Source organism: Streptomyces shaanxiensis, assembly GCF_039537145.1.
Classification (GTDB): domain Bacteria; phylum Actinomycetota; class Actinomycetes; order Streptomycetales; family Streptomycetaceae; genus Streptomyces; species Streptomyces shaanxiensis.
Genome location: NZ_BAAAZY010000006.1, coordinates 395,560 through 509,699, shown reverse-complemented (window position 1 = coordinate 509,699; position 114,140 = coordinate 395,560). Strand labels below are relative to the sequence as shown.

The following is a 114,140-nucleotide window of genomic DNA, read 5'->3' as shown; positions in this document are numbered from 1 at the left end:
CCACAGCACGACGACCGTGCCGAGCAGCAGTGCGCACCGCTTCTCGGCCTGCGACCAGGGACCGGTGACCGGGTGGTCGCTGTGCTGCTGGATCTGCTCGGGAGTGATGCGTACGGCGCCCTTGCGGTCCGCGCGCCGGGTGGTCGTCAGCAGGACGGTCTCGGCGGCCAGGTGGGACGACGCCACGGCCAGGGGCAGGCCGAGCAGCAGCCACTCGGTGAAGCCGATCCGGTCACCGGTGGCCTGCCACAGCACGGACACGGTGATCAGATGCGCGCCCGCCCCGATCAGGGTCGCCACCGCCGACAGCAGGATCACGGTCGGGAACAGCAACGCCAGCATCACGACCAGTCGCCGCCGGTCGGCCAGCGCCTTGGCCAGTGCGAGGAACACCGGCAGCGCGAGGGCGGCCCGCCCCGAGGTGGCCGGCACCGCGAACGCGGTGACGACCAGGGCGGCCGTGGTGAGGTGCACGAGCTGCCGTACGGTGCGCGCCCCGCCGACCAGGAACGCCGCCGCCCGCCCCGCGAGACCGGTCCGGGTCACCGCGGCCGCCAGCACGAAGGCGCAGATCAGCAGCCACACCGTGGAGTCGCCGAGGGTGCCGAAGAGCGTGTCGCTGCTGATCACCCCGGTCACCGTCAGGGCGAGCCCGGCGCCCAGCGCGATGTAGGTGTCGTCGAGCGGAGTGGCGACCCAGGCGCAGGTCGCCAGGGCGAAGACGGCGAGGGTGAGGCGGGCGTCGGCGCCGAGGCCGGGGAAGTTCCCGGGTACCGCGAGCAGCGCGCACAGGGAGAGCGCCGCGCACAGGGCCGCGCTCGGACGGAGGTTCAGGGTCACGTCATCGAGGATTCACCTGGGCGGTGAGCCTTCGATGAGCCGTACATGAAGGAGACTTCACGCGGGCAGAGGGGGCGCCGAACGGACAGCGGAAGGGGCTTCAGGCGGACAGGCGGTACCCCACGCCGCGCACCGTCTGGACCCGTTCGGCGCCGAGCTTCTTGCGCAGCGCCCGCACGTACACGTCCACGATGTTGGAGCCGGGGTCGAAGTCGTAGCCCCACACGTGCGACAGGATCTGCTCGCGGGACAGTACCTGCCCCGGATGCCTCAGGAACAGCTCCAGGAGCACGAATTCACGGGCCGTCAGGTCCACGGTCCGCTCGTCGGCCCGCGCCCGCCGGGTGCGCAGGTCCAGGGTGAGCGAGCCGGACCGCAGCACCGTCACCTCGGGCGCCCGGGCCGCCGTACGCAGCCGAAGGCGCACCCGGGCGAGCAGTTCCTCGAAGCGGAACGGCTTGGTCATCCAGTCGTCGGCGCCGCCCTCCAGACCCGCCACCGTGTCCCGTACGGAGTCCCGCGCGGTCAGCACGATCACCGGGACCGTCACCCGGGCCTCGCGCAGTTCGCGCAGCACCGTGAAGCCGTCCCTGCCGGGCAGGCCGATGTCCAGGACCACCAGATCGAAACCGCCGGTCAACGCGTACTCGTATGCCGCGTCGCCGTCGCCGACGACGGTCGTGGTGAAGCCGTTGGAGCGCAGGCCCTTCTCGACGAAGGAAGCGATGCGTTCCTCGTCCTCGACGATCAGAATGCGGTTCACGCGCGCACCTCTTCGTTCACGCTCATGGATGGGCCTCTTCCAGGGTCAGTACGAAGGTGGCGCCGCCGCCCTCCGTGCCGCGCAGCCCCACCCGGCCGCCGTGGGCCTCCGCGATCGCCCGGACGATCGACAGGCCGAGCCCGGCGCCGGAGCCCCGGGCGCCACGGCGGGACGTGCCGCGCCGGAACCGTTCGAAGATCACCTCGGCGTCCTGCGGCTGGACTCCGCACCCGGAGTCGGCGACGTACAGCTCGACGCCCGGCCCGTCGGCGCGGGAGCCGATCCGGACGGCCTGCCCGGGCGCGGTGTGCTGCACGGCGTTCTGGGCGAGCTGGACCATCGCCTGCGTGATCCGCTGAGGGTCCAGCCGGGCCTCGACGTCGGCCACCTCGGCGAGCTGCCAGTCCCGTTCGCCGAGGGTGCGGGCCTTGACGTAGACGTCGGCGGTGAGCTCGGCGAGCTGGACCGGCTCCGGGGTGACGAAGTCGGGACGCTCGGCCTTGGCGAGCAGCAACAGGTCCTCGACGATGCGGCTCATCCGGTCGAGCTCGTCGGTGACCAGCCGGATGGTCTCCTCGCGCTCGGCCGGGTCGTCGCCCATCAGCTCCAGATGGCCGCGCACGATGGTGATCGGCGTGCGCAGCTCGTGGCCCGCGTCGTCGACGAACTCGCGCTGGGCGGCGAAGGCGCGCTCCAGCCGGTCGAGCATCGCGTTGAAGGTCTCCGCGAGCGCGGCGATGTCGTCGCGTCCGTGCACCGGGATACGGCGGGTGAGGTCCTGCTCGGTGAGCTGCGCGGCAGCCGTGCGCACCAGGCGTACGGGCTTGAGGATGCGCCCGGAGACCGCCCAGCCGATGCCGGTCATCATCAGTAGGGCGACCCCGGAGATGGCCAGCAGGATCCGGAACTCGTCGTTCACGGCGGCCTGTTCGCGCCCCGGGTGGAAGGCGACCACGAACGCGGCCTCCGTCGCGCCGCCGGCCCGGGCGACGGCCACCTTCGCCCAGCGGATCTCGCCCGACGCGCGCTGCAGCGTGCCCGTGGAGTCGGCGGAGTCGAAGATGCGGCGACGGGCGTCGGCGTCCTTGTGCAGGGGGAGGGCGACGGGGATGTCGCGCGGCTGGATGATCTGCGCCGGGGTGTGGCCCGGCCGGCCCACCAGGCCGATCAGCTCCTCGTCCGGGTCGGCGTACTGCCGTACCAGGAACTCCCGCAGCAGCCGCGACGGATCCGTGAACGGACGGCCGGTATCGGGGTCGACACCCCGCTCCTCGAAGTTGGCGAACTCACCGGCCTCCTGCGCGAGCAGCCCGTTCACCCGGTGGTCGACGTCCCGCAACAGGATCGAGCGCGTGGTCGTCGCCACGGACACCAGTCCCACGGCCATCACCAGCAGCAGCCAGAGCAGGATGCGGACGCGGGCGGAGATCCGGCGGCGCACGGGGCTGGGGGGTGACTCGGGGCCGGGGACCGTCTTCGCGATCATGCCGACGCCGCGGGGCCCGGGACGCACGCACCCGAGCTCTTCGAGGGGGGAGCGCCCCCGGCGGGGGCTTGCGCGTCGTACGCCGGGAGCGGGTGCCGGATGCCGCTCCGTCTTCCACGGACATCCATCAGAAGGGCCCTAGCCGTCGTCCCCGGGCTCACCACGGTCGTCGTCTCCGGTCTCCCGGTCGGGGGCGTCGTCATCGTCGTCACTCGTGGGGCTGTCGGCCACGGGGGGCCGGGACACGACCTCGTCGCTCGGCGTCGGTACGGGCCGGGTGGGCGTCGGCGTGGGGGAGCCGCTGTCCAGCTCCACCTTGGCCGGGACCTTGGGAGACTCCGGACTGTCGGTGAGGGCGAAGCTGGTCGCGGCGATGCCGAGCGGAATCGCCACTACGGCGGCCAGGGCCGCGATCCGGTGCGAGAAGACCATGCTGCCGATCCTGCCCGGGCTCCCGGCGGTGAGGATGAGCCCAGGATGAAGAACTCTTCATCCTGGGGCGCCGCTCAGCTGTCCAGGCCGATGGCGAACGCGGCCTCGATGTCGTGCTGGGAGTACGTACGGAACGCCACGTGGGTGTCCGTCCCCTCGACGCCGGGGATCTTGCTGATCCGGCCGGGGATGACCTCGGCGAGGTCCTCGTGCTGCTTGACCCGCACCATGGCGATCAGGTCGTACGTACCGGTGACCGAGAAGACCTCCGTCACACTCTCCAGCGAAGCGATCCGCTCCGCGATCTCGGGGATCCGGTCCACGCTGGTCTTGATGAGGACGATCGCGGTGATCACGGTTGGTTCTCTCCCTCGGGGGCCGGAGCTGGGGCGGGCCTCACTCTAGTAGGCCGTCCGAACCTGGCCCACGCGAAGCCGAAGCCCAGTGCGAAGCCCACCAGGTGCGCCAGATACGCCACCCCCGGCCCCTGGTCCGCCCGCCCCGCCGCCACCCACTGCAGGGCCACCCAGAAGGGCAGCACCACCCAGGCCGGGAAGCGCAGTGGAAGGAAGAGCAGGAACGGCAGCAGGCTTGTCACGCGTGCCCCGGGGAAGAGGAACAGGAACGCGCCGAGGACGGCCGAGATCGCCCCGGACGCGCCGACCAGGGACTGGGTGGAGTCGTCGTTGGCGGCCGCGTAGCCCAGCAGGGCCAGGTAGCCGCAGCCAAGGTAGAAGAGCGTGAACTGGACGCGGCCCATCCGTTCCTCGGTCATCGCGCCGAAGACGTAGAGGAAGAGCATGTTGCCGAGCAGGTGTACCCAGCTGCCGTGCACGAAGAGGGCCGTGGCGGGCGTGAGGGCGGCCCGGGGCGCTCCCTCGAACAGCTCCGCGGGGACCACGCCCCAGCGGTGGAAGTAGGCCCGCTGCGCGGCGAGCAGCCCCTCACCGGAGCCGTACGCCGGATTGAGCCCCGCGGCCGGGCCGATCAGGAAGAGCAGGGAGCACAGGACGATCAGACCGTAGGTCACCGGCGCCGGCGACCGCAGGGCCGATCGGCCCGCTCTGGCGAACCGAGTCCCGAAATGCGCCACGCTCCAGTTGCCGATCATGAACACAGAGCATGACGTAACGGGACGCAGCCGCACAGACCGCCTCGCCGCCCGAGACGGACAGGCGGCGAGTACCCGCCAGGCCGTAGGGTTACGAGCCACACGCACCGGGGAGTCCGGGAGCGTCACCGACAATAGAAGACCTAGAAGGAAAGAGCACGGTCACGATGACGGTTCCCCTGCCCACCGCCACGACGCGTTGGCGCTGCACCCTCTGCGGCAACCTCACGCGTTTCGACGTGACGCGCTCGTCCAAGGTCGTGGAGTACGTCCACCTCGATCTGGCCGGTGAGCCCAAGGTCGAGGAGCGCGAGGTGCTCAGTGAGACGATCGAGTCGGTGCGCTGCCGCTGGTGCAACGCGGTGGACAAGGTGGAACTCGTGGACAGGCCGGGCGCCGGCTCCTGACGGGAGCAGGCTCCTGTACAGGTGATCCCCACGGGGATCCCGCACAGGCATTGGGGTGTTACGGATGGTGGAGACACAAGGCGGGGGGCCGGGCGACGGCGCCGCTGAGGTGCTCGACCGTCCGCTGCCCGACGGCGTGCGGCGCAAGGTCGTGCAGATCGTGTCCGACGGGTTCGGCGGGCTGACCGTCGGTGAACTGCCCGCGCAACTGCGGCAGTACGCCCGGTTCGCACCGAACCGCCGGGCCAAGTTCGCCGGCAACGCGATGGCCGCGGCGCTGGAGACCGATCCGCTGTTCCGGCAGCGCATCGGGGAGAAGTTCAGAGAAGCCCAGCCGGAGCTCTCCGGCGCTCTCGACTCAGGCTCGGCGCCTCCGGCCGCGGATCCGCTCGACGTGGCGGCCGCGGCCTATGTTCTGCGGCCCACCGGCTGGGTCAAGCTGGTCACCGCGGCCGGCGAGGAGGCCGAGCGGGCCGACGCCGAGCGCGCCGACGAGGAGAGCCGCGCCGAGCTGGAGCGGCTGCGCGAGGAGCTCGCCCACGCCCGGGAGCACACCCGGCACGAGACCGAGCGGCTGCGCACCGAGCTGGACGCGGCGAAGAAGGAAGCCGAATCGTCTCACCGGAAGCTGCGGGCGGCCCTCAGCGACGTCAAGCGCGGCGAGGCCGCCCTGCGCAAGGTCCAGGCCGAGATGGAGGCCGTGCGCGCCGAGGGGCAGACCCAGCTCTCCGCGGCCGAGAGCGAGGCCCGGCGGCTCAAGGCGCGGCTCGGGGAGGCCGAGGCGGCCCTGGAGGCCACGCGCAGAGCGGCACGCGAGGGCCGCAGCGTCGAGGACATGCGCGTACGGCTGCTGCTCGACACCCTGCTGGACGCCACCCAAGGCCTGCGCCGGGAACTGGCGTTGCCGCCGGTCTCCGTGCGGCCCGCCGAGACCGTGGACGCGGTCGAACCGGGACGAATGACCCCGAAGGACATCGCCGCCCGGGCCCTGTCCGAGAACGACCCCGCGATCCTCGACCAGCTCCTCGCCCTGCCTCAGGCGCACTTGGTGGTCGACGGCTACAACGTCACCAAGACCGGCTATCCCCAGATGCCGCTGGAGAAGCAGCGCTTGCGGCTGCTCGGCCAGCTCTCGCAGCTCGCCGCCCAAACCGGGGCAGAAGTGACCTGTGTCTTCGACGGGGCCGAGCTGGCCGCGCCGGTGCTGCTGGCGCCGCCGCGCGGAGTGCGGGTGCTGTTCTCCAAGCCGGGTGTGACCGCCGACGAGTTGATCCGCCAGCTGGTGCGCGCCGAGCCGCCGGGCCGTCCGGTCATCGTGGCCTCGACCGACCGCGAGGTGGCCGACGGGGTGGCCCGGGCCGGAGCGCGGCCGGTGGCTTCTGCGGTGCTTCTCAAGCGACTGTCCTGAATAGGTCAACGTACTGGCGCAATGCCCGAATTGACCTAGCGGATACGCAACGCAGTGTCAAGCGCGCATCACCTCATGTGAGTTGTGTGTAAAGAATGATGGGTGTGACGAGATTTTTCGTGTGAGGATTTGATCTGATCACAAGAGGGTCACTAGGGTCTGGCGTCGAACCTCCGAGCGGGTGATCACTCACAAGAAGGGTTTCACCTCAGTGGCGTCCCACCGTCGACCCAAGCAGCCGAGCCGAGCACGTGTGACCGTGCTGACCACCGCGGCGGCTGCTGCCGTGGCCATCAGTTCGCAGGCGGCCAACGCGGCCCCCAGCGAGAAGCCGAGCAAGGACGAGGTCAAGGCCAAGGTCGACAAGCTCTACGAGCAGGCCGAGCAGGCCACCGAGAAGTTCAACGGGGCCAAGGAGAAGCAGGAGAAGCTCCAGAAGGAGATCTCCACCATCCAGGACAACGTCGCCCGCGGCCAGGAAGAGCTCAACGAGCTGCGCGACGCCATGGGCCTGGCGGCCGCCGCCCAGTACCGCACGGGCAGCATCGACTCCTCCGTCCAGCTGTTCCTGTCGTCCGACCCGGACGACTACCTGGACAAGGCGTCCACCATGGACCAGCTGAGCGCCCAGCAGGTCGACTCGCTGAAGAAGATCCAGGAGAAGCAGCGCGAGCTGTCCCAGCAGCGCGCCGAGGCCGCCGACAAGCTCAAGGACCTCTCCTCCACCCGCACCGAGCTGGGCAAGAAGAAGAAGGAAGTCCAGGCCAAGCTCGCCGAGGCGCAGAAGCTGCTCAACTCCCTGACGGCCGCGGAGAAGGCCGCCCTCGCCGCCGAGGAGGCCCGCGCCAGCCGCTCCGCCGCCGACCGCGTGGACCTCGGCAACGTCGGCTCCGCCTCCGGCCGGGCCCAGGCCGCCTTCCAGGCCGCCCAGACCCAGCTCGGCAAGCCGTACGTCTACGGCGCCACCGGCACCGCCTCCTACGACTGCTCGGGCCTGACCTCCTGGGCCTACGCCCAGGCCGGCGTCTCCATCCCGCGCACCTCGCAGGCCCAGGCCAGCTACGGCAGGCACCTGTCGATGAGCGAACTCAAGGTCGGCGACCTGGTCATCTTCTACGGCGACCTGCACCACGTCGGCCTCTACGCGGGCAACGGCCAGATCATCCACGCCCCGCGCAGCGGCACCGTCGTCCGCTACGAGTCGATCAACAACATGCCGTTCCAGTTCGGCGTCCGGATCTGACCCCGGCCGAACGCCTCCAAGATCAACACGCCGTGCCGCCCGAACGGGCGAATCACGACAGCGCTCGCTGACCCCACGCCCCGCCGATGACCTGCGTCAGAGGCGGGGCGTCACTTTGTGTGCCCGCGGAGGTCGTTGGTCGTCACGCCGCCACGGAGTTACTGTCTGCCGCGTTTCCCCCGCTGCCGGGGGAACGGTCCTTGTCCGCGAGCGGAAGGAGAGCGGCTTCCCGTGGGGTCCCATCGCCGTCTTGCATCGTCCGGGTTCGACCGGGGCGCCGGTGCAGCGCTCTGTGTCATGTCAGCCGCCGCCACGGCCCTCGGGGTCGCACCGGCCACGGCCACGCCGCACGACGACACCCGGACCAAGGTGGACCGCCTCTACGAGGAGGCCGAGAAGGCCACCGAGGCCTACAACAAGGCCGACGAGCGCGCCGACAAGCTCCGCGACCAGGTCGGCCGGGCACAGGACCGGATCGCCCGCCAGCAGGACAGCATCAACTCCATGCGGGACGCCCTCGGTCTGCTGGCCGGCGCCCAGTACCGCTCCGGCGGCATCGACCCCTCCCTGGCCCTGCTGCTCTCCGACGACCCGGCCGACTACCTCGACAGGGCCGCCCGGATCGCCCGGATCAGCGCCCACCAGGCCGGCGAGTTGGAGGAACTCCAGGACGCCATGCGCGTCCTCGCCCAGGAGCGCGCCGAGGCGGCGAAGAAGCTCCTCGACCTGGACCGGAGCCGCAAGGCCGTCGCCACCCACAAGCGGACCGTCGAGCGCAAACTCGCCCAGGCCCGCAGGCTCCTCAACACCCTGACGGCGAGTGACCGCGCCGCCTACGACCGCGCCTCCCGCTCCGGCCGCGACTTCATGCCCGACTTCGGCAGCGACCTCGCGCCCTCGGGCCGTGCCGCGGCCGCCCTCGCCGCCGCCCACTCCGCCGTGGGCAAGCCGTACGTCTGGGGCGCCAACGGCCCCTCGGGCTTCGACTGTTCGGGTCTGATCCAGTGGTCGTACGCCCAGGCCGGCGTCGCCATGCCGCGCACCTCGCAGGGCCAGCGGCACGCCGGCCGGCAGGTCCCGCTCTCCGAGGCCCAGCCCGGCGACGTCGTCACCTACCGTTCCGACGCCAGTCATGTCGGGATGTACGTCGGCAACGGCCAGGTGATCCACGCGCCCTACCCCGGCGCACCCGTGCGTTACGACCCGGTCGGCATGATGCCGGGCGCGACGGTCACCAGGGTCTGACGACGGTCATCAGGGTCCGGCACGGGTCTGACCTCCGCGCCCGCGTCGCCGTACGATCGGGAAGTGGCTGGTCGAAGGCGGGCGTCGGGAACGCGGGTCGTCGTGGCGCTCTGTCTGCTGCTCGTCTCCCTGGTGGGGTGCGGCGGGCGGCCCGACACCGACAGCGCGCGGGCCGAGGTGCAGCGCGTCCTCGACGGCCGGGCGGCCGCGGTACTCGACGGCGACCGGGCGGCGTTCCTGCGCACGGGCGCCCAGGACTGGTTCGGCAACCTGCGCGCCGTGCCCCTCGCCGACTGGTCGTACCGCCTGACCCGCCTGCACCGCACCGGCGACACCGCCACCGCCGAGGCCGAGCTGCGCTATCGCGTCCAGGGCTACGACCGGGCTCCCGTCACGGCCGGCCGCACGCTCCGCCTGAGCCTGGACGCCGGAGGCGGCTGGTACGTCGAGGCCGACCGGCCCGCGAAGGGCTCCGCCGAACAACTGTGGGACCAGGGTCAGGTGAACGTCGTACGGGGTGACCACAGCCTCGTCATGGGCGCCGGGCAGTCCGCCGCCGCGCTGCGGCAGTACGCGGAGCTGGCGGACGACGCGGTGCCCGCCGTGTCACAGGCGTGGGGCACGGACTGGGCCCGGCACGTCGTGGTCCTGGTGCCGGCTTCGCTCGCCGACATGGCGGGGCTTCTTGCCTCGCCCGCCTCCTCCTACCGCGGGATCGCCGCGGTCACCACCGGCGAGACAGGCGCCCCGGCGAACGCGCCCGCGGACCGGATCATCGTCAACCCCGACGCGTACGGCGTGCTCGGTGCCACCGGCAAACAGGTCGTCCTCACCCACGAGACCACCCATGTCGCCACCCGCGCCCACACCACCGCCGCCACCCCGCTGTGGCTCTCCGAGGGGTACGCGGACTGGGTCGGCTACCTCGGCAGCGGCCGCTCCCCGTCCCAGGCCGCGCCCGAACTGTGGAGTGCGGTGACCGAGGGCCGGGTACCGCAGGAGCTCCCCGCCGACGCGGACTTCGGCTTCACCGGCGACTCGGGCAGGCTGGCGCGGGCCTACGAGAGCGGGTGGATGGCCTGCCGGATGATCGCGGAGCGCTGGGGCGAGGTCAGACTCGTCGAGTTCTACCGGGCCGTGGGCGCGCACGAGGAGCGGGCGGGGGCGGTCGAGGGCGCGCTGGAGGAGGTGCTCGGGACGTCGCCGGCGGAGTTCACGGGGGAGTGGCGGGAGTATCTGCGGGCTCAGTTCGGCTGATCGAGCTGAGCGATCGCCTCCGTGAGCCACGCGCGTTCCGCCTCGCCGGTCGCCCGGGCCACCCGCAGCATGCCCTGCCGGAACAGGTCGTCGGCCTCCTCCGCCCGTACGGGCTTCCCGTCCTCGTAGAAGAAGCTCGTCGGCGCGGTGAGGAACTCCAGCCTGCGGCGCAGCACTTCGGCCTGTGCCCGGCGGTCCGGCAGGTGCCGTAGGAAGGACAGGACCGTGTTGAAGCGCACCTGGTCCGTGATCTCGACCTGCTTGGGGTGGCGCAGGCGCTCCAGCAGGTCCTCGCGTCCCCGGTCGGTGAGCGACAGGATCCGGCGCGGGGCGGCGCTCGCGCCCGGCTGCGTGTGCTCGTCGAGCTTGCCCGTCTTGATGAGCCGTGTGATCGCCGGATAGAGCGCGCCGTCGCTGACCGGGCGGACGTGACCGCTCAGCGCCTTGATGCGCTCCTTCAACTCGTAGCCGTGCAGGGGTTCTTCGGCCAGGAAGCCCAGGATCGACAGCTCCAGCATGGTCCTCCTTGCGGGCGTGATGAGTCGATGGTACCTCTTATCGAGCTACCTCGAATCGAGGTAGCTCGGGAATGTTGAGGGGACGCTCCGTGAACTCGCACCGCAAGCACCTCGTCTCGCTGGCCCACCCCGTCTACCTCTCGCTCCTCGCCTCCGTCGCCGCCGGGATCATCAACACGGTCTGGGTGTCCCGGCTCGGCGGTCCGGCCGTGGCCGCCGTGGCGGTCGCCACCAACACCGAGAACGTCCTGCTCGGCGTGGCGCTCGTCTTCGGCTCCGGTACGACCGTGCTGGTCGCGCACGCCAGGGGCGCGCGGGACGCGGCGGCGGTGCGGGCGGCGGTGCGCGGGGGCTGGGCGGTGTGGGCGCTGGTCACACCGGTGGTCGTGGTGGGCGGGTTCCTGCTGCGGGAGCCGTTGGCGCGGCTGGTGCTCGGCGGCGGGGAGGGTGCGGCGGTGCCGCTCGCTGTGGGCTACTTCGCGATCTCGCTGCCGGGGATGGCGGTCTTCTTCGCGCAGCAACTGGTCGACGGGATCCTCAAGGGCGCCGGCGACACCAGGACACCGATGCGGCTGGCGCTGCTCGCAGGCGGGCTGATCCTGGTCTGCGATCCGGTCCTGATCCACCTGTACGGCGTCCAGGGCGCCGCCGCCGCGACCGTGCTGTGCCGGAGCGCGGCACTGGGGGTGGGCCTGCTCGCCCTGCGGCGGAACCGGCTGCTGCGGTCAGCGGCCGAGGTGCGGCCCGCCGAGTCGCTCACCGACGCGGCGCGGCGCACGCTGCGGACCGGGCTGCCGATGTCGGCCGACTTCACCGTGCGGCAGGCGGGCGCGCTGGTGCTGGTGGCGATCGTGGCGCGGCTCGGGGTGACGGCGGTGGCGGCGTACTCGATCGCGTACAAGGTCATGTACGTCGCCACGATGGCCTTCTACGCCGTACGCCAGGCCGCCTCCATCCACACCGCGCACCTGCTCGGCGCCGGTCGGGACGAGCGGCGGGCGATCGGGCGGCAGGCGGTGCTGGTGTCGGGGAGCGCGGGGCTGGGGGCGGCCGTGGCGCTGGGGGCCGCCGCCCCGTGGATCATGGCCGCGTTCGGCGCCGGGCCCGCCGTGGCCGACGACGGTGTGCTGTTCCTGCGCTGTGTCGGGCCGTATCTCGTCCTGATGGCCTGCTTCATCGCGCTCGGCGGGGTCTTCGAGGGGAGCGGACAAGCGCCGGTACTGCTGCGGGTGACCGTGCTCGGTACGGCCGTACAGCTGCCGCTCGCGTTCGCGCTGTCCGGCCTCGGCCTGCCCGGCGTGTGCCTGGCGCTGGCGCTCGCCATGGGGGTGCAGTGCGCGGCGGCGCTGTGGCTGCGGCGGCGGGACCGGCGTCAGGAGGGCGGGGACGTCTCCTTGGTGCGGGTGGCCTGAGGCGGCAGGGGTAGCCGAGCGGTCCGGGTCACCGTCGAGCGCCAGAGCACGCGGGCCGCGAGGAGCGTGGCGAGGACCAGCAGGCCGTTGCGGAGGAACAGGAGGGTGACGCCGAGGGCGTCGCTGGCGACGACGTGCGCGAACCAGACCGGGAACTCCAGCACCGTCACCAGGGACGCCGCGAGGACCAGGCCGACGGGCAGGGTCATCCGGCTGCCGCGGAAGCACAGGCACACGGCCGCGAGGCCGACCAGCCACACCATGTACTGCGGGCTGATCACCCGGCTCGTCGTCACGAACATCAGCACCGCCACGAAGGCCGCGTCCGCCAGCGTGTGCGACAGGAACCGCCGCGCCCGCAGCCGCCACAGCAGCAGCCACCCGAAGGCGAGCCCGCTGAGGGCGAGGGCGGCCCTGCTGACGACGTCGACGTACGGGCCGAGGAACTCCACCGAGCCGTAGTTCAGCAGCACCTGGCCGTCCCAGCCGTACTGCCGGGCCACATGGAAGACCAGCGAGCCCAGTGACTCCACCTCGGTGCCGCGGTCGCGCTGGAAGGTCAGGAAGGCGAAGGCACCGGGCATGGCGAGGGCGAACACCGCCGCGAGGGCGCCGGCGGTCAGCGCCGCCCAGCCCCAGGCGGCGCGTCTGCGGGCCGCGATCAGCAGCAGCACCGGCCAGACCTTCAGCATCGCCGCGAAGGCCGTCAGCGCGCCCATCAGCCGGGGACGCCGGGCGCCCGCGAGCAGCGCGGCCACGGCGATCGCGGTGACCATCACGTCGTAGCGCGCGTACACGGTCGGCCCGAGCAGCGGTACGCCCACCACCCACACCCAGGCCCCGCGCAGCGTCCGGCCCGGGCGCACGCCCGCGTACAGCAGGAGCAGCAGCACGGCCAGGTCGGCGGCGAAGGCGAGGACGAAGAACGCCGACGGGTAGTCCAGCCAGAACACCAGCGCGGGGGAGAGGATCGCGAGGGCGGCGGCGGGCGGGTACTGCCAGGTGACGTCGTCCATCGGGAAGGTTCCGGTGCGCAGCACCTCGTACCAGCCCTGGTAGATCACCGACACGTCGCTGGTGACGTCCGGGCCCGGGAAGACGTACACCTTGAACACGAAGAGCAGAAGGAGCACCCTGGTCAGGCCCCAGATCCCCAGAAGCCACGCCAGGGACCGCCGCGTGCCCGTCGTCTCCACCAGATCCCCTGCCGTTCACTTCCCGCCTTGAGGAGAACATGATGTCTCCTTCGGCTGTGAGTGGGCCATAAGCGTGGCCGGGCCCCGGCTGTGAACAGCGGCTTCGGTAAGGTCGGCGCCGATGCACAAGACCCTGATCGTGACCAACGACTTCCCGCCCCGCCCCGGCGGTATCCAGGCGTTCCTGCACAACATGGCACTGCGGCTCGACCCGGAGCGGCTGGTCGTCTACGCCTCCAGCTGGAAGCGGAGCCGGGACGCCGTCGAGGCCACGGCCGCCTTCGACGCGGAGCAGCCCTTCAAGGTCGTCCGGGACCGTACGACGATGCTGCTGCCGACGCCCGGGGCGACCCGGCGGGCGGTCGGCCTGCTGCGCGAGCACGGCTGTACGTCGGTCTGGTTCGGGGCGGCGGCGCCGCTCGGCCTGATGGCACCGGCACTGCGCAGGGCGGGCGCCGAGCGGCTGGTGGCCACGACCCACGGCCACGAGGCGGGGTGGGCCCAGCTGCCCGCGGCCCGGCAGTTGCTGGGGCGGATCGGTGAGACGACGGACACGATCACCTACCTCGGCGAGTACACGCGCTCGCGCATCGCGACCGCGCTGACGCCGCAGGCGGCCTCGCGGATGGTGCAGCTGCCGCCGGGGGTGGACGAGAAGACTTTCCATCCGGAGTCGGGCGGCGCCGAGGTCCGGGCCCGGCTCGGGCTGACGGACCGGCCAGTGGTGGTCTGCGTCTCCCGGCTGGTGCCGCGCAAGGGCCAGGACACGCTGATCCTGGCCATGCCCCGCATCCTCGCCGCCGAGCCGGAGGCCGTGCTGCTGATCGTCGGGGGCGGCCCGTACCTGAAGGACCTGCGTCGGCTGGCGCACGAGACGGGCGTCGCCGACTCGGTCCGGTTCACCGGTCCGGTTCCCTGGTCCGAGCTGCCCGCGCACTACGGCGCCGGGGACGTCTTCGCGATGCCGTGCCGGACGAGGCGGCGGGGTCTCGATGTCGAGGGCCTCGGGATCGTCTACCTGGAGGCCTCGGCGACGGGCCTGCCGGTCGTGGCCGGGGATTCGGGCGGGGCGCCGGACGCGGTGCTCGACGGCGAGACGGGTTGGGTGGTGAGGGGCGGCTCCCCGGAGGAGGCGGCCGACCGCATCGTCACGCTCCTGGGAGACGCCGAACTGCGCCAGAGGATGGGCGAGCGGGGCAGGGATTGGGTCGAGGAGAAGTGGCGCTGGGACCTACTGGCGGAGAAGCTGCAAACGCTGCTGTAGTGCAACGCCCTTGATCTTCAGGGGCACGGGGCTGTATCACTGTGCGGCTCCGCCGCGTGGGCGCGACAAGCCACGGACAACCCGCACCCGCCCACGGCGAATACGTGGCACCCCACTAGGCGGAACCGAATAATCCGCACATGCTGCGCACATGACAGCAAACCTGATGCAGCGTCAGCTGACAAGACGTCAAATCCTCGGAATGGCGGCCCTCCAGACGGCCGCCGCCCTCGGCTTCACCCGCATCGGCCTCCAGTCCGCCCGCGCGGCCGAGCCCGACGCAGTCGAATCCGCCCCCGCGATCGTCATCGGCTCCGGCTACGGCGGCGCGGTCGCAGCCCTCCGCCTGGGCCAGGCGGGCATCCGCACGGTCGTCCTCGAAATGGGCCGCCTCTGGAACACCCCCGGCCCCGACGGCAAGCTCTTCTGCTCCACCAGCGCCCCCGACCACCGCTCCATGTGGTTCCGCACCCGCACCGAGGCCCCGCTCGCCACCTTCCTCTGGCTGGACGTCGTCAACAAGGACATCAGCTCCTACCCCGGAGTCCTGGACCGCGTCCGCTACGACCACATGTCCGTGTACGTCGGCCGGGGCGTCGGCGGCGGCTCCCTGGTCAACGGCGGCATGGCGGTCACCCCGCTCCAGTCCTACTTCGCCGAGCAGTTCCCCACCGTGGACACCGCGGAGATGTACGGCACGTACTTCCCGCGCGCCCGCTCCATGCTCGGCGTCAACACCGTCGACCCCGCGTGGTTCGAGTCGACCGAGTGGTACCGCTTCACCCGGATCTCCCGCAAACACGCGGCCAACACCGGCCTGAAGACCACGTTCGTGCCCAACGTCTACGACTTCGGGTACATGCAGCGCGAGGCGGCCGGCACGGCGACCAGGTCCGCACTGGCGGGCGAGGTCATCTACGGCAACAACCACGGCAAGCGCACCCTCGACAAGACGTATCTCGCCTCGGCGCTCGGGACCGGGAACGTCACCATCCACACCCTGGAGCGGGTGAAGTCGATCAGCAGGGCCGCCGACGGGACGTACGTCCTGTCCGTCGACCGGATCGACGACACCGGCGCCGTCGTGGAGACCAAGGAGTACGGCTGTACGTACCTCTTCCTCGGCGGCGGCAGCATCGGCACCACCGAACTCCTCGTCCGCGCCCGGGAGTCGGGCACCCTGCCCGCCCTGGACGCGAGCGTCGGCACCGGGTGGGGCACCAACGGCAACGTGATGCTCGGGCGGGCCAACCACGTTCCCGCACTCGGCGAAGAAGCTGCGGTGGGTGAGGACACAGCCCTTGGGGCGCCCGGTGGTGCCGGAGGTGTACACGATCGTCGCCGGGTCGTCGGCCTTCGCCTGCGAGCTGCGCTCCTCGACCGTGGCGTCGCCGATGTCCTGCCCGAGCCGGCCCAGCTCCTCGACGCCGCCGGCCTCGATCTGCCAGACGTGCTTGAGCGCGGGCAGCTGGTCGCGCACCGACTCGACGGCGGCCGTGTGGTTGTCCAGCTCCGTGATCATGGCGGTGGCGCCCGAGTCACTGAGGATCCACTGCACCTGCTCCGGGGAGCTGGTCTCGTACACCGGCACGGTGACCGCGCCCGCCGACCAGATCGCGAAGTCGAGGAGGGTCCACTCGTAGCGGGTGCGGGACATCAGGCCGACCCGGTCGCCCGGCTGGACCCCGGCGGCGATGAGCCCCTTCGCGGCCGCGCGCACCTCGGCGAGGAAGGCGGTGGCCGTCACGTCCTGCCAGGCACCGCCCACCTTGCGGGCGATGACGGCGACGTCAGGGTGCTGCGCGGCGTTTCTGCGGACGATGTCGGTCAGATTGCCGTCCGCAGGGACCTCGTACAAAGCCGGAAGGCTGAACTCGCGCAAGACTGCTGCTCCTCATAGGGCGCCGGCGCCACGACGTTGTGTGATGCGACGGTGCGGTCCAAGGCTCGGGCAGGTGCTCTGGAATTCACATGTTGAAATCCAGAGCACGACTGGACCGACCGGACGTTACCCGCCGGTATGGCTTCTTCGACAGGGGGTCCCGGCGAGATGTTCGCTGCGTCACACGGTTTGGTGCTTCTGCGCGCACAGTAGTCGAGCGGTCTGACGACTGGCCAGTAACCATCGGTCCGCCCGGCACTGTTCACGTATGCCGCACACGCCTACCCTTGATCGTCATGGCACCGACACCGACGGGAAACCGCAGGACGCGCGTCCATGTGGTCAGCGACGTACACGGCAACGCCCGCGACCTGGCCAGGGCCGGCGAGGGCGCGGACGCCCTGATCTGTCTGGGCGACCTGGTGCTGTTCCTGGACTACGCCGACCACTCGCGCGGCATCTTCCCCGACCTGTTCGGGGTGGAGAACGCCGACCGCATCGTGGAACTGCGCACCGCCCGGCGCTTCGACGAGGCGCGGGAGCTCGGCAGGCGGCTGTGGGCCGGGATCGGCTCGGACCGGGGCCCGGTGATCGAGAAGGCGGTCCGCAAGCAGTACGCCGAGATGTTCGCGGCGTTCCCGACACCGACGTACGCCACCTACGGCAATGTCGACATGCCGCCTCTGTGGCCGGAGTACGCCGGTCCGGGCACGACGGTGCTGGACGGGGAGCGGGTGGAGATCGGGGGCTGGGTCTTCGGCTTCGTCGGCGGCGGCCTGCGTACCCCCATGCGCACCCCCTACGAGATCAGCGACGAGGAGTACGCGGCGAAGATCGAGGCCGTGGGCGAGGTGGACGTCCTGTGCACGCACATTCCGCCGGAGGTCCCGGAGTTGGTGTACGACACGGTGGCGCGGCGCTTCGAGCGGGGGAGCCGGGCGCTGCTCGAGGCGATTCGCCGTACCCGCCCCCGTTACTCCCTTTTCGGTCATGTGCATCAGCCGCTGGCCCGGCGGATGCGGATCGGGGCGACGGAGTGCGTGAATGTGGGGCACTTCGCCGGGTCGGGGAAGCCGTGGGCGCTGGAATGGTGAGTGAATTCGGGCGGGGTGGGCGTTTTCGCGACGACGGCGCAGGTGGGGGTGAAGTCGGCCGGTCGGGCGCGCGGTAGCCTTCACGCTGCACACGCGTGCGCACCACGACTTCATACCGGCCCGCATCTGGAGGAGCCACGGCGATGGCGGAACACACCAGCTCGAGCATCACGATCGAGGCGGCACCGGCCGATGTCATGGGGGTGATCGCCGACTTCGCCCGCTACCCGGACTGGACCGGCGAGGTGAAGGAGGCGGAGGTCCTCGCGACGGACCCGCAGGGCCGCGCCGAGCAGGTCCGCCTCGTCATGGACGCCGGCGCGATCAAGGACGACCAGGTGCTGGGGTACACCTGGACCGGCGAGCACGAGGTCTCCTGGACGCTGGTGAAGTCCCAGATGCTGCGGTCGCTCGACGGCTCGTACATCCTCAAGCCGGCGGGGGCGGGTTCGACCGAGGTCACGTACCAGCTGACGGTGGACGTCAAGATCCCGATGCTGGGGATGATCAAGAGGAAGGCCGAGAAGGTCATCATCGACCGGGCGCTGGCTGGGCTGAAGAAGCGGGTGGAGTCGGGGCGGTAGTTTCTCGCCCCCGCCGCCCCTACCCGTCCCGTCCCGTCCCTGGGGGCTGCCGCCCCCAGACCCCGCTTCGGCCCTTAAAGGGCCTCGTCCTCGAACGCCGGACGGGCTGGACGGTCGGCTACGGTTCACCCCCATGCGCACGATCCTGATCACGGGCCCTGGCGGCAGCGGCCGTACCACCATCGCCGCCGCCACGGCGCTCGCCGCCGCCCGCGAAGGCACCCGCACCCTCGTCCTCGGCGCCGACCGCACCGACACCCTGGGCGCGGCGCTCGGCGTGCGGACGGGAGCGGCTCCCACCAAGGTCACCGAGAACCTCGCCGCCTGGCGCCCCGACGCCGCCACCGGCTTCCGGGACGACCTCGCCGCCTTCCAGGAACGCGCCGCCTCCGCCCTCGACCTCCTCGGCGCCTCCCGCCTCGACCCGGAGGAGGTCACCCCCCTCCCCGGCGCCGAGGAACTCGCACTGCTCCGTGCCCTCCGCGACGCCGCGCTCGCCGAGGCCCATGACCTCCTCGTCGTCGACCTGCCGGCCACCCCGCAGGCTCTCGCCCTGCTCTCCCTGCCCGAAGAGCTGCGCCGCTATCTGCGCCGGCTGATCCCGGCCGAACGGCAGGCCGCCCGTGCCCTGCGGCCCGTCCTCGGCCGGCTGGCCGGGGTACCGATGCCCGCGGAGTGGCTGTACGAGACCGCGGCCCGCTGGGACGTCGAGCTCGCCGCCGTGGAGGCCGTCGTCGCCGACCGCGACACCGTCGTACGGCTGGTCGCCGAGCCGGGCCCGGGCGGCGCCGACGCCGTGCGCGCCGCCGGCCTCGCCCTCGCGCTGCGCGGCCTGCGCCCCGACGTGCTGATCGCCAACCGGGTCCTGCCGGAGGCGGAGGCGGCGGCCGGGAGCTGGCTCGCCGGGCCCGTCGCCCAGCAGCGCAAGGTCCTGGAGGAGTGGCGGGAGGAGGGCCACGAGGTCCACGACATCGCCCACCTCGGGCGGGATCCCCGTGGCGCCGACGACCTCGCCGCCCTCGCCGTGCCCGCCGTCAACGGCACCTCCTCCACCGTCGAGTGGCCCGTCACCGACCGGCTCGCCGACGACGGCGTCCTCGTCTGGAGCATCCCCCTGCCCGGCGCCGAACGCGACGAGCTCGACCTCATCCGGCGCGGCGACGAACTCGTCGTCACCGCGGGCCAGTTCCGGCGTATCGTGCCGCTGCCGTCAGCCCTGCGCCGGTGCGGGGTGGACGGGGCCGCGCTGCGGGACGGCGAGCTGCGGATCCGGTTCGCGCCGGACCCGGATCTATGGCCGCGGACACGGTGAAGCAGGTACGGCCGTTCGGGTAACGTCGGAGAGACGAACCGTAGTCAGGAGTCCGTCATGAGCGAAGAGCTCCCCCCGTCCGAAGCCACCGAGCGGAAGGCTGTCGACGAGGAGCGGGCGACCGACGCCGACGCCTGGGCGACGGCGTGCGCCGAGGACCTCGCGGCGGAGAAGGCCCGTCGCCGTGGGCAGCACGGCCCGCCCCCGGGCTCGGCCGCCGAGGAACTGCGCAAGCTCGTCGACGCCGTCGCGGACAAGCTCTCGACCATCCAGTCCCCGCTGCTCGGCGCGGTCGCCGGACCCGCCGCCCAGCAGGTGGTCAAGCAGGTCGTGGAGCAGGCCAAGGCCGCCGTCGAGCCCGTCATCGAGCGCAACCCGGACGTCTTCGACCACCTGGCCGCTGCCGGCAACGAACTCCTCGCCGCCTACCGCTCCGCGGTCCAGAACCAGGAACGGCGCTGGACGAGCCCCACGAACGACGCCCAGGAGCTGGACGAGCTCGACGACGACAAGCGCGACCCCGGCGAGGGCACCGGCCCCGGCCAGCGCATCGACTTGGACTGACGTCCCCCTCGGGTACGGTTGGCCATAGCGGGGCTCGACCGAAACTGAGGGATTCATGGGACTCACCATCGGCGTCGACATCGGCGGTACCAAGATCGCGGCCGGTGTGGTCGACGAGGAAGGCAACATCCTCTCGACCCACAAGGTGCCGACCCCGGGCACGCCCGACGGGATCGTGGACGCCATCGCCTCCGCGGTGGAGGGCGCGCGCGCCGGGCACGAGATCGTCGGCGTGGGTATCGGTGCGGCCGGATACGTCAACCGTCAGCGCTCCGAGGTCTACTTCGCCCCCAACATCGACTGGCGCAACGAGCCGCTGAAGCAGAAGGTCGAGACCCGCGTCGGCCTCCCGGTGGTCGTCGAGAACGACGCCAACGCGGCCGCTTGGGGCGAGTACAAGTTCGGCGCGGGCAAGGGCCACCGCAACGTCATCTGCATCACCCTCGGCACCGGCCTCGGCGGCGGCATCATCATCGGCAACAAGCTGCGCCGCGGCCACTACGGAGTCGCCGCCGAGTTCGGCCACATCCGCATGGTGCCGGACGGCCTGTTGTGCGGCTGCGGCAGCCAGGGCTGCTGGGAGCAGTACGCCTCCGGGCGCGCTCTCGTCAGATACGCCAAGCAGCGCGCCAACGCCACCCCCGAGAACGCCGAGATCCTGCTCGGCCTGGGCGACGGCACCCCCGACGGCATCGAGGGCAAGCACATCTCCATGGCCGCCCGCCAGGGCGACCCGGTCGCCGTCGACTCCTACCGCGAACTCGCCCGCTGGGCGGGCGCCGGCCTCGCCGACCTCGCCTCCCTCTTCGACCCGTCCGCCTTCATCGTCGGCGGCGGCCTCTCGGACGAGGGCGAACTGGTCCTCGACCCGATCCGCAAGTCCTACAAGCGCTGGCTGGTCGGCGGCAACTGGCGCCCGGTGGCCGACGTCATCGCGGCCCAGCTCGGCAACAAGGCGGGCCTGGTCGGCGCGGCGGACCTGGCCCGGGAGCCCGACCCGATCATGTAGCTCACGGTCATGTGACGCCCTCAGGGGCGCGGGGCTGTATATACATGCGGCTCCGCCGCGTGGGCGCGACAAGCCACGACGAACCGGCAGTCGCGCACTCACCTCGCGCCCCGAGCCATTGGGCGTAGATTGACCCGCATGGCGCTGTTGCCCAACTCCCACACCGAGCCCGACGGTTCAGCCGTCATCCGCGTCCTCAGCTACAACATCCGCTCGATGCGCGACGACACCACGGCCCTCGCCCGCGTCATCAGCGCCTGCGCCCCCGACCTGGTCCTCGTCCAGGAAGCCCCCCGCTTCTTCCGCTGGCGCAAGAAACTCGCCCGCCTGGCCCGCGCGGCGAACCTGGTGATCCTTTCCGGTGGCGCCACCGCGTCGGGCCCCGCTCTGTTGTGCTCCCTGCGGGCCACCGTCGAACGCACCGAGGACGTCCTTCTCCCCCTCACCCCGGGCCTGCACCGCCGCGGCTTCTCGACCGCCGTGGTCCGTTACGGCGGCGCCCGCCTCGGCGTCCTCAGCTGTCACCTCAGCCTCCAGAAGGACGAGCGTTACGAGCAGGGCGGCATGCTCCTCGACCGGCTGGCCGCCATGGGCGTGGAACACGCGATCGCGGGCGGCGACCTGAACGAGCGGCCCGGCGGCCGTACCTTCCGCCGCATCGCCGCCGGCCTCCAGGACTGCTGGGCCACCGCCCCCTGGGGCACCGAGTACACCTCGACCCCGATCGACCCCCACCAGCGCATCGACGCGATCTTCGCCACCAAGGGCATCGAGGTGGTCGGCTGCGGCGTTCCCCTCGGCCAGCCCGGAGTGACGCAGACAGACCTGAGGGCGGCCACGGACCACCTTCCGGTCCTGGCCGCCCTCAGGGTGCCCGCCACCGCGTAGTTACGGCCGCTGCTTCACCTTGTCGACGACGGCCCAGCTGTCGAGGTACGAGAGCTGGGTGTACGTCTTCATGGACGCGCCGTCGCCCGAGGTGCGCTCGTCACGGAAGCCGAGGAACCGGTACGTCCTCGGGTCGAAGACGAAGTAGCCGCCGAAGCCCCCGGCCCCCGGCTGCGTCGGGTCGTCGTACGTGATGGCCACGCCGATGCGACCCTTCGCGTCCTGCTGGTTCGGCACCGCCTTCACCCCGGGCACCATCCCGAGCGCCTCGTACGCCGCCGGGCGCAGCCCCTCCGGCATCACCGGTACCAGCTTGAGCAGCCCGGCGAGGCTGAAGTGGATGTGCGACCAGGACTCGTCGTCGATGTCGTCCAGCGAGTCGGTCTTCCCGCCCATGGCCCAGTCGCGGTTGATCTCGAGGATCAGCTTCTTCGGATCGGTCGGCAGCTTCCGCAGCGTGCCCCAGTCCTGTGGGGGCCAACTGCTCTGGTTCTCCTCCAGCGGCGGCGACCACCATCCGTTGCCGATTTCCATGATCCAGGACTTCTTCGAGCCGTCGACCGACCGCCAGTTCTCGTCGACGTAGCTCTTCGTCTCACCGGTCTTCTGGTTGGTCTCCTTGATGATCTCCTTGGTGTAGATGAACTGGTCGTCACGCGGGGTGACCGTCCGCTCGTGCCTGCGCTCGTAGGCGGCGGCCCCGTTGAGCACGGTCTGCGCGCTCACGTTCTGCATGACCGGCGCGCTGGTCGCCGGCGGGTTCGCCGTCCGGCCCCGGCCCGCGCCGCCGTCGTCGCGCACGGCGACCAGGACGCCGGCGGCGACGGCCGCGGCGAGCGCGCCGGTCAGGGCGATGCGCAGGACCGGGCGGCGCGGCCGTACGACCGGAGCGGGCCGGTCCATCGCGGCGAGCAGGCGGGACCGCACCCGCTGCCGGGTCGCGGCGTCGAGGGGCGGGGCCCCCGGGTCGAAGTCCCTCAGTTCTCGCAGTTCGTACAGCTCTTGCGGTTCGTCGATGTCACGCATGGGCGTCTGCCTCTCGGAATGCCGTCGGATCGGATCCGCCCAGTGCTTCGCGCAATCTGCTGCGAGCCCGGTGCAGCCTGGATCTGACCGTGCCGACGGGCACGCCGAGGGCCTGGGCCGCCTCCTCGTAGTCGAGGCCGGCCCAGGCCACCAGCAGTACGACATCGCGGTGCCGGGCGGACAGCCCGGACAGCGCGGCTGCCAGTTCCCGGCGCACCCCCGTGGCACCGGCCCTGGAAACCGCCCGGTCGGCGACCGGCTCCTCGTGCTCCACCGGCTCCGGCAGCCGGGCGAGCGCCTTGAACCGGCGCGCCTCGGCCCGGCGGTGCCGGCTCACGAGGTTCGTCGCGATGCCGAACAACCAGGGGCGGGCGTCGTCCCGCCCCAGGTCGTAGGTGTGGCGCCGCTGGAAGGCGGTGATGAAGGTCTCCGCCATCAGATCCTCCGCCGCCTCGGGACCGAGCCGCCGGGCCGTGTAACGGTGCACGGCGTCGGCGTACCGGTCGTAGAGCGCGGCGAACAGCTCGGGCTCGTCCCGGGACCGTGCGATCACACGGGCATCACTCTCCTCGCGCTCCTCGTCGCGGGTGCCGACGCCCGGTGGTCCGACGGTCATCGGGGCTCCTTTCGTTCGTCTGAACGCCTCGAAGGCTTGGGCTTGTTCGGGTTGTTCACCTCTTCTTCGCCGGTCGGCGGAATCGGGTTCCCTTTTTCGGATCTTTTCGGTGCGGTGCGGTTCGCAGATGTCCGAGGTGCCTGCGAGGGCCGTACGCAGACACGCGAAAGCCCGTCCGGAGCGTCTCCGGACGGGCCCTCACCGGGGTGTGTCAGACGACCGCGCCGCGTCCCGGGTCGTCGTCCTCGTCGTCGTCCGTCTTCATCCGCATCACCAGCGTGGCGAACCCGCCGAGGAACCCGCCGATGCCCAGCGTGGCCAGCCACCACGTCATGTCCCAGCCGAACAGGACGGCGAGCAGCAGCAGGACCGGCCCGCCGACCACGGCGAGCCAGGCGAACTTCGCGGTCGGGTCGGCGGCGGGCAGCGGCGGCGGCTCCGGCGGTACGAAGTGGCCCTCGTCGTCGGTGTCGAAGTCGTCCTCGGACGGCTCCGGCGCGGTGTAGTCGCGCGGCCCGGCGCCGACGCCGGGCGCGAAGGAGACGGAGCTGCCCAGCGGCCTGGCCGGCTTGTCCTCCTTGGACTTCCCGTCCTTGTCGTCCTGCTCGTCCCGGCTGCCCTTCGCGTCCTCGGACCGGTCGTCCGCCCCGTCGTCGTCCGGGTCGGACTCCAGCAGCGCCAGGTCCTCCACCGACTTGAACGGCTTCGCACCCGGCGGGTCCTTCGGCTCGTCGCCGTACCCGGCGACGATCGCGGCCCAGGCGGCGTCCTCGTCGAACGGGACGTGCTGCTCTTCCGGCTCGCGATCGTCGCGGTCCTCGCGCCTCTCGCGGTCGGAGTCGTGCTCAGCCACGTGCGGTCGTCCCTTCTTTGCCCACGCCGGTTGCGAGCCGGCCGATGAACCCGAGGCTCTCCTCGAAGATCCGGTCCGCGTCATGGTCCAACGTCGCCACGTGGTAACTCTGTTCCAGCACGACCTCCGTTACGTCCGTCGACGACACCCTGCTCAGGATCCGGGCCGAGTCGGCGGCCGGCACGATGTGGTCCCGGTCGCTGCGCAGGAGCAGCAGCGGCTGGGTGACCTGCGGCAGCTCGCCGTCGACCAGGCGGAAGAAGTTCCGCAGGGAGTGGGCCGCGTGCAGGGGCACCCGGTCGTAGCCGACCTCGACGGTGCCTTCCTTCGCTATGTCACTGGCGATCCCCCGCGTCGTGCGGACGAGGTGGCGGGAGACCGGAAGGGTGTACGCGGACAGGCCGTGCACCTTGTTCGCCGGGTTGACGACGAGCACGCCGGCGATGTCCTCCCCGTGCTTCGCGGCGAGCCGCAGCGCGAGGGCGCCGCCCATGGAGAGGCCGGCGACGAAGACCCGCTCGCAGCGGTCGCGCAGGGTGCGCAGGGCGCGGTCCACCTCGGCGTACCAGTCCTGCCAGCCGGTGAGCGCCATGTCCTCCCAGCGCGTGCCGTGCCCCGGCAGCAGCGGCAGCGCGACGGTGAGCCCGCGCTCGGCGAGATACTCCGCCCAGGGGCGCAGCGACTGCGGGGAACCGGTGAAGCCGTGGCAGAGGAGGACCCCGACCTCCCCGCCCTCATGGCGGTATGGCTCGGCTCCAGGAAGGACCGGCACCTTACGGTCTCCTGTTCGTGAGAGGGACGGTGTGCTTCACCGTACGCGACGGTACTGACACCGACCAGGGTCGTCGGACTCTTTGACAGTGCTCCGGGTTAAGGTCTGATCGACAGACACAGGAGGCACTCGGTTGTTGTACGGCGCGATGAAGGTGACCATCGGGGGACCATTGAAGGTCGCCTTCAGGCCCTGGGTGGAAGGCCTGGAGAACATTCCCGCCGAGGGCCCCGCGATCCTCGCGAGCAACCACCTGTCCTTCTCCGACTCGTTCTTCCTGCCCGCGGTCCTCGACCGCAAGGTGACCTTCATCGCGAAGGCCGAGTACTTCACCACTCCGGGCGTCAAGGGCCGGCTGACGGCCGCGTTCTTCAAGGGCGTCGGCCAGCTGCCCGTGGACCGCTCCGGAGCGCGCGGGGCGGGCGAGGCGGCCATCAAGAGCGGAATAGACGTCCTGGAGCGCGGTGAGCTGTTCGGTATCTACCCGGAGGGCACCCGCTCGCCCGACGGGCGGCTCTACCGGGGCAAGCCCGGCGGCCTCGCACGCGTGGCGCTCGCCACCGGAGCGCCGGTCATCCCGGTCGCCATGATCGACACGGAGAAGATCCAGCCGCCCGGCAAGGTCATGCCGAAGCTGATGCGCCCGGGCATCCGGATCGGCGAGCCCCTGGACTTCAGCCGGTACCAGGGCATGGAGCACGACCGGTTCGTGCTCCGCGCGGTGACCGACGAGGTCATGTACGAGATCATGAAGCTCTCCGGCCAGGAGTACGTCGACATCTACGCGACCGCCGCCAAGCGGCAGATCGCGGAGGCGGCGAAGGCCGAGAAGGAACAGGCGCGCAAGAAGAAGGAACAGCCCGAATAGGGTCGGCCGCAGCCGAGCCGAGGGGGCAAAGGGGTGGGGGCAAGTGGCCGAGCGTGAGCGGGTCATGAGGATGTCCGTCGAGCAGCCGCTGTGGCGTGCGCTGACCGGCTACCGGGTGCTGACCATGGTGTACGCGATCGGGCTGTTCATCAGCGCGTACGACGAGGTCGCCAGGCCCTGGGTCGCCATCGCCTACTTCGCCGTACTGGCCGTCTGGACGCTGGCCACCCTGCCCAGGGTCGCGAACGCCGCGAACTGCACCAAGCGGTTCCTCGCCGTGGACCTCACCATCGCCCTGGCCGGCATCCTGCTCACCCGGCTCGCCGAGACGCCCGCGCGGATCGACGCCGGGGCGCCGACCCTGCCGTCGATATGGACCGCGGGCGCCGTGCTGGCGTTCGCCATCAAGGGCGGCTGGCGCTGGGCTGCGTTCGCCTCGACGCTGGTCGCCGCCGCCAACCTGGTCCACCGCTCCGGCGTGCCGACCCGCGACACCGTCCACATGGTGCTGCTCGTCTGGATCGCCTCCATCGCCATCGGGTACGTCGTCGAGGTCGCCCGCGCCTCCGAGCGCACCCTCGCCCGTGCCCTGGAGATCGAGGCGGCCACGCGTGAGCGGGAGCGCCTCGCCCGGGACATCCACGACAGCGTGCTCCAGGTGCTGGCGATGGTGCAGCGGCGCGGCGCGGTCATCGGCGGCGAGGCGGCCGAGCTGGGCCGCATGGCCGGCGAGCAGGAGGTGGCGCTGCGCACGCTGGTCTCGGGCGGGCTGGTACCCGTGTCGCGGGTGTCCGAGGACGCCGCGGACGGGGCGGTCGTACGGACCGTGGAAGAGCCCGACGACGCCACCGGTCCCGTCGATCTCCGCGCGCTGCTCGCCCCGTACGCGGGCGCCAAGGTGAACCTCGCCGAGCCCGGCGCGCCGGTGCCGCTTGCGCCGGTCGCCGCGCGGGAGCTGGCCGCGGCCGTGGGGGCCGCCCTGGACAACGTCCGCAAGCACGCGGGGGAGCACGCGCGCGCGTGGATCCTGGTCGAGGACGAGCCCGACGCGGTGATCGTCACCGTGCGGGACGACGGCCCCGGCATCCCCGAGGGCCGGCTCGCCCAGGCCGAGGGGGAGGGGCGGCTCGGCGTCGCCCTGTCGATCCGGGGGCGGCTGCGGGAGCTCGGCGGCAGCGCCGAGCTGATCTCGGTGCCGGGCCAGGGCACCGAAGTGGAACTGAAAGTACCGAAGGACAGCAGCGCTTCACGGGGGAAGGCGGAGCAGCGATGACGGACACCGCGAGCGGACCGGACGGACAGCAGGGCTCGATCAGGGTCATGGTCGTCGACGACCACCCCATGTGGCGCGACGCGGTCGCCCGCGACCTGGCCGAGTCCGGCTTCGACGTGGTCGCCACCGCGGGCGACGGCGACCAGGCCGTACGCCGCGCCAAGGCCGCCGCCCCCGACGTCCTCGTGCTCGACCTCAACCTGCCCGCCAAGCCCGGCGTCCAGGTCTGCAAGGAGCTCGTCGGCCACAACCCGGCCCTGCGCGTCCTCGTCCTGTCCGCGAGCGGCGAGCACGCCGACGTCCTGGAGGCGGTGAAGTCCGGCGCCACCGGCTATCTGCTGAAGTCGGCGTCCACGGAGGAACTGCTGGACGCGGTGCGCCGTACCGCCGTCGGTGACCCGGTGTTCACGCCCGGCCTGGCCGGACTCGTCCTCGGCGAGTACCGCCGACTCGCCTCCGACCCCGGGCCCGCCGCCCCCGACGCCGACCAGCCCAAGGCCCCGCAGCTCACCGAGCGCGAGACCGAGGTGCTGCGGCTGGTCGCCAAGGGCCTGAGCTACAAGCAGATCGCCGAACGCCTGGTCATCTCCCACCGCACGGTCCAGAACCACGTGCAGAACACCCTCGGCAAGCTCCAGCTGCACAACCGCGTGGAGCTGGTGCGGTACGCGATCGAGCGGGGCCTCGACGAGGGGTGATCGTCGGCCGTCGGCTTGACGGCGCGTAAACCGAACATCCGGCGGTTCACCGGAATTGCCGGTCCGACCCATCCCGCTGTGACCTGGATCACCACTAGCGTGACCTCACCAGGCAACCGCGGCGAAGGGACATTTCCATGCGGGTCGGAGTACTGACCGGAGGCGGCGACTGCCCCGGTCTCAACGCCGTCATCCGGGCCGTCGTCCGCAAGGGCGTGCAGGAGTACGGCTATGACTTCGTCGGCTTCCGGGACGGCTGGCGAGGTCCGCTCGACAACGACACCGTCCGTCTCGACATCCCCGCCGTGCGCGGCATCCTGCCCCGCGGCGGCACCATCCTCGGCTCCTCGCGCACCAACCCCCTGAAGCAGGAGGACGGCATCCGCCGGATCAAGGAGAACCTCGCCAAGCAGGAGGTCGAGGCGCTCATCGCCATCGGCGGCGAGGACACCCTCGGCGTCGCCGCCCGGCTGTCCGACGAGTACGGCGTGCCCTGCGTCGGCGTGCCGAAGACGATCGACAACGACCTGTCCGCCACCGACTACACCTTCGGCTTCGACACCGCCGTGGGCATCGCGACGGAGGCCATCGACCGGCTGCACACCACCGCCGAGTCCCATATGCGCGTCCTGGTCTGCGAGGTGATGGGCCGTCACGCCGGGTGGATCGCCATCCACTCCGGCCTGGCCGGCGGCGCCAACGTCATCCTCATCCCCGAGCAGCGCTTCGACGTCGACAAGGTCTGCGCCTGGATCACCTCGCGCTTCAAGGCGTCGTACGCCCCGATCGTGGTCGTCGCCGAGGGCGCCATGCCGAAGGACGGCGACATGGTGCTGAAGGATCAGTCGCTGGACTCCTTCGGACACGTCCGGCTCTCCGGGGTCGGCGAATGGCTGGCCAAGGAGATCGAGAAGCGTACGGGCAAGGAAGCCCGTACGACGGTCCTCGGGCACATCCAGCGCGGCGGCACCCCGAGCGCCTTCGACCGCTGGCTCGCCACCCGCTTCGGGCTGCACGCCATCGAGGCGGTCCGCGACCGCGACTTCGGCAAGATGGTCGCCCTGCGCGGCACGGACATCGTCCGCGTCCCGATCGGGGAGGCCACGGCCAAGCTGAAGACGGTGGATCCGAAGCTGTACGAGGAGGTCGGGGTCTTCTTCGGCTGACCGGGCGGCCGAGCGGTTTCCGACGGCTGCTTTCCGCCCGGCGACACGGGGTTATGGGTCGTATATTCGGCCCATAGCCCCTATGAAACGGGAGCAGCCTTGGAGATTCTCGCCTTCGGCGTGCAGGCGGACGAGAAGCCCCTGATCGAGCGGGCCTTCCAGGGCCATCACGAGGTCCGTTGCCTGGACGTCTTCCTCAACGAGGACACCGCCCCGATCGCCACCGGCTACGAGGTGGTCTGCACCAGCGTCAACTGCGACCTCGGCCATCGCGTCCTGCAGACCCTCGCGGCCGGCGGCACCCGGATGGTCGCCCAGCGCTCCACCGGCTTCAACAACATCGACCTCAAGGTCGCCGAGCGCCTCGCCATGACGGTCGCCCGGGTCTCGTACTACTCGCCCCACTCCGTGGCCGAGTTCGCCTGGACCCTCGCCATGGCGGTCAACCGCCGCATCGTCCGCGCCTCCACGCGCACGCGTGACTTCGACTTCCGCCTCGACGGCCTGATGGGCCGCGACATGCACGGCCGCACCGCAGGCGTCCTCGGCACCGGCAAGATCGGCGAGGCCTTCACCCGCATCGCCCACGGCTTCGGCATGCACCTGCTCGGCTGGGACGTCGCCGAGAACCCCGCCTGCCTGCAACTAGGCATGCGCTACGTCCCCAAGGAGCAGCTCCTCGCCGAGTCCGACCTGGTCAGCCTGCACGTCCCGCTCCTGCCGGAGACGCGTCGGCTCATCGACGCGGACGCCCTGAAGTCGATGAAGGACGACGCGATCCTCATCAACTCCAGCCGCGGCGGCCTCATCGACACCGCGGCCCTCGTCCACGAGCTGCGCGAGGGCCGCTTCACGGGAGTCGGCCTGGATGTGTACGAGGCGGAGGCGGGCCTGTTCTTCCTCGACAAGTCCCTCCAGGCCGTCGAGGACGACACCCTGGCCCGCCTCGTCACCTTCCCGAACGTCCTGGTCACCTCGCACCAGGCGTACTACACCCGGGACGCCGTCGGGCAGATCATCGAGACCACGCTGAAGAACGTCCTCGACTACAGGGCGGGCCGCCGCTCCGAGAACGTGCTGGTGCCGCGCAGCTGACCCACCAGATCGCGTACGACGGCGGCGCCGTTCAGCGTCAGGATCGACTCGGGGTGGAACTGCACACCGGCGAAGCCCCCGCCCCGTACGGCATGCACTTCCCCGTTGTCGGCCCGGCTGACCTCGATGCCGTGCTCGGCGAGTTCCGCGTACTCCTCGTCGTCGCAGCGCGCCACGAAGCTGTTGTAGAAGCCGACCGTCTCCGGCCGCCCGAACAGGTCGATCGTCGTCTGCGCCCCCTGGTACGGCACCTCCTTCCGGACGATCTCCAGCCCCAGCTCGGCCGCGATCAGCTCGTGCCCGAGGCAGACGCCGAGCACGCCGTGCCGGTGGTTGCGGATGACCTCGGCGGTCAGGTCCCGCAGGAACCGCATCTTCGGGTCGGTGCGGTCGGACGGGTCGCCCGGCCCGGGGCCGAGCACGACCGGCCCCTCGTGCGCGAGCACCGTCTCCCGCAGGCCGGGCTCGTCGTAGCGCCGTACCGTCACCTCCAGGCCGCTGGACCGCAGCACATGGGCCAGCATCGCCGTGAAGGTGTCCTCGCCGTCCACGACCAGGGCGTGTCCGGTGAGCTCCTCGGACCGCTCCTGCATCCGCAGCCAGAACGGGGCCAGCGAGGCCCGGCGTCCGTCGAGCGCGGCACGCACGCGTGGGTCGTCGGCGAGATGCACGCGCGCGTGCTCCTCACTCGACCGGGACGGGCGTACGCCCAGCGCCGCCAACACCCCCGCCGCCTTGGCATGGGTCTCCGCGACCTCGCTCGCCGGGTCCGACCCGCGCACGAGCGTGGCGCCGACCGGCACCCGCAGCCCGCCGTCCGCGTCGATGTCGGCGGTGCGGATGAGGATGGGGGAGTCGAGGGTCTGGGCGCCACCGGAGTCCCGGCCGATCAGGGCCAGCGCACCGGCGTAGTACCCGCGCCCGCCGACCTCGTGCCGCTCGATCACCCGGCAGGCGTTCTGCACCGGCGAGCCGGTCACGGTGGCCGCGAACATGGTCTCCTTCAGGACGTCCCGCACATCCAGCGAGGACTTCCCGCGCAGCTCGTACTCGGTGTGCGCGAGGTGGGCCATCTCCTTCAGCCGGGGCCCGACGACCACCCCGCCCATGTCGCCGACGGTGCACATCATCTTGAGCTCCTCGTCGACGACCATCGACAGCTCCTCGATCTCCTTGCCGTCGGCGAGGAAGTCGAGCAGATGCTCGGGCGTCGGCCCCTCGGCGGGATAGCGGTACGTCCCGCTGATCGGGTTCATGACGACGGTGCCGCCGGACATCCGCACATGCACCTCGGGGCTCGCCCCGACCAGTGTCCGCTCCCCTGTGTGCACGACGAACGTCCAGTACGCGCCCCGCTCGCCCACCAGCAGCCGCCGGAAGAGACTCAGGGCATCGGCGCGTCCGAACCCGGCGATCTCCCCCTCGTACGTCCGCCGGATCACGAAGTTCGCGCCCTCGCCCCGCCCGATCTCCTCCCGCAGCACGCGCCCGACGATCTCCGCGTACTCCTCGTCGCCGACGTCGAAGCCACCGCCTTCGACGCGCACGTCGTGCGACGGGAGCTGCTCCAGGGCGTCGGCGAGCGGAACGCCATACGACTCCTCGGGCGTCAGCACCGTCAGGGGCGTGCCGTCGTCGCGGACGTCGAAGCCGCGCTCGCGGATCTGGCGGAAGGGGACGAGGGCGAGGCCCTCGTCGGGGAGGTCGGCCAGGCGGTCGTATGTGCTGACCGGGCCGATCAGGACCTCGACCGTGTCGTGCTCATGGCCCGGTGTGCGGCGGCGCAGCAGGGCGAACGGGCGGGGATCGTCCAGCAAGCCGAGCAGGTTCATGGGTCCGTGCTCCTTCTCAGTGAGACTCGGTGGTACTCAGTGGGAGAGGAACGACCCCGGGAAACGCCGAAGGCCGCCCCTCGGGCGGCCTTCGCGAAGTCTTGCGTACGCGCAGTCAGTGGGCCGCCGGATGAGCGGTCCACCACCAGTTCTGGGTCGAGTGCGCGAACATGCCAGGCACCCTACCCCATGTCCGAGTCGTGTACCTCGTGTCTCAATTGCTGGGCATGGGGCAGGACGCCCGACACGACCCCGTAATGTTGAGGCGTGACCGTGAACGCTAAGACCAGCGCGAGCGCTGGCAACACCTGGCGAAACCTGCCCGCGGCGCAGCAGCCCGAGTACCCCGACCCCGAGGCTCTGCGCGCAGTCGTTGCGGAGCTGGAGTCGTATCCGCCGCTCGTCTTCGCGGGCGAGTGCGACCAGCTGCGCGCCCGGATGGCGTCCGTCGCCAAGGGAGAGGCGTTCCTCCTCCAGGGCGGCGACTGCGCCGAGGCCTTCGACGCCGTGTCCGCCGACCACATCCGCAACAAGCTCAAGACCCTGCTCCAGATGGGCGCCGTGCTGACGTACGCCGCCTCGGTGCCGGTCGTGAAGGTCGGCCGTATCGCCGGCCAGTACTCCAAGCCGCGCTCCAAGCCGACCGAGACCCGCGACGGCGTGACGCTGCCGACCTACCGCGGCGACTCCGTCAACGGCTTCGACTTCACCGAGGCCGCCCGCGTCCCGGACCCCGAGCGGCTGAAGCGGATGTACAATGCGTCCGCCTCCACGCTCAACCTGGTGCGCGCCTTCACCACCGGCGGCTACGCCGACCTGCGCCAGGTGCACGCCTGGAACCAGGACTTCGTGAAGTCGTCCCCGTCCGGCCAGCGCTACGAGCAGCTGGCGCGCGAGATCGACAACGCGCTGAACTTCATGCACGCCTGCGGGGCCGACCCGGAGGAGTTCAAGACGGTCGAGTTCTACGCCTCGCACGAGGCGCTGCTGCTCGACTACGAGTCCGCGCTGACCAGGGTCGACTCGCGTACGGGCCAGCTGTACGACGTGTCGGGCCACATGGTCTGGATCGGTGAGCGCACCCGGCAGCTGGACCACGCGCACATCGAGTTCGCCTCGAAGATCCGCAACCCGATCGGCATCAAGCTCGGCCCGACGACGACGGCCGAGGACGCGCTGCAGTACATCGACCGCCTGGACCCGGAGCGCGAGCCGGGCCGGCTGACCTTCATCGTCCGCATGGGCGCGGACAAGGTCCGCGACAAGCTCCCCGAGCTGGTCGAGAAGGTCACCGCCTCCGGTGCCACGGTGGCCTGGGTGACCGACCCGATGCACGGCAACACCTTCGAGGCGGCCTCCGGCCACAAGACCCGCCGCTTCGACGACGTGCTCGACGAGGTCAAGGGCTTCTTCGAGGTCCACAAGGGCCTCGGCACCCACCCGGGCGGCATCCACGTGGAGCTCACCGGCGACGATGTCACCGAGTGCGTGGGCGGCGGCGACGAGATCTTCGTCGACGACCTGCACCAGCGCTACGAGACGGCCTGCGACCCGCGGCTCAACCGCAGCCAGTCGCTGGACCTGGCGTTCCTCGTCGCCGAGATGTACAGGGACCAGTAACGGGTTCGGCTGTTACCGGCATGTGGAGTGGGGCGCGGATCACATACGATCCGCGCCCCACTCCACTTTTACGGTTCCTGTGCGACGGGTAAGGTTAGGTTAGCCTCACCGATCAAGGGGATGGCACGATTTCGATCCCGGCGGGAGGTGATCCGCGTGTACGTCTGCAGTTGCTTCGGCGTGACCGAGCAGCAGGTGAAGCAGCACGCGGAGAACGGTGCCTGTACGCCCCGACAGATAGCGTCCGCCTGCAAGGCGGGCACGGACTGTGGATCCTGCGTACGCCGTATTCAGGCGCTTCTGGGCAGGGGTGCGTGCCCGCGCCGTGAGCTGGCCGACCGGGGCCGGCCGGTGCTGTCCGAGTTGGAGACCGAACTGGACGAGGCCGCCTAGGGCCTGTCCGGTAAGCCCTAGCTCGGCTGCTCGATCTGCTGCGCGAGGTAGAGCGCCTCACCGAGCTTGTCGATGAGCTCCAGCTGCGTGTCCAGGTAGTCGATGTGGTGCTCCTCGTCCTCGAGGATCGACTCGAAGAGGTTCGCGGACGTGATGTCGCCCTTGGTCCGCATCACCTCGATACCGCGCTTGAGGCGGTCGATCGCCTCGACCTCGACCTGTCGGTCGGCCTGGAACATCTCGGTGGCCGTCTGGCCGACCCGTACATGGAACAGCCGCTGATAGTTGGGCAGGCCGTCCAGCATGAGGATGCGCTCGGTGAGCTTGTCCGCGTGCTTCATCTCGTCGATGGACTCTTCACGCGTGTACTTGGCGAGCTTGGTCCAGCCTTTGTTGTCCTGGATCCGGTAGTGCAGCCAGTACTGGTTGATCGCCGTGAGCTCGCCGGTCAGCTGCTCGTTCAGGAATTCGAGGACCTCGGGGTCGCCCTGCATGGCAGAGGCTCCTTCCAAGCGGGGGAACTGGCAGGTTGCGCCGCATGATTGCACCGGCGAGAAAGATCGTCCAGTAAGTCTTCACTTAGTAAGTAAGTGCATGCTTAGTCCAGTTTGGGCGGAATCGGAGTGGGTGGGGTCAGGTGCACTGCTTCGGGTCTGTCAGGATGGACTCATGGGTCAGCCGGTGGAGCGCGAAAGTGGAGCAGCAGCACACTCCGAGCTTCCGCCGGGGCAGCGAGTGCAGCGCGGCTGGCCGGTCACGCACTACGGCCCCGTCCCGAAGTTCCGCCCTGAACGCTGGGAGTTCAGGGTGTTCGGGGCCACCGCCGACGGCGAGAAGCACTGCTGGACCCACGAGGAGTTCGCGGCCCTGCCGTACACCACCGTCGTCGCCGATCTGCACTGCGTCACGAAGTTCAGCATGCTCGGTGCGGAGTGGGGCGGCATCCCGGCCCGTACGATCCTGGAGATCGCCCCGCCCGCCCCGGCCGTCACCCATGTGATGGTGTGGGCGGAGTACGGCTTCAGCTCCAACCTCCGCCTCGCCGACTTCGCCTCCGAGCGCACGATCTTCGCCACCCACAAGGACGGCGAACTGCTCACGGCGGAGCACGGCTTCCCCCTCCGTCTGGTCGTCCCCCATCTGTACGCCTGGAAGGGGCCCAAGTGGGTCCGCGGCGTGGAGTACATGACGGCCGACCGTCGCGGGTTCTGGGAGGAGCGCGGGTATCACAACATCGGGGACCCGTGGAAAGAGCAGCGTTACTCGTACCAGGAGGGGCCCGGGGACGGGCCCGAGCTCTGACTCCTGCATCAGTTCTTTTGGCTGTGTGGCGTTTCTTTTGGCTGGGCGTTCGGGATTTCAGCCGTGGTACTGGTGTACCACCGCATGCCCCTTGCCCCGGCCGATCATCCACTTGTTGACCGGCGTCGTCAGCACGAAGGCGACGGCGAGCGCGATCGCCAGCACCCACCAGAACAGCGGGTCGGTGAGCTCGGCGTCCATGGCGCCCGGCCAGAGCACGATCACGCCGTTGTCGACCAGTTCCATCACGGCGATGGACAGCGTGTCCGCGGCCAGCGCCACCTTGAGCGCGGCCCGCAGGCCGACGCCCGCCTTCACCACGCCCCACAGGGTGAGCGCGTAGCCGAAGAAGAAGGCGAGGGTGATCGCCAGGATCAGCGTCGGCACGGTGCTCCAGCCGAGCGCGGTGCCGATCACCATGCCCAGCACCTCGCCGATCGCACAGCCGGTGAGGCAGTGCAGGGTGGCCCGCACGGCCATCGCCCAGGTGCTTGTCGCGGCCACCTCGTGGTGGTGTGCGTGTGCCGTGTGCGCTTCGTGCTCCATGAGTGCCCCCAATGCCAGGTCACGGTTCCCGCATCGAGAAAGAACCGTATACCCCCCGGGGGTATTCATTACTCCGGCTGGGAATCCCGGAGTTTCTTCAGTCGCTCCACGTCCGCCGCGTGCCCTTCCTTCCCGCCGGGCGTCTCGATGATCAGCGGTACGCCCGCGGTGGCCGGGTGCGTCATCAGCGCCCGGAATGGGTCCTCGCCGATGTGACCTGCGCCGATGTTCTCGTGCCGGTCCTTGTGGGCGCCGACGACGTCCTTGGAGTCATTGGCGTGGATCAGCTTCAGCCGGCCCTCGCCGACGGTGTCCACCAGCAGGTCGAGCGTCTGGTGCATGCCGGACGGGCCGGTCAGGTCATGACCGGCGGCGAAGATGTGGCACGTGTCCAGGCAGACGCCCAGCTTCGGATGGGCGTCCAGCGCCTCGAAGTACGGCCCGAAGTCCCAGGTGCGCGAGCAGAGCGAGGAGCCCTGTCCGGCGGTGGACTCCAGGAGCAGGTACGGGTCGTCGTCGTGGGTCAGCTCGTCGAGCAGCGGCAGCAGGTGCTCGCGCACCTGCTTCAGGGCGACCGAGCGCTCCCGGCCGCCGGTCGCGCTGCCCGTGTGGACGACCACGCCGAGCGCCCCGATCTCCCGCCCGCGCCGCAGCGAGTGCCGCAGCGACTCCACCGACTTCTCGACCGTCGCCTCGGTGTGCGAGCCGAAGTTGATCAGGTACGGCGCATGGACGTACGCCGGGATCGACTCGGCCTCGCAGACCGTGCGGAACTCCTCGTCCTGCCGCGGATTCCCGGCGGGCGTGGCCCAGCCGCGCGGGTTGGCGACGAAGACCTGGACGGTCTCCGCCTTGAGGTCGTGGGCGTAGGTGAGCCCGACGGAGCTGAGGCCGCCGGCCACGGGGACGTGGCCGCCGACGGGGTTGCGGGAGGGGCCCGCGAGGGCGGTGCCGGACTGCTGACTTCTCACCCAATCAGGGTGTCATGCGGCTCGGCCCGCCCGGTCACCGGCCGGTGAGGAGCAGTACAGGATCCTCCCCACCGGATGGTGATCGTGCCTCACCGGATGGTGATCGTGATCGTCGACCCCTTCGGTGCCGTCTCTCCGCCGTCCACGGACTGCTTCTTGACCGTGTCGCCGAACAGCCCCAGCAGCCCCCGGTCCTCGTCGACCTCGAAGCCGGCGGCCTTCAGCTCGGCCGTGGCGTCGTCGACGTTGTCGCCGACCACGTCCGGGACCTCGATCATCTCCGGGCCCTTGGACAGCGTCAGCGTCACCGTGTCGCCCTCGGCGGCCTGGCGGCCGTTCGCCGGCGACTGCTGGGCGACCTGGCCCGCGTCGAAGTCGGAGTTGACCCGCGCGGAGGCGACCTTCACCTTCAGGCCGGCCTCCGCCAGCTCGGCCCGCGCGTCCGCCAGGCTCTCGCCGGTGACGTCCGGGATGTCCACCGGGCTGCCCTTGCTGACGGTGAGCGCGACCGCGGAGCCGGAGCGGACCTTGGTGCCGTTCCCGGGATCGGAGGAGATCACGAAGCCCCTGGGGACGTCGTCGCTGAAGGTCCGGTTCACCATGCCCGGTTCGAGGCCGCTGTCCTTGAGCACGGACCGCGCCTTGTCCAGCTTGTAACCCTCCAGGTCGGGCACCTTCACGGTCTCCGGGCCCGCCGAGATGACCAGGTTCACGGAGTCGTTGTGCCGGATGCGGGCGCCCGATCCGGGGTCCGTGCTGATGACGGTGCCCCGCTCGACGGTGTCGCTGTAGGAGCGCTCGACCTTTCCGAGCTCCAGCCCGGCGTCCTCCAGCCGGTCCTTGGCCTGCGCCTCGGTCTTGGAGAGCAGCGGCGGGACCTTGGTGAACTGCCCGGAGTTGATGTACCAGATGCCGACACCGAGACCGAGGGCCAGCAGGACGGCAGCGACGATGACGAGCGGGCCGCGCGGCGCGCGCGAGGTCCGTGACCGGCGCCCGGGCGGCGGAGGCGGAGGTGTCGCCAGCCGGCTGGTCCGGTTGAGGACGGCCTCGCGATCCGGCTCGTCCTCGTTCACCGGCAGCGGCCGCTGGATGTTCAGGGCGCGCGGGATCACGGTCGTACGGTCGTCGGCGTTGCTGTGCTCCGCCGTGAGCGCCTGCGGCGGCACCGCGTCCAGCTGGTCCGCGCTCAGCGCCGCGCGCACCTCGCGGGCCTGCGCGAGCAGCGCCACGGCGTCGTGCGGGCGGATGTCCGGGGTGCGCGCGGTGGCCGACGCGACCAACTCGTCGAGCTCGTACGCCAGGCCCGGCGCGATCGCCGAGGGCGGCGGGACGTCCTCGTGCAGGTGCTTGTAGAGCACCACGGCGGGGGAGTCGCCGTCGTGCGGTTTGTCGCCGGTGAGCATCTCGTAGAGGACGACACCGCACGCGTACACGTCGACGCGGGCGTCGGCGGCGCCGGGCTGCTCTATCTGCTCGGGCGCGAGATAGGAGACGGTGCCGAGTACGGCACCGGTGGTGCTGGTCACGGTGTCCACGGACCGCACGAGACCGAAGTCGGCGACCTTGACCCGTCCGTCATCCCCTATGAGCACGTTCTCGGGCTTCATGTCCCGGTGCACGAACCCGGCGCGGTGCGCGGCGCCGAGCGCGGCGAGCACCGGCTCCAGGATGTCCAGGGCGGCCCGGGGCTGCAGCGCCCCGCGCTCGCGCAGGACGTCACGCAGGGTGCAGCCCGCGACGTACTCCATGGCGAGATAGACGTACGACCCGTCCGTGCCCTGGTCGAAGACCTGTACGACGTTGGGGTGCGCGAGCCGGGCGACGGACTTCGCCTCACGGATGAACCGCTCGACGAACACCCCGTCGACCGCCAGCGCGGGATGCATCACCTTGAGCGCGAGGACGCGGTCGAGGCGGGTGTCCACGGCCCGGTAGACCGTGGCCATCCCGCCGACCGCGATCCGCGCGTCCACGCGATACCGGCCGTCGAGCACCTGCCCGACCAGAGGGTCCTGAAGGGTCGTATCCACGCAGGCGAGTGTACGAGCCGACGCTGACAGCCCTGCCCGTTCGGACATGATCGGAGCGGGACTGGAGCCGAGCTGTGACGGACGCCTCACTGGCCGAATGGTTCTGTCGAACATTCGTTCAGAACGCGGGGCGTTCCGGGTCCAGCCGAGCCATGCCCGCCGCCGGAGACGACGCCTCCGCGAAGTGCCGTCGAGGAATCCGCCCCGCCCGGTACGCCAGCCGCCCCGCCTCCACCGCGTGCCGCATGGCGTCGGCCATCAGCACCGGTTCCTGAGCCCGCGTCACCGCGGAGGCGAGCATCACACCCGCGCACCCCAGCTCCATCGCGAGCGCCGCGTCCGACGCCGTACCGGCACCCGCGTCCAGAATCACCGGCACGCGCGCGTGCTCCACGATCAGCTGGAAGTTGTGCGGGTTGCGGATGCCGAGCCCGGACCCGATCGGCGACCCCAGCGGCATGATCGCCGCACAGCCGACGTCCTCCAGCTTCCGCGCCAGCACGGGGTCGTCATTGGTGTACGGCAGCACGGTGAACCCGTCGTCCACCAGCGTCTCCGCAGCGTCCAGCAGCTCGATCGGATCCGGCAGCAGGGTCCGCTCGTCGGCGATGACCTCCAGTTTGATCAGATCCGTACCGAGCGCCTCGCGTGCGAGGCGGGCCGTCAGCACGGCCTCTCCCGCCGTGAAGCAGCCCGCCGTGTTCGGCAGGACCTGGATGCCGAGCTTCTCCAGCACGGACAGGACGGAGCCGTGCACGTCCGGGTTGACCCGCCGCATCGCGACCGTCGTCAGCTCCGTCCCGGACGCCACCAGCGCCCGTTCCAGAACCTCCAGGCTGGGCGCCCCGCCCGTGCCCATGATCAGGCGGGAGGTGAAGGACGTACCGCCTATGACAAAGGGATCGTCGGCCATGGTTCAGCCTCCTTGGACGGCGGTGAGGACCTCGACGCGATCTCCCTCGGAGAGGGACGTCGACGCCCACTGCGCGCGCGGGACGACGGTTTCGTTGAGGGCGGCGGCCACTCCGGAGGGCGCCGCGGTGAGGGACCGCACGAGCGTGTCGAGAGCCGTTCCCGGCTCGATCTGCCGACGCTCGCCGTTGACCGAGATGGTGACCGGGATGTTCATGCGGGCAGCTCCGTGAGTGCGGCGGCACTGAACCGCCTGGGCGTGAACGGCCGTGCCTCGTCCGGGAGTTCACCCGTGGCCAGTGCGTGTGCCATGGCGTCCCCGGTGACCGGTGTCAGCAGCACGCCGTTGCGGTAGTGCCCGGTGGCCAGCAGCAGCCCGTCCAGCTCGGTCGGGCCGAGCAGCGGCGCGTTGTCGGGGGAGCCGGGGCGCAGGCCGGCCCGCGTCTCGGTGAGCGGCAGTTCCGTGATGCCGGGCACCAGCTCGTGCGCGTCGCGCAGCAGCTCGTACACCCCGCCCGCGGTCACCGTCGTGTCCCAGCCCAGCTCCTCGCTCGTCGCCCCGACGACCAGCTCCCCGCTCTCGCGCGGCACCAGATACACCTGGCTGCCGCGCACCACGGCACGCACGGTCCGGCTCAGGAACGGCGCGTACCGCTTCGGTACGGTCAGCCGCAGCACCTGCCCCTTCACAGGGCGTACGGGAGGCAGTACGTGCTCCGGGACCCCGGGCAGCCGCCCGCTGAGGCTGCCGGCCGCGAGGACCACCTGGCCCGCGCCCAGCGCGGTGCCGTCCGACGCGGTGACACCGGCGGCCCGGTCCCGTACGACGTCGAGGCGCTCGGCCCAGGTCCGGTGGAAGACCACACCGGCGCGCTCGCACGCGGCCACCAGCGCCCCGGCCAGCCGCCGCGGGTCGATCTGGTGGTCGCCGTCGACCCTGAGCCCGCCACGCACGCCCGGCGCGAGCATCGGCTCCAGGCGTCGGCAGTCACGCCCCGACAGCCACTCCGAGTCCAGCCCCGACTGGCGCTGCAAGGTGTGCAGTTCCCGCAGATGGGCGCGGTCGTCGGAGTCGAGCGCGACGGCGAGCGTGCCGCAGCGCCGGTAGCCGAGGTCGTGGCCGGTGAGCTCGGTGAGTTCGGCCGCGAAGTCCGGGTAGCGGCGGGCCGAGGCGAGGTTCAGGCCCAGCAGGGTCTGCTCGCCGTAGTGCAGTTCCGTGACGGCGGCCAGCATTCCGGCGGCCACCTGGGCGGCGCCGCCGCCCGGATCGGGGTCCACGACGGTCGTGGTGAACCCGCGTTGCGTGGCCCGCCACGCCGTGACCAGGCCGATGATTCCGCCCCCGATGACAAGGACGTCTGACGTTCGCGTACGCGACATGGGCGTCCAGCCCCTCCCTTCGCCGGCATGACCCGGATCAGGTTCGTACGGTCGGAGGCCGCCAGCCTCCCTCTCAGCCCGGTGCGTCCGGGCTCCCGCGAGTGCTCTACGTTGGCCACCCTAGCCCGCCGCCGTAAGTCTCAGTAAGGGAGCCTCACGCCATGGCCCGCTCGCTCGACGGTCTCGTCCTCGCCCCCGTCGCGGACCAAGCCCCAGGTCAGGTGGGTACCCGCACCCGGTTCACGTACCACGAGAAGGACGGCGAGATCTGGGCCGGGTACGCGGGCGGCGACGTCGTACGCGGCCATCTCGTGGGCACCAGGGAAGGCGACCGGCTGGACTTCCGGTACGTGCAGCTGAAGCGGGACGGGACGACGTCGTCGGGGCACTGCGTGTCGACCGTGGTCGAGCTGCCCGACGGGCGGCTGCGGCTGGAGGAGAGCTGGGAGTGGGAGTCGCAGCCGGGCAGCGGCACCAGCGTTGTGGAGCAGGTCACTGAGCACGACTCCTGACTGACAAATTGTCAGTTGTCTATGGTGATCAGGTGAGCGAGCAGACGACGCAGTCGCAGCGGAAGGTGGTCGTCGCGGGCGCCGGCATGGCCGGTGTACAGACGGCGGTCGCCCTTCGGGAACAGGGCTTCACGGGCCCGGTCACGCTGATCGGCGCCGAGCCCCATCAGCCGTACGACCGGCCGCCCCTGTCCAAGGCCGTGCTGCTCGGCAAGGCCGAGGGCTCCGCCTTCGACGTCGACTTCGAGGCGCTGGGCATCGAACTGCGGCTGGGGTGCGAGGTGCTGGGCGTGCGCCCCGCCGACCACGAGCTGGACACCGAGGCCGGGCCCGTCCCGTACGACGTCCTCGTGCTCGCCACCGGTGCCGAACCGATCCGGCTGCCGGGCACGGAGGGCGTGCCCGGCGTGCATCTGCTGCGCACCCTGGACGACGCCGAGCGGCTGCGGCCGGTGCTCGCCCGGCAGCACGACATCGTGGTCGTCGGCGCCGGCTGGATCGGCGCGGAGTTCGCCACGGCCGCGCGCGAGGCGGGCTGCGCGGTGACGGTCGTGGAGGCCGCCGACCGGCCGCTCGCGGGTGCGCTGCCCGCGGAGGTGGCCGCGCCGATGACCCGCTGGTACGCGGACAGTGGGGCCGTTCTGCGCACGCACGCGCGCGTGGAGCGCGTCGAACCCGGTGCGGTGCTCCTCGACGACGGCTCGCGGCTGCCCGCCGGCGCCGTCGTGGTCGGCATCGGGGCCCGGCCCGCCACGGCCTGGCTGGTCGGCTCGGGCATCGAGCTCGGCGCGCAGGGCGAGGTCGTGGCCGACGACCACCTGCGCACCTCCGTACCGGACGTCTACGCGGTCGGCGACTGCGCCTCCTTCCCTTCGGGAAGGTATGGCGACCGCCTGCTGGTCCACCACTGGGACAACGCCCTCCAGGGCCCGCGCACGGTCGCCGCGAACATCCTCGGCGAGACCACCGCGGTCTACGACCCGGTCCCGTACTTCTGGTCCGAGCAGTTCGGGCGCTTCGTCCAGTACGCCGGCCACCACGCCGCCGCCGACACGACCCTGTGGCGCGGCGACCCGTCGGGCCCGGCGTGGACGGTCTGCTGGCTGAAGGACGACCGCCTGGTCGCCCTACTGGCGGTGGGCCGGCCGAGGGACCTGGCGCAGGGGCGGCGGCTGATCGAGGCGGGCACGCCGATGAACCCGGAACTGCTCGCGGACCCGGCGCGGCCGATGAAGGCGGCGGTGGCGTAGCGGCGGTGGCGGACCGCCGGTGGCCCGGCGCGTCACTCCAACAGGTCCTCCCAGGTGGACCGGCCTGACTTCCGACTGTCAGTGGCAGATGGCAGGCTTGTTTCCGTGACCGAGATTGACGCAAAGATCGATGCTCTCGTCCCCGCCTGGCTCACCCTCCCCGACATCGCAGAGATGCTCGACGTCGAGGTGACGCGTGTGCGGCAGCTGGTCAAGGAGGGCCAGCTCATCGCCGTACGCCGTGGTGAGAACCGCGCGCTGCACGTCCCTGCCGCCTTCATCGACGGGGACAAGGTCGTCAAGGGCCTGACCGGGACCCTGACGCTCCTGCGGGACGACGGCTTCACCGACGAAGAGATGCTGGAGTGGCTCTTCACGCCCGACGAGAGCCTGCCCGGCACCCCCGCGCAGGCACTCAGCGAGAATCGCGGCACGGAGGTGAAGCGCCGCGCCCAGGCGCTCGCCGTCTGAGCACCCGGATCTGAGCAGCCGGATCCGCACACCCGGATCCGAACACCGTGCGGCGTATGGGCCGGGGCCGTTCCCGCGGGCCACGGTCGCGGTCGACTGCGGCCGTGGGGCCGGGCCGAGACCCTGGAAGGACCAAGGCTCGGGGACGTGCCCGGCCCGTACGCCATCGACATATCGATATGACGGCGCCCTCACCCGGTGCCGGGCCCCGGCCGGCCGCCCGGCTCCGGCTACCGTGCCTCCGTCCGGCACCAGCCCGACGCCGCGAGCCCGACGCCACGGGCCCTACGCCACCCGCCCGGCAACCCGATCCCAGGGGGAACCGCATGTCCGACACCGCCACCGCAGCCACCGCCCGCACCCAGCTCGCCGACGCGCGGCTGTACCTCTGCACCGACGCCCGTAAGCGGCAGGGCGACCTCGCGGAGTTCCTGGACGCCGTCCTGGCCGGCGGTGTGGACATCGTGCAGCTGCGCGACAAGGGCATGGAGGCGGGCGAGGAACTGGAGCACCTGGAGGTCTTCGCCGAGGCCTGCGCCCGGCACGGCAAGCTCTTCGCGGTCAACGACCGCGCCGACGTGGCCCACGCCTCCGGCGCCGACGTCCTGCACCTCGGCCAGGGCGACCTCCCGGTCCCCGCCGCCCGCGCGATCCTCGGGGACGACATCCTCATCGGCCGCTCCACACACGCCGAGTCCGAGGCCGACGCGGCCGCCGCCCAGGAGGGCGTGGACTACTTCTGCACGGGCCCCTGCTGGCCCACTCCCACCAAGCCCGGTCGTCACGCCCCCGGCCTCGACCTGGTCCGCCACACCGCCGCCCTCGGCACCGACCGCCCCTGGTTCGCCATCGGCGGCATCGACCTCGCCAACCTCGACCAGGTGCTGGAAGCGGGTGCCCGCCGCGTCGTCGTCGTACGGGCGATCACGGAGGCGGACGACCCCGAAGCGGCGGCGGCGGAGTTCGCGAAGCGGTTGCGGCAGCTGTAGGAGGGCCCTGCGGCCGCGACGGCCCCGTCTCAGTTCCCGCACCACCGTGTCTCAGCCAGTGGTCAGCCCGGCCGCGATCCACGGCCCGGGGTACGCCCCGCCCCGCCGCAGGGCCCATTTCTGGCCTCGGGTGTCCAAGGCGTGGACAACACCCCGACAATTCGGGCAAATGTCCGGTTCGCGGTTGGGGGACCGGGGGGCCCTGGCTAACCTGCGAGTATGGCCCTCGGCACCGCATCCATCAGGTCGGACCACGCTCGTACCGTGCGCGAGATGCTCGCGACCGGCAAGACGACGTATTCCTTCGAGTTCTACGCCCCCAAGACACCGAAGGGCGAGCGGAACCTGTGGAACGCGCTGCGCCGGGTCGAGGCCGTCGGGCCCGACTTCGTCTCCGTGACCTACGGCGCGGGCGGTTCCACCCGCGCGGGCACGGTCAAGGCGACCGAGGCGATCGCGTCGGACACCACGCTCACCCCGATCGCCCACCTCACCGCGGTCGATCACTCGGTGGCCGACCTGCGCAACATCATCGGCCAGTACGCCGACGCCGGGATCCGCAACATGCTGGCGCTGCGCGGCGACCCGCCCGGCGACCCGCTGGGCGACTGGGTGCGGCACCCGCAGGGCCTCGCCTACGCCGCGGAACTCGTCGAACTGATCAAGGCGTCCGGAGATTTCTGCGTGGGTGTCGCGGCCTTCCCCGCGATGCACCCGCGCTCCGCCGACTGGGAGACCGACGTCCGTCACTTCGTCGACAAGTGCCGGGCCGGCGCGGACTACGCGATCACACAGATGTTCTTCGAACCGGAGGACTACCTACGACTGCGCGACCGTGTTTCGGCCGCCGGCTGCGACACCCCGATCATTCCGGAGATCATGCCGATTGCCAGCGTGAAGACGCTGGAACGGATCCCGTCCCTCACCAACGCCTCGTTCCCGGCCGCCCTGAAAGAGCGGATCCTCACAGCAAAGGACGATCCGGCGGCTGTACGCTCGATCGGGATCGAGTTCGCCACGGAGTTCTGCGCACGGCTGCTGGCCGAGGGAGTGCCCGGACTGCACTTCATCACGCTCAACAACTCCACGGCGACTCTGGAAATCTACGAGAACCTGGGCCTGCACCACCCATCGCAGGCCTAGACCGGCCGTCCTGACATACGTCACACTGCGTAGGCGGCCAATGGGAGAGGGGCGTACATGGGCTGGACGGTCCTCTACATCGCGTTCGGCGTCGTCGCGCTGTGGCTGCTGGGCGAGGTGCTGCTGCAGTACAAGGCACGCCTGCGCTGGCGGCTGCTCGCCTTCGTCGGCTTCCTCGGCGTCGTGGTCGGGGTACTGATCCCGTCCGTCATCGTCATCGGGCTGGGCGCGGCCGCGTTCGCGGTCGGCCAGACCTACGTCACGCTGTCGTTCCGCCGCGGCTTCTCGGCCGGCTGGGCGGTCTCCGCCCCGGCTCTGGGCCCCCTGGGCAGCGTCAAGCGCCGCCGCGGTGAGCCGGAGCACCAGGATCCGACCCTGGAGGTCTCCGACCTCGAGGCGAGCGAGGGCGGCTTCGGGAGCGGCGACGGTCCGTACGGCCCGGACAACGGCAAGTACGGTCACGACAACGTCGGTTACGGTCACGACGACTACGACCGCGACGACGTCTTCACGCCCTCACGCCTCGCCCAGCCCACGGCTGCGGAGGCGACCTCCGTCTACGAGCCGCAGCCCCTGCCGGAGGACACCGGCTCGTACGGCATATACAGCGACACCGCCTACGCCGCCGCCAACCAGAACTACGCGGCTGCCGGCCAGCCCCAGGACCAGTACGCGACGGCCGACCAGGGCTACGGGTACGACGGCTACTCCGGCTACGACCAGCAGCAGTACGGCTACGACGCGACCGGCCAGCAGCAGTACGCCGCCTACTCCGACCCGTACGTCGGCACCCAGACCTACGACGGCGCCTCCTACGACGCCTACGGCCAGCAGCAGTACGGCCAGCAGGGCTACGGCCAGGACCAGTACGCCACCGGCACCTACGGCGAGACGACCCCGCCCGGCGGCGTCTGGGTCCCGCAGCAGCGCACCGACGAGTACGGGGGCGAACTCCCGCCGGAGCAGCAGTACCCGTACCAGGGCAACGGCCAGCAGGGGCAGGGCCAGGGGTACGACGAGCAGTACCGCTTCTGACGCCTGTCCTGCCGGGACGCCTGTTCTGTCGGGCAGCGCACTACGCGGGCCTCACAGCGAGCCCCGCGACATCACTGCGAGCCCCGGAACTCCGGCCCCTCCACGATCAGCCCGGCCACCAGGGCGCCCGACATGCCGGCGTGCGCGAGACCGCCGCCGGGGTGGGACCAGCCGCCGGCCGTGAACAGGCCCGGTACGCGGGTGCTGTTGGACGGGTGCAGGAAGGTCCCCTCCGCCGCGGCCAGCGCGGGTGCGGGCACCCCGCCGCCCTCGGCCCCCGTCTCCTCGTGGGTGTGCACCGGCGTGCGGACCTCGCGCCACAGGATTCGCTCACGCAGGCCGGGCAGCGCGCGCTCGGCGGCGCTGACCATCGCGTCCGCGAAACCGTCGGCGGCACCCGCCGCGGTCCAGTCGTACACCGACTGCGAGGGCACCGTGGCGGTGAGGACCACGGACTCGTGCCCGTCGTCGGGGCGCAGGGCCGGGTCGTCCGGGCGGTCGATCCGGACCGTCGGTCGGGCGGGCGGCTCACCGAGCCCGAAGACGTCCAGTTCGGCCTGCCGGTCCGGGGCGTGCACCACCGTGCGGTGCGCGGCGTCCGCCTCACGTGCGCCGCGCAGCGCCAGGCAGACGACGACCCGGCCCGTGGCCATGCCCTCGGGACCGGGCTCGACCTCTTCGGCGGCGTAGAGCTCCCGGCCGTGCACCAGGTCACCCAGGCGCCAAGGTCCGGTGCCGACGACCAGGTCCGCCTCGACCACCGTCCCGTCGGCCAGCTCCACCCCCGCCGCCCGGCCGTCCTTCTCCACCACTGCGGTGACCTCGGCGCCGAAGCCGAACTCGACCTTCCGGGCCACGCACCGCTCGTACACCGCCCGCGCCAACTCTCGTATGCCGCCCCGCACGTACCAGGTCCCGAAGGCGTGCTCCAGATACGGCAGCACCGCCGCGCTCGCCGGGGCGACGCGCGGGTCCAGGCCGGATGCGAGCGCGTGGCTCTCCAGCAGGGCGATGAGCCGGGGGTCGCGCAGTTCCCAGGCGCCGACCTCGGCGAGAGTGCCCGCTCGGCGGGTACGCAGGAGTCGCTTGTGGGGGACCGCCGGATAGGGCTCGCGCTCGGCCAGCACCTGCCAGTTCGGCCACAGGGGCTCCTCCAGCAGTGGCCTGCGCGTCCGGTCCCAGGCCTCGCGGGCGCGGACCAGGAAGTCACCCCAGCGGTCGCCGGTCCCGGCACCGAGCGCCTCGTCCAGGGCGGCCACCACACCCGCGCGCGAGGCGTTCGGCAGGGACACCGCGGTGCCGTCCGCGAAGAGGTGCCGGGCCGACGGGTCGACCTGGACCAGCTCGACGCACGCCTCCAGCGGCTCCTTGCCGGTCTTGATGAACAGATCGCGGTACACGGCCGGAAGGGGGAGCAGCCCCGGCCCCGTGTCGAAGGCGAAGCCGTCGCGCTCGAAGCGGCGCACCGCTCCGCCGTACGTCTCCGTACGCTCGTACACCGTCACCCGGTGGCCCGCGACGGCCAGCCGGGCAGCGGCCGCCATCGCGCCCATCCCGGCGCCGATCACCACAATCCTTGCCATGGAGGGGACTTTATCGGCCGTCACTGACAACGGCCCGCGGACCTCGGGCGGGGGCTCAGCCCGGCCGCTGCCCCACCGGCTGGGCGAGCCGTTTCTCCTCGCGCCGCCGGCTTCGGCGGCGCAGGAAACGACGGATCCGCGAGGCCAGGAAGAGGAGCAGGAACAGCCCGGCGAACAACAGGCCGCCCGCGACCACGGCCGCCGCCACGGGGTGGAAGATCGCGAAGGTGATGATCGCGGCGACCCCGAGGTCCTCGGCGATGCTCACCACGATGTTGCTGAACGGCTCGGGCGAGGTGTTGACCGCCATCCGCGTCCCGGCCTTGACCAGGTGGCTCAGCAGCGCCGTGGATCCGCCGACCGCGCCCGCCGCCAGCTCGGGCAGCGACCCGCTCTGCCCGGCGAGCAGCGCAGCGACGACGGCGCCCGCGATCGGCCGGATCACGGTGTGCACCGCGTCCCAGGCCGAGTCCACGTACGGGATCTTGTCGGCGACGGCCTCGCAGAGGAACAGCACGCCGGCGGCTATCAGGACGTCGGGCCGCTGCAGCGCCTCGGGCACGTCGTCGCTCATGCCGGTGGCGCCGAAGACGCCGAGCAGCAGCACCACGGCGTAGGCGTTGACGCCGCTGGCCCAGCCGCTGGTGAACACCAAAGGGAGTATCGACACGGGGGCGATCGTAACCAGTCGGCAACGGAGGGTCCTGGGCCTGAGTGCGCAGGTCTGAGTACGCGTACCTAGTGGTGGAGATGAGTACGCGCGCGGATGGGGCCCGACCTGCGTGAACGAGAGAGTGGAGGCACGGAGAAGGGGATCGGCTCCGGCACCGGCGACACGGGGCGCCGGAACGGAGCGACCCCGGATCCGCTCCTTCCGCCGACCAGGCGTCGGCGGGAGCGAGACCGGGGGACCCGGGGGAACGACCGAACGGGGGTCCGGCGGGGGACACGGGGGAGTACGGGGAAAACGGGGGAGCAGGAGAAGGCGCCGGTTCGAGAGTGGCCCGCGGGGGACGCGGCCACTTCGGACCGGCGCTTTCGCATGCGTGCGACACCGGCCGCGTCAGCGGCAGCCGCTCACCCGGCCCTGCAACAGCCGGGACAGCGCCGAATGCACGTCGTCCAAGGAGCGCTCCGGCTGGAAGGACTTCCAGTCCAGCGCGGCCACCAGGACCATGCCGACCAGGGCCGAGGCGGTCAGCGGGACGTCGATCTCCTCGCTGAACTCGCCCTTCTCCACGCCCTCGCGCAGCACTCCCTCGACGACCGCCACCGCCTGCTGCCGGACCACCATCAGCGTGGACTGCCAGGCCCGGTTCGTACGCCACAACTCGGCGACGTACAGCTGGGTGAAGGAGGGATAGCGGTCGATGAAGACCAGCCCGGCGCGGATCATCGCGTCCAGGGCGTCCACCTTGGTGCCGCCGTCCCGTTCGGTCCCCTCGGCCGCCTCCCGCAGGGAGGCGGTGAGGAGCTCGACCCCGTGCCGCAGCAGCTCCTCGAAGAGGACGGACTTGCTCGCGAAGTTGTAGTAGACCGTGCCCTTCGCCACCCCGGCCCGTTCGGCGATCTCGTCCACCGTGGTGGCGGAGAAGCCCTGTTCGGCGATGAGCGTGACGGCCGCCTCGTAGAGCTTCTGCCGGGTGGCCTCGCGGCGCGTGCTGCCGCCCGACGGGGCGTTGCTGCTTTCCATGGCACTGATTGTCCCGCGCGCGGTCACAGGCTCAGCTCCGGGTGCAGCCGGTCGAGCGTCCAGACCTGCCGGCGACGGGCCGACAGCGCGGTCAGCGCGACGGCGCCCGCGGTGAAGGCCACGAGCACCACGCACGCGTGCCACACCGGTACCAGACCGCCGCCCGTGATGAGCCTCCTGAGCGCTTCCACGACGTAGCTCATCGGCAGGAAGGGGTGCAGCGCGTTGAAGAAGCCCGGGCTCGTCTGCACGGGGTAGGTGCCGCCCGCGGACGTCAACTGCAGCATCAGCAGGGCCAGGACGAGGATCCGGCCCGCCGCCCCGAAGCGCGCGTTCAGCCACTGCACGATCGCCGCGAAGCACGCCGTCACCAGGAACAGGAAGCCCACCGTCCCGGCGGCCCGGGCCATCTCCAGCCCGACGGCCCAGTGCAGCACCGACATCAGGGCCACCGTCTGCAGCACCCCGATCGCCACCACGGGCAGCCAGCCGGCCAGCGCGATCCGCCACGCGGAGGCACCCGCGGCGAGCGCGCGCCGGTTCATCGGCGAGATCAGCATGTAGGCCACCATCGCCCCGACCCACAGGGACAGCGGGATGAAGTACGGCGCGAATCCGGTGCCGTAGTTGGGCGCCTTGTGCAGGTCCCGGGAGACGAGCTGGACCGGGTCGGCCATCACCTCGGTGCGCTGGTCGCGGGCCTTCTTGTCGTAGTCGGGGATTTGCTTCGCACCGTCGTGCAGCCCGTCGGAGAGCTTCCCGGAGCCGTCGACGAGCTTGTAGATGCCGCCGTTGAGGTCGTACGCGCCGGTCTTCAGCGCGCCCACGCCGGAGTCCAGATCCACCGCCCCGGTCCTGGCCGAGCCGATCCCCGAGTGCAGCTCCTTGGCGCCCGCGGCGACCTTGGCGGCCCCGTCGTTCAGCTGGTTGATCCTGCTGACGGCGTCGTCGAGGTCCTCGGAGAGGCTCGGCGCGCGGTCGGCGAGCGCCTGGGACTGCTTCTGGAGGGTGGCGAGGTGCTTGTCGAGCTTCTTCAGATCGCCGTTCTGATCGGCGATCAGCGTGTTGAGGTCGTCGGCGATCAGCGCCACGTCCGCGGCCGACTGCTTCGCCTTCTTCAGGTCGGAACAGGCCGGGTCGGGCAGTACGGGGTTTTCGCAGCGCGCCCGGTAGACGACGTCCAGGGCGTCGGAGGCCGCATGGGCGCCCCTGGCGGCGCCCGGAGCCCGCTCCACGAGGTCGCCGAGGTTGTTCCGGATCGCACCCGACGCGTCCGCGACCAACTGGGCGGTGTCCCCGATGGTCTTCTCGTTGTCCGCCAGGAACGGGCCGATCTTCCGGTCGATGCCGTTGACCCTGTCGGCCAGCGTCCGCGTGCCCTGCGCGACCCGCCCGGTGCCGTCCGCCAGATCGCCGGCCGCCTTGTCGAGCTTCCGCAGCCCCGTGGCCAGCTCGCCGCTGCCGTCCTTGGCGTCCTTCAGCCCGTCCGCGAGGTCCTTGGAGCCCTTCTCCGCCTTCCCGATGCCGCCCTCGAGCTGGTCGGCGCCGTCCGCGGCCTTCACGGTCGCGCCGTGGATGTCGGAGAACGACACGAAGATCCGGTCCAGGAACGACCGCGACGCCTTGGTGGACGCCGCCTCGCGCACCTCGCTGAAGACCGTCCGCGAGATCTGCCCGACGATGTAGTTGTTCGCGTCGTTCGTACGCACCTGAAGGGCGCCCGTCTCCGGCGAGTCGCCCGAGCTGGACGCGATCCGCTCGCTGAAGTCGGCCGGCATGGTCAGCGACAGGTAGTAGGTGCCGTTCTCGACACCCTTCTCGGCGTCGGCGGCACTCACCTCGTGCCAGTCGAAGACATCGCTCTCGCGCAGCCCTTGGGTGATGTCGGAGCCGGCCGTGAGCTTCTTCCCCTCGACGGCCGCTCCCTTGTCGTCGTTCACCAGGGCCACGGGAATGCGGTCGAGACGGCCGTACGGATCCCAGAACGACCACAGGTACAGGGCGCCGTACAACAGGGGCAGCACCAGCAGCGCGACCAGGGCGGCACGCGGCAGCTTCCCCCGGCCGAAGCGCCGGAGCTCAAGCGCGGCCAGCCTCGGCGAGCGCATCGGCGGCCTCCTTTCCGTCGGTTTCCTGCGGTTCCTGGGTGTCGTCGGATCCCTGGCCTTCTGGGGATCCCTGGGAGCCGGGTGCCTTGTCGGCGGCCTGCGTGGACACCCTGACCGTGCCGTCGGGGGCCTCGCTGCACACCGCCACGACCGTCGTCCCGGCCTCGGCGATCGACCTCAACAGCGCCCAGACCTCGGTCCGTTCGGTGTCCGACAGCTTGAGGTCGGTGTCGTCGACGCCGAGCAGGCGCGGGCGCCCGATGAGGGCCAGCGCGACGGACAGCCGCAGCGCCTCCAGGCGCTCCAGATCCCGTACGGCCGTACGGGCGCCCTTGGGCAGGTCCTCCAGGTCGAGCCCAGCGGCCGCGAGCGCGGTGTCGATCCGCAGCCGCTGCTCGCCCTTCCGCTCGGCCCGCGGCCGCAGCAGCCCGCGCAACGAGTCGCCGAACCGCCGCTGCAGCAGCGCCCGTTCGTGAAGGTGCTCGGCGACGGTCAGGGCCGGCTCCAGGTCGGTCACCCCGGGGACGTGGGCCAGGGCGCTGACGCGCCGTACCGCCGCCATGCGCTTGGGCAGCACCGTCCCTCCCACGCCGGCGGTTCCCTCGGTGGCCTTCATCCGCCCGGTGAGCGCCAGCAGCAAGCAGGTACGGCCGCTGCCGGACGGCCCTTCGATCGTGATCAGCGAGCCGGGCCCGGCCTCGAAGGAGACGCCGCGGAACGCCCATCCGCGGGGTCCTTCGAGGCCGAGACCCTGGGCCGTGACGCCGACTCCGCTCACGGTTCCCCCCATCCCTGCCCCCTCTTTTGAACTGACTGGTCAGTGCAAAAGTTAGCCCGAACTCTCGATCGAGGCAAAAGCGCAGGTCAGAACGGATTGTCAGTGCCATACCTCACGATGGGCACATACGGCATCCCGTATCGGGCATGCCGTCACACAGACGACAGGAGGTTCGTCATGGCCAGCTATCACGCAGCAGCCGCCCGCCGGCGCCGCGCCACCGGCCCTGCCCCCTCACTGACCGGTCCGGCGAGCGACGTGCACCCCGTGCTCCGCCGGGCCACGGCCCCGCCCGCCGCCCTCGACCTGCTCGCCCAGGCCCGTGCCGGACTGGACGAGGCCGCCGTTCTGGAAACGCCGAACGAGCGCTATGCCGCGGCCCACCTTGCCGCCCTGCGCACCGCGGCCGCCGTACTCGCCGCGCGAGGGCGCCCGGAGATCACGCCCAAGCGCCGGGCCCGCATCAGGAGCGCCTGGGAAGTGCTCCCCGAGATAGCGCCCGAACTCACCGAGTGGAGCGCGCTGTTCGCCTCCGGCGCCCGGCGCCGTGCCCGGGCCGAGGCCGGCATCCAAGGAGCGGCCAGCCGCCGGGACGCCGACGACCTGATACGCGACGTGGCGATGTTCCTGCGCCTCGTCGAGCGGATGCTGGTGCTCCAGCCGGTCCTGCCCCAGCCGCGACCGGACGCGGACGCGGAGGGAACCGGCGGTTCACGCCATGGGTCGGAGGAGATGCCGGACGCGGGCTGACGGCGGTCGGCGGCGCCGGGGGCCTGGGCTGCGCGCCTGGGCCTGGGGCCCTGGGGAGCGTTGGACTTCGGTGCCGCGGTCGGGGTTCCGTCGGCGGCCCGTGCCGTACGGAGCGCGGTCGGTGATGACTCGCTTCGCTGCCCATTAGGGTGGAGGGCGCCTGAAGTCTTCCCATTCCCGTGACCCGGGCGCCGGGGAGGCAGTCGTTCGCCCCGCCGTGCAAGTGGCGGTGCCGTGCCGAGGAGTCAACTGCCGTGTCGGACCCGATGCGCCCGCCCGTCTCCCACCACCACCCTCAAACGGCGTCGCTGCGCTCCGACCCCTCCCGCCCCCGCGCCTCCCTCCGTACCGCCGTGGTCTGGGAGGTCCTCCAGGACGCCCTGGACCGCCGGGTCAAGGCCACGGGGCGTCAGGCGCTGGACGTCCTCGACACCGGAGGCGGCAGCGGCAACTTCGCCGTGCCGCTCGCCCGCCTCGGCCACCACGTCACCGTCGTCGACCCCAGCCCGAACGCGCTCTTCGCCCTGGAGCGGCGCGCCGCCGAGGCCGACGTCGCCGACCGAGTGCAGGGCGTCCAGGGCGACGCCCACGGCCTCTTCGACGTGGTCGAGCGCGATGGGTACGACGTCGTGCTGTGCCACGGCGTCCTGGAGTACGTCGACGACCCCGCCGAGGGCCTGCGCAACGCGGTCGCCGCCCTGCGCTCCGAGGGCGTGCTCAGCCTGCTCGCCGCAGGACTGGGCGGCGCGGTGCTGGCACGCGCCCTCGCCGGCCACTTCAAGGAGGCCAAGCAGGCCCTGGAGGACCCGGAGGGCCGCTGGGGGCAGGGCGACCCGGTGCCGCGCCGGTTCACCGCCGAGCAGCTCACCACGCTGGTCGAGGGGGCCGGCCTCCGGGTCGGTGCCGTGCACGGGGTGCGGGTCTTCGCCGACCTGGTCCCGGGGGTGCTGGTGGACACCGAGCCCGGGGCGCTGGAGGCCCTGCTGAAGCTGGAGGAGGCGGCGGCCGAGCTGCCCGCCTTCCACTCGGTGGCCACGCAGCTTCATGTGCTCGGCGAGACGCGGGAGACCGCGGGGGCCTGAGCGCCCGCTGTGCGCGGACCGCAGGGTGCGCCTTGATCAGGGACTTGGCTGCACATGGAGTACGCCACAGGCCCCCCGATCGGGCGCTCGTCGCCGTATGATCGAGGGAGACCGTTCCGGCATGACGGGTCGGCCGCTGGGGAATGAAGATCTCAGCGAGCCGGGACGTGCATGCCGGAGCCCGGTTGGCCAATTGGCGTAGAGGGGCGGGTTTCACGGGGGCGATTCCCTGCCTATCCTGAAGGGACCCCCGGGTCGCCCCGGCGACTGCACGATGAGGAGGACTCCGTGCCGCTCTCGGAGCACGAGCAGCGAATGCTCGAGCAGATGGAGCGAGCGCTGTACGCCGAAGATCCCAAGTTCGCGACAGCGCTTGAGGGAAGCGGGCTGCGCACGTACACCCGGCGACGGGTCTACCAGGCGGTCGCGGGCTTCCTCGTGGGTATCGCGCTCCTCATGGCTGGAATGGTCGCCAAGCAGGTCTGGCTCAGCGTGGTGGGCTTCCTGGTCATGCTGGGCTGTGCGGTACTCGCGGTGACCGGTTGGCGCAAGGCCCCCAAGCCGGGCGAACAGCCTGCCTCCGGTGGCCCGCAGGCCCGCCGTCAGCCACGGCAGAAGCGCTCCATGATGGAGCGCATCGAAGAACGCTGGCAGCGCCGCCGTGACGAGCAGGGCGGTCATTAGCTCGACGAGCAGCTCCCATACGTACGCAGGGGGTGACCACCGGACGGGTGGTCACCCCCTGATGTATGCCCGCTCCGGGTGCCGGCGGCCGCCTTCCCGAGCGGACGGACTCGGCCAAGTCCCCGACCCGGTGCCTCCGACCCGGCATCCCCGGCCGGAGGCCACGCCCAAAGCACGGCAACGGTCATCCCTTGGGCCACGGCACGCCCCGCCGGCCGTCCTGGCTTCCTGGCGCCCTACGGAGCCACACCCGCCCAGCGCTTGCCCTCATCAAGCCCCGCGCCGACGGCAGCCCTCAAGCCCGTCGCCGGCAGCCGCCTCAAGCCCGTCGCCCGCAGCGACCGCTCACCCCCGCTGCCCCGACGCCGACGCCCTGCGCCACGTCGGTCGGGCGGCGGCAGCGCGTCGCTTCACGTTGATCCACCAGTCCGACAGGTCCCAGACCACCCGCACGCTGGAGCGTGGCGCCAGCCGGGCGCGCAGGTTCGTCGTCCGGCTGACCTTGGACTCGAGGTCGGACAGCACGCGGCGGACGTCCTCCGCGAGGCCGGCCACGGGGCGGGGAGCGGGGGCGTAGAGGACCTGCTCCACCGCGTCGGCGACCCGATGGACCGAGGCCGCGGCCGGTGGGTCGAGCCGGCCCAGGCGGACGATGCGGGCCGCGGTCTTGCGGGGGGTCTGGGAGTCGTCCGGGGCGATACCGAAGTCCCAGGCGATGTCCGTCAGTTCCTGCCAGACCGCCAGCGTGTGCAGCGGTATGTCCGCCTCCGCGCGGCCGTGCCCTCCCAGCCGTACCGCCCGTGTCCGCAGCCGCCACAGCATCGGCGCCAACGGGATCAGCAGCGCCGCCGCCCCGCCCAGCACCCATGCCAGGACGACGTACCACCTCGGGCCGTCGCCGCCGGTGACGACCGCGGCCTCCGGGGACTCGCTCGCGCACAGCTCCGGCTTCTGTCCGGCGCAGCTCTCGCTCGTCGACGGCGAGGCGGAGGGCCCCGTGCTGGCCGACTGCGAGGGCCGTGTCACGTCCGGCAGCGTGGAGCCGGGCGAGTCCGACACCGTGTACGACGGAACCGAGCCGCGGGTCGGCGTCGGCTCGAAGCGGGTCCAGCCCACGCCCTCGAAGTACAGCTCGGGCCAGGCGTGAGCGTCCTTCAGCCCCACCGAGACCGAGCTGGCGCCCTGCGGGGTTCCGGGCGCGAAGCCCACCGCGACCCGGGCCGGTATGTCCAGCGAGCGGGCCATCGCCGCCATGGCGAAGGAGAAGTGGACGCAGAAGCCCTGCTTGTCCTTCAGGAAACGGGCGATCGCCTGCCGACCGGTGCCGACCTTGACGTCGGTGTCGTACTGGAACCCGCCCGTGACGGCGAAGTACTCCTGCAGCTTGACCGCCTGCTCGTAATGGCTGGTCGCGCCCTCGGTGACCTGGCGCGCGGTCTTGGCGACCACCGCGGGCAGCGAGTCGGGCAGCTCGGTGAACTCGCGCTTCAGCGCGACGGGTGGCTCCCCGGCGTTCGCGAGCTGCTCCGCCGTCGGCTGCACATCGAGGCTGCGCACGGTGTACGTCACCCCGCGCGTGGTCTGGCGGCGGTCGCCGACGACCGTCATGCCCAGCGGCTCGTAGCGCCAGTTGCCGTTGATGTCCACGCCGCTCGGCGGGTAGGGCATCGGCAGCCAGTTCTGGGCGTACCAGTCCGCGGCCGAGATCGTCGTCTCGACCTGCGCGCGCCGCACGTCGGGGCCGAGGCCGATGGGCGTGGGGAACTGGTCCGGCACGGACTGGATGCTGCGCTTCGACGGCTGCCACGTGGTGCCGTCGAAGTCGTCCAGGGAGACGATCCGCAGGTACAGGTCGGAGAGGTCGTCCGTGTTGGTCTTCAGGGACAGGACCTCGCGGTCCTCGTCCACGTTCAGGCTGTCGCGCAGTGACACCAGCGGGTTCACCGCCGAGATCGTCCCCCCGCTCCCGCTGCCCGAGCCCACGCCCGTCCCCGCCGCGTCCAGCAGGCCGCCGTTCATGGCGGGCAGAGCGAGCGGCACCACCAGGGCGATGCCCAGCGCGACCACGCCGATGCGCCGTCCGGTGCGGACCGGCGCCACCGCGTCGCTCGGATCCCCGCCCGGCGTCCTGGGTGCCCCGCCGAAGACGCGGCCCCACTGCGAGAGCCGGTCGCGTCCTTCGGCCAGCAGCAGCATCAGATAGCCCGCGGCGGCGACCAGGAACCACAGCCAGTCCCCGGCGCCGTCGGCCAGCCCCGCGGCCACGGAGTACAGCGCCAGCAGCGGCAGCCCGGCCGGTGCCGCGCTGCGGAAGGTCACCGCGAGGGTGTCGACCGCGAGGCCGATGATCAGGACACCGCCGATGAGCATCAGCCGGATGCCGTCGGACAGCGGCGCCGGGATCGAGTACCGGCTGACGTCGTCCGCGCCGGCCCGCAACAGTTCGGCGAAGTGGCTGAAGGCCTCCGGGCCGGGGATCACTCCGAGGATCGCCTGCTGGTTGGCGAAGGTCAGCGTCAGCAGCATCAGCGCGACGAGCGCCTGCGCCGCCACCGTCAGGGGCCGGGCCAGCGGCACCCGTCGGGTCGCCATGCCGACACCGGTCTGGACCGACAGCAGGAAGATCGCCTGAATGAGCCAGCTGACCGGGGAGACCAGCGGCAGCAGGGCGCACGACGCCAGCAGCGTGGCCGCCGCGGCGCTCAGCGCCATCCGTGTCCGCCCGCTCATGCCGGTCCCCCCTCACCCCGTGCGCCGCTGGTCGCGGCGGCGTCCGTACGCGCCCGGTCCGCCTGGCGCCACAGCTCGTTCAGCGAAGCGCCCCGCGGCACGCTCAGGGCCGTCCAGCCCGCCTCCCGCAGCATCCGCAGCCGCTCCTCGCTCCTGTCCAACGGACCGGCCACATCGCTCGGTTCCCGCACCCAGGCCCCGCTGTCCAGCACGAAGGCCAGCGCGCCCCCGCTGCGCTGGCGCATCTTGGCGGCCACCGCCGCCTGCTCCTCGTCGAGGTCGCCGAAGAAGGCGACCAGCAGTCCTTCGTTGCCGCCGCGCAGCAGGTCGTACGCCCGCGACAGGCCCGTACCGTCGGAGTGGTCGATCACCGCGAGGGTGTCCATCATCAGCCCGGCCGCGTCCGCCGACTCCTGGCTCGCGCCCGCGAACCCGTCGGCGCCCTCACCGGGCACCGAGGTGCCGGTGTCGGTGAGCAGCCGGACGGAGAAGCCTCGCTCCAGCATGTGGACCAGCACGGACGCCGCTCCCGAGACGGCCCACTCGAAGGCCGAGTCCGGGCCCGCGCCCTGGAAGGCCGGGCCCCGGGTGTCCAGCAGCACCGTGCAGCGCGAGCGCTGCGGCTGCTCCTCGCGGCGCACCATCAGCTCGCCGTAGCGCGCGGTGGAGCGCCAGTGCACGCGCCGCAGGTCGTCGCCGTAGCGGTACCCGCGCGGGATCACGTCGTCCTCGCCGGCCAGCGCGAGCGAGCGCTGCCGCCCGTCGCCGTACCCCTTCGCCTCGCCGCTGAAGCGGACCGGCGGCAACGGCTCCACGCGCGGGATGACCGTCAGCGTGTCGTACGTCGAGAAGGACCGGGTCAGCTCGCACATGCCGAACGGGTCGCTCAGGCGCAGCTGCAGCGGGCCCAGCGGATAGCGGCCGCGCAGGTCGGAGCGGACCCGGTAGGACACCTCGCGGCGGCCGCCCGGCTCCACCCGGTCCAACACGAAACGGGGGCGCGGGCCGAGCACGTAGGGCACCCGGTCCTGGAGCATCAGCAGCCCCGTGGGCAGCCGGGAGACGTTGTCCATCCGCAGATGGACGCGGGCCTCGCTGCCCGCGGGCACGCGCGCGGGGGAGAGCCGGCGGCTTCCCGCGACCCGGTAGCGGGTGCGGTACAGCACGGTCGCGCAGACCAGTGGCAGCACGGCGAGCAGCAGCCCGACGCGCAGCAGGTCGCTCTGGCCGAGGACGTAGGCGCAGACGGCGGCCGCGACGCCGGCGGCCAGGAACGAGCGGCCACGCGTGGTCAGACCGGCCAGTGCGGTGCGGACCCCGCCCTTCTCGCCGTGGTCCGCCTCGGCCTGGCCGGTACTGCCGGAGGTCATCCCAGCCTCCGCGGCGGCTGCTGGCCGTATGCCGCGGTGCCCCGGCCGAGGCCGCCGAAGCCGCTCTGCTGCTGCGGCGCGGCGGGCACCGGCGTGCGCTGCAGGATCTCCTGGACGACCTGCTCGGACGTACGGCGGTTCAGCTGGGCCTGCGCGGTGGGCAGCAGGCGGTGGGCCAGGACGGCCACGGCGAGGGCCTGCACGTCGTCCGGCAGCGCGTACTCCCGGCCGCTCAGGGCGGCGGACGCCTTCGCCGCGCGCAGCAGGTGCAGCGTCGCGCGCGGGGAGGCGCCGAGTCTGAGGTCGGGGTGGGTGCGCGTGGCGGCGACCAGTTCGACCGCGTACCGGCGGACCGGCTCGGCGACATGGACACCGCGCACGGCGTCGATCAGCTTCACGATGTCGTGCGCGTGCGCCACCGGCTGCAGGTCCTCCAGCGGCGAGACCCCGCCGTGCACGTCCAGCATCTGCAGTTCGGCCTCCACGCTGGGGTAGCCGACGGAGACGCGGGCCATGAAGCGGTCGCGCTGGGCCTCGGGCAGCGGATAGGTGCCCTCCATCTCGACCGGGTTCTGCGTGGCCACCACCATGAAGGGGCTGGGCAGCTCGTAGGTCTGCCCGTCGATGGTGACCTGGCGCTCCTCCATGGACTCCAGGAGCGCGGACTGCGTCTTCGGTGAGGCGCGGTTGATCTCGTCGCCGATCACGATCTGGGCGAAGATCGCGCCGGGCTTGAACTCGAAGTCCTTGCGCTGCTGGTCCCAGATGGACACGCCCGTGATGTCGGACGGCAGCAGGTCGGGCGTGAACTGGATACGCCGGACCGAACAGTCGATGGACCGCGCCAGCGCCTTGGCCAGCATTGTCTTGCCCACACCGGGAACGTCCTCGATCAGAAGATGTCCCTCGGCGAGCAGTACGGTCAGCGAAAGCCGTACGACCTCGGGCTTGCCCTCGATCACTCCTTCCACCGAACTGCGGACACGCTCCACAGTGGCGGTCAGATCAGTGAGGCTCGCTCGATCGTCATAGGTCGTCACCCGGCCCTCCTCGGCCCGTTCTTTCCGGGCCGACGCGATGCGGACCGGCCCACCCCTTGAACACGGGCACCACGCGTGAAACGTTCCGCGTGTTGCCACACTCGCATTCTTGCTGCCGTTACCGATTCGTGTCACTCGACTGTGGACAACTGTCTGCGATATGTCAGGGGTTAGGGGCTTTTGTGTACCCCGGAGCCAGAATTGACAGTGAAACGACAGCTACGGGGGAGGGTCACGCGGGGTCGATCTCGCGCAGCAGACCCGTCCGCACGTCGAAGACGAAGCCCCGCACGTCGTCGGTGTGCAGCAGGAACGGCGAGGTGCGCACGCGCTGCATCGACTGCCGTACGTCCTGGTCGACGTCCCGGAAGGACTCCACCGCCCAGGCGGGGCGCTGGCCGACCTCCAGCTCCAGTTCGGTGCGGAAGTCCTCGGTGAGGGACTCCAGGCCGCAGCCGGTGTGGTGGATCAGGACGATGCTGCGGGTGCCGAGCTTGCGCTGGCTGATGGTGAGCGAGCGGATCACGTCGTCGGTGACGACGCCCCCGGCGTTGCGGATGGTGTGGCAGTCGCCGAGTTCCAGACCGAGCGCCGCGTGCAGGTCGAGGCGGGCGTCCATACAGGCGACGACGGCGACGTGCAGTACGGGGCGGGCGTCCATGCCGGGGTCGGTGAAGGCGGCCGCGTAGTGCTCGTTCGCCTCGACGAGACGGTCGGTGACCGTGCCGCGTCGGGCTATCGCACTGTCCGGACCAGCGGGAACCGATGCAGAAGTCGTCATACCCATGACGGTACTGGTCACGCCCGGAACGGTCCCGTTGTGAGAGCGGACAAAGAACGTCATCGGGCCTTGTTGTGAGCTAACCCACAGGGGTGGCGTGAGTGCGCCCATACGAGCGATTTCGCGCGTCTCGCGGCTTCGTCCGAACCCGAATCGGCGACGCGCAGGCCGGTTGATTGACCGCGCGACACGGTGGACTAAAGTGACGCGAAGCGGGAGGGGCGGCTCTCCCTGCTGGACTGATTTTCCCGGAGACGCCGGCGATTTTCCGGATCTCCCCGCGTGCGCGGCGCGCACGTACGGCTCGGCCTCCTCCCGCTCCCGGTCGGCTGACGCTCTCGGCGCCGGCAGGCCTCCCCTTCACGAGCGGGCGGGGACCCGGCGGTGCGTACGGCCCCGCCGGATCTGAGAGGGCCCCTTGAGCCAGAGTCGACATGTCCCGGTGATGCTCCAGCGGTGCCTGGACCTGTTGTCCCCCGCCCTCGAGCGGCCCGGAGCGGTAGTGGTCGACTGCACGCTCGGGCTGGGCGGCCACAGCGAGGCCTTGCTCCAGCGGTTCCCCGAGGCCCGGCTCGTCGCCCTCGACCGGGACAAGGAGGCCCTGCGCCTGTCCGGCGAGCGGCTCGCGCCGTACGGCGAGCGCGCGACCCTCGTGCACGCCGTCTACGACGAGCTCCCGGACGTCCTGGAACGGCTCGGCATCGCGCGCGTGCAAGGTGTTCTGTTCGACCTCGGCGTCTCCTCCATGCAGCTCGACGAGGCCGACCGCGGCTTCGCCTACGCCCAGGACGCCCCCCTCGACATGCGCATGGACCAGACGACCGGCGTCAGTGCCGCCGAGGTCCTCAACACCTACCCGGCCGGCGAGCTGGTCCGGATCCTGCGCGCGTACGGCGAGGAGAAGCAGGCCAAGCGGATCGTGTCCGCGATCGTGCGCGAGCGGGAGAAGGAGCCGTTCAGCAACAGTGCGCGGCTCGTGGAGCTGATCCGGGACGCGCTGCCGCAGGCCGCCAAGCGCACCGGCGGCAATCCGGCCAAGCGCACCTTCCAGGCGCTGCGCATCGAGGTCAACGGCGAGCTCTCCGTCCTGGAGCGGGCGATCCCGGCCGCCGTGGAGGCCCTCGCCGTCGGCGGGCGGATCGCCGTCCTGTCGTACCACTCGCTGGAGGACCGGCTGGTCAAGCAGGTGTTCGCGGCCGGCGCCGCCAACACCGCCCCGCCCGGGCTGCCCGTCGTCCCCGAGCAGTACCAGCCCCGGCTCAAGCTGCTGACGCGTGGTGCCGAACTTCCCACCGAGGAAGAGGTCGCCGAGAACCGGCGCGCGGCACCTGCGCGCCTGCGCGGGGCCGAGCGCATCAGGGAGTCCATCGAATGAGGGACGTCAGGAAACCCGAACTGAGGGGGCGGGCCGCCCGGCTCGCGCGACTCATTCCCGCAGGGCGCGCGCGGGCCGCCCGCACCCCCTTCGTCCTCCTGGTCGTCCTCCTCCTCGGCGGCGGCCTCATCGGGCTTCTCGTGCTGAACTCCGCCCTCAGTGAAGGCGCGTTCAAGCTCGACGACCTGAAGAGGGACACGAAGGCCCTCACCGACGAGGAGCAGTCGCTCCAGCGCGACATCGACGCCTACTCCGCCCCCGACGCCCTACAGCGCCGCGCCCGCGAACTCGGCATGGTCCCCGGCGGCGACCCCGCCTTCCTCAACCCGGACGGCACGGTCATGGGCGTCCCCAGCCCCGCACCGGCCGACCAGACCTCCGCGTTCACGCCCCTGATCCTCGCCCCCGAGACCCTCGTCGACGAGCCCGCGGCCGGCGCGGTGCCCAGCCCGATGTCCGCCACGCCGCTCCCCGAGGCCACCCCGACCGCGCCGCAGTACGCGCCCCCCGCCCAGCAGTCCGCCCCGTTCGCGCAGTCCCCCCAGTTCTCCACGTATCCGACCCCTGGCAGGTGACGGAAGTGTCCGACAGGGAAGCGCCGCGCCGTCGCGTGCCCGGACCCGCGAAGCCCGCCCGCTCCGGCGGCGCCCAGCGGCGTCCGGGCCCCGGCTCCCGCCCGGCCCGCCGCCCGGCACCGCCCCGCTCCAGGCCCGTCCGCCTCATCCGGCTCGGCAGCCCCCGCCCCCGGCTGCGCATGGTCAGCCTGGCCCTGACCCTCGTCCTGCTCGCCTTCGTCGTACGGCTGCTCCAGGTGCAGGGCGTCGACGCGAGCACATACGCCGCCAAGGCCGAGAAGAACCGGTACGTCGGCTACACCCTGGCCGCCGAGCGCGGCGGCATCACCGACCGCAACGGCGTGGCGCTGGCGACCAGCGTCGACGCGTACGACATCACGGCCGACCCCACGCTGTTCAGCCGCGAGCAGCTGAAGATCGACGACGGCCCCGAGCAGGCGGCCGCCCTCCTCGCGCCGATCCTCAACCAGGACCAGGCCGCGATCGTCCGAAAGCTCCGGCCGGAGAACAAGAACCTGCGCTACACCCTGCTGGCGAGCCGGCAGACCCCCCAGGTCTGGAAGCAGATCAAGGACCTGAAGAACGCGCTGACCACCAAGGCGGAGAAGGACAAGAGCACGGTCAACGTCCTCGCGGGCGTCCTCTCGGTCGCCAGCAGCAAGCGCGTGTACCCGAACGGCGACCTCGCCGCCGGGATACTGGGCTGGGTCAACTCCGACGGCAAGGGTGGCGGTGGCGTCGAGCAGCAGCTGAACAAGGAGCTGTCCGGCAAGGACGGCGAGATCCGCTACGCCCAGTCCGGCGGCCGCCAGGTGCCCACCGTCGGCTCCACCGAGACGCCCGCCGTGCCCGGCAGCGACGTCGAGCTCACCATCGACCGCGACATCCAGTGGGCCGCGCAGAACGCGATCAGCGAGCAGGTCGCGAAGTCCAAGGCCGACCGCGGCTATGTGATCGTCCAGGACACCCAGACCGGCGAGATCCTCGCGATGGCCAACTCGCCCGGCTTCGACCCGAACGACCTCTCCGAGGCCAGCGCCGCGAACCTGGGCAACGCGGCCGTCCAGGACGCCTATGAGCCCGGCTCCACCGCGAAGGTCATCTCGATGGCCGCCGTACTGGAGGAGGGGGTGGCCACGCCCGGCACATTTGTCGTCGTGCCCAACCGGCTGCACCGCGGCGACCGGCTCTTCAAGGACGACATCGACCATCCGACCTGGTACCTGACGCTCAACGGCGTGCTCGCCAAGTCCAGCAACATCGGCACCATCCTGGCCACCGGCCAGCTGGGCAAGACGCAGAAGCAGTCCAACCGGATCCTCTACGACTACCTGCGCAAGTTCGGCTTCGGCAGCTACACCGGGCTCGGCTACCCGGGCGAGACCCCCGGCATCCTCGCCGCCCCGGGCACCTGGTCGACCTCGCAGCAGTACACGATTCCTTTCGGCCAGGGCGTGTCCATCAACGCGATGCAGGCGGCCTCCGTCTACTCGACGGTCGCCAACGGCGGCGTCCGCGTCGAACCCACGCTCGTGCGCGGCACCGAGGGACCCGACGGGCAGTTCACTCCTGCCCCGAAGCCCAGGAAGACCAGGGTGATCAGCGCCAAGACGGCGAAGACCCTCGCCCAGATGCTGGAGTCGGTCGTGGACGACAGGGAGGGCACCGGCACCAAGGCACGCATCCCCGGCTACCGGGTCGCGGGCAAGACGGGCACGGCGAACCGCGTGGATCCGGCCACCGGCAGGTACCGCGGCTACACGTCGTCGTTCGCCGGCTTCGCGCCCGCCGACAAGCCCCGCGTCACGGTCTACTGCGCGATCCAGAACGCCACCGCCGGCAACTACTTCGGCGGCCAGATCTGCGGACCCATCTACAAGAAGGTCATGGAGTTCGCGCTGAAGACCCTCCAGGTCCCGCCGACCGGAGCCAAGGCCGCGAAGCTCCCGGTCAGCTACAAACCCTGACCCCTCCGACCACCCTGATCAGCACCGAGCAGCCAGGAACCACTTCGTGACAACGATCACTCCCGACTCCGGGAACCAGGGCGCGCCCCGCCCCTCACTTCGCTCCGAAGCCGGTACGCCCGGTACGCTCACCGCCGTGCCACACGCTGATCAGTCCCAAACCACCCAGAAGGGGCATCCCGTGACGTATCCGGGGCCGCCCAGGCCGGCGCAGGTCTCCGCCACACCCCTCGCGGAACTCGCCGATCAGCTGGGTGTCACCGCGCCGGAACACACCGACGGCTCCGCCGAGGTCACGGGCATCACCCATGACTCGCGCGCCGTCCGCCCCGGCGACCTGTACGCCGCCCTCCCGGGCGCCCGCCTGCACGGCGCCGACTTCGTCACGCAGGCCGCCGGTCTCGGCGCGGCCGCCGTGCTGACCGACCCGACCGGCGCCGAGCGCGCCGCCGCGACCGGCCTGCCGGTCCTGGTCGTCGAGGACCCGCGCGGCCGGATGGGCGAACTCGCGACCACGATCTACGGCCACCCCGGCCACGATCTGCTGCAGATCGGCATCACCGGCACCTCCGGCAAGACCACCACCGCCTACCTCGTCGAGGGCGGCCTCAGGAGCACCCGCTCCACCGGTCTGATCGGCACGGTCGAGATGCGCATCGGGGACGAGCGCATCAAGTCCGAGCGCACCACCCCGGAAGCCACCGACCTGCAGGCCCTGTTCGCCGTCATGCGCGAACGCGGCGTCGAGGCGGTCGCCATGGAGGTCTCCAGCCACGCGCTCGTGCTCGGCCGCGTCGACGGCTGCGTCTTCGACATCGCCGTCTTCACCAACCTCAGCCCGGAACACATGGAGTTCCACTCCGACATGGAGGACTACTTCGGGGCCAAGGCACAGCTGTTCACGCCGAAACGCAGCAAACTCGGCGTGATCAACGTCGACGACGAGTACGGCCGCCGCCTCGCCAAGGAGGCCACCGTCCCGGTCGTCACCTACTCCGCCGAGGGCCACCCCGACGCCGACTGGCGTGCCGAGGACGTCGAGGTCGGCCAGCTGGACTCCACGTTCACCGTCATCGGCCCCAAGGGCGAGCGCATCGGCGCCAAGGCCCCGCTGCCGGGCCCCTTCAACGTGGCGAACACCCTCGCCGCCATCACCGCCCTGGCCGCCGCCGGCCTCGACGCCCAGGACGCCGCCGACGGCATCGCCGCCGTACCCGGCGTGCCGGGCCGCCTCGAGCGCGTGGACGCCGGGCAGCCGTATCTCGCGGTCGTGGACTACGCCCACAAGACCGACGCCGTCGAATCGGTGCTCAGGGCGCTGCGCAAGGTCACCGAGGGCAGGCTGCACGTGGTGCTCGGCTGCGGCGGCGACCGTGACGTGACCAAGCGCGAGCCGATGGGCGCCGCCGCGGCCCGGCTCGCCGACACCGCCGTACTGACCTCCGACAACCCGCGCTCCGAGGACCCCCTCGCGATCCTCGCGACCATGCTCCAGGGCGCGGCGTCCGTGCCGGCACACGAGCGTGGCGAGGTCCAGGTCTTCGAGGACCGGGCCGCCGCGATCGCCGCGGCCGTCGCCCGCGCCGAGCCCGGTGACACCGTGCTGGTCGCGGGCAAGGGCCATGAGCAGGGCCAGGACATCGCCGGAGTGGTCCGTCCCTTCGACGACCGCCAGGTGCTTCGCGAAGCTATCCAGAAGACCCAGGGATGAACTTGTGATCGCCCTCTCTCTCGCCGAGATCGCAGAAGTCGTCGGCGGGCAGACGCACGACATACCGGATCCGACCGTGGAGGTCACCGGATCCGTCGTCCGGGACTCCCGTGAAGTGGGGCCGGGCAGCCTCTTCGTCGCCTTCGTCGGGGAGCGCGTGGACGGCCACGACTACGCGGCCGCGGTCGTCGAAGCGGGCGCCGCCGCCGTCCTGGCGTCCCGCCCCGTCGGCGTACCCGCCATCGTCGTGGACGACGTCCAGACGGCCCTCGGCGCCCTCGCCCGTCATGTCGTACGACGACTCGGCGCGACCCTCGTCGCCCTGACCGGCTCGGCGGGCAAGACCAGCACCAAGGACCTGATCGCCCAGGTGCTCCAGCGCAAGGCGCCCACCGTGTGGACGCCGGGCTCGCTCAACAACGAGATCGGGCTGCCGCTCACCGCCCTCAGCGCCACCGAGGAGACGAGGTTCCTCGTCCTGGAGATGGGCGCCCGCGGGATCGGCCACATCCGCTACCTCGCCGACCTGACGCCCCCGAGGATCGGCCTCGTCCTCAACGTCGGCACCGCCCACATCGGCGAGTTCGGCGGCCGCGAGCAGATCGCGCAGGCCAAGGGCGAGCTCGTCGAGGGCCTGCCGCCGGCAGAGGACGGCGGCGCCGCGATCCTCAACGCCGACGATCCCCTCGTACGGGCCATGGCGACCCGTACGAAGGCGAAGGTGATCCTTTTCGGAGAGTCAGGCGAAGCGGACGTACGCGCCGAGAACGTGAGACTCACGGACAGCGGACAGCCTGCTTTCACTCTCCACACACCCTCCGGTGCAAGCGATGTGACCATGCGCCTGTACGGTGAGCACCACGTGTCGAACGCGCTCGCCGCGGCCGCCGTCGCCCATGAGCTGGGCATGTCCGTAGCTGAGATCGCCACCGCGCTCTCCGAGGCGGGCTCCCTCTCCCGCTGGCGTATGGAGGTCACTGAGCGCCCGGACGGCGTGACCGTCGTCAACGACGCCTACAACGCGAACCCCGAGTCCATGCGGGCCGCCCTCAGGGCGCTGGCGGCCATGGGCCAGGGGCGGCGGACCTGGGCGGTGCTCGGCAAGATGGCCGAGCTCGGGGACGAGGCGCTCGCCGAGCACGACGCGGTCGGACGGCTCGCCGTCCGGCTCAATGTCGGCAAGCTCGTCGCGGTCGGGGGCAGGGAAGCGTCCTGGCTGCAACTGGGCGCATATAACGAGGGTTCGTGGGGTGAGGAGTCGGTGCACGTGTCCGACGCACAGGCGGCGGTCGACCTGTTGCGCAGCGAGTTGCGCCCGGGGGACGTCGTCCTCGTGAAGGCGTCCCGTTCGGTCGGTCTGGAGAGCGTCGCCGAGGCGCTGCTCGCGGGCGGCACCGAGGGTGAGGTTGCCGCCCGATGATGAATCAGATCCTGTTCTCCGGAGTCATTGGCCTCTTCCTGACCCTGATCGGCACCCCGCTGCTGATCAAGCTGCTGGCCCGCAAGGGCTACGGCCAGTACATCCGGGACGACGGCCCGCGCGAGCACCATGCCAAGCGCGGTACGCCGACGATGGGCGGTATCGCCTTCATCCTGGCGACGATCGCCGCGTACTTCCTGTCCAAGCTGATCACCGGCAAGCCGCCGACGTTCTCCGGCGTCCTGGTCATCGGCCTGATGGCCGGCATGGGCCTGGTCGGCTTCCTGGACGACTACATCAAGATCGTCAAGCGTCGCTCGCTGGGTCTGCGGGCCAAGGCCAAGATGGCCGGCCAGCTCCTCGGCGGTATCGCCTTCGCGGTGCTCTCGCTGCAGTTCGCGGACAACCGCGGCAACACCCCCGCCTCCACGAAGCTCTCCTTCGTGCAGGACTTCGGCTGGTCGATCGGCCCGGTGCTGTTCGTCGTCTGGGCGCTGTTCATGATCCTCGCCATGTCGAACGGCGTGAACCTGACGGACGGTCTGGACGGCCTCGCCACCGGCGCCTCCGTGCTCGTCTTCGGCGCGTACACGTTCATCGGCGTCTGGCAGTTCCAGGAGTCCTGCGCCAACGCGCAGATCCTGCCCAACCCCAACGCCTGTTACGAGGTGCGAGATCCCCTGGACCTCGCCGTCGTCTCCTCCGCGCTGATGGGCGCCTGCCTCGGCTTCCTGTGGTGGAACACGTCGCCCGCCAAGATCTTCATGGGCGACACCGGTTCGCTGGCCCTCGGCGGCGCGCTCGCGGGTCTCGCCATCTGCTCCCGCACCGAGCTGCTGCTCGCCATCCTCGGCGGCCTGTTCGTCCTGATCACCATGTCGGTGGTCATCCAGGTCGGCTCCTTCCGGCTCACCGGGAAGCGCGTCTTCCGAATGGCGCCACTCCAGCACCACTTCGAACTCAAAGGCTGGTCCGAAGTCCTAGTGGTGGTCCGCTTCTGGATCATCCAGGGCATCTGTGTGATCGTCGGACTGGGCCTCTTCTACGCGGGATGGGCAGCGGACAAGTGACCGACTGGCAGGGGAAGAACGTCACCGTCGCCGGGCTCGGCGTCTCCGGGATCCCGGCGGCCAAGGTGCTGCACGGCCTCGGCGCGAAGGTCATCGTCGTCAACGACGGCGACGACGCACGCGCGCGTGCCCAGGCCGAGGAGCTGCGGAGCCTGGGTATCGCCGTGCGCCTGGGTGACGGGGCGACCCTGCCCGAAGGCACCGAGCTGATCGTCACCACGCCCGGCTGGAAGCCCGACAAGCCGCTGTTCGCGGCGGCTCACGAAGCGGGCGTCCCGGTCTGGGGCGACGTGGAGCTGGCCTGGCGGCTGCGCGGACCCGACGCCGCCCCCTGGCTCGCCGTCACCGGCACCAACGGCAAGACCACGACCGTCCAGATGCTCGCCGCCATCCTCAAGGCGGCGGGCCTGCGCACGGCGGCCGTCGGCAACATCGGCGTCTCGCTGCTCGACGCGGTGCTCGGCGAGGAGCAGTACGACGTCCTGGCCGTGGAGTTGTCCAGCTACCAGCTCCACTGGGCGCCCTCGCTGCGCGCCCACTCGGCGGCCGTGCTGAACATCGCGCCCGACCACCTCGACTGGCACGGCTCCATGGAGGCGTACGCCAGGGACAAGGGCCGTATCTACGAGGGCAACCGCGTCGCCTGCGTCTACAACGTCGCCGACAAGGCCACCGAGGACCTGGTGCGCGAGGCCGACGTCGAGGAGGGCTGCCGGGCCATCGGCTTCACCCTCGGCACCCCGGGCCCGTCCCAACTCGGCGTCGTGGAGGGCATCCTCGTCGACCGCGCCTTCGTCGAGAACCGGCAGAAGAACGCCCAGGAGCTCGCCGAGGTCGCCGACGTCAACCCGCCGGCCCCGCACAACATCGCCAACGCCCTCGCGGCCGCGGCCCTCGCCCGGGCCTACGGGGTGCCCCCCAAGGCCGTACGGGACGGACTGCGGGCCTTCACCCCGGACGCCCACCGGATCGCGCACGTGGCGGACCTGGACGGGGTCGCGTACGTCGACGACTCCAAGGCGACCAACACCCACGCGGCGGAGGCGTCGTTGGCCGCGTACGAGTCCATCGTCTGGATCGCGGGCGGTCTCGCCAAGGGCGCCGTCTTCGAGGAGCTGGTCGCCAAGTCGGCGAAGCGGCTGCGCGCGGCCGTGCTCATCGGCGCCGATCGTGCCCTGATCCGTGAAGCCCTCGCGCGACACGCGCCCGAAGTACCCGTCGTCGACCTCGACCGGACCGACACTGGGGCGATGCTCGCGGCGGTCCAGGAGGCGAAGCGGCTCGCACGGCCCGGCGACACGGTGCTCCTTGCCCCGGCCTGTGCCTCGATGGACATGTTCACCAACTACAACCAGCGCGGTGACGTGTTCGCGGAGGCGGTTCGCGAACTCGGCGCGGGCGCCTGACGCCGGGTCTCGGCCACTGCGGGTACTTCGGGACCCTTGGAGGGACACGTGACTCGGATGTGGCCGGCCAGTACGTACCCGCACGGGCGGGGCGGTGAGCACTGATGCCCGATAGCCGTACGGGACGGCCTCCTGTGCAGCGGGCCGTCCGGCGCCCCGCACCTTCCCGGCCGTCGCGCGACAACCCCGTACGACAGCTGTACGCGCGCGTGAACCGGGCGTGGGACCGGCCGCTGACCGCGTACTACCTCATCCTCGGCGGCAGCCTGCTGATCACCGTGCTCGGTCTGGTGATGGTCTACTCGGCCTCGCAGATCACCGCGCTGCAGATGTCGCTGCCGGGGTCGTACTTCTTCCGCAAGCAGCTCCTGGCCGCGGCGATCGGCACCGGGCTGCTGCTCGCCGCCTCCCGGATGCCCGTGAAGCTGCACCGCGCGCTCGCCTACCCGATCCTCGCCGCCGCCGTCTTCCTGATGGCGCTGGTGCAGGTGCCCGGGATAGGAGTCGCGGTCAACGGCAACCAGAACTGGATCGCCCTCGGCGGCTCCTTCCAGATCCAGCCCAGCGAGTTCGGCAAGCTGGCGCTGGTGCTGTGGGGCGCCGACCTGATCGCCCGCAAGCAGGACAAGAAGCTGCTGACGCAGTGGAAACACATGCTGGTGCCGCTCGTGCCGGTCGCCTTCATGCTGCTCGGACTGATCATGCTCGGCGGCGACATGGGCACCGCGATCATCCTGTCGGCGATCCTGTTCGGCCTGCTGTGGCTGGCGGGGGCACCGACCCGGCTGTTCGTGGGCGTGCTGTCGTTCGCCGGCGTGATCGGCGTGTTTCTCATCAAGAGCAGCGAGAACCGCATGGCCCGCCTCCAGTGCCTCGGCGCCACCGAGCCCCAGGCCGGCCCCGTCGACTGCTGGCAGGCCGTGCACGGCATCTACGCGCTCGCATCCGGCGGAATCTTCGGATCCGGGCTGGGGGCGAGTGTGGAGAAATGGGGTCAACTCCCCGAAGCCCACACCGACTTCATCTTCGCCGTCACCGGTGAGGAACTGGGCCTGGCGGGGACGCTGTCGGTCCTCGCTCTCTTCGCGGCTCTAGGCTATGCGGGTATCCGCGTGGCCGGACGCACGGAGGACCCCTTCGTCAGGTACGCCGCGGGAGGTGTGACCACCTGGATCACCGCGCAAGCGGTGATCAACATCGGTGCGGTGCTCGGCCTGCTGCCGATCGCCGGCGTCCCCCTCCCGCTGTTCTCCTACGGGGGATCCGCCCTGCTGCCGACCATGTTCGCCATCGGGTTGCTGATCGCCTTCGCGCGCAACGAGCCCGCTGCGCGGGCGGCGCTTTCCATGCGGCAACCCCGCTTTGGTAGAAAGCGTGCGGGAGGCGCCGGTTCCGGCCGGGAGCCTCGGAGATGGAACACGATGCGACGGCGTGCCTCGGCGGCGCGCTCGTCCGGAGAGCGGTGAATTTCGGTGCATGTCGTACTCGCCGGTGGGGGGACCGCCGGCCACATCGAGCCCGCGCTCGCCCTCGCGGACGCCCTGCGCAGGCAGGACCCGACCGTGGGGATCACGGCCCTGGGCACGGAGCGCGGCCTGGAGACCACGCTCGTACCGCAGCGGGGCTATGAGCTCGCTCTGATCCCCGCCGTACCCCTGCCGCGTAAGCCCACGCCCGAGCTGATCACCGTCCCGGGCCGGTTGCGCGGCACGATCAAGGCGACCGAGCAGATCCTGGAGCGCACCAAGGCGGACGCCGTCGTCGGCTTCGGCGGCTATGTCGCCCTGCCCGGCTACCTCGCCGCCAAGCGCCTCGGCGTGCCGATCGTCATCCACGAGGCCAACGCCCGCCCGGGCCTCGCCAACAAGATCGGTTCGCGGTACGCCGCCCAGGTCGCCGTCTCCACTCCCGACAGCAAGCTGCGCAACTCCCGCTACATCGGCATCCCGCTGCGCCGGACCATCGCCACCCTCGACCGGGCCGCCGTCCGCCCCGAGGCTCGCGCCGCGTTCGGGCTCGACCCGAACCTGCCGACGCTGCTGGTCTCCGGCGGCTCGCAGGGCGCCCGCCGCCTCAACGAGGTCGTCCAGCAGGTCGCGCCCTGGCTGCAGCGGGCCGGCATCCAGATCCTGCACGCGGTCGGTCCGAAGAACGAACTGCCGCAAGTACAGCAGATGCCGGGAATGCCCCCCTACATCCCGGTAAGTTACCTGGACCGGATGGACCTCGCGTACGCCGCGGCCGACATGATGCTCTGCCGTGCGGGCGCGATGACCGTCGCCGAACTCTCCGCCGTCGGGCTCCCGGCCGCCTATGTACCGCTGCCCATCGGCAACGGCGAACAGCGGCTCAACGCCCAGCCGGTGGTCAAGGCCGGCGGCGGACTGCTGGTCGACGACGCGGAACTCACGCCCGAGTGGGTGCAGCAGAATGTCCTGCCCGTGCTCGCCGACCCGCACCGGCTGTACGAGATGTCCCGCGCCGCAAGCGAGTTCGGCCGCCGGGACGCCGACGACCTCCTCGTCGGCATGGTGTACGAGGCGATCGCCTCGCACCGCCGCTAGGACCCGTATGACGGAAGGCAGGGAGCGTGGCCGGACCGACGACCGCCGAGCGCGGTGAACGCCAGCAGGAGTCGTCCGACCCGCCCCTCGCCCGGCGGCGGTTGAGGCTGCCGCGCCCTCGTACGATCATCATCCTTACCGTCGTGCTCGCGCTCCTCGGCGCGGGCGCGGTCTGGGCCCTGTACGGCTCCCAATGGCTGCGCGTCGAGCGGGTATCCGTCTCCGGGACCCGGGTCCTGACGCCCGAACAGGTCCGCGAGGCCGCCGACGTCCCCGTCGGGGTACCGCTGATTTCCGTCGACAGTACTGCGATTGAGGCACGTCTGCGCCGGAAATTGCCCCGAATTGACGAGGTTGATGTGGTCCGTGCCTGGCCGCATGGAATCGGCCTGAAAGTGGTGGAGCGTACTCCGGTTCTGATTGTCGAAAAGGGCGGAAACTTCGTCGAAGTGGACGATGAAGGCGTCCGTTTCGCCACGGTTTCGGAGCCTCCGAAAGGCATCCCCGCACTGGAATTGACGGTGTCCCGGTCGAGCTCCGCCGCCGCGAGCCTGCGCCGCTTCGGCGAGGACCGTCTGGTGCGGGAGGCGGTGCGGGTCGCCCGTGCCATTCCGGCCGCCGTCGCACGGTCCACCGAGGTCGTCAAGGTCCGTTCCTACGACGACATCTCGCTGGAGTTGGGTGACGGCCGCACCGTCGCCTGGGGGAGTGGCGAGAAGGGCGCGGCGAAGGCTCGCACACTCACCGCTCTCATGAAAGCCTCGCCGGATGCGCGGTACTTCGACGTCAGCGTTCCCACCGCCCCTGTGTCAGCGGGAAGTTGACGCACATCTGCGCAGGCCAGCACCCTGGTTGGGCAGCGACACGGCTGATCACATAGGGTGAAAAGAAAAACGGGAGGTTCGGCGTGTTCGTTGAACGTGCGCCACTTGTCGACTTAGTGTCCTGTTCAGAAGACTTCAAGGAACAGACACACTGGTAACCCTAAACTTCAGGGTTAGGGTTCGGGTCGGCGCTACGGACCGTCCCATTCGGCATCAGTCGCCGGCTCGCGAAGCACGTCGCTCCCCGCGATCCGACGACCCGTAACTCGAGGCGAGAGGCCTTCGACGTGGCAGCACCGCAGAACTACCTCGCAGTCATCAAAGTCATCGGTGTCGGCGGCGGTGGTGTCAATGCCATCAACCGGATGATCGAGGTCGGTCTCAAGGGTGTCGAGTTCATCGCCATCAACACTGACGCGCAGGCGCTGTTGATGAGCGATGCCGACGTCAAGCTCGACGTCGGCCGCGAACTCACCCGCGGACTCGGCGCCGGAGCGAACCCGGCCGTCGGCCGCAAGGCCGCCGAGGACCACCGCGAGGAGATCGAGGAGGTCCTCAAGGGGGCCGACATGGTCTTCGTGACGGCCGGTGAAGGCGGCGGCACCGGCACCGGCGGCGCGCCCGTCGTGGCCAACATCGCCCGCTCCCTCGGCGCCCTCACCATCGGCGTGGTCACCCGCCCGTTCACCTTCGAGGGACGGCGCCGCGCCAACCAGGCCGAGGACGGCATCGCCGAACTCCGCGAAGAGGTCGACACCCTCATCGTCATCCCGAACGACCGGCTGCTGTCCATCTCGGACCGCCAGGTCTCGGTACTCGACGCCTTCAAGTCCGCGGACCAGGTCCTGCTCTCCGGTGTCCAGGGCATCACCGACCTCATCACCACGCCGGGTCTGATCAACCTCGACTTCGCCGACGTCAAGTCGGTCATGTCCGAGGCCGGTTCGGCCCTCATGGGCATCGGCTCCGCCCGCGGCGACGACCGCGCGGTGGCCGCGGCCGAGATGGCGATCTCCTCGCCGCTGCTGGAGGCGTCCATCGACGGCGCCCGGGGCGTGCTGCTCTCCATCTCCGGCGGCTCGGACCTCGGCCTGTTCGAGATCAACGAGGCCGCCCAGCTGGTGAGCGAGGCCGCGCACCCCGAGGCCAACATCATCTTCGGCGCGGTCATCGACGACGCCCTCGGCGACGAGGTCCGGGTCACCGTGATCGCGGCCGGCTTCGACGGGGGCCAGCCGCCGGCCCGCCGGGACAACGTCCTCGGCTCGACCTCGTCCTCCTCGGCCCGCCGCGAGGAGCCCACTCCCGTACGGCAGCCCGAGAGCCGCCCGTCGTTCGGCTCGCTCGGCAGCGTCACGCCGAAGGAGGAGCCGGAGCCCGCACCGGAGCCGGTGGCCGACATCCCGGTCGCCCCGCCGGTCCCGCCGTCGCGGACCTACGCCGACAGCGCGGCGGAGGAACTGGACGTCCCGGACTTCCTCAAGTGATCCTTCTGACGTGATAGGACAGCGCGACACCGTGAGCGGCGCGCACTTCGCCTTCACCGACCGGTGGGGCGGGGTGAGCGCCGCTCCGTATGAGGAGCTCAACCTCGGCGGGGCCGTCGGCGACGACCCCGAGGCCGTACGGGCCAACCGGGAGCTGGCCGCGAAGTCGCTCGGGCTCGCTCCGGGTGAGGTCGTCTGGATGAACCAGGTGCACGGGACGGACGTAGCGGTGGTCGAAGGGCCGTCGAGTGATCGTCCGGTGCCCGACGTCGACGCGATCGTCACGGCGCGGCGGGGTCTCGCCCTCGCCGTCCTCACCGCCGACTGCGTGCCGGTCCTGCTGGCCGACCCGGTCGCCGGGATCGTCGCCGCCGCCCACGCCGGACGGCCCGGCATGGTCGCCGGGGTCGTCCCGGCCGCGCTACGCGCGATGACCGAACTGGGGGCCGACCCCGCCCGAATCGTCGCCCGTACCGGCCCGGCCGTCTGCGGCCGGTGCTACGAGGTGCCGGAGTTGATGCGCGCCGAGGTGGCCGCCGCGGAGCCGACGGCGCGCGCCGAGACGAGTTGGGGCACTCCCGCGGTGGACGTCGCCGCCGGAGTGCACGCGCAGCTCGCACGACTCGGCGTGCGCGACCGGGAGCAGTCGCCGGTGTGCACCCGCGAGTCGGGCGACCACTTCTCGTACCGCCGCGATCGCACCACAGGGCGACTCGCGGGATATGTCTGGTTGGACTGAGAGAGCATGACGGACCGTAAGGGCGAACTCGCCGCGAATCTGGCGAAAGTGGAGGCGCGCATCACCGCCGCGTGCGCCGCCGCCGGGCGTAAGCGCGAGGAGGTGACGCTCATCGTGGTCACCAAGACCTATCCCGCGAGCGATGTGCGGATCCTGTCGGAACTCGGTGCGCGTCACGTCGCCGAGAACCGGGACCAGGACGCGGCACCCAAGGCCGCCGCATGCTCGGATCTGCCCCTTGTATGGCATTTTGTCGGCCAGTTGCAGACCAACAAGGTGCGATCCGTGGTCGGTTACGCGGATCTCGTGCAGTCCGTCGATCGTTCCCGGCTCGTGACGGCGCTGTCCAAGGAGGCCGTCCGGCAGGAGCGCGAGGTGGGTTGCCTCATCCAGGTGGCGCTGGATGCGGGAGAGAGCCTGAGAGGCGAGAGGGGTGGTGTGGCGCCGGGCGGGATCGAGGAGTTGGCGGACCTCGTCGCGAAGTCCCCGGGGCTGCGGCTGGACGGGCTCATGACCGTCGCCCCGCTCTCGGGGGAGTACGCGGGGCGCCAACAGGAGGCGTTCGAGCGGTTGATGGATTTGTCGACCGACCTGCGCCGGGCTCATCCGACTGCGAACATGGTGTCGGCAGGGATGAGTGCGGATCTCGAAGAGGCTGTGGCGGCCGGTGCGACACATGTGCGCGTCGGCACTGCGGTACTCGGAGTCCGCCCCAGGCTCGGGTAACGTCGCCAGGAAGTCGGACCACAGCAGAAAATATGGTCAATGTCGCCGCAAGGCGAGCGTAACGACCGCGTGGATCGCGGGCACTTGGCAGTCGCCGATCCACCACAGAGCGGAGGACTCAGAGCATGGCCGGCGCGATGCGCAAGATGGCGGTCTACCTCGGCCTCGTGGAGGACGACGGATACGACGGCCGGGGGTTCGACCCCGACGACGACTTCGAGCCCGAACTGGACCCGGAGCCCGAGCGGGACCACCGACGGCACGAGCCGTCTCACCAGTCGCACAGTGCACATCAGTCCCAAAGGGACGAAGAGGTGCGAATCGTTCAGCCGCCCGCGCCGCGTGAACCGGTGGCACGATCGACTTCGCTACCCGCGGAATCCAGCCGCCCGGCGCGTATCGCGCCCGTGGCGTCCATCACACAAGAACGCGCAAGCCTGGAGAAGAACGCACCGGTGATCATGCCCAAGGTTGTGTCGGAACGAGAGCCTTACCGGATCACCACGCTTCACCCGCGGACCTACAACGAGGCCCGTACCATCGGGGAACACTTCCGTGAGGGCACCCCGGTGATCATGAATCTGACTGAGATGGATGACACAGACGCGAAGCGACTTGTCGACTTTGCGGCCGGTTTGGTGTTTGGTCTTCACGGCAGCATCGAGCGGGTGACCCAGAAGGTGTTCCTGTTGTCTCCTGCTAACGTCGATGTCACGGCGGAGGACAAGGCCCGCATCGCAGAGGGCGGGTTCTTCAACCAGAGCTGAGACGCACCACCGGAAGAAACGCACGGAACAGGGGAGAGGGAAGCACCAGTCATGAGCGTGGTTCTGCAGGTTCTCTACATCGCGCTGATGGTGTTCCTCATCGTGCTCATCTTCCGGTTGGTCATGGACTACGTCTTCCAGTTCGCCCGCTCATGGCAACCCGGCAAGGCGATGGTGGTCGTTCTGGAGGCCACCTACACTGTCACTGATCCACCGCTGAAGCTTCTGCGGCGGGTTATCCCGCCGCTGCGTCTCGGGGGCGTGGCGCTCGACCTGTCCTTCTTCGTTCTGATGATCATCGTCTACATCCTGATCACGCTTGTACGGAGCGCGATGTGAGCGATGTGACAGATACGGTCTTGCCGACTGCCGACGACTACGTTGAGGTGAAGAGATGCCGTTGACCCCCGAGGACGTGCGGAACAAGCAGTTCACGACCGTCCGCCTCCGAGAAGGCTATGACGAGGACGAGGTCGATGCCTTCCTCGATGAGGTCGAAGCCGAACTGACGCGCCTGCTCCGCGAGAACGAGGACCTGCGCGCCAAGCTGGCCGCGGCCACGCGTGCTGCTGCCCAGAACCAGCAGAACATGCGCAAGCCTCCGGAGCCGCCGCAGGACCAGCAGCAGGGCGGTATGCCGCAGCAGGGTGGCATGCCTCAGCAGGGCATGCGCGGTCCGGGTGCTCCTGTCCCCGCTGGGATATCGGGCCCGCCGCAGCAGCAGATGGGTGGCCCCATGGGTGGTCCGCCCCAGCTGCCCAGCGGTGCTCCGCAGCTGCCCGCCGGCCCCGGCGGTCAGGGTGGCCCTCAGGGTCCCGGTCCGATGGGCCAGGGTCCGGGGCCGATGGGCCAGCCCCCCATGCAGCAGATGGGCGGCCCGATGGGCGGTCCTATGGGTGGCCCGATGGGCGGTCCCGGTCAGGGCGGCCCCGGTGGCGACAGCGCCGCGCGCGTTCTGTCGCTCGCCCAGCAGACCGCCGACCAGGCGATCGCCGAGGCTCGTTCCGAGGCCAACAAGATCGTCGGCGAGGCGCGTTCGCGTGCCGAGGGTCTTGAGCGTGACGCCCGTGCCAAGGCGGACGCCCTGGAGCGGGACGCGCAGGAGAAGCACCGCGTCGCGATGGGCTCCCTGGAGTCCGCTCGCGCCACGCTGGAGCGCAAGGTCGAGGACCTGCGCGGCTTCGAGCGCGAGTACCGCACGCGGCTGAAGTCCTACCTGGAGTCCCAGCTGCGTCAGCTGGAGACGCAGGCGGACGACTCGCTCGCCCCGCCGCGGACCCCGGCTGCGGCTTCCCTCCCGCCGTCCCCGGCGCCCTCCATGGCACCGGCCGGCGCGAGCGCCCCGTCGTACGGCGGCAACCAGACGATGGGCGGCGCCCCGTCTCCGGCTGCTCCGTCCTACGGCGGTCAGCAGCAGATGTCCCCGGCGATGACCCAGCCGATGGCACCGGTCCGGCCGCAGGGTCCGTCCCCGATGGGCCAGGCGCCGTCCCCGATGCGTGGGTTCCTCATCGACGAGGACGACAACTGACGGTTGGTAGTACGCCGTAGGCGTCGGCAGCGTTCAGGGCGGGGCCCCGGATTTTGATCCGGGGCCCCGCCCTTTTGCTGTGCGTGATCACGGGGGTTTGCGGCGTTTGTTCGGGCGGGGGTGGGGTGTCCGACGTACACAACGCCGAAGGCCCGGAACCACCAAGATTTTCTTGGCAGGACCGGGCCTTCGGCGTTCGGTTGACGCCTACGACGCCTTGCGCAGGCGGAACGTCAGGGTCAGGCCCTCGTCCGTGAACGGGGACCCGTAGGTGTCGTCCGCCTCGCCCTGAGCGAAGTCCGTCGCCAGGACCTCGTCGGCGATGAGCTCGGTGTGCTCGCTCAGGGCCGCGATGGTCGCCGGGTCCGTCGCCGTCCAGCGCAGGGCGATGCGGTCGGCCACGTCCAGGCCGCTGTTCTTGCGGGCCTCCTGGATCAGGCGGATCGCGTCACGGGCGAGGCCCGCGCGGCGGAGCTCCTCCGTGATCTCCAGGTCCAGGGCGACCGTCGCGCCGGAGTCGGACGCCACCGACCAACCCTCGCGCGGGGTCTCGGTGATGATCACCTCGTCCGGAGCGAGGGCGATCGTCTCGCCGTCGACCTCCACCGACGCCGTGCCCTCGCGCAGGGCCAGGGACAGCGCCGCCGCGTCCGCGTTCGCGACGGCCTTCGCCACGTCCTGGACGCGCTTGCCGAACCGCTTGCCCAGGGCGCGGAAGTTGGCCTTGGCGGTGGTGTCCACCAGGCTGCCGCCCACCTCGGACAGGGACGCCAGCGACGAGACGTTCAGCTCCTCGGTGATCTGCGTGTGCAGCTCGGGGTCGAGGGCGTCGAAGCCCGCGGCTGCCACCAGGGCACGGGACAGTGGCTGGCGGGTCTTGACGCCCGACTCCGCGCGCGTGGCGCGGCCCAGCTCGACCAGCCGGCGGACCAGGACCATCTGCTTCGACAGTTCCGGGTCGATCGCCGACAGATCCGCCTCCGGCCAGGAGGCGAGGTGGACCGACTCCGGGGCGCCGGGGGTCACCGGGACGATCAGGTCCTGCCAGACCCGCTCGGTGACGAACGGGGTCAGCGGGGCCATCAGCTTGGTGACCGTCTCGACGACCTCGTGCAGGGTGCGCAGCGCCGCCTTGTCGCCCTGCCAGAAGCGGCGACGCGAGCGGCGGACGTACCAGTTCGACAGGTCGTCGACGAACGCCGAGAGCAGCTTGCCGGCGCGCTGGGTGTCGTACGCCTCCAGGGACTGGGTCACCTGGTCGGTCAGCGCGTGCAGTTCGGACAGCAGCCAGCGGTCCAGGACCGGGCGGTCGGCCGGGGCCGGGTCGGCTGCGGACGGCGCCCAGTTCGACGTGCGGGCGTACAGGGCCTGGAAGGCGACCGTGTTCCAGTAGGTGAGGAGGGTCTTCCGCACCACCTCCTGGATCGTGCCGTGGCCCACGCGGCGTGCCGCCCACGGGGAGCCGCCGGCCGCCATGAACCAGCGCACCGCGTCGGCGCCGTGCCGGTCCATCAGCGGGATCGGGTCCAGGGTGTTGCCCAGGTGCTTCGACATCTTGCGGCCGTCCTCGGCCAGGATGTGGCCGAGGCAGACGACGTTCTCGTACGACGACTTGTCGAAGACGAGCGTGCCGACCGCCATCAGCGTGTAGAACCAGCCGCGGGTCTGGTCGATGGCCTCGCTGATGAACTGCGCCGGGTAGCGGCTCTCGAAGAGCTCCTTGTTCTTGTGCGGGTAGCCCCACTGCGCGAACGGCATCGAACCCGAGTCGTACCAGGCGTCGATGACCTCCGGCACGCGCGTGGCCGTCTTGCCGCAGCCGTCCTTCGGGCAGCCGAAGGTGACATCGTCGATGTACGGGCGGTGCGGGTCCAGCCCGGACTGGTCGGTACCCGTCAGCTCGGACAGCTCCGCGCGGGAGCCGACGCAGGTGAGGTGGTCGTCCTCACAGCGCCAGATCGGCAGCGGCGTGCCCCAGTAGCGGTTGCGGGACAGCGCCCAGTCGATGTTGTTGTTCAGCCAGTCGCCGAAGCGGCCGTGCTTGACCGTGTCGGGGAACCAGTTGGTCTTCTCGTTCTCCTCAAGGAGGCGGTCCTTGACGGCCGTGGTGCGGATGTACCAGGACGGCTGCGCGTAGTACAGGAGCGCGGTGTGGCAGCGCCAGCAGTGCGGGTAGCTGTGCTCGTACGGGATGTGCCGGAAGAGCAGGCCGCGCTGCTGGAGGTCCTCGGTGAGCTTTTCGTCGGCCTTCTTGAAGAAGACGCCGCCGACCAGGGGGACGTCCTCCTCGAAGGTGCCGTCGGGGCGGACCGGGTTCACGACCGGCAGGCCGTACGCGCGGCAGACCTTGAGGTCGTCCTCACCGAAGGCGGGGGACTGGTGGACCAGACCCGTACCGTCCTCGGTGGTGACGTACTCGGCGTTGACGACGAAATGCGCCTCGGCCGGGAACTCGACCAGCTCGAACGGACGTTGATAGGTCCAGCGCTCCATCTCGGCGCCGGTGAAGGTCTGGCCGGTGGTCTCCCAGCCCTCGCCGAGGGCCTTGGCGAGAAGCGGCTCGGCGACGACGAGCTTCTCCTCGCCGTCGGTCGCGACGACGTAGGTGACCTCGGGGTGAGCGGCCACGGCCGTGTTGGAGACCAGGGTCCAGGGCGTGGTCGTCCACACCAGGAGCGCGGCTTCGCCGGCCAGCGGACCGGAGGTGAGGGGGAAACGGACGTACACCGAGGGGTCGACGACCGTCTCGTAGCCCTGCGCCAGCTCGTGGTCGGACAGGCCGGTGCCGCAGCGCGGACACCAGGGGGCGACGCGGTGGTCCTGGACCAGCAGGCCCTTGTTGAAGATCTCCTTGAGCGACCACCAGACGGACTCGATGTACTCGGGCTCCATCGTGACGTAGGCGTCGTCGAGGTCGACCCAGTAGCCCATGCGGGTCGTCAGGTCGGAGAAGGCGTCGGTGTGGCGCAGCACGGAGTCGCGGCACTTGGCGTTGAACTCGGCGATGCCGTACGCCTCGATGTCCTTCTTGCCGCTGAAGCCGAGCTCCTTCTCGACCGCCAGCTCCACCGGCAGGCCGTGGCAGTCCCAGCCGGCCTTGCGGGCCACGTGGTAGCCGCGCATGGTGCGGAAGCGGGGGAAGACGTCCTTGAAGACGCGGGCCTCGATGTGGTGGGCGCCGGGCATGCCGTTGGCGGTGGGCGGGCCCTCGTAGAACACCCACTCCGGGCGGCCCTCGGACTGCTCCAGGCTCTTGGCGAAGATCTTCTGCTCGCGCCAGAAGTCGAGCACGGCGTGCTCGAGGGCGGGCAGGTCGACCTGGGCGGGTACCTGGCGGTACGTCGGCGTTGTCATCAGCGAGCTTCCTCCGGCGGACTTGCTGCCTTCCGTCCGGAGGGACGAGAGCCGTGTCTTCCTTACGCCGGTTTCGGCGCGCTCCCGCGGTACCACCCTCCTTGGCCCTCCGGCGCGGGGTGTGCGTCGGCGAGCCCCCTCATTGGGGTCGCGATGCCGGCTCTACTCGCCACTGCCTGTCCGCTGCGGCTTTCTTCCGGCGGCTCCGGGGTGATCTTCACGTCGCGCTCGCCCCCGGGCTTCCACCGTCCCCGGGTCGCTCTGGGCTGCGTACGTCGCTACTCGTCCCCATCCACGCTTTTCGCTCCGCCCAGTGTACGGCGCCGGGCGGACAGCGGCCGACCGGATTTCCGAGGCATGGGGCCGGGGCGTGGTTCAGGCCGCGGTGACCCGATTGGAGCGGTCGTGTGTTCGGAATCTGGGACGTTCGGCTCGGCGGCATACCCGGCGGGGAGCTGGGCACAACGCATGCAGGTCTGCCGCGCGGCATGCGCGAGGCGGGCGAATCGGGCGGTGTGCCCCGTTGCCGCGGGACTCAAGTCGATTTATCGTCCCAGCACGATTCGCGTGCAAGATCACAATATGTGAAGGGGCCGCGGCATGGTGGCGAAGAAGACCGCCGTACAGCAGTCGGCGTCGGGACGGTCCACCCATGCGAGTGCCTCCGGCGGTGCGGGTGCCTCTGGCGGTGCCAGTGCCTCCGGTGGTGCGGCCAAGGATGTGGGCGGGAAGAAGAGTGCCCAGGGGGGTTCCGCGGGGGCGCGGGGCGGTAAGCCGGTGAAGACGGTGAAGGAGAAGGGGGCGAAGGCGGCCGGGAAGAAAGCGGTCGCTGCCGAGACGGCGGCTCCCGAGGCGGGCACCGGGAAAGAGGCCGGGGCGAAGAGCGGCGCTGAGAGGCGTGCCGCTGGGAAGAGTGCCGGTGAGAAAGGGGCCACCGGGAAGAGCGCCACCGAGGAGGCCTCCGCGAAGCGGGCGGTGGTGAAGGGGCCCGCGGCCAAGAAGACGGCCCCCAGGAAGAGGGCGGCCAAGGAATCGGCTGGGGCCAAGAAGGCCGCTGGGGAGAAGGCGGCCGGGAAGAAGGCGGCGGCCGCCGGGGAAAGCGCGTCCACGAGAGCGGCCGCCAGGACGGGCGCGGCCAAGAAGGCCGTGGCCGGGGAAAGGGCCGCCAAGAAGGTGGCCGCCGTGAAGGAAGAGGCCGATCAGGGAGCGGTCGGCAGGGAGGCGGCCGGGAAGAAGGCGGCCGCCAAGAGCAGGGCCAAGAAGGCGGGCGCGGCGCAGGCCGCGGAGCAGACGGGAGCCACGACGGTGGTTGCGAAGAAGACTCCTGGCACGGCCACGGCGGCGAAGACCGCCGTTCCCAAGGCACGCATCTCCGCGGCGGTGGAGCCCGGCGAGCTCGCGGTGCGCCCCGGTGAGGACCCCTGGACCCCGGAGGAGGTCGAGGAGGCGCGGGCCGAGCTGATGGCCGAGGTGATGCGGCTGCGCGACGAGCTCACGTCGTCCGAGCAGTCCCTCGTCGGCCTGATGCGGGACTCCGGCGACGGCGCCGGCGACGACCAGGCGGACACCGGCGCCAAGAACATCACGCGCGAGCACGAGCTGGCGCTGGCCGCCAACGCGCGCGAGATGCTCACTCAGACCGAGCGGGCCCTGGAGCGGCTCGACGCGGGCACGTACGGCCTGTGCGAGAACTGCGGCAACCCGATCGGCAAGGCGCGTATGCAGGCGTTCCCGCGCGCGACCCTGTGCGTCGAGTGCAAGCAGAAGCAGGAACGCCGGTACTGACCGGTAGGCGGATGCCGTTGGACGTGTCGTACTCTCGTCCTCAGTCAGGTACCTAGGTTGAGGGACTCACGTGGCAGAGGCGGAGCGCATCATCGGTACGCCGGATATCCCAGAGGCGGCGGGAGCCGAGCCGGAGCAGGCCGACGAGCACGCGAAGGACGCCGCGGCCGAGCGGCCCCGGGGCAAGCGCCGGATCGCCGTGCTGTTCGGGGTCGCCGCGTTCGCGTACGCCCTCGACCTGATCAGCAAGATGATCGTGGTCGCCAAGCTGGAGCACCACCCGCCGATCGAGATCATCGGGGACTGGCTGAAGTTCGAGGCGATCCGCAACGCGGGCGCGGCCTTCGGCTTCGGCGAGGCCTTCACCGTGATCTTCACGGTGATCGCGGCGGCCGTGATCGTGGTGATCGCCCGGCTCGCCCGCAAGCTGTACAGCCTGCCCTGGGCGATCGCGCTCGGCCTGCTGCTCGGCGGTGCGCTCGGCAACCTCACCGACCGGATCTTCCGCTCGCCGGGCGTCTTCGAGGGCGCGGTCGTGGACTTCATCGCGCCCAAGCACTTCGCCGTGTTCAACCTGGCCGACTCCGCGATCGTGTGCGGCGGCATCCTGATCGTGCTGCTGTCCTTCAGGGGGCTGGACCCCGACGGCACCGTGCACAAGGACTGAGTCCGCGAGGAGCCAGGGGAGTCCGGGGCCGGGACGGTTGTCCACAGGCTCCGTACGGGGCTGTCGGACCCGTCCGGCATACTCGTCGGGTGAGCACGATTCCCGAGATCCGCACCCTGCCCGTGCCCGACGGCCTGGAGGGCGAGCGCGTCGACGCCGCCATCTCCCGCATGTTCGGCTTCTCCCGTACGAAGGCGGCGGAGCTCGCCGCCGCGGGGAAGGTCACGGTCGACGGGTCGGTGGTCGGGAAGTCCGAGCGGGTGCACGGCGGGGCCTGGCTCGAGGTCGAGATGCCGCAGGCGCCCGCGCCGGTGCAGGTCGTCGCCGAGCCGGTCGAGGGCATGGAGATCGTGCACGACGACGATGACGTGGTCGTGATCGTGAAGCCGGTCGGGGTGGCCGCGCATCCGTCGCCGGGCTGGTCCGGGCCGACCGTCATCGGCGGGCTCGCCGCCGCCGGGTACCGGATCTCGACGTCGGGGGCGGCCGAGCGCCAGGGCATCGTGCACCGGCTCGACGTGGGCACATCGGGTCTGATGGTCGTCGCCAAGTCGGAGTACGCGTACACGTCGCTCAAGCGCCAGTTCAAGGAGCGCACGGTCGACAAGCGGTACCACACGCTCGTCCAGGGCCACCCCGACCCGACCAGCGGCACCATCGACGCCCCCATCGGCCGCCACCCCAACCACGACTACAAGTGGGCGGTCACGGCCGAGGGCAAGCCGTCGATCACGCACTACGACCTCATCGAGGCGTTCCGCTCCGCGTCGCTGCTCGACGTGAAGCTGGAGACCGGGCGCACCCACCAGATCCGCGTCCACATGGCGGCCCACCGCCACCCCTGCGTCGGCGACCTCACCTACGGCGCCGACCCGACCCTCGCCAAGCGGCTCCGCCTGACCCGCCAGTGGCTGCACGCCGTCCGGCTCGGCTTCGAGCACCCGGGGGACGGGCAGTGGGTGGAGTTCGAGAGCGACTACCCGGCCGACCTGCAGAAGGCGCTGGACCAGGTCCGCGAGGAGACGTGGGCATGAGCTCCGCGCCGTACGCCGTCCGTGTCGCGGAGGATCCCGCCGACCGTGAGGCGTGCTTCGTGGTGCGCAAGGAGGTCTTCGTCGGGGAACAGGGCGTTCCCGAGGACATCGAGTACGACGCGTACGACGCCACCGCCGTGCATGTGCTGGCGGTCCGGGAGGACGGGGTACCGCTCGGGACCGGCCGGCTGCTGTACGGCGAGGCGGCCGCGGCGAAGGTCGGCGGCGATCCGTCGGTGGGGTCGCTGGGGCGGCTCGCGGTGACGAAGGCGGCGCGCGGGCTCGGGGTCGGGGCCGCGCTGGTGCGGGCCATCGAGGAGGCGGCACGCGCGCGTGGGCTGGCGGCCGTGGATCTGCACGCGCAGACACATGCGCTGGGGTTCTACGAGCGGCTGGGGTACGTGGCGTACGGGCCGGAGTTCCCCGACGCGGGGATACCGCACCGGGCGATGCGGCGCGTTCTGTAGCCGGGGGGCCGTAGGCACTGGTGAGAGAGGCGGCGTGGCAGGCTTGAGGTCTGCCTTGTGTACGCCGATGTCATCGGAGCGCTGAGCGTGGATCAGTTGGCCCTGCTGTTCGTGCTGTTGCTCGGGGCCGTGGTCAGTGTCCCGGTGGGGGACCGGGTCGGGTTGCCGGCGCCGGTGTTGATGACGCTGCTCGGGATCGTTCTCGCGTTGCTCGAATTCGTCCCGAACGTCGAGGTTCCGCCGGACCTGATCCTGCCGCTGCTGTTGCCGCCGTTGCTGTACGCGGCCGTACGGCGGACCTCCTGGCGGCAGTTCGCGGCCAACGTGCGGCCCATCTTTCTGCTGGCCGTGGCGCTGGTGTTCGTCACGACGGTGTGCGTGGCCGCGGTCGCCCACGCGATCGTGCCCGGGCTGCCGCTCGCCGCCGCCGTGGCGCTGGGCGCGCTCGTCGCGCCGCCCGATCCGGTCGCCGCGACCGCCGTCGCCGGGCAACTCGGGCTGCCCCGACGGCTGGTGTCCATCCTGGAGGGCGAGGGGCTCTTCAACGACGTGACGGCCATCGTGCTGTACCACGTGGCGATCGCGGCCGCCGTGAGCGGCACCTTCTCGCCGTGGGAGGCCGGACTCGATCTCCTGCTGTCCGCCGTGGTGGCGCTGGCCGTCGGGCTCGCCCTGGGGTGGGGCGCCAACAAGCTGATGGATCTGCTGGGGGACCCGACCCTGCAGATCGGGCTCACGCTGCTGGTGCCGTACGCCTCGTACGTGCTGGCCGAGGAGCTCCACGGCTCCGGTGTGCTCGCGGTGCTCGTCACCGCCCTGTTCCTCGCCGAGTACGCCACCGGCGCCGACGACGTGATGACCCGGCTCGCCGGGCACACCTTCTGGGACATCGTCGACATGCTGGTCACCGGCGTCGCGTTCGGGCTGATCGGGCTCGAACTGCACATCGCGGTGCGCACGGCGTCCGGGCGGTGGCAGGAGATGCTCGGCTGGGCGGCCACGGTGGTCGGGGTCGTCGTAGTGGTGCGGCTGCTGTGGTTGATGCCGGCCACCTGGCTCACCAAGCGGATGCACGCGAAACGGGACTACGACGAGGAGATCCCGATGAGCTGGCGCGAGTCCGTCGTGATGTGGTGGTCGGGGATGCGCGGCGTCGCCTCGGTCGCCCTGGCGCTGGCCATTCCGCTGGAGACGGACTCGGGGGCCGCCTTCCCCGACCGGGACGAGATCGTGTTCATCGCGTTCGGGGTGATCATGGCGACGCTGGTGCTCCAGGGACTGACCCTGCCGTGGCTGGTGAAGAGGCTCGGGGTGCAGGCCGACAGCGCGCGGGAGAAGGAGTTCGAGAAGCAACTGGCGGTGCGGGCGGCCAAGGCGGCGAAGCGCAGGCTCAGGGAGATCGAGGCCGTCGAGGACCTGCCGGAGGACCTGTCCGAGCAGATGCTGCGACGGGCCTTCGAGATCGGGGTGCGGATCAGCCCGGACATGGGCGAGGAGGAGCGCAGGGAGGCGCATCGGGAACGGCTGCGGCGGCTGAAGCGGGTGCGGCGGATCCAGGCGGAGCTGCTGAGCGCGGCGCGGCACGAGGTGCTCGCGGCGCGCAGCGAGCCGGGGGCCGACCCGGAGGTGGTGGACCGGGTGCTGCGGCATCTGGACGTGCGCAGTCTGCGGTGATCTTCATGGCAGTCGTGTGAACGTACACGGCATGTCCTGCCTCCCTTTGTACGCTCGGATCATGGCTCGCAACGTTGTGATCAGTGGTGGCGGTACGGGAATCGGGCTCGCGGCGGCCCAGTTGTTCGCGGCGGACGGGGACCGGGTCCTGCTGCTCGGGCGACGCGCCGAGGTGCTGGAGCGGGCCGGTGTGCCCGGTGCCCTCACCTACGCGGCGGATCTGAGCAGGACGAGCGGCGCACGGGGCGTGGAGCGCTTCGTGGCATCCGAGTTCGGCACCGTGGACGTACTGATCCACAGCGCCGGAGGCAGCGGGTATCTGGAGCCCAGGGTGGACAGCGACGAGCCCCTCGACGTCGTCCTGCACAACTGGACCCTCAACTTCGGCCTCAACACCCTGACCGCCGCCCTGCTCACCGAGGCCCTGAAGGACCGGCTCGCCGACCCTGGCGGGCGGGTGCTGTTCCTCAGCTCCATCGCCGCCTTCCGGGGGTCCGGCAGCGGGGCGTACGCGGCGTCCAAGGCCGCGCTGCACCCGTACGCCCATGATCTCGCCCGGCAGTTGGGGCCGCGCGGGATCACCGTGAACGTGGTCGCGCCCGGGTATGTCGAGGACACCGAGTTCTTCGGCGACGGCATGGACGAGGCGCGGCGGGCGCGGCTGGTCGCGGAGACCTCGACCGGGCGGGCCGGTACGCCGGGGGACGTCGCCGCGACCCTGCACTGGCTGGCGTCCCACGGCGCCGGGCACATCACCTCGCAGATCATCCAGGTGAACGGCGGGGCCGAGCGCGGCCACTGAGCCGGTCGGAGACGGCCGGAAGCCGCCTCCGACGGCCACAGCCGGCTTTGCCGGTCAGGGCCGCTCCGGGCGCGTCGGCTGGTGGTCGTGCTGGTGGGGGCGGCGGCCGGTCGGGACGCGCTGGGGGACGGGGAAGCCGGGCGGCAGGACCGCGTCCGTCGCGTTGACGCGCGGCAGCGCGTACGGGTGCCGCTCGGTCAGCCAACGGATCAGCTCCTCGCGCACCGTGACCCGGACCGTCCACAGGTCGTCCGCGTCCTTCGCGGTGACCAGCGCCCGCACCTCCATCGTGCTGGGCGTCGAGTCGGTGACGACCAGGCCGTAGTCGCGGCCGTCCCACGCCGGGCACGCGCGCAGGATGTCGCGGAGCTGCCCGCGCATCGCCTCCATCGGCGCCGAGTGGTCGACGTGGAGGAAGACGGTGCCGGTCATCTGGGCACCGCCGCGCGACCAGTTCTCGAAGGCCTTCGACGTGAAATACGACACCGGCATGGTGATCCGGCGCTCGTCCCAGGTCCGCACGGTGAGGAACGTCAGCGTGATCTCCTCGACGGTGCCCCACTCGCCGTCGACCACGACCGTGTCCCCGATGCGCACCATGTCGCCGAAGGCGATCTGCAGCCCGGCGAACATGTTGCTCAGCGTGGACTGGGCCGCGACACCGGCGACGATGCCGAGGATGCCGGCCGAGGCCAGCAGCGAGGCGCCGGCCGCGCGCATCGCCGGGAACGTCAGCAGCATCGCCGCCACGGCGACCACGCCGACGACCGCCGCCACCACACGCATGATCAACGTCACCTGGGTGCGCACCCGCCGGACCCGGGCCGGGTCGCGGTGGACGCGGGCATAGCGGCTGTACGTCGTCTCCACGACCGCGGCCGCGATCCGGATCGCCAGCCAGGCGGCCGCCCCGATCAGCACCAGTGTCAGCACCCGGCCGACGGCGACCCGGTGTTCCAGCAGCAGCTCGGCCTCGTCGTACGACCCTCTGAGCAGGGCCGTACACAGGACGAGCTGGTAGGGGACGCGGGCACGGCGCAGCTGACCCCACAGCGGAGTCTCACTGTGCCGTTCGTCGGCCTTGCGCATCAGGCGGTCGGTGGCCCACCCGATGATCAGGGTGAGCAGAACCGAGCCGCCGACCACGATCAGCGGGCGGAGTATGTTCTCCATGCCCTCGAACGTAACCACTCGAGGGGGGTCATGAACATGTGCGTCGGTGAGGCGGTGGTCACGGCGTTGTCGGACCCGGCTGGCACCATGGCCTCATGAACATCATGCTCTTCCACTCGACCTATGGCCTCAGGCCCGCGGTGCACCAGGCCGCGGACCGGCTGCGCGCCGCCGGACACGAGGTGTGGACGCCGGACCTCTTCGAGGGGCGTACGTTCGAGACGGTCGAGGAGGGCATGGACTTCAACGACCGGATCGGCAAGGACGAGCTGCTCAAGCGGGCCGTGCTCGCCGCCGCGCCCTACTCGGAGCGGGGTCTGGTCTACGCCGGGTTCTCGCTCGGCGCCTCCATCGCCCAGACCCTCGCGCTCGGTGACGAGAAGGCGCGCGGGCTGCTGCTCCTGCACGGCACGTCGGACATCGCGCCGAACGTCTCGGTGGACGATCTTCCGGTGCAGCTGCATGTCGCCGAGCCGGACCCGTTCGAGACGGACGACTGGCTGAGCGCCTGGTATCTGCAGATGGGCAGAGCGGGCGCCGACGTGGAGGTGTACCGATACGCGGGTGCCGGCCACGTCTACACCGACCCCGACCTGCCGGACTATGACGAGGAGGCCGCCGAGGCCACCTGGCGGGTGGCACTCGGCTTCCTCGACACCCTCTAGCCTGACGGCCTCCGGAAGGTCGTCAGCACTTCTTCGGCGGGTTGACCAGCGAAGCGAAGTGCCCGGACCGTTGGTGGTGGAGCAGGCTATCCGCAGGCTCGTGCCCCGCGGTTCCGCGTGGCGAGGGTCAGGGCGGCGGCGCCGACCACCGCGGTCTTCGTCAGGACACTTCGGGGGGTGGCCATGTGACTCCCATCGTGAACAGAACTGACGGACCGCCAGTGCGGCGGCCCGTCAGTATGTTCGACGTATTGAAGATCGTCCGGGTTGCTCGGGACGTGGTCCTTAGACCGGATCGTTGGTGCGTTCCACCTTCTGCGTGCCGCTGCGGGTGCGGTACGAACGGGCCCAGGAGGCGGTCGCGTTCTGCTTCGTCTTGTCGGACAGGACGTAGTAGTCCATCTGTGCGCGGTCGGCCGTGATGTCCAGGACGCCGTAGCCGTGGCGGTCGGTGTCGACCCAGTGGACGTGCCGGTTGGCGGCCTTGATGATCGGCGAGGCGATCGCGGAGACCGTGCCCTCGGGGACCTTGACGATGTCGTCGAGGTTGTCGGAGGTGACCGAGGTGACGACGAACTCCGTGGCGGCGGAGGCGGACAGCGGGTACGTACCGGCGTCCACCGGCACGTCGTTGGCCCACGCCATGTGGATGTCGCCGGTCAGGAACACGGTGTTGCGGATCGCGTTCGAGCGCAGGTGGGCGAGCAGCTCCCGGCGGTCGTCCGTGTAGCCGTCCCATTGGTCGGGGTTGAGGGCGAGCCCCTCCTGCGGCAGGCCCAGCAGCTTGGCCAGCGGCTTGAGCAGGTCCGCGGTGAGGGAGCCGATCGCGAACGGCGAGATCATCACCGAGTTGCCGACCAGCCGCCAGGTGGTGTCGGAGGACTTCAGCCCCGCCTTCAGCCAGTCCAGTTGGGCCCGGCCGGTGAGGGTGCGGTCCGGGTCGTCGACCTCGCCGTTGCCGACGGACACCTGCTGCGAGCGGAAGGAGCGCAGGTCGAGCAGGGAGAGGTCGGCGAGCTTGCCGAAGCGCAGGCGGCGGTAGGTGGTGCCGGCGATCGCCGGGCGCACCGGCATCCACTCGAAGTAGGCCTGCTTGGCGGCGGCCTGGCGCGCGGCCCAGGTGCCCTCGGCGCCCTCGGTGTGGTTCTCGGCGCCGCCCGACCAGGAGTCGTTGGCGATCTCGTGGTCGTCCCAGATCGCGATGACGGGCGCCTTCGCGTGCAGGGCCTGCAGATCCGGGTCCGTCTTGTACTTGCCGTGCCGGATGCGGTAGTCGGCGAGCGTGAGGATCTCGTGGGTGGGCGTGGTCTGCCGTACGACGGTGCCGCGCGTGCCGTACTCGCCGGTGCCGTACTCGTAGATGTAGTCGCCCAGGTGCAGCCAGGCGTCCAGGTCGCCGCGGGCCGCGAGGTGGCGGTACGCGGAGAAGTAGCCGCCTTCCCAGTTGGCGCAGGAGGCCACGCCGAAGCGCAGGCCCGTGACGGACGCGTTCGCCGCCGGCGCGGTGCGGGTGCGCGCCACCGGGGAGTCCGTGCCGCCCGCCGAGAAGCGGAACCAGTAGTCGGTGGCCGGTTCCAGGCCGCGTATGTCCGCCTTGACGGTGTGGTCGGAGGCGGCCTTCGCGGGCGTCGAACCCTTGGCGACTATGTTCGTCAGCGCCTTGTCCCGGGCGACGATCCAGCTGACCTCGGTGTCCGGGCCGAGCCCGGAGCCGGGGGTCGCCTCGGGCACGGGCGTCACGCGGGTCCACAGCAGGATGCCGTCGGGCAGCGGGTCACCGGAGGCGACGCCGTGCAGGAAGGCGGGGGCCGCGTCGACGGCGCCGGCGGGCAGCGCGGCCGCGAGCGGGCCGGCCAGGACAGCCGTCGCCGCCGCGGCCTTGACGACCGTACGGCGGCGAGGGGAAAGGGATTTGGCGCTCTCGGACGACGAGGGCGCGTGCTCGGATGATCTGTATCGACTGGTCACGGACGATCAGGTTACTGATCGGTATGAACGAGAGCGGGCGAACTGGTAAAAGTTCGCCCGCTCTTCGACCAGTCGTCGATTCAGCCCTTGAGGGCCGCGTCCACCGCCTTGGTGAACTCGGCCGCCGTCCACGGCTGGTTGGGGTTGGACGTCTTGAGCAGGTTGCCGTCCATGACGAAGCTCGGGGTGCCCGTCACGCCGTCCTTGTTGGTGTCGAAGGACTTCGACATGGCGAGCGCCCAGGCGTCGTACGTGCCCTTCTTCACGGCGTTCTGGAACTTGGCGTTGTCCTTCAGGGCGGGGACGGAGTCCCCGATCTCGATCAGGTAGTCGTCGTCCTTGAACTTGTCGTCCGACTCCTCCGGGTGGAACTTCGCCGAGTAGAGCGCGGTCTTGTACTCCATGAACGCCTCCGGGCTCACGTTCAGCGCGGCGCCCATGGCGCTCATCGCGTTCTTGGAGCCCTCGGCGTTGGCACCGATCTTGCCGTCCTTCAGCTGGTCGCCGTCGAGGAACGTGCCGCCGATGAACTGGATCTTGTACTTGCCGGCCTCGACGTCCTTGTCGACGACCGAACCGGCGGCCTGCTCGAAGGAGGCGCAGACGGGGCAGCGCGGGTCCTCGTACACCTTGAGGGTCTTCTTGGCGCTGTCCTTGCCGATGACGACGGTCGTGCCGTTCGTGCCCGTGGTGTTGGCCGGTGCGACGACCTTGTCGTCCTTCACCGCCTCCCACTGGCTGGGCTTGCTGGCCTGGACGACGGCGTAGCCGATGCCGCCGGCCGCCGCCAGGACGCCGACCACCGAGGCGGCGACGACGATCTGCCGCCTCGTCTTCGCCCGCTTCGCCTCGCGCTCGCGCTCGGCGCGCAGCCGCTCACGGGCCGCCGTCTTCGCCGCCTGGCTGTTCCGCTTGCTCATCTTGATCTCCATGGGGACGCGCACACGTCGTGTGCGGAATACGTTCGGGTGGGCTGTGGTGCTCAGACGCCGTTCGCGATCAGGCGAAGGCGGGCGAGCACGGTGGTCCACGCCGTCCCAGGGAGTGCACGAGGAGGAGGTTGCGGGCGCCGGCCGTCCGGCGGGCGGGGCGCGGCAGGCGGCGGACCGGTGCGGTCCGGCGCACCGTCACCGCGGCGACCGCGAGCAGCAGCGGGCGGAACGTGGTCGCCGCCACCGCGCGCAGCAGCTGGGCCAGGGCACGCTCGCCGCGCCGCAGCCAGGCCGCCGCGAGGAGGCCGACGCCGATGTGCGCGCCGAGCAGGAGCCAGGGCGTCGCCGGGTCGGCCTGGGTGGTCAGGAGGGTCGCCAGGTGGCGGGTGTCGGTGCCCGTCATGCCGGCCAGGGACGTGCCCACGGCGGTGTTGTCGCCGCACAGTACGTCGAAGCCGACGGACCGCAGGGGGCCCGTGACCGGGCCGCCCGCCCGGCCGTAGCAGACGTGCTGCCCGGTGGTGAGGATCGTGTCGGCGGCCAGTTCCAGCGGGATCAGCAGCGCGGCGATCCGCCCGTAGGTCCGCTCACGGCCGGCCATGGCGTACGCGAGCACGAACACGGCCGCCGCGAGCAGGGCCACCGTGCTCAGCGGCAGCGGAGCCCGGGACAGCAGCACGTGCGACGCGGTGCTGAGCGTCACGACGAGTGACGTGAACAGCGCCGCGCGTACGGCTCGTAGCTGGGTCCCGGATATGTCCATGGCGGAGAAGAGTGTGGCACGTAGTCCTGTAAGAGACCCTTAAAGGGTGCCTGTGAGCGACGACGGAACGCCTGTGAGCGGCCGTTCCGTCACAGACCCGGAATCCGGCCGTTGCGGAACAGGTCCACGAAGATCTGGTGGTCGGCACGCGCGCGTGCGCCGTAGCCGTGTGCGAAGTCGACCAGGAGTTCCGCGAAGCCGGCACCTCCGTCGGAGTCCGCCGCGATCGCCGCGTCGATGGCCCGCTCGGTGGAGAACGGCACCAGGGACTCGCCGGAGGTGTCGTCCGCCGCCGCGTGCATGGTGGCCGTGGCCCGGCCGAGGTCGGCGACGACCGCCGCGATCTCCTCCGGGTCGTCGATGTCGCTCCAGTCCAGGTCCACGGCGTACGGCGAGACCTCGGCGACCAGCTGGCCCGCGCCGTCCAGCTCGGTCCAGCCCAGCCACGGGTCGGCGTTCGCCTGCAGGGCGCGCTGAGAGATCACCGTGCGGTGGCCCTCGTGCTGGAAGTAGTCGCGCAGCGCCTGGTCCGTGATGTGCCGGGAGACGGCCGGGGTCTGGGCCTGCTTGATGTAGATCACGACGTCGTTCTCCAGGGCGTCCGTGTGGCCCTCCAGAAGGATGTTGTACGACGGTAGCCCGGCCGATCCGATGCCGATGCCGCGGCGGCCGACCACGTCCTTCACTCGGTACGAGTCGGGGCGGTCCAGGGAGGCGTCCGGCAGCGTCTCCAGATAGCCGTCGAAGGCCGCGAGCACCTTGTAGCGCGTGGCCGCGTCCAGCTCGATGGAGCCGCCGCCCGGGGCGAAGCGGCGCTCGAAGTCACGGATCTCGGTCATCGAGTCCAACAGCCCGAAGCGGGTCAGCGCACGGGCGTCCCGCAGCGCGTCCAGCAGCGGGCCCTGGGCGGTGTCCAGCGTGAACGGCGGCACCTCGTCGCTCTTGGCGCCGGTCGCCAGGGCGTGCACCCGCTCGCGGTACGCGCCCGCGTAGATCCGCACCAGCTCGCTGATCTGCTCGTCGCCGAGCGCCTTGGCGTAGCCGATGAGGGCGATCGAGGCGGCGAAGCGCTTGAGGTCCCAGGTGAAGGGGCCGACGTACGCCTCGTCGAAGTCGTTGACGTTGAAGATCAGCCGGCCGGTGGCGTCCATGTAGGTGCCGAAGTTCTCGGCGTGCAGGTCGCCGTGGATCCACACGCGCGAGGTGCGCTCGTCCAGGTACGGGCCGCCGCGCTTCTCGGCGTCGAGGTCGTGGTAGAAGAGGCACGCCGTGCCGCGGTAGAACGCGAACGCCGAGGCCGCCATCTTGCGGAACTTCACGCGGAACGCGGCCGGGTCGGCGGCCAGGAGCTCGCCGAAGGCGGTGTCGAAGACGGCGAGGATCTCGTCGCCGCGCTGCTCGTCGTTGAGCTGGGGGACCGACATCGCTGGGTGCCTCCTGGTGCAGGTGGTGCATGACGTATGGGGCGGAACCTCCCCTGATGGCAACGTACGAGCGTGCGAGGGAGTGCCCGCCTTCTTCGCATGAAGGTACGCGGGGGAGCCGCCCGAGTGTCAGTGCCGAGGCATAGACTTCGACGCTGTCCCCCAGACTGTCCGCAGCCCTTCGGAATCTGGTCCGGATCTTGTCGACGCCTGTTTGCCTTGGAGGCCGAAACCGTGTCAAAGCCGCCGTTCACGCACCTGCACGTCCACACCCAGTACTCGCTGCTGGACGGTGCCGCGCGGCTGAAGGACATGTTCGACGCGTGCAACGAGATGGGCATGACGCACATCGCCATGTCCGACCACGGCAACCTCCACGGGGCGTACGACTTCTTCCACAGCGCGAAGAAGGCCGGAGTCACCCCGATCATCGGGATCGAGGCGTATGTCGCCCCCGAGTCCCGGCGCAACAAGCGCAAGATCCAGTGGGGCCAGCCGCACCAGAAGCGCGACGACGTCTCCGGTTCCGGTGGTTACACCCACAAGACGATGTGGGCCGTGAACAAGACGGGTCTGCACAACCTCTTCCGGCTGTCCTCGGACGCGTACGCCGAGGGCTGGCTGCAGAAGTGGCCCCGCATGGACAAGGAGACCATCTCCCAGTGGTCCGAGGGGATCGTCGCCTCCACCGGCTGCCCCTCCGGTGAGCTCCAGACCCGCCTGCGCCTCGGCCAGTACGACGAGGCCCTGAAGGCCGCCGCCGACTACCAGGACATCTTCGGCAAGGACCGCTACTTCCTGGAGCTGATGGACCACGGCATCGAGATCGAGCACCGGGTCCGCGACGGTCTGCTGGAGATCGGCAAGAAGCTCGGCATCCCGCCGCTGGTCACCAACGACTCGCACTACACGTACGCGCACGAGGCGACCGCGCACGACGCACTGCTGTGCATCCAGACCGGCAAGAACCTCTCCGACCCGGACCGCTTCAAGTTCGACGGCACCGGCTACTACCTGAAGTCCACGGACGAGATGTACGCCATCGACTCCTCGGACGCCTGGCAGGAGGGGTGCGCCAACACGCTCCTCGTCGCGGAGATGGTCGACACCACCGGCATGTTCGAGGCGAAGAACCTCATGCCGAAGTTCGACATCCCCGACGGCTACACCGAGGTCACCTGGTTCCGCGAGGAGACCATGCGCGGCATGCACCGCCGCTTCCCGGACGGCATCCCGGACGACCGTATGAAGCAGGTCGAGTACGAGATGGACACCATCATCTCGATGGGGTTCCCGGGCTACTTCCTCGTGGTCGCCGACTTCATCATGTGGGCCAAGAGCCAGGGCATCGCGGTCGGCCCGGGCCGAGGCTCCGCGGCCGGCTCGATCGTCGCCTACGCCATGGGCATCACCGACCTCGACCCGATCCCGCACGGCCTGATCTTCGAGCGGTTCCTCAACCCCGAGCGCATCTCGATGCCCGATGTCGACATCGACTTCGACGAGCGTCGGCGCGTCGAGGTGATCAGGTACGTGACCGAGAAATACGGCGCCGACAAGGTCGCCATGATCGGCACCTACGGCAAGATCAAGGCCAAGAACGCGATCAAGGACTCCGCGCGCGTGCTGGGCTACCCGTACGCGATGGGCGACCGCCTCACCAAGGCGATGCCCGCCGACGTCCTCGGCAAGGGCATCGACCTCGACGGCATCACCAACCCCTCGCACCCGCGCTACAGCGAGGCGGGCGAGATCCGCGGGATGTACGAGAACGAGCCGGACGTCAAGAAGGTCATCGACACCGCCAAGGGCGTCGAGGGTCTCGTGCGGCAGATGGGTGTGCACGCCGCCGGCGTGATCATGTCCAGCGAGCCCATCGTCGACCACGCCCCGATCTGGGTGCGGCACACGGACGGCGTGACCATCACGCAGTGGGACTACCCGCAGTGCGAGTCGCTCGGCCTGCTGAAGATGGACTTCCTCGGCCTGCGCAACCTGACGATCATGGACGACGCCGTCAAGATGGTGAAGTCCAACAAGGGCATCGACCTCGACCTGCTGGCCCTGCCGCTCGACGATCCGAAGACCTTCGAACTGCTCCAGCGCGGCGACACCCTGGGCGTCTTCCAGTTCGACGGCGGTCCGATGCGCTCCCTGCTGCGCCTGATGAAGCCCGACAACTTCGAAGACATCTCCGCCGTGTCGGCGCTGTACCGTCCGGGCCCGATGGGCATGGACTCGCACACCAACTACGCCCTGCGCAAGAACAAGCTCCAGGAGATCACCCCGATCCACAAGGAGCTGGAGGAGCCTCTCAAGGAGGTCCTGGACGTCACCTACGGCCTGATCGTCTACCAGGAGCAGGTGCAGAAGGCCGCCCAGATCATCGCCGGGTACTCGCTCGGCGAGGCCGACATCCTGCGCCGCGTGATGGGCAAGAAGAAGCCCGAGGAACTGGCCAAGAACTTCGTCCTCTTCCAGAAGGGCGCCCGGGACAAGGGCTACAGCGACGAGGCCATCCAGGCCCTGTGGGACGTGCTGGTCCCCTTCGCCGGATACGCGTTCAACAAGGCGCACTCGGCCGCGTACGGCCTGGTCTCGTACTGGACCGCCTACCTCAAGGCCAACCACCCCGCCGAGTACATGGCCGGGCTGCTCACCTCGGTCAAGGACGACAAGGACAAGTCGGCCGTCTACCTCAACGAGTGCCGGCGCATGGGCATCAAGGTGCTCCCGCCGAACGTCAACGAGTCGGTGCACAACTTCGCCGCGCAGGGTGACGACGTGATCCTCTTCGGCCTCGAAGCCGTGCGCAACGTCGGCACGAACGTGGTGGAGTCGATCATCAGGAGCCGCAAGGCCAAGGGCAAGTACGCCTCCTTCCCCGACTACCTCGACAAGGTCGAGGCGGTCGCGTGCAACAAGCGCACCACGGAATCGCTGATCAAGGCAGGAGCCTTCGACTCCCTGGGCCACACCCGCAAGGGCCTCACCGCGCACTTCGACTCGATGATCGACAACGTGGTCGCGGTCAAGCGCAAGGAGGCCGAGGGCCAGTTCGACCTCTTCGGCGGCATGGGCGAGGAGGACACCAGCGAGCCCGGGTTCGGACTCGACGTGGAGTTCACCACCGAGGAGTGGGACAAGACCTATCTGCTCGCCCAGGAGCGGGAGATGCTCGGTCTGTACGTCTCCGACCACCCGCTCTTCGGCCTGGAGCACGTGCTGTCCGACAAGGCCGACGCGGGCATCGCCCAGCTGACCGGCGGTGAGCACGCGGACGGTGCCGTGGTGACCATCGGCGGCATCATCTCCGGGCTCCAGCGCAAGATGACCAAGCAGGGCAACGCCTGGGCGATCGCCACGGTCGAGGACCTCGCCGGTTCCATCGAGTGCATGTTCTTCCCGGCGACGTACCAGCTCGTCTCGACCCAACTCGTCGAGGACGCCGTGGTGTTCGTCAAGGGCCGCCTGGACAAGCGTGAGGACGTGCCGCGTCTGGTCGCGATGGAGCTCCAGGTCCCCGACCTGTCGAACGCCGGCACCAACGCGCCCGTGATCCTCACCATCCCGGCCACCCGGGTCACCCCGCCGATGGTCAGCCGCCTCGGCGAGATCCTCAGCCACCACAAGGGCGAGAGCGAGGTCCGCATCAAGCTCCAGGGCCCGACCAAGACGACGGTGCTGCGACTGGACCGGCACCGGGTGAAGCCCGACCCGGCGCTCTTCGGTGACCTGAAGGTGCTGCTCGGGCCGTCCTGCCTGGCGGGCTGAGCGACCGCGAGAGAAACGCGCGAGGGGCGCGTCCCGCACGGGATGCGCCCCTCTTCGTGTGCCTGGGTCTCAACAACCCGTTATGCAGATGTCAGTTGTGACCGAAGCGCTTCTGCCGGCCCTTGCGGGCCATGTCGCCCGGGGTCACCTGCGTGGCGCGCTGCTCGGCCTGCGTCTCCATCGACGACTGCTGAGCCTGCTGCTGGCCACGCTCGGACTGCGGCTGCTTTCGGTCCTGTTTCTTGTTCTTGGCCATGGTGGTGCCTCCTGTGGGGGATCTAGGGGCCAGGGCCGCGACCAGATTCACATAGGCTGACAAAGAACGCATTTCGGACAATTACCGTGTGTGACAGCGGTTGTCGGGGCGTGAGGCATGGCGTGTCGCGGCGGTGATGCCCCGAAACGCCACGCCGAAGATCGAGTTCGCCCCGTTAACCCCCGCGTGGTCGGGCAGACTCGAAGGAAGCCCGAAGCAAACCTCCCAGGAAGAGGGTGAGTCGCGTGGACCGCTGCATCGTCCTGGTGGACGCCGGGTATCTGCTGGGCGCCGCCGCCAGCCTTCTCGCCGGGGAGCCCTCCCGGTCCCGGATCACCGTCGACCACACCGCCCTCATCCAGGGGCTGCGCGAACGCGCCGAGTCCGACACCCAGCAGCCCCTGTTGCGCATCTACTGGTTCGACGGCGCCCCCGACCGCGTCCCCCAGCCCGAGCACCGCAGGCTGCGCGTGATGCCCCGGGTCACCGTCCGCCTCGGCGCCCTGACCCGCAGCGACGGACGCTGGGCACAGAAGGGCGTGGACGCCGCGATGCACGCCGAACTCACCGAGTTGGCCCGCAACCGCGCCTGCTCAGATGTGGTGCTGGTGACCGGGGACGGCGATCTGCTGCCGGGCATGATGGCCGCCAAGGAGCACGGCGTCGCCGTACACCTGTGGGCCGTACAGGCCGCCGACGGCGACTACAACCAGTCCGAGGACCTGGTCGCCGAGGCCGACGAGCGGCGCGTGCTCGACCGTACGTGGATCACCAAGGCCGTACGCGCCAAGGAACTCACCGGAGTCTGCGCGCCCCCGCCCGTGCCCCGGCCCGAGATCGCCGCGATCCTGTCCGCGCCGCTGCCCGACTCCGCGCTCGGCGCACGGGCCGAGCGACCCCGCGAGGAGGGCGAGCACGAAGCGGCGTCCGCCGCCTCGGAGAACGGCACCCAGGAGCGGGTGCCGGCGCCCAAGGGCGTGCCCACGCCGAAGGACCTCGCCGCCCTGCGCGCGCCCGGTGTGCAGCCGGCCCAGAACCCCGCGAGCGCGACGCTGCGCTGGTCCTCCGACAAGGGGTGGGTCGACCGGCCCGGTGTCGCGGCGGAGCCGGCCGAGGCCGCGTCCATGCCGACGCTGGCGCAGCTGACCACGGCGGAGCAGCGGTGGGCCGACCGGGAGGAGGACATCACGACCGTCGGCGGCGATCCCTACGAGGTGGGGCAGGTCTTCGCGCGGCGGTGGATGGGGCGGCTGGGGGACCAGGGCCATCTGCAGCGGCTGTCCGGGATGTATCCGCGGATTCCGCATCGGATCGACGGGGAGCTGCTCAGGTACGCGGCTCGGTTCGGGCTGCTCGCGCACAAGGACGACCAGATCGACGAGCATGACCGGTACGCGATTCGGGCCGGGTTCTGGCGGGAGATCGATGTGCGGACCGCGGCGGAGCACGCGCCTGTCGGCGAGTGACTCGACAGGGTTCGTGCGTGGTTGAGCGTCCTTGCGGCGGATTCACGGTCACCGGTGGATTTATCGCTACCGCGAGATTTGTGGTCGCGAGCTGGCGGTTTGTACCGAGTGGCCGACCCGAGGACGGACCTGGGGTCCGGACCCCGTAGTCTCGTCCCTTGTGAGTACGCGCGTGGGACAGGCACTTCGGCACAGCGGGGATGTCGTGTGTGCCGTGCGCGGGCTGACCAAGACCTATCCCGCCGTGCGAGGGCGGCGCGGGACGCCCGGGACACCCGAGGTGCGGGCCACCGACGACGTACGGCTGGACATCCGGCGCGGCGAGATCTTCGGGCTGCTCGGGCCGAACGGCGCCGGCAAGACGACTCTCGTCCGGCAGCTCACCGGGCTGATGCGGCCCGACACCGGCAGCGTGGAGATCCTCGGGCACGACATCGTGCGGCACCCGGAGCGGGCCGCGCGCATCCTCGCCTACCTCGGGCAGGAGTCGACCGCCCTCGACGATCTGACCGTGTCGCTCGCCGCCGAGACGACCGGGCGGCTGCGCGGCCTGGACGTGCGGCAGGCGCGGGACGAGCGGGACGCCGTACTCGACGAGCTGGGCCTCGGACCGCTTGCCGGGCGGCCGATCAAGAAGCTGTCCGGCGGGCAGCGCCGGCTGGCCTGTTTCGCCGCCGCGCTGGTGGGGGAGCGGCCGCTGCTCGTGCTCGACGAGCCGACCACCGCGATGGACCCGATGGCCCGGCGGGCCGTGTGGTCGGCCGTGGACCGTCGGCGGGCCGAGCTCGGTACGACCGTGCTGCTCGTCACCCACAACGTCATCGAGGCCGAGACCGTGCTCGACCGGGTCGCGGTGCTGGACCGAGGGCGCGTGATCGCCTGTGACACGCCGTCCGGGCTCAAGGAGCGGGTCGCGGGCGAGGTACGGGTCGAGCTGCTGTGGCGGGAGCGGGCGCCGCTGGAGGTGCCCGAGGTCGCCGCGTTGCAGGACCGGGTCGTGGAGTCCGGGCGGCGCTGGACGCTGCGGCTCGCCCCCGAGGAGGCCCGCGCGGTCGTCGCCACCGTCACCGGCGGGGCCGCCTTCGCCGCGCTGGACGACTTCACGCTCGCCACGCCGAGCCTGGAGGACGTGTATCTGGCGCTGGGCGGGGACGTGCAGCAGGGGCTGGTGAAGGCATGAGCGCACGGCCCCTCGCATCCGTATCCGTAGCCGTATCCGTGTCCGTACGGGACAGGGCCACCTCCCCAGTGAACCCCCGTGTGAAAGGGAGCAGCGCCACGTGAGTGTCGTACCCGCCGAGGTTCTGCCGGGCAGCGCCCTGGCCATGGACGAGACGGCCGCTCCGGCCGCGGCCGAGCTCGGGCCGCGTGCGCGGCTGTGGCCGTCGCTGTGCGCCGTGTACCGCGCGCAGCTGTCCCGGGCGCGGGTGGCGCGTATTCCGCTGCTGTTCGTGGCGACCTTCCAGTCGATCGGGATCATGATCCTGATGCGCGGGGTCGTGGACGGCGGGGCCGAGGCGCAGGCCGTGGTGGCCGGATCGTCGGTGCTCGTGGTCGCCTTCGTCGCGCTGAACCTGCTCGCGCAGTACTTCGGGCAGCTGCGGGCCAGTGGTGGGCTCGACCACTACGCCACGCTGCCGGTGCCGCCGGCCGCGGTGGTGCTGGGCGCCGCGGGGGCGTACGCCTCCTTCACCGTGCCGGGGACCGTGGTGACCGCCCTCTTCGGGTGTGTGCTGTTCGGATTGCCGGTGGCGCATCTGTGGGTGCTCGTCGCGGTGATCCCGCTGGCCGGGGCCGCGCTCGCCGGGCTCGGGGCGGCGCTCGGGCTGCTCGCGCCGCGGCCGGAACTGGCCACGCTGCTCGGGCAGTTGGGCATGTCCGCGGCGCTGCTGCTGGGGGTGCTGCCGGCCGACCGGATGCCGGAGGTGGTGCGGTTCGCGCGGGATCTGCTGCCGTCGACGTACGGTGTGGAAGCCTTCGCGCGGACCTTCGGGCCGCACCCCGACTGGGCGTTCGTGCTCGGTGACCTCGCCGTGTGCGGGGTCGTCGGCGTGGTCTCGCTGGGCGTCGCCACCTGGGCCTACCGCCGGGCGGCCGTCCGGTGACGCGGCGCTCAGGTCGGCCTGGCACGATGGCAGAGTGACCGCTCCGCTGACTCCACAACCGCCGCCGCATGACCAGTCCCCGAACACCGGGTGGCAGCCGCCTGCTGCCGGTCAGGATGCGTCGTCCGCGCCGCAGGACGCCGGGTACGGCGCCCCGTCCGGCTCGTCCGGCTCGTACGGCCCTCAGGGCCCGCACGGCATGTACGGCGTCCATGGCTCGTACGAACAGGACGGCCCCGGGATGAAGACCGAAGTGCGAGAGGCCGCCGTGGTCGCGCTGGTGGTGGCGCTCGGTGGGGCGCTGCTCGGGGTGCTGTGGTGGTGGCTGGCGCCGAGTGTGCCGCTGGTCGGGGATGTCGTCGACAACAACTGGGTCGTCTACTTCAAGGACACCGAGGGGGAGCAGGCCGCCGGGGTGGACGGAACGTTCACCCTGCTTGCGCTCGCGTTCGGGCTGGTCAGTGCGGCTGCGGTGTTTCTCATACGGCGGCGCGGGGGTGTGCCGTTGGTGGTGGGGCTGGCGGTCGGCGGGTTCCTCGGGTCCTTGCTGGCCTGGAAGGTCGGGGTGTGGCTCGGGCCCTCGCAGGACGTGATCGCCCACGCCAAGGACGTGGGTAAGGGGGTCACCTTCTCGGCGCCGCTGAAGCTGGGGGCCAAGGGGGTGTGGCTGGTCTGGCCGCTGGCCGCGTTGGTGGTCCATCTGGGGCTGACGGCGTTGTTCGGGCCTCGGGACGTGGATCCGTATCAGCAGCAGCTGGAGGCGCAGCGGCCGCAGGGGGCTCCGCCGGTGTAGGGCTTTGGTGTTTCGCCCCCGCCGCCCCTACCCGTCCCGTCCTCCAGGGGCTCTGCCCCTTCGACCCCGGCCCCCTTTCTGGGGGCTGCGCCCCCAGACCCCCGCTTCGGCCCTTGAGGGGCCTCGTCCTCAAACGCCGGACGGGCTGGAATGCCCCGGCCGGCGTCCAGCAGTGCTGGTCGCTACGCCGGGCGTCGGCCGTGGTTTGAGCGGCCCTTCTTGATGCGCCACTTGCGTTTCCGTGTTTTCTTCGACATGTCTCCCGTACTTAACCGAGGAGACCGGGTTCGTCGAGGGGTCACGTACGCCCGATGGGGGCGACGACCGCTTCCGTGAGCTTGGTGAGGTCATCGGGGGAGAGTTCGACCTCCAGGCCGCGGCGGCCTGCCGAGACGCAGATCGTGGTGTGGGTGGAGGCCGAGGCGTCCAGGACCGTCGGGAGTTTCTTGCGCTGGCCCAGGGGGGAGATGCCGCCGCGGACGTAGCCGGTGGTGCGTTCCGCGAGGGCCGGGTCGGCCATCGCCGCGCGCTTGCCGCCGACCGCCGAGGCCAGGGCCTTGAGGTCCAGTTGGCCCGCCACGGGGACGACCGCCACCGTCAGGGTGCCGTCCACGTCCGCCACCAGCGTCTTGAAGACCCGGTCCGGTGACACGCCCATCGCCTCCGCCGCCTCCTCGCCGTAGGAGGGGTGGGCGGGGTCGTGGTCGTAGGCGTGGACGGTGTACTCGGTGCCCGCGGCCGTGAGGGCGACCGTCGCGGGCGTGCCGCCGGGCTGTTGCTGGTTCTTCTTCGACTTCTTCGCCATGGTGGCCGGTTCCCCAGGGGTAGTGCGCCGGTGTTCCGCGTCAGTTGAGACTTGTCGGGCCGCGCGTCAGGTCCGACGCCGGCAGCGACGGCAGCGTACGGATGATCGAGGTCTCGGCGCGAAGGAGTTTCAGTTCGTCGCGCAGCCGGGAGGCGGTGTCCTTGGACTGGAGCAGACGCTGCTTCGTCGGGGTGTCCAGCATCATCGCGGCCGCCACCAGGTAGGAGACGACCGACGGCTGGTCCGGAAGCTCGGCCGCCGTGGACAGGGAGCGTTCGCGGGCGCCAGCGAGGCGCTTCTGGTACTGCCGGAACGACCGCAGCACCCCTTCCGCCAGTGCCCCCGCCTCGTCCCCCGGCTCCTCCGGCAGCTCCTCCAGCTCCGCCGTCAGGAACGGGCCCGATGTGTCGACCGAGAGCAGGCGCACGCGAGTCGTTCCCGTCGCCAGCACCTCGAACGTGCCGTCGGCCCGCTCGCGGATCGTCGCCGCGTCCGCCACACAGCCCACCCCATGGAAGGCCTTGACCGGGTCCGCGCCGAAGCCCGCCGTGGGGCCGCGGTCGGGCAGGGCCGTCGGGTCGGGCATGCCGGGTGCGCTCGGGGCCACCTCGTGGCCGTCGCGGATCGCCACGACGGCGAAACGGCGTGGCTCCTCCTCGGGAGTCTTCAGCAGCTCGCGCATCATGGCGCGATAACGCTCCTCGAAGACGTTCAGGGGGAGTACGAGGCCCGGGAACAGCACCGAGTTCAGGGGAAAGAGCGGAAGGCGGACGGTCACGGCGCCAAAGCCTAATGGTCGCCGGAGTGAACGCGTCCGGCGAGACCACTCCGTGGATCATCGGCGGGCGCCCGCCCGGGAGCCGCGGCCGCCGCCCGCACCCGGATCTCGTCCCGCACCTCGAGGAAACGGCCCAGCGGATCGTCCGCGAACCGGCTCCAGGGAAAGGAGGTGGCGTACGGGCCGATCAGGCGCAGCTGCTCCAGGGCGTCCTCCCAGCGGCCCAGCTGTGCCAGGACGTACGTCAGCTTGTTGCGCATCCCGGCCGGCCACAGGTCGGCCGCCGGGAACCGGGCGGAGAGCGCGATCGCCCGGTCGGCCGCCGCGTCCAGCCGCTCGGGCGGCACACCGGGACCGCAGCCGTCGGTCAGGTAGGCGAAGGCGGCCCGGGTCGGCAGCGCCTGTACGAGGGAGTCGGCCGGGGCGTCCTGGGCCGCCCGGTCGGCGAAGTCGAAGCACTCGCGGTGCGAGCCGTGCCAGGACGAGGCCAGATAGCGCAGGGCCGCGACATGGCAGCCGTAGTGGAGCGGGGCGCGGCGCAGCGCCGCCTCCCACAGCTCCCCGAAGTAGGTGTGCCCGGCGCGTGAGCCGCGGGCGTGGTCCAGGGCGATCCGCCACGGCACCGGGTCGCGGTCGTCGGCGCGTGCGGCGGCCGTGATCAGCGGGCTCACCCCGCGCAGCAGCTCGGCCCGGGCCGGTGACCGCCAGGCGTGGTCCACCGCGAGCTGGGCCTTGACCAGCAGCGCGTCCGGGTCGTGCGGGGCGGCGGCGCACCAGGCCTGCAGCCACTCCGGCCGCGAGCGCGCGAAGGCCGCGAGGCGCAGCACGTATCCGTCGCGGTGCTCCCACCGCGCCCTCAGCCGGGTGGCGGCGAGCAGCTCGGCGGCGGGCTCGTACGCGCCCCGCCCGGCCGCGACCAGCGCGGGACCGAGGTGGTCGTCGGGCGCGTCGAGGAGCACCTCGGCGTCGGCGGGGAGCCCGACGGCGGGGTGGTCGACGGTCCTTGGCGTCCGGGACGCGCGGCCGAACGGGAGCAGCAGAGCCATGGTGTCGACCATTGAAAGTCCGCTGGTCGCGCTCGCGCCAGAGGGATCGGTCAACCCGTGGAAAGTTGTACGCGGATGGGTCAAGAACGGGTAAAGGTCAACCCTTCAACAACTGTCGGACATGCACACGTTCCGCTCAGGAACCCCACTGACCTCACCAAACCCAACCGTGTCAGCTCCGCCGCAGCAGCCGCGTCGCCCCCGCCGCCACCGTCGTCGCCAGGATCCAGCCCAGCAGGATCATCGCGGCCGCCAGCCACTGCCAGACGCCGCGCAGCTGCCAGAACCCGACCTGGCCCAGGTCGATGACCGGCAGCAGCAGGTCGAGGGCGAAGAGGGCCGGGCTCCAGGCCGGATGCTCGCCGCCCTTGAGCGGCGGCGGGTCGGCGTAGGTGAAGGCCACCGAACTCGCCGCCCACAGCACCGCCATCCACACGGCCGCCCGGCCCGGCCGGTAGCCGTAGGCGACCATCCAGTCCTGCGCGTACCCCACGAGCTTGGCCGCGGGCGGCAGCGTCTCGCGGCGCCGGCGCTGCTTGGCGAGCAGCACCTCGCGCGCGTCCTCGTCCTCACCGCCGGCCCGCAGCACGGAGGCCAGCAGCTCGTACGGCTCCGGGTTGTACTCGGCGGTCGCGGCGGTGACCCACTCCAGCCGCCGCTCCAGCGGGAACGGGCCGCGCGGCACCAGGTTCTCGTAGCTGAAGCCGCCCATGTGCAGCAGGCCCGGGCCCGGCCAGGCGTCCGCCCGGTCCATCAGGTTGACCACCCGCGCCCCCGACAGCACGACCCCGCCGCGCTCCGGCCGCTCCCCGAGGAAGCGCAGCTCCGGCGTCTGGATGCGGCGCAGCGACAGCTCCTGCTCGTCGGTGAACGCGAACCGGGCGCGCTCCAGATCCACCGCGTCGCCGAACCGCCCGTCGTCCAGCCGCACCCCGCCCTGGCACGCGAACCGCTGGATGCGCGTCCCGCGTGCGGGCGTACGGCCGCTCAGCAGCGGACTGCCGACGCCCGCCGGGGTCAGATACAGGGTGCGTCCGACGGTCAGCTGGGGCGCGTTCAGCGCGAGCCGCGTGTACGGGTTGACCAGCCGCGCGCCCCGCAGGCTGAGCGACACGCCGATGCTGGCGCCGCGCAGGCTCATCTCGCCGTGCGACTCCAGCATCTCGGCCTGGAGGTCCTGGCCGACGTTGATGCCGTCCGCGGCGATCGAACGGCCGCTGCGGTCGCGGTAGACGATGGCCTGGTTGAGCAGCAGATCCGTGCCTATCTGGGCGTCGGTGAGCCGTATGCCGTTGTGGAAGCGGCAGCGCGGCAGATGCAGGTCGCCCTCGGTGTGCACCCGGGCGGCCTCCAGACGCGGCACCTGGCAGTCCACCAGCCGTACGGTCGTGAAGCGGGCCTCCGGCAGCCGGATCTCCCGGTCGAAGCGGCAGCCGCGCATCTCGACGTACGGCACGACCGTGCCGCCCGCGAGGTCCATCGTGTCGCTGATCCGCACGCCGACGAGCTTCAGCGAGGACACCCGGCCGGCGAGGGCGGGCGGCCCGTCCAGCAGCAGCCAGCAGACGATACGCGCGCGTACCGTCCGCTCGTCTCCCCAGGGATGTCCGCCGTGCGGATCGTCGACGACCGCGTCGCCGCTGCTCAGGTCGTACACGCTGCCGTTGCGGAAGGCCTGCCACATACCGAGTTCGGCGGCGGTCAGGTCGTCCGGCAGGCCGTCCGGCAGGTCCCCGTCACGCAGGCCGGAACCTTCGGTCACGTCTTTTCCATCCCCCTCAGCTACTCGCCGGTTTAGTACAACTGTTCATTCCCGCTGAGTGACCCCCCGAACGCAAGACGTGAAGGTGATCTTCCAGGTTCCCCATGACTTCTGTTCCACCCAGTGATACGCGCGCACGACGCCGGACCCGGGTCTGAGAGAATTGCACCCGTGATCTCCCGAATCGATCTGCGCGGCGACGCCCTTCCCGAGGGCCCCGCCCTGCGCGACCTGCTGCCCCGAGCCGACTTCGACGTTCAGGCCGCCCTGGAGAAGGTGCGTCCGATCTGCGAGGCCGTGCATCATCGGGGCGACGCGGCGCTGATCGACTTCGCGGAGAAGTTCGACGGGGTCAAGCTCGACCAGGTGCGGGTGCCCGCGCAGGCCCTCACGCGCGCGCTCGAGGAGCTCGACCCGGCCGTGCGCGCGGCCCTGGAGGAGTCGATCCGCCGCGCCCGTCTCGTCCACCGCGAGCAGCGCCGTACGACGCACACGACCCAGGTCGTGCCCGGCGGTTCCGTGACCGAGAAGTGGGTGCCGGTCGACCGCGTCGGGCTGTACGCGCCCGGCGGCCGGTCCGTCTACCCGTCCTCCGTGATCATGAACGTGGTGCCCGCCCAGGAGGCCGGCGTCGAGTCGGTCGCGCTCGCCTCCCCGGCCCAGGCCGAGTTCGGTGGCCTGCCGCACCCGACGATCCTCGCCGCGTGCGCGCTGCTCGGCGTCGACGAGGTGTACGCCGCCGGTGGCGCCACGGCCGTCGCGATGTTCGCGTACGGCACCGAGTCCTGCCCGCCCGCCAACATGGTCACCGGCCCCGGCAACATCTGGGTCGCCGCCGCCAAGCGCTACTTCACGGGCAAGATCGGCATCGACGCCGAGGCGGGCCCGACCGAGATCGCGGTCCTGGCCGACGCCACCGCCGACCCGGTGCACGTCGCCTCCGACCTGATCAGCCAGGCCGAGCACGACCCGCTGGCCGCCGCAGTCCTCGTCACCGACTCCGTCGAGCTCGCGGACGCGGTGGAGAAGGAGCTGGAGCCGCAGGTCGCGGCCACCAAGCACATCGACGACCGGATCGTCCCGGCCCTCAAGGGCAGGCAGTCCGCGATCGTCCTGGTCGACGGCGTCGAGGAGGGCCTCAGGGTCGTCGACGCCTACGGCGCCGAGCACCTGGAGATCCAGACGGCCGACGCGGCCGCCGTGGCCGACCGGGTGCGCAACGCCGGCGCGATCTTCATCGGCCCCTGGGCGCCGGTCTCGCTCGGCGACTACGCCGCCGGGTCCAACCACGTGCTGCCCACCGGCGGCTGCGCCTGCCACTCCTCGGGCCTGTCGGTCCAGTCCTTCCTGCGCGGCATCCACATCGTCGACTACACGAAGGACGCGCTGGCGGACGTGGCGCATCACGTGGTCACGCTGGCGGAGGCGGAAGACCTGCCGGCGCACGGCGCGGCGATCAAGGCTCGGTTCGGTTGGAAGGTTCCAGAAGGCAAGTGACAGGCATCGACGATCTCCCCGTACGGGACGAGCTACGCGGCAAGTCCCCCTACGGCGCGCCCCAGTTGGACGTCCCCGTACGGCTGAACACCAACGAGAACCCCTACCAGCTGCCCGAGCCCCTGGTCGAGCGGATCGCCGAGCGCGTCCGTGAGGCGGCCCGGAACCTCAACCGCTACCCGGACCGGGACGCGGTCGAGCTGCGCACCCGGCTCGCCAAGTACCTGACGGACACCTCCGGCTACGAGGTGGGCCTCGCCAACGTATGGGCGGCCAACGGCTCCAACGAGGTCATCCAGCAGCTGCTCCAGACCTTCGGCGGACCGGGCCGTACGGCGATCGGCTTCGAGCCGTCGTACTCGATGCACGGCCTGATCTCGCGCGGCACCGGCACGGGCTGGATCTCCGGCCCCCGCAACGAGGACTTCACGATCGACCTCGCGGCCGCCGAGAAGGCGATCGCCGAGAACCGGCCCGACGTCGTGTTCATCACCACGCCCAACAACCCCACGGGCAACGCGGTTCCGCCCGAGACGGTCCTCGCGCTGTACGAGGCCGCGCAGGCCGCCAAGCCGTCGATGGTCGTGGTCGACGAGGCGTACATCGAGTTCAGCCACGGCGACTCGCTGCTGCCGTTGCTCGAGGGCCGGCCGAATCTCGTCGTCTCCCGGACGATGTCGAAGGCCTTCGGCGCGGCCGGCCTGCGCCTCGGCTATCTCGCCGCGCACCCCGCGGTCGTGGACGCCGTCCAGCTCGTACGGCTGCCGTACCACCTGTCGGCCGTCACCCAGGCGACCGCCCTGGCCGCCCTGGAACACACCGACACGCTGCTGAAGTACGTCGAGCAGTTGAAGTCGGAGCGGGACCGGCTGGTGATCGAGTTGCGCGCGGCCGGCTACGAGGTCGTCGAGTCCGACGCGAACTTCGTGCAGTTCGGGCGATTCGACGACGAGGGCGGCTCGCACGCGGCCTGGCAGAAGATCCTTGACCGGGGCGTCCTGGTCCGCGACAACGGCATCCCCGGGTGGCTGCGGGTCAGCGCCGGAACCCCCGAAGAGAACGACGCGTTCCTCGACGCGGTACGTGAACTGAAGAAGGAGCAGAGCGCATGAACCGCGTAGGCCGCATAGAGCGGGTGACGAAGGAGACCTCGGTCCTCGTCGAGATCGATCTCGACGGGTCCGGCAAGGTCGATGTGTCGACAGGTGTCGGCTTCTACGACCACATGCTCGACCAGCTCGGCCGGCACGGTCTGTTCGACCTGACCGTGAAGACCGAGGGCGACCTGCACATCGACTCCCACCACACCATCGAGGACACCGCCCTCGCGCTGGGCGCCGCCTTCAAGCAGGCGCTCGGCGACAAGGTGGGGATCTACCGCTTCGGCAACTGCACGGTCCCGCTGGACGAGTCGCTCGCCCAGGTCACCGTCGACCTCTCCGGCCGCCCGTACCTCGTGCACACCGAGCCCGAGAAGATGGCGCCGATGATCGGCGAGTACGACACCACGATGACCCGGCACATCCTGGAGTCCTTCGTCGCCCAGGCCCAGATCGCCCTGCACGTGCACGTGCCGTACGGGCGCAACGCGCACCACATCGTGGAGTGCCAGTTCAAGGCGCTGGCCCGGGCCCTGCGGTACGCCTCCGAGCGCGACCCGCGCGCGGCCGGCATCCTCCCCTCCACGAAGGGCGCCCTGTGAACGGCCTCTCGACCCTGCTGATCGTCGTCGGCCTCTTCCTGGTCGGCGGCATCTACTCCTTCGTCAAGCAGCAGATGCCGAAGGGCCTCATCGTGCTGCTCTCGATAGGCGCCGCGATGTGTCTCGTCGCGGGCGTCATGAGGCTGGAGGTGTGGAATTGAGCGACGCCAAGAAGGTCGTGGTCTTCGACTACGGCTTCGGCAACGTCCGCTCCGCCGAGCGTGCCCTCGCGCGCGCGGGAGCCGACGTCGAGATCACCCGTGACTTCGACAGGGCCATGAACGCCGACGGGCTGCTCGTGCCGGGCGTCGGCGCCTTCGCCGCCTGCATGCAGGGGCTGAAGGAGGCCCGCGGCGACTGGATCGTCGAGCGCAGGCTGTCCGGCGGGCGCCCCGTGATGGGCATCTGCGTGGGCATGCAGATCCTGTTCGCGCGTGGCATCGAGCACGGCGTCGAGACCGAGGGCCTCGGCGAGTGGCCGGGCTCGGTCGAGCCGTTGCAGGCCGACATCGTGCCCCACATGGGCTGGAACACCGTGGACGCGCCGCCCGCCTCCGAGCTGTTCGCCGGCCTGGACGCGGACGCGCGCTTCTACTTCGTGCACTCCTACGCCGTCCACGACTGGACCCTGGAGACCGCGAACCCGCTGATGACCGCCCCGCTGGTCACCTGGTCGACGCACGGCAAGCCCTTTGTGGCCGCCGTGGAGAACGGCGCCCTGTGGGCCACGCAGTTCCACCCCGAGAAGTCCGGCGACGCCGGAGCGCAGCTGCTCACCAACTGGATCGGAACCCTGTAGAGACATGGCCAAGCTCGAACTCCTCCCCGCCGTCGACGTCCGCGACGGCCAGGCCGTCCGCCTCGTGCACGGCGAGTCCGGCACCGAGACGTCCTACGGCTCCCCGCTGGAGGCCGCCCTGGCCTGGCAGCGCTCTGGCGCCGAGTGGCTGCACCTGGTCGACCTGGACGCCGCGTTCGGCACCGGCGACAACCGGGAGCTGATCGCCGAGGTCGCCAAGGCGATGGACATCAAGGTCGAGCTGTCCGGCGGCATCCGCGACGACGCCTCCCTGGCCGCCGCGCTCGCCACCGGCTGCACGCGCGTGAACCTCGGCACGGCCGCCCTGGAGACCCCGGAGTGGGTCGCCAAGGTCATCGCCGAGCACGGCGACAAGATCGCCGTCGGCCTCGACGTACGCGGCACGACCCTGCGCGGCCGCGGCTGGACCCGCGACGGCGGCGACCTCTACGAGACGCTGGAGCGCCTGAACAGCGAGGGCTGCGCGCGCTACGTCGTCACGGACATCGCCAAGGACGGCACGCTGCAGGGCCCGAACCTGGAGCTGCTGAAGAACGTCTGCGCGGCGACGGACCGCCCGGTGGTCGCCTCCGGCGGCGTCTCGTCCCTGGACGACCTGCGGGCCATCGCCGAGCTGGTGCCGCTCGGTGTCGAGGGCTCCATCGTCGGGAAGGCCCTGTATGCGAAGGCGTTCACCCTGGAAGAGGCCCTGGAGGTTGTCTCGTCATGACGTCCGATGCCGTACGGCGCGTGCAGAGCGGTAGTCCCTGGGAAGAGTCCTTCGGGTTCGCGCGCGCCGTCGCGGCGGGCGATCGTGTGCTGGTGGCGGGCACGACGTCCTTCAAGGGCGATGTGCTGTACGGCGAGGGCGACCCCTACGAGCAGGCCAAGGTGGCCTTCGCGGGCGCCCTCGAGGCGATCGGCGAGTTCGGGCTCGGGGTCGACTCCGTGGTCCGTACGAGGATGTACCTGACCCACGCGCGGGACGTGGACGCCGTGGGCCGGGCCCACAAGGAGCTCTTCGACGCGGTGCGCCCGGTCTCGACGCTGCTGGTCGTCGAGGGTTTCGTGGACTCGCGCATCCTGGTCGAAGTGGAAATAGAAGCATTCAGAAGCACGTTGGAGGAGCCGGTTTCATGACCCTGGCGGTCCGAGTCATCCCCTGCCTGGACGTGGACAACGGCCGGGTCGTCAAGGGCGTCAACTTCCAGAACCTG

General features: G+C 70.9%; 108 protein-coding genes, 2 pseudogenes and 1 riboswitch (2 of these 111 only partly in view). Of the genes and pseudogenes, 67 read left to right on the top strand and 43 right to left on the bottom strand.

Annotated features, from left to right (window positions below; genetic code table 11):
* The 6 genes from ABD932_RS09090 to ABD932_RS09065 form a co-directional block, all read right to left on the bottom strand.
* Positions 1-840, bottom strand: the 5' portion of a protein-coding gene (locus tag ABD932_RS09090) for an SLC13 family permease (RefSeq protein WP_345010428.1). Its footprint begins 576 nt before the window's first position; only the first 840 of its 1,416 coding nucleotides appear in the window; its start codon is at positions 838-840; its stop codon lies off the left edge, out of view.
* 100 nt (positions 841-940) lie between these two features.
* Positions 941-1,603 (bottom strand): response regulator transcription factor, encoded by a 663-nt coding sequence (locus ABD932_RS09085; RefSeq protein ID WP_345010427.1) that lies wholly within the window; start codon positions 1,601-1,603, stop codon positions 941-943.
* 22 nt (positions 1,604-1,625) lie between these two features.
* A complete protein-coding gene (locus tag ABD932_RS09080; RefSeq protein ID WP_425587429.1) occupies positions 1,626-2,990 on the bottom strand; it encodes a sensor histidine kinase in 1,365 nt (454 codons plus the stop codon).
* Positions 2,991-3,227: 237 nt separating this feature from the next.
* Positions 3,228-3,521 (bottom strand): small secreted hydrophilic protein, encoded by a 294-nt coding sequence (locus ABD932_RS09075; RefSeq protein WP_345010425.1) that lies wholly within the window; start codon positions 3,519-3,521, stop codon positions 3,228-3,230.
* A 74-nt stretch (positions 3,522-3,595) separates the two neighbouring features.
* Positions 3,596-3,877 (bottom strand): Lrp/AsnC family transcriptional regulator, encoded by a 282-nt coding sequence (locus ABD932_RS09070; RefSeq protein WP_048585175.1) that lies wholly within the window; start codon positions 3,875-3,877, stop codon positions 3,596-3,598.
* Positions 3,874-4,632 (bottom strand): rhomboid family intramembrane serine protease, encoded by a 759-nt coding sequence (locus ABD932_RS09065; protein ID WP_345010421.1) that lies wholly within the window; start codon positions 4,630-4,632, stop codon positions 3,874-3,876. The genes ABD932_RS09070 and ABD932_RS09065 overlap by 4 nt, the downstream gene beginning before the upstream one ends.
* A gap of 167 nt (positions 4,633-4,799) precedes the next feature.
* Here ABD932_RS09065 and ABD932_RS09060 point away from each other — a divergent pair, with 167 nt between their 5' ends.
* The 5 genes from ABD932_RS09060 (at position 4,800) to ABD932_RS09040 (ending at position 10,192) form a co-directional block, all read left to right on the top strand.
* The gene (locus ABD932_RS09060) at positions 4,800-5,039 is read left to right on the top strand and encodes a hypothetical protein (RefSeq protein ID WP_062702813.1); all 240 of its coding nucleotides are present in this window, start codon (positions 4,800-4,802) and stop codon (positions 5,037-5,039) included.
* A gap of 64 nt (positions 5,040-5,103) precedes the next feature.
* Complete coding sequence (locus ABD932_RS09055; protein WP_345010419.1) at positions 5,104-6,447, top strand: NYN domain-containing protein; 1,344 nt, start codon at positions 5,104-5,106, stop codon at positions 6,445-6,447.
* A gap of 211 nt (positions 6,448-6,658) precedes the next feature.
* The gene (locus ABD932_RS09050; protein WP_345010417.1) at positions 6,659-7,690 is read left to right on the top strand and encodes a C40 family peptidase; all 1,032 of its coding nucleotides are present in this window, start codon (positions 6,659-6,661) and stop codon (positions 7,688-7,690) included.
* A gap of 231 nt (positions 7,691-7,921) precedes the next feature.
* Positions 7,922-8,935, top strand: a complete 1,014-nt coding sequence (locus ABD932_RS09045; RefSeq protein ID WP_345010415.1) for a C40 family peptidase — start codon at positions 7,922-7,924, stop codon at positions 8,933-8,935.
* Positions 8,936-8,998: 63 nt separating this feature from the next.
* Entirely contained in the window at positions 8,999-10,192 is a 1,194-nt protein-coding gene (locus tag ABD932_RS09040) for a hypothetical protein (protein ID WP_345010413.1), read from the top strand.
* Here ABD932_RS09040 and ABD932_RS09035 read toward each other — a convergent pair.
* Positions 10,180-10,710: a PadR family transcriptional regulator gene (locus ABD932_RS09035; protein ID WP_345010411.1), complete on the bottom strand. Its 531-nt coding sequence runs from the start codon at positions 10,708-10,710 to the stop codon at positions 10,180-10,182. The genes ABD932_RS09040 and ABD932_RS09035 overlap by 13 nt on opposite strands.
* An 89-nt stretch (positions 10,711-10,799) precedes the next feature.
* On the opposite strand from ABD932_RS09035, the gene ABD932_RS09030 reads away from it, so the two are divergent.
* Positions 10,800-12,122 carry an MATE family efflux transporter gene (locus ABD932_RS09030; RefSeq protein WP_345010410.1) on the top strand — a complete coding sequence of 441 codons (1,323 nt, stop codon included), beginning with the start codon at positions 10,800-10,802 and terminating at the stop codon, positions 12,120-12,122.
* Here ABD932_RS09030 and ABD932_RS09025 read toward each other — a convergent pair.
* The gene (locus tag ABD932_RS09025; protein WP_345010408.1) at positions 12,083-13,318 is read right to left on the bottom strand and encodes a glycosyltransferase 87 family protein; all 1,236 of its coding nucleotides are present in this window, start codon (positions 13,316-13,318) and stop codon (positions 12,083-12,085) included. The two genes, ABD932_RS09030 and ABD932_RS09025, sit on opposite strands and share 40 nt — an antisense overlap.
* Positions 13,319-13,439: 121 nt before the next feature.
* Here ABD932_RS09025 and ABD932_RS09020 point away from each other — a divergent pair, with 121 nt between their 5' ends.
* Together ABD932_RS09020 and ABD932_RS43940 are read left to right on the top strand one after the other, a co-directional pair.
* Positions 13,440-14,582, top strand: a complete 1,143-nt coding sequence (locus tag ABD932_RS09020; protein ID WP_345010406.1) for a glycosyltransferase family 4 protein — start codon at positions 13,440-13,442, stop codon at positions 14,580-14,582.
* 166 nt (positions 14,583-14,748) lie between these two features.
* A pseudogene (locus ABD932_RS43940) lies at positions 14,749-15,840 on the top strand (GMC family oxidoreductase N-terminal domain-containing protein); the annotation flags it as partial.
* Here ABD932_RS43940 and ABD932_RS09010 read toward each other — a convergent pair.
* A pseudogene (locus tag ABD932_RS09010) lies at positions 15,832-16,464 on the bottom strand (AMP-binding protein); the annotation flags it as partial. The pseudogenes ABD932_RS43940 and ABD932_RS09010 sit on opposite strands and share 9 nt — an antisense overlap.
* Before the next feature lie 296 nt (positions 16,465-16,760).
* Between ABD932_RS09010 and ABD932_RS09005 the strand changes: the two are divergent.
* From ABD932_RS09005 to ABD932_RS08980, 6 genes are all read left to right on the top strand, one after another.
* A complete protein-coding gene (locus ABD932_RS09005; RefSeq protein ID WP_345010402.1) occupies positions 16,761-17,558 on the top strand; it encodes a metallophosphoesterase family protein in 798 nt (265 codons plus the stop codon).
* A gap of 143 nt (positions 17,559-17,701) precedes the next feature.
* On the top strand, positions 17,702-18,142 hold the full coding sequence (locus tag ABD932_RS09000; protein WP_345010401.1) for an SRPBCC family protein: 441 nt from the start codon (positions 17,702-17,704) through the stop codon (positions 18,140-18,142).
* 133 nt (positions 18,143-18,275) lie between these two features.
* A complete protein-coding gene (locus ABD932_RS08995) occupies positions 18,276-19,454 on the top strand; it encodes an ArsA family ATPase (RefSeq protein ID WP_345010399.1) in 1,179 nt (392 codons plus the stop codon).
* Positions 19,455-19,511: 57 nt separating this feature from the next.
* On the top strand, positions 19,512-20,018 hold the full coding sequence (locus ABD932_RS08990; protein WP_345010397.1) for a DUF5304 domain-containing protein: 507 nt from the start codon (positions 19,512-19,514) through the stop codon (positions 20,016-20,018).
* A 55-nt stretch (positions 20,019-20,073) separates the two neighbouring features.
* Positions 20,074-21,027 (top strand): ROK family glucokinase, encoded by a 954-nt coding sequence (locus ABD932_RS08985; RefSeq protein WP_126391575.1) that lies wholly within the window; start codon positions 20,074-20,076, stop codon positions 21,025-21,027.
* 138 nt (positions 21,028-21,165) lie between these two features.
* Complete coding sequence (locus ABD932_RS08980; protein ID WP_345010395.1) at positions 21,166-21,915, top strand: endonuclease/exonuclease/phosphatase family protein; 750 nt, start codon at positions 21,166-21,168, stop codon at positions 21,913-21,915.
* On the opposite strand, the gene ABD932_RS08975 is transcribed toward ABD932_RS08980, so the two are convergent.
* From ABD932_RS08975 to ABD932_RS08960, 4 genes are all read right to left on the bottom strand, one after another.
* Positions 21,916-22,941, bottom strand: a complete 1,026-nt coding sequence (locus ABD932_RS08975) for a CU044_5270 family protein (RefSeq protein WP_345010393.1) — start codon at positions 22,939-22,941, stop codon at positions 21,916-21,918.
* Entirely contained in the window at positions 22,934-23,557 is a 624-nt protein-coding gene (locus ABD932_RS08970) for an RNA polymerase sigma factor (protein WP_345010391.1), read from the bottom strand. Before ABD932_RS08970 ends, ABD932_RS08975 begins: the two co-directional genes overlap by 8 nt.
* A 211-nt stretch (positions 23,558-23,768) precedes the next feature.
* Complete coding sequence (locus tag ABD932_RS08965; RefSeq protein ID WP_345010390.1) at positions 23,769-24,410, bottom strand: hypothetical protein; 642 nt, start codon at positions 24,408-24,410, stop codon at positions 23,769-23,771.
* Entirely contained in the window at positions 24,403-25,182 is a 780-nt protein-coding gene (locus ABD932_RS08960) for an alpha/beta hydrolase (protein WP_345010388.1), read from the bottom strand. The genes ABD932_RS08965 and ABD932_RS08960 overlap by 8 nt, the downstream gene beginning before the upstream one ends.
* A 148-nt stretch (positions 25,183-25,330) precedes the next feature.
* Between ABD932_RS08960 and ABD932_RS08955 the strand changes: the two genes are divergently transcribed.
* The 5 genes from ABD932_RS08955 (at position 25,331) to ABD932_RS08935 (ending at position 30,282) form a co-directional block, all read left to right on the top strand.
* The gene (locus ABD932_RS08955) at positions 25,331-26,050 is read left to right on the top strand and encodes a lysophospholipid acyltransferase family protein (RefSeq protein ID WP_345010386.1); all 720 of its coding nucleotides are present in this window, start codon (positions 25,331-25,333) and stop codon (positions 26,048-26,050) included.
* A 43-nt stretch (positions 26,051-26,093) separates the two neighbouring features.
* A complete protein-coding gene (gene macS / locus ABD932_RS08950; protein WP_345010384.1) occupies positions 26,094-27,323 on the top strand; it encodes a MacS family sensor histidine kinase in 1,230 nt (409 codons plus the stop codon).
* Positions 27,320-28,021: a response regulator gene (locus ABD932_RS08945; protein ID WP_345010383.1), complete on the top strand. Its 702-nt coding sequence runs from the start codon at positions 27,320-27,322 to the stop codon at positions 28,019-28,021. Before macS ends, ABD932_RS08945 begins: the two co-directional genes overlap by 4 nt.
* A gap of 137 nt (positions 28,022-28,158) precedes the next feature.
* Entirely contained in the window at positions 28,159-29,187 is a 1,029-nt protein-coding gene (locus ABD932_RS08940) for a 6-phosphofructokinase (protein WP_345010381.1), read from the top strand.
* A gap of 99 nt (positions 29,188-29,286) precedes the next feature.
* Positions 29,287-30,282, top strand: coding sequence for a 2-hydroxyacid dehydrogenase (locus ABD932_RS08935; protein WP_345010378.1), 996 nt, complete (start codon positions 29,287-29,289; stop codon positions 30,280-30,282).
* Here the strand turns inward: ABD932_RS08935 and ABD932_RS08930 are convergent.
* Complete coding sequence (locus tag ABD932_RS08930; protein ID WP_345010376.1) at positions 30,234-32,114, bottom strand: anthranilate synthase family protein; 1,881 nt, start codon at positions 32,112-32,114, stop codon at positions 30,234-30,236. The two genes, ABD932_RS08935 and ABD932_RS08930, sit on opposite strands and share 49 nt — an antisense overlap.
* A gap of 115 nt (positions 32,115-32,229) precedes the next feature.
* Complete coding sequence (locus ABD932_RS43935) at positions 32,230-32,286, bottom strand: trp operon leader peptide (RefSeq protein WP_071528813.1); 57 nt, start codon at positions 32,284-32,286, stop codon at positions 32,230-32,232.
* A 95-nt stretch (positions 32,287-32,381) separates the two neighbouring features.
* Between ABD932_RS43935 and ABD932_RS08925 the strand changes: the two genes are divergently transcribed.
* Together ABD932_RS08925 and ABD932_RS08920 are read left to right on the top strand one after the other, a co-directional pair.
* On the top strand, positions 32,382-33,734 hold the full coding sequence (locus ABD932_RS08925; protein ID WP_345010374.1) for a class II 3-deoxy-7-phosphoheptulonate synthase: 1,353 nt from the start codon (positions 32,382-32,384) through the stop codon (positions 33,732-33,734).
* Between the two features lie 156 nt (positions 33,735-33,890).
* Positions 33,891-34,127: a (2Fe-2S)-binding protein gene (locus ABD932_RS08920; protein WP_345010373.1), complete on the top strand. Its 237-nt coding sequence runs from the start codon at positions 33,891-33,893 to the stop codon at positions 34,125-34,127.
* A 17-nt stretch (positions 34,128-34,144) separates the two neighbouring features.
* On the opposite strand, the gene bfr is transcribed toward ABD932_RS08920, so the two are convergent.
* A complete protein-coding gene (bfr, locus tag ABD932_RS08915) occupies positions 34,145-34,621 on the bottom strand; it encodes a bacterioferritin (protein ID WP_345010371.1) in 477 nt (158 codons plus the stop codon).
* A gap of 175 nt (positions 34,622-34,796) precedes the next feature.
* Here bfr and ABD932_RS08910 point away from each other — a divergent pair, with 175 nt between their 5' ends.
* Positions 34,797-35,429: a sulfite oxidase-like oxidoreductase gene (locus ABD932_RS08910; protein ID WP_345010369.1), complete on the top strand. Its 633-nt coding sequence runs from the start codon at positions 34,797-34,799 to the stop codon at positions 35,427-35,429.
* Between the two features lie 57 nt (positions 35,430-35,486).
* Here ABD932_RS08910 and ABD932_RS08905 read toward each other — a convergent pair whose 3' ends face one another.
* The 6 genes from ABD932_RS08905 to thiO form a co-directional block, all read right to left on the bottom strand.
* Positions 35,487-35,975: a DUF4396 domain-containing protein gene (locus tag ABD932_RS08905; RefSeq protein WP_345010367.1), complete on the bottom strand. Its 489-nt coding sequence runs from the start codon at positions 35,973-35,975 to the stop codon at positions 35,487-35,489.
* A 68-nt stretch (positions 35,976-36,043) separates the two neighbouring features.
* Positions 36,044-36,946: a deoxyribonuclease IV gene (locus ABD932_RS08900; RefSeq protein WP_345010365.1), complete on the bottom strand. Its 903-nt coding sequence runs from the start codon at positions 36,944-36,946 to the stop codon at positions 36,044-36,046.
* Positions 36,947-37,035: 89 nt separating this feature from the next.
* Positions 37,036-38,979 carry a Stk1 family PASTA domain-containing Ser/Thr kinase gene (gene pknB, locus ABD932_RS08895; protein WP_345010363.1) on the bottom strand — a complete coding sequence of 648 codons (1,944 nt, stop codon included), beginning with the start codon at positions 38,977-38,979 and terminating at the stop codon, positions 37,036-37,038.
* Positions 38,980-39,097: 118 nt separating this feature from the next.
* Positions 39,098-39,892 (bottom strand): thiazole synthase, encoded by a 795-nt coding sequence (locus ABD932_RS08890; RefSeq protein WP_345010360.1) that lies wholly within the window; start codon positions 39,890-39,892, stop codon positions 39,098-39,100.
* Between the two features lie 3 nt (positions 39,893-39,895).
* Positions 39,896-40,108, bottom strand: coding sequence for a sulfur carrier protein ThiS (gene thiS, locus ABD932_RS08885; protein WP_345010357.1), 213 nt, complete (start codon positions 40,106-40,108; stop codon positions 39,896-39,898).
* Positions 40,105-41,271 carry a glycine oxidase ThiO gene (gene thiO / locus ABD932_RS08880; RefSeq protein WP_345010354.1) on the bottom strand — a complete coding sequence of 389 codons (1,167 nt, stop codon included), beginning with the start codon at positions 41,269-41,271 and terminating at the stop codon, positions 40,105-40,107. Before thiO ends, thiS begins: the two co-directional genes overlap by 4 nt.
* Positions 41,269-41,380: riboswitch (TPP riboswitch) on the bottom strand. (Overlaps the previous gene by 3 nt.)
* Positions 41,381-41,432: 52 nt before the next feature.
* Here thiO and ABD932_RS08875 point away from each other — a divergent pair.
* The 6 genes from ABD932_RS08875 (at position 41,433) to ABD932_RS08850 (ending at position 46,671) form a co-directional block, all read left to right on the top strand.
* The gene (locus ABD932_RS08875; protein WP_345010351.1) at positions 41,433-41,783 is read left to right on the top strand and encodes an avidin-fold protein; all 351 of its coding nucleotides are present in this window, start codon (positions 41,433-41,435) and stop codon (positions 41,781-41,783) included.
* 86 nt (positions 41,784-41,869) lie between these two features.
* Positions 41,870-43,033: an NAD(P)/FAD-dependent oxidoreductase gene (locus ABD932_RS08870; RefSeq protein WP_425587428.1), complete on the top strand. Its 1,164-nt coding sequence runs from the start codon at positions 41,870-41,872 to the stop codon at positions 43,031-43,033.
* A gap of 105 nt (positions 43,034-43,138) precedes the next feature.
* Positions 43,139-43,504 (top strand): Rv2175c family DNA-binding protein, encoded by a 366-nt coding sequence (locus tag ABD932_RS08865; protein WP_126391530.1) that lies wholly within the window; start codon positions 43,139-43,141, stop codon positions 43,502-43,504.
* 326 nt (positions 43,505-43,830) lie between these two features.
* Complete coding sequence (gene thiE, locus ABD932_RS08860) at positions 43,831-44,493, top strand: thiamine phosphate synthase (RefSeq protein ID WP_345010346.1); 663 nt, start codon at positions 43,831-43,833, stop codon at positions 44,491-44,493.
* A gap of 219 nt (positions 44,494-44,712) precedes the next feature.
* The gene (gene metF / locus ABD932_RS08855) at positions 44,713-45,636 is read left to right on the top strand and encodes a methylenetetrahydrofolate reductase [NAD(P)H] (protein ID WP_250082564.1); all 924 of its coding nucleotides are present in this window, start codon (positions 44,713-44,715) and stop codon (positions 45,634-45,636) included.
* Positions 45,637-45,693: 57 nt separating this feature from the next.
* Positions 45,694-46,671, top strand: coding sequence for an SCO2102 family sporulation regulator (locus tag ABD932_RS08850; protein ID WP_345010344.1), 978 nt, complete (start codon positions 45,694-45,696; stop codon positions 46,669-46,671).
* A 71-nt stretch (positions 46,672-46,742) separates the two neighbouring features.
* On the opposite strand, the gene ABD932_RS08845 is transcribed toward ABD932_RS08850, so the two are convergent.
* The 5 genes from ABD932_RS08845 to ABD932_RS08825 form a co-directional block, all read right to left on the bottom strand.
* Complete coding sequence (locus tag ABD932_RS08845) at positions 46,743-48,254, bottom strand: phytoene desaturase family protein (RefSeq protein WP_345010342.1); 1,512 nt, start codon at positions 48,252-48,254, stop codon at positions 46,743-46,745.
* Between the two features lie 55 nt (positions 48,255-48,309).
* Positions 48,310-48,924, bottom strand: a complete 615-nt coding sequence (locus ABD932_RS08840) for a DUF4126 domain-containing protein (protein ID WP_345010340.1) — start codon at positions 48,922-48,924, stop codon at positions 48,310-48,312.
* Between the two features lie 393 nt (positions 48,925-49,317).
* Positions 49,318-49,947 (bottom strand): TetR/AcrR family transcriptional regulator, encoded by a 630-nt coding sequence (locus tag ABD932_RS08835; protein WP_345010338.1) that lies wholly within the window; start codon positions 49,945-49,947, stop codon positions 49,318-49,320.
* Between the two features lie 23 nt (positions 49,948-49,970).
* Positions 49,971-52,055: a YhgE/Pip family protein gene (locus ABD932_RS08830; RefSeq protein ID WP_345010336.1), complete on the bottom strand. Its 2,085-nt coding sequence runs from the start codon at positions 52,053-52,055 to the stop codon at positions 49,971-49,973.
* Positions 52,027-52,845, bottom strand: a complete 819-nt coding sequence (locus ABD932_RS08825; RefSeq protein ID WP_345010334.1) for an ATP-binding cassette domain-containing protein — start codon at positions 52,843-52,845, stop codon at positions 52,027-52,029. Before ABD932_RS08825 ends, ABD932_RS08830 begins: the two co-directional genes overlap by 29 nt.
* 165 nt (positions 52,846-53,010) lie before the next feature.
* Here ABD932_RS08825 and ABD932_RS08820 point away from each other — a divergent pair, with 165 nt between their 5' ends.
* From ABD932_RS08820 to ABD932_RS08810, 3 genes are all read left to right on the top strand, one after another.
* Positions 53,011-53,583, top strand: a complete 573-nt coding sequence (locus tag ABD932_RS08820) for an SAV_6107 family HEPN domain-containing protein (protein WP_345010332.1) — start codon at positions 53,011-53,013, stop codon at positions 53,581-53,583.
* A 254-nt stretch (positions 53,584-53,837) separates the two neighbouring features.
* Positions 53,838-54,665 (top strand): methyltransferase, encoded by an 828-nt coding sequence (locus ABD932_RS08815; protein ID WP_345010330.1) that lies wholly within the window; start codon positions 53,838-53,840, stop codon positions 54,663-54,665.
* A 288-nt stretch (positions 54,666-54,953) separates the two neighbouring features.
* Positions 54,954-55,349: a DUF3040 domain-containing protein gene (locus tag ABD932_RS08810; RefSeq protein WP_345010329.1), complete on the top strand. Its 396-nt coding sequence runs from the start codon at positions 54,954-54,956 to the stop codon at positions 55,347-55,349.
* Between the two features lie 345 nt (positions 55,350-55,694).
* Here ABD932_RS08810 and ABD932_RS08805 read toward each other — a convergent pair whose 3' ends face one another.
* From ABD932_RS08805 to ABD932_RS08790, 4 genes are all read right to left on the bottom strand, one after another.
* The gene (locus ABD932_RS08805) at positions 55,695-58,079 is read right to left on the bottom strand and encodes a transglutaminase TgpA family protein (RefSeq protein ID WP_345010328.1); all 2,385 of its coding nucleotides are present in this window, start codon (positions 58,077-58,079) and stop codon (positions 55,695-55,697) included.
* Positions 58,076-59,449, bottom strand: coding sequence for a DUF58 domain-containing protein (locus ABD932_RS08800; RefSeq protein ID WP_345010325.1), 1,374 nt, complete (start codon positions 59,447-59,449; stop codon positions 58,076-58,078). Before ABD932_RS08800 ends, ABD932_RS08805 begins: the two co-directional genes overlap by 4 nt.
* Entirely contained in the window at positions 59,446-60,489 is a 1,044-nt protein-coding gene (locus tag ABD932_RS08795; protein WP_345010323.1) for an AAA family ATPase, read from the bottom strand. The genes ABD932_RS08800 and ABD932_RS08795 overlap by 4 nt, the downstream gene beginning before the upstream one ends.
* A gap of 232 nt (positions 60,490-60,721) precedes the next feature.
* Positions 60,722-61,270: a beta-class carbonic anhydrase gene (locus tag ABD932_RS08790; protein ID WP_250082589.1), complete on the bottom strand. Its 549-nt coding sequence runs from the start codon at positions 61,268-61,270 to the stop codon at positions 60,722-60,724.
* A 418-nt stretch (positions 61,271-61,688) separates the two neighbouring features.
* Between ABD932_RS08790 and rsmH the strand changes: the two genes are divergently transcribed.
* From rsmH to ABD932_RS08710, 16 genes are all read left to right on the top strand, one after another.
* Positions 61,689-62,645 carry a 16S rRNA (cytosine(1402)-N(4))-methyltransferase RsmH gene (gene rsmH / locus ABD932_RS08785; RefSeq protein WP_345010320.1) on the top strand — a complete coding sequence of 319 codons (957 nt, stop codon included), beginning with the start codon at positions 61,689-61,691 and terminating at the stop codon, positions 62,643-62,645.
* Positions 62,642-63,220, top strand: a complete 579-nt coding sequence (gene ftsL / locus ABD932_RS08780; RefSeq protein ID WP_345010318.1) for a cell division protein FtsL — start codon at positions 62,642-62,644, stop codon at positions 63,218-63,220. Before rsmH ends, ftsL begins: the two co-directional genes overlap by 4 nt.
* 5 nt (positions 63,221-63,225) lie before the next feature.
* The gene (locus ABD932_RS08775; protein ID WP_345010317.1) at positions 63,226-65,187 is read left to right on the top strand and encodes a peptidoglycan D,D-transpeptidase FtsI family protein; all 1,962 of its coding nucleotides are present in this window, start codon (positions 63,226-63,228) and stop codon (positions 65,185-65,187) included.
* Positions 65,188-65,368: 181 nt separating this feature from the next.
* On the top strand, positions 65,369-66,898 hold the full coding sequence (locus ABD932_RS08770) for a UDP-N-acetylmuramoyl-L-alanyl-D-glutamate--2,6-diaminopimelate ligase (protein ID WP_345010315.1): 1,530 nt from the start codon (positions 65,369-65,371) through the stop codon (positions 66,896-66,898).
* A gap of 4 nt (positions 66,899-66,902) precedes the next feature.
* Positions 66,903-68,318, top strand: a complete 1,416-nt coding sequence (locus ABD932_RS08765) for a UDP-N-acetylmuramoyl-tripeptide--D-alanyl-D-alanine ligase (RefSeq protein ID WP_345010314.1) — start codon at positions 66,903-66,905, stop codon at positions 68,316-68,318.
* A complete protein-coding gene (gene mraY / locus ABD932_RS08760) occupies positions 68,315-69,388 on the top strand; it encodes a phospho-N-acetylmuramoyl-pentapeptide-transferase (RefSeq protein ID WP_345010311.1) in 1,074 nt (357 codons plus the stop codon). The genes ABD932_RS08765 and mraY overlap by 4 nt, the downstream gene beginning before the upstream one ends.
* Positions 69,370-70,794 carry a UDP-N-acetylmuramoyl-L-alanine--D-glutamate ligase gene (murD, locus tag ABD932_RS08755; RefSeq protein WP_345010310.1) on the top strand — a complete coding sequence of 475 codons (1,425 nt, stop codon included), beginning with the start codon at positions 69,370-69,372 and terminating at the stop codon, positions 70,792-70,794. The genes mraY and murD overlap by 19 nt, the downstream gene beginning before the upstream one ends.
* A 104-nt stretch (positions 70,795-70,898) precedes the next feature.
* The gene (gene ftsW / locus ABD932_RS08750; protein WP_345010308.1) at positions 70,899-72,260 is read left to right on the top strand and encodes a putative lipid II flippase FtsW; all 1,362 of its coding nucleotides are present in this window, start codon (positions 70,899-70,901) and stop codon (positions 72,258-72,260) included.
* Between the two features lie 6 nt (positions 72,261-72,266).
* Positions 72,267-73,358, top strand: a complete 1,092-nt coding sequence (murG, locus tag ABD932_RS08745) for an undecaprenyldiphospho-muramoylpentapeptide beta-N-acetylglucosaminyltransferase (RefSeq protein WP_345010306.1) — start codon at positions 72,267-72,269, stop codon at positions 73,356-73,358.
* A 26-nt stretch (positions 73,359-73,384) separates the two neighbouring features.
* Positions 73,385-74,182: a cell division protein FtsQ/DivIB gene (locus tag ABD932_RS08740; RefSeq protein WP_250082603.1), complete on the top strand. Its 798-nt coding sequence runs from the start codon at positions 73,385-73,387 to the stop codon at positions 74,180-74,182.
* A gap of 287 nt (positions 74,183-74,469) precedes the next feature.
* The gene (gene ftsZ / locus ABD932_RS08735) at positions 74,470-75,669 is read left to right on the top strand and encodes a cell division protein FtsZ (RefSeq protein ID WP_345010304.1); all 1,200 of its coding nucleotides are present in this window, start codon (positions 74,470-74,472) and stop codon (positions 75,667-75,669) included.
* A gap of 10 nt (positions 75,670-75,679) precedes the next feature.
* Positions 75,680-76,408, top strand: a complete 729-nt coding sequence (gene pgeF, locus ABD932_RS08730; RefSeq protein ID WP_345010302.1) for a peptidoglycan editing factor PgeF — start codon at positions 75,680-75,682, stop codon at positions 76,406-76,408.
* A 6-nt stretch (positions 76,409-76,414) separates the two neighbouring features.
* Positions 76,415-77,134 (top strand): YggS family pyridoxal phosphate-dependent enzyme, encoded by a 720-nt coding sequence (locus ABD932_RS08725; protein WP_126391474.1) that lies wholly within the window; start codon positions 76,415-76,417, stop codon positions 77,132-77,134.
* A gap of 125 nt (positions 77,135-77,259) precedes the next feature.
* On the top strand, positions 77,260-77,901 hold the full coding sequence (locus tag ABD932_RS08720; protein WP_031483359.1) for a cell division protein SepF: 642 nt from the start codon (positions 77,260-77,262) through the stop codon (positions 77,899-77,901).
* Positions 77,902-77,952: 51 nt separating this feature from the next.
* A complete protein-coding gene (locus ABD932_RS08715; RefSeq protein ID WP_004001943.1) occupies positions 77,953-78,240 on the top strand; it encodes a YggT family protein in 288 nt (95 codons plus the stop codon).
* A 55-nt stretch (positions 78,241-78,295) separates the two neighbouring features.
* Complete coding sequence (locus tag ABD932_RS08710; RefSeq protein WP_345010298.1) at positions 78,296-79,432, top strand: DivIVA domain-containing protein; 1,137 nt, start codon at positions 78,296-78,298, stop codon at positions 79,430-79,432.
* Positions 79,433-79,639: 207 nt separating this feature from the next.
* On the opposite strand, the gene ileS is transcribed toward ABD932_RS08710, so the two are convergent.
* Positions 79,640-82,786, bottom strand: a complete 3,147-nt coding sequence (gene ileS, locus ABD932_RS08705) for an isoleucine--tRNA ligase (RefSeq protein ID WP_345010296.1) — start codon at positions 82,784-82,786, stop codon at positions 79,640-79,642.
* Between the two features lie 600 nt (positions 82,787-83,386).
* Between ileS and ABD932_RS08700 the strand changes: the two genes are divergently transcribed.
* From ABD932_RS08700 to ABD932_RS08675, 6 genes are all read left to right on the top strand, one after another.
* Positions 83,387-84,571, top strand: coding sequence for a TraR/DksA family transcriptional regulator (locus ABD932_RS08700; RefSeq protein ID WP_345010294.1), 1,185 nt, complete (start codon positions 83,387-83,389; stop codon positions 84,569-84,571).
* A gap of 70 nt (positions 84,572-84,641) precedes the next feature.
* On the top strand, positions 84,642-85,238 hold the full coding sequence (lspA, locus tag ABD932_RS08695) for a signal peptidase II (protein ID WP_345010293.1): 597 nt from the start codon (positions 84,642-84,644) through the stop codon (positions 85,236-85,238).
* A gap of 89 nt (positions 85,239-85,327) precedes the next feature.
* Positions 85,328-86,272: an RluA family pseudouridine synthase gene (locus ABD932_RS08690; RefSeq protein WP_345010291.1), complete on the top strand. Its 945-nt coding sequence runs from the start codon at positions 85,328-85,330 to the stop codon at positions 86,270-86,272.
* Positions 86,269-86,739 (top strand): GNAT family N-acetyltransferase, encoded by a 471-nt coding sequence (locus ABD932_RS08685; protein ID WP_345010290.1) that lies wholly within the window; start codon positions 86,269-86,271, stop codon positions 86,737-86,739. Before ABD932_RS08690 ends, ABD932_RS08685 begins: the two co-directional genes overlap by 4 nt.
* 87 nt (positions 86,740-86,826) lie before the next feature.
* Positions 86,827-88,413: a Na+/H+ antiporter gene (locus ABD932_RS08680; protein WP_345010288.1), complete on the top strand. Its 1,587-nt coding sequence runs from the start codon at positions 86,827-86,829 to the stop codon at positions 88,411-88,413.
* A 61-nt stretch (positions 88,414-88,474) separates the two neighbouring features.
* Positions 88,475-89,215: an SDR family NAD(P)-dependent oxidoreductase gene (locus ABD932_RS08675; protein WP_345010286.1), complete on the top strand. Its 741-nt coding sequence runs from the start codon at positions 88,475-88,477 to the stop codon at positions 89,213-89,215.
* Between the two features lie 54 nt (positions 89,216-89,269).
* On the opposite strand, the gene ABD932_RS08670 is transcribed toward ABD932_RS08675, so the two are convergent.
* Positions 89,270-90,388: a mechanosensitive ion channel family protein gene (locus ABD932_RS08670; RefSeq protein ID WP_345010284.1), complete on the bottom strand. Its 1,119-nt coding sequence runs from the start codon at positions 90,386-90,388 to the stop codon at positions 89,270-89,272.
* 95 nt (positions 90,389-90,483) lie between these two features.
* Between ABD932_RS08670 and ABD932_RS08665 the strand changes: the two genes are divergently transcribed.
* The gene (locus tag ABD932_RS08665; RefSeq protein ID WP_345010282.1) at positions 90,484-91,053 is read left to right on the top strand and encodes a dienelactone hydrolase family protein; all 570 of its coding nucleotides are present in this window, start codon (positions 90,484-90,486) and stop codon (positions 91,051-91,053) included.
* Between the two features lie 285 nt (positions 91,054-91,338).
* Here the strand turns inward: ABD932_RS08665 and ABD932_RS08660 are convergent, their stop codons facing one another.
* The 4 genes from ABD932_RS08660 to ABD932_RS08645 all read right to left on the bottom strand — a co-directional run bounded on the left by ABD932_RS08660 (position 91,339) and on the right by ABD932_RS08645 (position 96,140).
* Complete coding sequence (locus ABD932_RS08660) at positions 91,339-93,021, bottom strand: alkaline phosphatase D family protein (RefSeq protein ID WP_345010280.1); 1,683 nt, start codon at positions 93,019-93,021, stop codon at positions 91,339-91,341.
* A gap of 80 nt (positions 93,022-93,101) precedes the next feature.
* Positions 93,102-93,941 carry a thioredoxin domain-containing protein gene (locus ABD932_RS08655; protein ID WP_345010279.1) on the bottom strand — a complete coding sequence of 280 codons (840 nt, stop codon included), beginning with the start codon at positions 93,939-93,941 and terminating at the stop codon, positions 93,102-93,104.
* A 79-nt stretch (positions 93,942-94,020) separates the two neighbouring features.
* Positions 94,021-94,716 (bottom strand): hypothetical protein, encoded by a 696-nt coding sequence (locus tag ABD932_RS08650; RefSeq protein WP_345010278.1) that lies wholly within the window; start codon positions 94,714-94,716, stop codon positions 94,021-94,023.
* Positions 94,717-94,805: 89 nt separating this feature from the next.
* Entirely contained in the window at positions 94,806-96,140 is a 1,335-nt protein-coding gene (locus ABD932_RS08645) for a DUF2252 domain-containing protein (RefSeq protein ID WP_345010276.1), read from the bottom strand.
* 234 nt (positions 96,141-96,374) lie between these two features.
* Between ABD932_RS08645 and dnaE the strand changes: the two genes are divergently transcribed.
* Positions 96,375-99,914: a DNA polymerase III subunit alpha gene (gene dnaE / locus ABD932_RS08640; RefSeq protein WP_345010274.1), complete on the top strand. Its 3,540-nt coding sequence runs from the start codon at positions 96,375-96,377 to the stop codon at positions 99,912-99,914.
* 91 nt (positions 99,915-100,005) lie between these two features.
* Here the strand turns inward: dnaE and ABD932_RS08635 are convergent, their stop codons facing one another.
* Complete coding sequence (locus ABD932_RS08635) at positions 100,006-100,170, bottom strand: hypothetical protein (protein ID WP_093907043.1); 165 nt, start codon at positions 100,168-100,170, stop codon at positions 100,006-100,008.
* 245 nt (positions 100,171-100,415) lie between these two features.
* Between ABD932_RS08635 and ABD932_RS08630 the strand changes: the two genes are divergently transcribed.
* From ABD932_RS08630 to ABD932_RS08615, 4 genes are all read left to right on the top strand, one after another.
* Complete coding sequence (locus ABD932_RS08630; RefSeq protein ID WP_345010270.1) at positions 100,416-101,636, top strand: NYN domain-containing protein; 1,221 nt, start codon at positions 100,416-100,418, stop codon at positions 101,634-101,636.
* Between the two features lie 205 nt (positions 101,637-101,841).
* A complete protein-coding gene (locus ABD932_RS08625; RefSeq protein WP_345010508.1) occupies positions 101,842-102,816 on the top strand; it encodes an ABC transporter ATP-binding protein in 975 nt (324 codons plus the stop codon).
* Between the two features lie 100 nt (positions 102,817-102,916).
* Complete coding sequence (locus ABD932_RS08620) at positions 102,917-103,741, top strand: ABC transporter permease (protein ID WP_345010268.1); 825 nt, start codon at positions 102,917-102,919, stop codon at positions 103,739-103,741.
* 34 nt (positions 103,742-103,775) lie between these two features.
* The gene (locus ABD932_RS08615) at positions 103,776-104,534 is read left to right on the top strand and encodes an AAA family ATPase (RefSeq protein ID WP_345010266.1); all 759 of its coding nucleotides are present in this window, start codon (positions 103,776-103,778) and stop codon (positions 104,532-104,534) included.
* A 182-nt stretch (positions 104,535-104,716) separates the two neighbouring features.
* Here ABD932_RS08615 and ABD932_RS44180 read toward each other — a convergent pair whose 3' ends face one another.
* The 5 genes from ABD932_RS44180 to ABD932_RS08595 form a co-directional block, all read right to left on the bottom strand.
* Positions 104,717-104,791: a hypothetical protein gene (locus ABD932_RS44180; RefSeq protein WP_486389366.1), complete on the bottom strand. Its 75-nt coding sequence runs from the start codon at positions 104,789-104,791 to the stop codon at positions 104,717-104,719.
* Positions 104,792-104,832: 41 nt separating this feature from the next.
* Positions 104,833-105,339 (bottom strand): Cys-tRNA(Pro) deacylase, encoded by a 507-nt coding sequence (gene ybaK / locus ABD932_RS08610; protein WP_345010264.1) that lies wholly within the window; start codon positions 105,337-105,339, stop codon positions 104,833-104,835.
* Between the two features lie 40 nt (positions 105,340-105,379).
* Complete coding sequence (locus tag ABD932_RS08605; RefSeq protein WP_345010262.1) at positions 105,380-106,117, bottom strand: LON peptidase substrate-binding domain-containing protein; 738 nt, start codon at positions 106,115-106,117, stop codon at positions 105,380-105,382.
* 11 nt (positions 106,118-106,128) lie between these two features.
* Entirely contained in the window at positions 106,129-107,175 is a 1,047-nt protein-coding gene (locus ABD932_RS08600) for a hypothetical protein (protein WP_345010260.1), read from the bottom strand.
* Between the two features lie 160 nt (positions 107,176-107,335).
* On the bottom strand, positions 107,336-108,925 hold the full coding sequence (locus ABD932_RS08595) for an oxidoreductase (RefSeq protein ID WP_345010258.1): 1,590 nt from the start codon (positions 108,923-108,925) through the stop codon (positions 107,336-107,338).
* A gap of 171 nt (positions 108,926-109,096) precedes the next feature.
* Here ABD932_RS08595 and hisD point away from each other — a divergent pair, with 171 nt between their 5' ends.
* The 8 genes in view from hisD to hisF are tightly spaced (at most 4 nt apart) and all read left to right on the top strand, a layout consistent with a single transcriptional unit that may run on beyond the window.
* Positions 109,097-110,422, top strand: a complete 1,326-nt coding sequence (hisD, locus tag ABD932_RS08590; protein WP_345010256.1) for a histidinol dehydrogenase — start codon at positions 109,097-109,099, stop codon at positions 110,420-110,422.
* Positions 110,419-111,534, top strand: coding sequence for a histidinol-phosphate transaminase (locus ABD932_RS08585; RefSeq protein WP_345010254.1), 1,116 nt, complete (start codon positions 110,419-110,421; stop codon positions 111,532-111,534). The genes hisD and ABD932_RS08585 overlap by 4 nt, the downstream gene beginning before the upstream one ends.
* Complete coding sequence (gene hisB, locus ABD932_RS08580; RefSeq protein ID WP_030951295.1) at positions 111,531-112,124, top strand: imidazoleglycerol-phosphate dehydratase HisB; 594 nt, start codon at positions 111,531-111,533, stop codon at positions 112,122-112,124. The genes ABD932_RS08585 and hisB overlap by 4 nt, the downstream gene beginning before the upstream one ends.
* On the top strand, positions 112,121-112,285 hold the full coding sequence (locus ABD932_RS08575) for a hypothetical protein (protein WP_175647374.1): 165 nt from the start codon (positions 112,121-112,123) through the stop codon (positions 112,283-112,285). Before hisB ends, ABD932_RS08575 begins: the two co-directional genes overlap by 4 nt.
* Complete coding sequence (hisH, locus tag ABD932_RS08570) at positions 112,276-112,923, top strand: imidazole glycerol phosphate synthase subunit HisH (protein ID WP_345010250.1); 648 nt, start codon at positions 112,276-112,278, stop codon at positions 112,921-112,923. The genes ABD932_RS08575 and hisH overlap by 10 nt, the downstream gene beginning before the upstream one ends.
* A 4-nt stretch (positions 112,924-112,927) precedes the next feature.
* The gene (priA, locus tag ABD932_RS08565) at positions 112,928-113,653 is read left to right on the top strand and encodes a bifunctional 1-(5-phosphoribosyl)-5-((5-phosphoribosylamino)methylideneamino)imidazole-4-carboxamide isomerase/phosphoribosylanthranilate isomerase PriA (protein ID WP_217210200.1); all 726 of its coding nucleotides are present in this window, start codon (positions 112,928-112,930) and stop codon (positions 113,651-113,653) included.
* Positions 113,650-114,063, top strand: a complete 414-nt coding sequence (locus ABD932_RS08560) for a RidA family protein (protein ID WP_345010246.1) — start codon at positions 113,650-113,652, stop codon at positions 114,061-114,063. Before priA ends, ABD932_RS08560 begins: the two co-directional genes overlap by 4 nt.
* Positions 114,060-114,140: the 5' portion of an imidazole glycerol phosphate synthase subunit HisF gene (gene hisF / locus ABD932_RS08555; RefSeq protein ID WP_345010244.1), read on the top strand. Its footprint extends 675 nt past the window's final position; 81 of the gene's 756 nt are visible here — the first part of the coding sequence; it begins with the start codon at positions 114,060-114,062; its stop codon lies beyond the right edge, outside the window. Before ABD932_RS08560 ends, hisF begins: the two co-directional genes overlap by 4 nt.

Bases quoted from the DNA above. Each gene is read 5' to 3' on its own strand.
- ABD932_RS09080 (WP_425587429.1), bottom strand. From the start codon at position 2,990: ATGGCCGTGGGACTGGTGTCCGTGGCGACGACCACGCGCTCGATCCTG.
- ABD932_RS09075 (WP_345010425.1), bottom strand. From the start codon at position 3,521: ATGGTCTTCTCGCACCGGATCGCGGCCCTGGCCGCCGTAGTGGCGATT.
- ABD932_RS09065 (WP_345010421.1), bottom strand. From the start codon at position 4,632: ATGATCGGCAACTGGAGCGTGGCGCATTTCGGGACTCGGTTCGCCAGA.
- ABD932_RS09060 (WP_062702813.1), top strand. From the start codon at position 4,800: ATGACGGTTCCCCTGCCCACCGCCACGACGCGTTGGCGCTGCACCCTC.
- ABD932_RS09055 (WP_345010419.1), top strand. From the start codon at position 5,104: ATGGTGGAGACACAAGGCGGGGGGCCGGGCGACGGCGCCGCTGAGGTG.
- ABD932_RS09035 (WP_345010411.1), bottom strand. From the start codon at position 10,710: ATGCTGGAGCTGTCGATCCTGGGCTTCCTGGCCGAAGAACCCCTGCAC.
- ABD932_RS09020 (WP_345010406.1), top strand. From the start codon at position 13,440: ATGCACAAGACCCTGATCGTGACCAACGACTTCCCGCCCCGCCCCGGC.
- ABD932_RS09005 (WP_345010402.1), top strand. From the start codon at position 16,761: ATGGCACCGACACCGACGGGAAACCGCAGGACGCGCGTCCATGTGGTC.
- ABD932_RS09000 (WP_345010401.1), top strand. From the start codon at position 17,702: ATGGCGGAACACACCAGCTCGAGCATCACGATCGAGGCGGCACCGGCC.
- ABD932_RS08995 (WP_345010399.1), top strand. From the start codon at position 18,276: ATGCGCACGATCCTGATCACGGGCCCTGGCGGCAGCGGCCGTACCACC.
- ABD932_RS08990 (WP_345010397.1), top strand. From the start codon at position 19,512: ATGAGCGAAGAGCTCCCCCCGTCCGAAGCCACCGAGCGGAAGGCTGTC.
- ABD932_RS08985 (WP_126391575.1), top strand. From the start codon at position 20,074: ATGGGACTCACCATCGGCGTCGACATCGGCGGTACCAAGATCGCGGCC.
- ABD932_RS08980 (WP_345010395.1), top strand. From the start codon at position 21,166: ATGGCGCTGTTGCCCAACTCCCACACCGAGCCCGACGGTTCAGCCGTC.
- ABD932_RS08975 (WP_345010393.1), bottom strand. From the start codon at position 22,941: ATGCGTGACATCGACGAACCGCAAGAGCTGTACGAACTGCGAGAACTG.
- ABD932_RS08970 (WP_345010391.1), bottom strand. From the start codon at position 23,557: ATGACCGTCGGACCACCGGGCGTCGGCACCCGCGACGAGGAGCGCGAG.
- ABD932_RS08955 (WP_345010386.1), top strand. From the start codon at position 25,331: ATGAAGGTGACCATCGGGGGACCATTGAAGGTCGCCTTCAGGCCCTGG.
- ABD932_RS08945 (WP_345010383.1), top strand. From the start codon at position 27,320: ATGACGGACACCGCGAGCGGACCGGACGGACAGCAGGGCTCGATCAGG.
- ABD932_RS08940 (WP_345010381.1), top strand. From the start codon at position 28,159: ATGCGGGTCGGAGTACTGACCGGAGGCGGCGACTGCCCCGGTCTCAAC.
- ABD932_RS08930 (WP_345010376.1), bottom strand. From the start codon at position 32,114: ATGAACCTGCTCGGCTTGCTGGACGATCCCCGCCCGTTCGCCCTGCTG.
- bfr (WP_345010371.1), bottom strand. From the start codon at position 34,621: ATGCAGGGCGACCCCGAGGTCCTCGAATTCCTGAACGAGCAGCTGACC.
- ABD932_RS08910 (WP_345010369.1), top strand. From the start codon at position 34,797: ATGGGTCAGCCGGTGGAGCGCGAAAGTGGAGCAGCAGCACACTCCGAG.
- ABD932_RS08905 (WP_345010367.1), bottom strand. From the start codon at position 35,975: ATGGAGCACGAAGCGCACACGGCACACGCACACCACCACGAGGTGGCC.
- ABD932_RS08890 (WP_345010360.1), bottom strand. From the start codon at position 39,892: ATGGCCGACGATCCCTTTGTCATAGGCGGTACGTCCTTCACCTCCCGC.
- thiS (WP_345010357.1), bottom strand. From the start codon at position 40,108: ATGAACATCCCGGTCACCATCTCGGTCAACGGCGAGCGTCGGCAGATC.
- thiO (WP_345010354.1), bottom strand. From the start codon at position 41,271: ATGTCGCGTACGCGAACGTCAGACGTCCTTGTCATCGGGGGCGGAATC.
- ABD932_RS08875 (WP_345010351.1), top strand. From the start codon at position 41,433: ATGGCCCGCTCGCTCGACGGTCTCGTCCTCGCCCCCGTCGCGGACCAA.
- ABD932_RS08870 (WP_425587428.1), top strand. From the start codon at position 41,870: ATGGCCGGTGTACAGACGGCGGTCGCCCTTCGGGAACAGGGCTTCACG.
- thiE (WP_345010346.1), top strand. From the start codon at position 43,831: ATGTCCGACACCGCCACCGCAGCCACCGCCCGCACCCAGCTCGCCGAC.
- metF (WP_250082564.1), top strand. From the start codon at position 44,713: ATGGCCCTCGGCACCGCATCCATCAGGTCGGACCACGCTCGTACCGTG.
- ABD932_RS08850 (WP_345010344.1), top strand. From the start codon at position 45,694: ATGGGCTGGACGGTCCTCTACATCGCGTTCGGCGTCGTCGCGCTGTGG.
- ABD932_RS08845 (WP_345010342.1), bottom strand. From the start codon at position 48,254: ATGGCAAGGATTGTGGTGATCGGCGCCGGGATGGGCGCGATGGCGGCC.
- ABD932_RS08835 (WP_345010338.1), bottom strand. From the start codon at position 49,947: ATGGAAAGCAGCAACGCCCCGTCGGGCGGCAGCACGCGCCGCGAGGCC.
- ABD932_RS08830 (WP_345010336.1), bottom strand. From the start codon at position 52,055: ATGCGCTCGCCGAGGCTGGCCGCGCTTGAGCTCCGGCGCTTCGGCCGG.
- ABD932_RS08825 (WP_345010334.1), bottom strand. From the start codon at position 52,845: ATGGGGGGAACCGTGAGCGGAGTCGGCGTCACGGCCCAGGGTCTCGGC.
- ABD932_RS08820 (WP_345010332.1), top strand. From the start codon at position 53,011: ATGGCCAGCTATCACGCAGCAGCCGCCCGCCGGCGCCGCGCCACCGGC.
- ABD932_RS08805 (WP_345010328.1), bottom strand. From the start codon at position 58,079: ATGAGCGGGCGGACACGGATGGCGCTGAGCGCCGCGGCGGCCACGCTG.
- ABD932_RS08800 (WP_345010325.1), bottom strand. From the start codon at position 59,449: ATGACCTCCGGCAGTACCGGCCAGGCCGAGGCGGACCACGGCGAGAAG.
- ABD932_RS08790 (WP_250082589.1), bottom strand. From the start codon at position 61,270: ATGACGACTTCTGCATCGGTTCCCGCTGGTCCGGACAGTGCGATAGCC.
- ftsL (WP_345010318.1), top strand. From the start codon at position 62,642: ATGAGGGACGTCAGGAAACCCGAACTGAGGGGGCGGGCCGCCCGGCTC.
- mraY (WP_345010311.1), top strand. From the start codon at position 68,315: ATGATGAATCAGATCCTGTTCTCCGGAGTCATTGGCCTCTTCCTGACC.
- murD (WP_345010310.1), top strand. From the start codon at position 69,370: ATGGGCAGCGGACAAGTGACCGACTGGCAGGGGAAGAACGTCACCGTC.
- ftsW (WP_345010308.1), top strand. From the start codon at position 70,899: ATGCCCGATAGCCGTACGGGACGGCCTCCTGTGCAGCGGGCCGTCCGG.
- ABD932_RS08725 (WP_126391474.1), top strand. From the start codon at position 76,415: ATGACGGACCGTAAGGGCGAACTCGCCGCGAATCTGGCGAAAGTGGAG.
- ABD932_RS08720 (WP_031483359.1), top strand. From the start codon at position 77,260: ATGGCCGGCGCGATGCGCAAGATGGCGGTCTACCTCGGCCTCGTGGAG.
- ABD932_RS08715 (WP_004001943.1), top strand. From the start codon at position 77,953: ATGAGCGTGGTTCTGCAGGTTCTCTACATCGCGCTGATGGTGTTCCTC.
- ABD932_RS08710 (WP_345010298.1), top strand. From the start codon at position 78,296: ATGCCGTTGACCCCCGAGGACGTGCGGAACAAGCAGTTCACGACCGTC.
- ileS (WP_345010296.1), bottom strand. From the start codon at position 82,786: ATGACAACGCCGACGTACCGCCAGGTACCCGCCCAGGTCGACCTGCCC.
- ABD932_RS08700 (WP_345010294.1), top strand. From the start codon at position 83,387: ATGGTGGCGAAGAAGACCGCCGTACAGCAGTCGGCGTCGGGACGGTCC.
- ABD932_RS08685 (WP_345010290.1), top strand. From the start codon at position 86,269: ATGAGCTCCGCGCCGTACGCCGTCCGTGTCGCGGAGGATCCCGCCGAC.
- ABD932_RS08675 (WP_345010286.1), top strand. From the start codon at position 88,475: ATGGCTCGCAACGTTGTGATCAGTGGTGGCGGTACGGGAATCGGGCTC.
- ABD932_RS08670 (WP_345010284.1), bottom strand. From the start codon at position 90,388: ATGGAGAACATACTCCGCCCGCTGATCGTGGTCGGCGGCTCGGTTCTG.
- ABD932_RS08665 (WP_345010282.1), top strand. From the start codon at position 90,484: ATGAACATCATGCTCTTCCACTCGACCTATGGCCTCAGGCCCGCGGTG.
- ABD932_RS08655 (WP_345010279.1), bottom strand. From the start codon at position 93,941: ATGAGCAAGCGGAACAGCCAGGCGGCGAAGACGGCGGCCCGTGAGCGG.
- ABD932_RS08650 (WP_345010278.1), bottom strand. From the start codon at position 94,716: ATGGACATATCCGGGACCCAGCTACGAGCCGTACGCGCGGCGCTGTTC.
- ABD932_RS08645 (WP_345010276.1), bottom strand. From the start codon at position 96,140: ATGTCGGTCCCCCAGCTCAACGACGAGCAGCGCGGCGACGAGATCCTC.
- ABD932_RS08635 (WP_093907043.1), bottom strand. From the start codon at position 100,170: ATGGCCAAGAACAAGAAACAGGACCGAAAGCAGCCGCAGTCCGAGCGT.
- ybaK (WP_345010264.1), bottom strand. From the start codon at position 105,339: ATGGCGAAGAAGTCGAAGAAGAACCAGCAACAGCCCGGCGGCACGCCC.
- ABD932_RS08600 (WP_345010260.1), bottom strand. From the start codon at position 107,175: ATGGTCGACACCATGGCTCTGCTGCTCCCGTTCGGCCGCGCGTCCCGG.
- hisB (WP_030951295.1), top strand. From the start codon at position 111,531: ATGAACCGCGTAGGCCGCATAGAGCGGGTGACGAAGGAGACCTCGGTC.
- priA (WP_217210200.1), top strand. From the start codon at position 112,928: ATGGCCAAGCTCGAACTCCTCCCCGCCGTCGACGTCCGCGACGGCCAG.
- ABD932_RS08560 (WP_345010246.1), top strand. From the start codon at position 113,650: ATGACGTCCGATGCCGTACGGCGCGTGCAGAGCGGTAGTCCCTGGGAA.